The sequence below is a fragment of the Streptomyces sp. BA2 genome (assembly GCF_009769735.1).
GTDB lineage: Bacteria > Actinomycetota > Actinomycetes > Streptomycetales > Streptomycetaceae > Streptomyces.
The window spans coordinates 5,215,349-5,330,691 of sequence record NZ_WSRO01000002.1 but is presented as its reverse complement, the minus strand read 5'-3'; the positions used below and the strand labels follow the sequence as shown (position 1 = coordinate 5,330,691).

The window sequence follows — 115,343 nt, the reverse complement described above, 5'->3', positions numbered from 1 at the left end:
TCGGACGGGGCACCGGCTCCCCGGAAGCGGAGTCGTCCGCGTCGGGCACGGCGTACCGTGGCCCATCGAACCGACGACAGCCGTCTTGAGTGACTTGAGTGAAGGAACCATGCACCGACCAGCACAGCGACTCACCCGCATACTCACCTGCGCAGCCGCCGTACCGGTGATCCTCATTGCCTCCGGCTGCTCCTCCGACTCCGGCTCGGGCTCGGACGGGGCCAAGAAGGACTCGGGTTCAAAGGCTTCTGCCTCTGCCTCGGGCAAGGACAAGGCCGCGACCGTGGAGAAGGCCGCGTTCGGCAAGCTGCCCGAGCCCTGCGACGTCCTGTCGAAGAAGACGCTCGACGACCTCGTCCCGGAGGCGAAGGACAAGTCGGGCAAGGCGGGCACGTCCGATGACACGTCGGCGCGCGGCACCTGCTCCTGGGACAGCCTTGAGAACAACGGCGTCGACGGCTCGCAGTTCCGCTGGCTGCGCGTCTCGCTGATGCGCTTCGACTCGGACGCGTCGCTCGGCAGCGGCGCCAAGCGCGCGCAGAACAACTTCGCGAAGCAGGTCGCGGACGCGCAGGCGACGGAGGGCGCGAAGAGCGTCAAGACGGAGCCGGTGCCTGGTCTTGGCGACCAGACGACGGTCGTGCACTACGACCTGAAGAAGGACAAGGAATACTTCAAGCAGCAGACGGTCGTGACGCGCGTGGAGAACGCCGTCGTCACGATCGACTACAACGGCGCGGGCCTGGCTGGCGACAAGGCGCCGAGCTCGAAGGACCTGTCCAAGGACGCCGAGAAGGCCGCGAAGGAGGCCGCCGAGGCGGTCGTCTCCGCGAACAAGGCGGGCGGCGCGAGCGAGGGCTCGGGCAGCGGCTCCAAGGACCCGAAGGCCTCCGAGGACCCGAAGGCTTCCAAGGGCTCCAAGGACTCGGGCTCCGAGTCCAAGTCCAGCTCCAAGCCCAAGAGCTGACGCCGGGCGCATAGCGCCCACGTGCGCGTCTCGCGCGCAACTCGCGCGTAACTCGCGGCGATTGCACGGAAGTTGTGGAGCCCGGCCCCGTGGTGGCCGGGCTCCTGCCGTACCGGCACACCGGCTTCCGCATGCGTGTGCCAGGCTGTCGCTCGCAACAAACCGAACAGGGAGGGGTTCGCGGGTGGCCGCGATGCAGCTGACACGCACGCACCGAATACTCATCGGCGTGGTCGTCGCCGGTGCGGTCGTCATCGCCGGCATCGGTTTCGCGGGGTCGTACGCGGCCGTGCGCGAGCTCGCCGAGCAGAAGGGCTTCGGCAGCTTCTCGGTGGTTTTCCCGATCGGTATCGACGCGGGCATCTGCGTCCTGCTGGCGCTCGATCTGCTGTTGACGTGGATCCGTATCCCTTTCCCGCTGCTGCGCCAGACGGCGTGGCTCCTGACGGCGGCGACGATCGCCTTCAACGGCGCGGCGGCCTGGCCGGACCCGCTGGGCGTGGGCATGCACGCCGTCATCCCGATCCTGTTCGTGGTCGCCGTCGAAGCGGCACGGCACGCGGTGGGCCGGATCGCGGACATCACAGCCGACAAGCACATGGAGGGCGTACGCCTCACCCGCTGGCTCCTCTCCCCCGTGCCCACCTTCAAGCTGTGGCGCCGGATGAAACTGTGGGAGATCCGCTCCTACGAGCAGGTCATCCAGCTGGAACAGGACCGCCTCATCTACCAGGCCCGCCTCCAGGCCCGCTTCGGCCGCTCCTGGCGCCGCAAAGCCCCCGTCGAATCCCTGATGCCACTGCGCCTGGCGCGGTTCGGCGTACCCCTCGCCGAGACGGCCCCCGCGGGGCTCGCGGCGGCGGGTATCGAGCCGGCGCTGCTTCCGCCTGCGCCGGAGGTGCAGCAGCGCCCGGAGCTGACCACGCCGTCGGCGCCCGCGCCGCAGCTGGAGGCCGAGCCCCAGCCCGAGCCCCAGCCGGAGCAGCAGGAGCAGCAGCCGGAGGCCCCGGGGGCGCACGTGAGCCCGTGGTTCGCGGCTCAGCAGCCTTCGTACGTTCCTGAAGAGCCGCACGACCAGTGGTACGCGGACCAGCAGGCCTATGCGGAACAGCAGGCCTACGTCGAGCACCAGGAGTACCTGGAGCAGCAGCAGGCGTACTTCGACGAGCAGGGCCGTGCCGGTCAGGCGGAGGTCGACCCGGCGTTCCAGGTCCCCTCGGGCGCACCCGGCCGCACTCGCCCGCTCAGCGGCCAGCGTCTGATCCCGGGTCCGCGCGAGGAGGCGGGAGAGGCTGCTGGAGAGGCGGCCGAGGAGCTGCCGGTTCCGGATGACGTTCCCGGGCTGCCGGACGACGTCTCGCGCGACGAGGCGTACTTCGTGGCGTTCCGGAAGTACGTGAGCGAGCGCGGTGACTACCCCAACGCCCGCCAGTTCGGCCTGTACCTGATGGACCTGTACGGCGTGACCGGTCAGGCGGGCGGCCCTCCGGCGGAGAGCACGCTGCGCCCGTACCTGCGTGACTTCCGGGGCCGCTACCAGGAGGAGCTGGACTCCGAGTACAGCGCGTAGCCGAGGCTCAACCCACGCTGCGGGCGCGCTTCTTGCTGCTCTCGCCCCAGATGGCGAGGGCGGCGCCGACGACGAACAGGGCGAGGTATCCGGGGGTGGGGATGTCCCACCACTTGTGGAAGAGGCCCCACGGGTTGTCCCCGAAGGTGCGTCCGGCTGCGCCGAGCGCGCCCTGGATCCCGACGACCCATCCGACGATGGCGATGATTTCCTTCATACGTCCACGATCGCTCGCCCCGGGGCGGTGTTCGTCCTGCCCCGGAGTGATCTCCCGGTAGTCCAAAAGATGCAAGCCCGCCGCTTCGCGGCGGATGTCTCCCACGCGATGGGGGCGCCGCCCAGGCAACTGGACGGCGCCCCCATCTACGTACCGCTACGCCCCCAAGAGCTTGCGCACCCTCTCCGCACCCACCGCAAGCAGCAGCGTGGGCAGTCGCGGGCCCGTCTCCCGGGTTACGAGGAGCCGGTACAGGAGCGCGAAGAAGGACCGCTGCGCGACCTTGATCTCCGGCGGGAGTTCCTTCGCCGTCGCGTCCGCGGAGAATCCGGCCCGCACCTTCGGCACGCCGTACACCAGGTGTGTGAGCCCGTCGAGGGACCAGTGCGAGTCGAGGCCGTCCAGGAGCAGCCGCAGCGACTCGCGGCCCTCGTCGTCCAGGGACGAGAGCAGCTCCGTGTCCGGCTCCGCGCGGACGATCGTGCGTGCGTCGGCCGGGACCTGGGTGGTGATCCAGTTCTCGGCGCGGTCCAGGCGAGGCCGCGCCTCGTCCAGGGACGAGATCGGGTCCGTCGGGTCCAGGTCCCGCAGAATCCGCAGCGTCTGGTCCTCGGCGCCCGCCGTGACGTCCGCGACGGACGCGAGCGTCCGGTACGGCAGCGGACGCGGCGTCCGCGGCAGCTCGCCCGCAGCGGTCCGCACCGCACGCGAGTGCGCCGCGGCGTCGGCGGGCAGCACCGTCCCGTCGGCGACCTTCGCGTCCAGCTTGTCCCACTCGTCGTAGAGCCGCTGGATCTCCTGGTCGAAGGCGATCTTGAAGGACTGGTTCGGCTTGCGGCGCGCGTACAGCCACCGAAGCAGCGGCGCCTCCATGATCTTCAGCGCGTCGGCCGGAGTCGGCACGCCGCCCTTCGACGACGACATCTTCGCCATCCCCGAGATCCCCACGAAGGCATACATGGGACCGATCGGCTGCACGCCCGCGAAGATCTCGCGCACGATCTGCCCGCCGACCACGAACGACGACCCGGGAGACGAGTGGTCCACGCCGCTCGGCTCGAAGATGACGCCCTCGTACGCCCAGCGCATGGGCCAGTCGACCTTCCAGACCAGCTTGCCGCGGTTGAACTCGCTGAGCAGGACCGTCTCGGTGTGCCCGCAGTCAGCGCACACGTACGAAAGCTCGGTGCTCTCGTCGTCGTACGACGTGACCGTGGTCAGGTCCTTCTCGCACGCGCCGCAGTACGGCTTGTACGGGAAGTACCCGCTGCCGCCGCCGCTGCCGTCGTCCTCGCTCGCGGCGCCGGAACCCTCGGCGGCCTCAAGCTCGGCCTCGTCGACCGGCTTCTGCGACTGCTTCTGGCCGCCCTTACCGGGGGCCTTCTTGGTGCGGTACTGGCCGAGGATCGCGTCGATGTCACCGCGGTGCTTCATCGCGTGCAGGATCTGCTCGCGGTAGACGCCCGAGGTGTACTGCTCGGTCTGGCTGATCCCGTCGTACTCCACGCCCAGCTCGTCGAGCGCCTCGGTCATGGCCGCCTTGAAGTGCTCGGCCCAGTTCGCGTACGCGGAACCGGCCGGGGCGGGCACGGAGGTGAGGGGCTTGCCGATGTGCTGGGCCCAGGACTCGTCGATGCCGGGGACGCCGGCCGGGACCTTGCGGTACCGGTCGTAGTCGTCCCAGGAGATCAGGTGCCTGACCTCGTGCCCGCGCCGCCGGATCTCGTCCGCGACCAGGTGCGGGGTCATGACCTCGCGGAGGTTGCCCAGGTGGATGGGGCCCGAGGGGGAGAGCCCGGAGGCGACGACGACCGGTTTGCCCGGGGCACGACGCTCCGACTCGGCGATGACCTCGTCCGCGTAGCGGGAGACCCAGTCGGTGGTATCAGTGCTCTGAGCCACGATCGGCACGCCTTTCTTCTTCTGCTCTGCTTCTACGTGAGTACCGCTTGTCGGAGTCATTCTCCCAGGTCGCCCCGCAACCGCGAAAACCGCTTTTCACCCCGTGGGATACTCGAATTTCTAGACCCCCAGCAACCAGGCACCCGAGCAGAACGGCACCCATTCATGGCCTCGGTCACGTCCCTCACCGCCTCCGTCCACCAGCGCCTCGCGGACGCCCTCTCGGCTGCCCTGCCGGAGGCCGGCACCGCCGACCCGCTGCTGCGACGAAGCGACCGGGCCGACTACCAGGCCAACGGGATCCTGGCCCTCGCCAAGAAGGCGAAGGCGAACCCGCGCGAGCTCGCGACGAAGGTCGTGGACGCGATCGACGCTCCTGACCTGCTGAAGGACGTCGAGGTCTCGGGCCCCGGCTTCCTGAACGTCACGGTCACCGACAAGGCGATCACCGAGAACCTCGCCGCGCGCGCCGCCGACGGCGACCGCCTCGGCGTGCCGTACGCCGAGAAGGCCGGTACGACGGTGGTCGACTGGGCCCAGCCGAACGTGGCCAAGGAGATGCACGTCGGCCACCTCCGCAACTCGGTGATCGGCAACTCCGTCGTCAAGATCCTCGAATTCACCGGCGAGAAGGTCGTCAGCCGCCACCACATCGGCGACTGGGGCACCCAGTTCGGCATGCTCGTGCAGTACCTGATCGAGCACCCGGACGCGCTGGGCCACCAGGCGGCCGACGGAACCGAGCAGGCGGGCGAAGAGGCGATGTCCAGCCTCAACCGCGTCTACAAGGAGTCGAAGGTGCTCTTCGACTCCGACGAGGAGTTCAAGACGCGGGCCCGGCGCCGGGTGGTCGACCTCCAGGCGGGCGACCCGGAGACCCTCGCGATCTGGCAGCGGTTCGTGGACGAGTCGAAGGTCTACTTCTACTCGGTCTTCAACAAGCTGGACGTGGAGATCGCCGACGAGGACATCGTCGGCGAGTCCGGCTACAACGACATGCTGGCGGAGACCTGCCGCATGCTTGAGGAGTCCGGCGTCGCGGTCCGGTCGAACGGCGCGCTGTGTGTCTTCTTCGACGACGTGAAGGGCCCGGACGGCAACCCGTCCCCGCTGATCGTCCAGAAGTCCGACGGTGGCTTCGGGTACGCGGCGACGGACCTCTCCGCGATCCGCGACCGCGTTTTCAACGTGAAGGCCGACACCCTCCTGTACGTGGTGGACGCGCGGCAGTCCCTGCACTTCAAGATGGTCTTCGAAACGGCCCGCAGGGCGGGCTGGCTGACGGACGACGTCAAGGCGGTGCAGCTCGGCTTCGGCACGGTGCTCGGCAAGGACGGCAAGCCGTTCAAGACGCGTGAGGGCGAGACGGTACGCCTCATCGACCTGCTCGACGAGGCGATCGACCGGGCGTCGGCCATCGTCCGTGAGAAGGCCCAGGACCTCTCCGAGGAGGAGATCGCCGAGCGCGGCGCCCAGGTGGGCATCGGCGCGGTGAAGTACGCCGACCTGTCGACGTCGGCGGTGCGCGACTACAAGTTCGACCTGGACCAGATGGTGTCCCTGAACGGCGACACGAGCGTGTACCTCCAGTACGCGTACGCCCGTATCCAGTCGATCCTGCGCAAGGCCGACGACGTCTCCCCCAAGGCCCACCCTGAGCTCGAACTGGCCGACGCCGAGCGGGCGTTGGGCCTCCACCTCGACCAGTTCGCGGAGACGGTGGCGGAGGTCGCGGAGGAGTACGCGCCGCACAAGCTGGCCGCGTACCTGTACCAACTGGCGTCGCTGTACACGACGTTCTACGACAAGTGCCCGGTCATCAAGCCGAAGCCGCCGCAGGACGTCGCGGAGAACCGCCTGTTCCTCTGCGACATCACCGCCCGCACCCTGCACCAGGGCATGGAGCTCCTCGGCATCAGGACGCCTGAGCGCCTCTAACCCCGAAGCGCGTCCCCGAGCCTCCGCAGTCCCTCGGCGATCTCGTCGGGGGACTGCGTCACGAAGCACATCCGCAGCGTCGTCGGGTCCGGCTCCCCGGCGAAGAACGGCGCCCCGGGAACGTACGCCACGTCATGCTTGACGACCTCGGGGAGCAAGGCGGCGGTGTCGTATCCGTCGGGCAGCTTCGCCCAGACGAACATGCCGCCCTCCGGCCGGAGCCAGCTGGACCCTTCCGGCAACGCGGCCCCGAGCCCCGCGAGCATGGCGTCCCGGTGCACGCGGTACTCCCCCGCGACGTGCGCGACATGCGCGTCCAGGTCGCTGTCCGCCAAGTACCGTGCCGCAGCGAGCTGATTGACCGTGGGCGTGTGCAGATCCGCGGCCTGCTTGGCGATGGCGCAGGCACGCAGCAGCGCGGCGGGCGCCCGCAGCCAGCCGAGGCGCATGCCTGGCGCCATGACCTTGGAGAAGCTTCCGAGCAGTACGGTGCGGTCCTCGGCCCCGGGGTACGAGGCGATCCACGGCACGCGCTCGCCCTCGAAGCGCAGCTCCCCGTACGGGTCGTCCTCGACGATCCACAGACCGCGCCGCGCGGCGACGTCCGCGATCGCGGCGCGGCGCCCGGCGGGCATGGTGCGGCCGGTGGGGTTCTGGAAGGTGGGGACGGTGTAGAACAGCTTGGGCCGGTGCAGGGCGACGAGTTCGTCGAGGGCGTCCGGTTCGATCCCGGCCTCGTCGCACGGTACGGGCACGACATGCGCGCCCGCGAAGCCGAAGGCCTGGAGGGCCGCGAGGTAGCAGGGGCTTTCGACGAGGATGGTCTCGCCGGGCTCTATGAGGGCGGTGGCGAGCAGGGACAGCGCCTGCTGCGATCCGGTGGTGACGATGAGGTCGTCGGCTCCGGTCGCGAGCCCGCGCACGGAGAACCGCTCGGCGATGGCGGCGCGCAGGGCGGGTTCGCCCTCGGTCGTGGAGTACTGGAGCGCGCGCTCGGGCTGCTCGGTGAGCACGGCTTGGAAGGCTGCGGTGATGCCTTCCTTGTCGAAGAGGCCGGGTGCGGGAAGCCCGCCCGCGAAGTTGATGACCTCGGGCCTCGCGGTCACGGCCAGGATGTCCCGTACAGGAGAGCCCCCTACCGAGGCGGCACGCGCGGCGAGCGGCGGGGTGGGTGCGACGGCGGGGGCAGGCTCGGTGACGGTCACGGCGGCGGCTCCTTCGGCACGGTCGGATGGCTCGATTCGCACCCTAGGCACGTAAGTGCCGCCTACACACGCCATTCCGGAATGCGGGCCCAACTACTCTGCCGGGTCCGGCACATCGTCATTGCCGCGATTCGTCTTCGTCCACTTCTTGCTGTCGAGCGAGTACCCGAAGACAGGACGGCCCTGGTCGCCGCTCGTGGCGAACGGCTTGCCCGTGTCGTCGATGCGGACCGTGCCGTGCCGGGTGCCGCTCGACCACTCCAGCTCCAAGTACCACCGTACGTAACGGGTGTTGGCGGTCGCGTTGATGTAGAACGCCTCGGGGTCGCTCGCGCTCACCTTGTAGGGGAAGCCGCTCTCCCCACCCTGCGGCGTCGGGCGGGGCACCGACGCGTCCAGGTTGACGTCGAAGGAGTGCTGGGGCACGCTGCCGCCGCACCCGACGCCGAGGTATCCCATCTTGTAGTTGTTCCACGCGAGGGGCGCGCTGGTTCCGGCGACGCGGACGTTCAGGGACTCCAGGACGACGGTGTCCTTGCCCGTGCCCTGCACGGTCAGCTTCACGGTCTGATCCCGGGCGGAAACCGCGCCGTTCGCGGACACCCAGCCGGCGGCATCCTGTTCGTTGGGGGGCGGGGAGAGGGTGCCGGGATTTTTGTCGACGAGGTAGGGATGGCCGCAGGGAGCATCCCAGTACTGAGGCTGGGTGGAAACGGTCACTGGAACAGCACCGGCGCCGCCACCACCGCCCTTGCCGCCGCCCCCGGGGCCCCGAGACTCGCCCCCACCACCCTTGCCCTTGTCTCCACTCTCCGGCTTGTCGGATGCCGCCGACTCCTTGCCGCCCTTGCCCTTGCCGGGCTCCTTCTCTGAGGGCGACGCGGACACGGCGTCCGGGCTTCTGTCCAACTCCCCACCCTCCGCGCTCGGGGAGTCGGTGGAGACATGGTCACGGTCACCGCCGCCGGATGAGGCCTGTACGGCGACGACGGTGGCACCGAGCGCGAGAACGACACCGGCGGCAACGAGCACACGCGCCCTGGGCACCCGCCTCCCAACCGCCGCAGGGGCAGGACCAATCACGACGCCGGGCGCACGATCACCGTCCACGGCACCGGGCGCCGCAACAGCAGCAGAGGACGCCTCCTCCTTGCGATCCCCTCGCGACGCATCGGCCAGGATCCACCGCCGGTGGACCTCGACCATCTCCTCCCGCGAGGCCCCGCACGCCCGCGCGAGCCGCTCCAACGGAGCGAACTCCGTAGGTACGGCCGTCCCGTTGACATACCGGTGCAGCGTCGACGTCGACACATGCAACCGCTTGGCAAGCGCCCCGTAACTGAGCCCCGACCTCTCCTTCAGCTCCCGCAGCAACTCCGCGAGATCGCCAGCCCCCACGCTCTCCCCATCCCATCCGGCCGTTCCAAGGAACGGAGTTTCCGCAGTTCACAGCGGCACAAGCGTCCCAACGTCCCCAACTGCCGTCCCACGCTGGCCCCTGGGACGAAACCCCGCACAAGCTGTGGCCATACAAGCACGCCACATCCGGGAGCCCCTCGGCGCGGCTCGCGTCGCTCCCGTCACACCGAAAGAGACCAGCCATGCGATTCAGCACCAAGGCCACCGCAGCCGCCGCGGCCCTCACCGCAGCCCTCTCGCTCACCGCACTCGGCAGCGCCGCCTCGGCCGCGACCCCCGCCGCGAAGTCGGCCCCGGTCACCTGCACCGCCGCCACCACCAAGGTCACCGTGCAGGAGGTCGACCGCCCCATCAACCACCTGCTCCTGAAGGCCAAGAACACGGGCACGAAGACGTGTTACGCGTACGGCGCCCCGTTCCTCCGCTTCGACGAGGCCCAGGCGGCCACTCCGTGGCTCGACGCGAGCATGCCCCAGGCGGTCGTCACCCTCAAGCCGGGCCAGACGGCGTACGCGGCCATCGGCACGTCATCCCCCGAGGGCACGAACGGCTCCCAGGCCCACAAGCTGGAGGTCCACTTCTCCAACAGCGCGATGAACGGCAGCGTGGGCAACCCGGCAGACGCGAAGCTCCCGCAGGCTGGCGTGTACGTGGACAGCTCGGCGTTCGTCACGTACTGGCAGACGTCGGCATCGGACGCGCTGATGTGGTGACGCCCCTAGCCGGCCGCAGCGAAGCAGCAAACGTAGGGACCTACTAATTAGCGTGGTACCTGCGGGTGGGTGGCTGATGGAGCCTCCATCCCATGCGGTCACGCGCGGGCCCGGTGGGGGCTGACTTTCGTGGGCTGATGTACGAACGGGCCCCAGATTCACCAATCCCTCTCCACCGACCCACAACCCACAACCCGCTTGCACCAAAAGACAGCAGCAACGAGCAGGGGGGGGGCGGGACTTTCGTCGCGGGCGAGGGCTGGGGGCTTGTGGCGCGGGTGCGGGTGCGGCATGCAAACAAGTCCCACGCCTACGCCGCAAAACCCCGCCCGCAGAGGGAGCGAGGGGGAATTTCCTGCAATGGCCGGTGGGCAATAGACAATGGACGGCGATTGGCGCGCATCGGGGCCCGTCGAGGACGCATCGGGGACGCGAGTTGCGGATGTGCTGCGAGTGGCTGGCCGTGGGGACGGAATGCAAGAAAGTCCCACCCCCTCCCCGCAAACCCCCAGCTCGCATCGGGAGCACCCGGGATTTCTCTGCACTGGGCCTCTGAACCTCAATCCACCAACGAGCGGCGGCCAGGCGACGGCCGCGCCCCCTCCCCCCCCTCCCCGTTGCTGCGTCTTTGCTGGCGCGCCGCCCTCGCCGAGAGCCATGCCCCCGTCGTGAAAACCCAGCGTTCAATCCATGGCCACGTCCGAACGTCAGCCGACGAAAGTCAGCCCCCACCGGACCCGAGTGTCCCCCCAAGGGATGGAGGCTCGCTCAGCCACCCACCCACAGGTACCACGCTAAATGCATTGCAACTCGCCTCAGCCACCCACACACACCAGCAGGTAAGTACCGCACTAATTAGTCGGTACTTGTTCGCAACCGCAGGGCCCCACGAGGATCAAGGGCGTACCCAGAAGCACCGAAACCCACGCCCCTCAAAGGAGCCCCCATGCCCAGCAACACCCCCACACCCACCAACACATCCACCCCACCAACACCCCCACACCCACCCCCACCCCCCAACCCCCCACAACCGTCCTAGGCCTAGGCCTAATGGGCACCGCCCTCGCCACCGCCCTGATCAAAGCCGGCCACCCGACCACGGTCTGGAACCGCACCGCCTCCAAGACCGGGCCCCTGGCCGCCCAGGGCGCGACCCCCGCGGCCACGGCCAGGGAAGCCATCACCGCAAGCCCCCTGATCATCGTCTGCCTCACCACCAACGCGGACGTACGCGCCCTCCTCGCCCCCGAGGCGGAGGCCCTCGCCGGTCGTACGGTCGTGAACCTCACGAACGGAACGCCCAACCAGGCAAGGGAGTTGGCGGACTGGGCGGCGGCCCACGGCATCGCGTACATCGACGGCGGCATCATGGCCGTCCCCCAGATGATCGCGACGCCCGGCGCGTACATCCTCTACAGCGGCGCGGACGAGGCAGTCTTCGCGACCCACCGCCCCACCCTGGAGGCGCTCGCGGACACCAAGTGGGTCGGCAACGACCCCGGTGGCGCAGCGCTCTACGACCTGTCCCTGCTCACGGGGATGTACGGCATGGTGATGGGCGTGGCCCAGGCGTACGCGCTGATCGGCAGCGGAGGCGTACCGGCCCGGGAGTTCGCGCCGCTGCTCAGGGAGTGGGTCAACGCCATGACGGACGGCCTGGTGCCCGGCATGGCCGAGGCCCTGGACTCCGGGCAGCACCTCACGGACGTCTCGTCCCTGGAGATCAACCAAGCCGCGCTCCCCAACTTCCTTACGGCATACGCCCAGGCGGGGATCAGCGACGAACTCTTCAGGCCGCTCCAGGGCCTCTTGGACCGCTCGATCGCCGAGGGCCACGCGGCGGACGGGCTCTCGCGCCTGGCGACCCTGCTCAAGAAGGGCCAGGCCGTGCCGGCCTAAGGCACCAGCACGACCTTCCCCGTCGTCTGCCGCCGTTCCATGGCCGCATGCGCCCGCGCCGCCTCCGGCAGTGGGAACGTCTGGACCGCCGGTACCAACTCCCCCTTGGCCGCCGCCTCCAGGGCCCGCCGCTCGTGGTCGGGGCCGTCCTCGGGCCGGGCGATCAGCTGCATCAGCGCGTTCGTGACGGTGATGCCGCGCTCCTCCACGACTCCCGCGTCCGGCTCGAACCCTTCCTGCGAGGACCAGCCGATGACCACGTAACGCCCGCCCTCGCCGATGAGGCCGAACGCGGCGGCCGACTTCTCGCCGCCCACCCCGTCGATCACGACCGTCACCTGGCGCCCGTCGAGGCGCTCGCGCACGGTGTCCGCCCAGCCGGGCTGGTTGTAGTCGACGGCGAGATCGGCGCCGAGCTCCCAGACGGCCTCGACCTTGTCGGCCCCGCCTGCGGCGCCGATCACCACCGCCCCGACGCCACGGGCGTACTGCACCACGAGCCGCCCGATGCCACCGGCGGCTGAAGTCACCAACACCACGTCGGAAGATGTGAGTTGGGCTACGTCCAGAAGCCCCATGGTCGTCGACCCTGTCACCACCATGGCCACGGCGGACTCGAACCCGAGCCCGTCCGGCACCTCGTGCAGCTGGGCGAGGTCGGCCACCGTCAGTTCGGCGTACCCGCCGGGCTCACTGCGCGGGGTCACGACGGCCCGACCGAGCCACGCGGGATCCACCCCGGGGCCCACCGCGTCGACGACTCCGGCGACTTCCCCGCCGAAGACGGAGGGCAGCTCGGGCAGCGGCGGCGCCATGTCACTCGCGTCGCCGCGCCGCATGACGGTCTCGACGTAGTGAACTCCCGCCGCCCGTACGGCGATCCGCACCTGGCCCGGCCCCGCGAGGGGGTCGGGCAAGGTCTCGTACGTCAGATTCTCGGCGGGCCCGAACTCGTGCAGCACAACGGCGCGCATACGTCCTCCTCAGAACGTCGACGGTCCGTCGGCCGGACGTCGATACACACCACCCTGCAACCTCAAGCAAACTTGAGGTCAAGCGGGAGCCAGTTTAAGAGCTTCCACTCAGAACGTCCGCTCAGAACTTCCGCTCAGAGCTTCCGCGCCACCTCAGTGGCCCAGTACGTGAGGATCATGTTCGCGCCCGCGCGCTTGATGCCGGTGAGCGACTCCATGATCGCCTGGTCCCGGTCGATCCAGCCGCGCTCGGCGGCGGCCTCGATCATCGCGTACTCGCCACTGATCTGGTACGCCGCCACCGGCACGTCGACCGCGTCGGCGACCTTGGAGAGGATGTCCAGGTAGGGGCCCGCCGGCTTCACCATCACCATGTCGGCGCCCTCGTCGAGGTCGAGCGCCAGCTCGCGCAGGGACTCACGGGCGTTGGCCGGGTCCTGCTGGTAGGTCTTGCGGTCGCCCTTCAGGGACGAACCGACGGCCTCGCGGAAGGGGCCGAAGAAGGCGGACGAGTACTTGACGGTGTAGGCGAGGATCGAGACGTCCTCGTGCCCGACCTGATCCAACGCGTCGCGGATGACACCGACCTGACCGTCCATCATGCCGCTCGGCCCCACCACGTGGGCGCCCGCGTCCGCCTGGACCTGCGCCATCTCCGCGTACCGCTCAAGGGTGGCGTCGTTGTCGACGCGCCCCTCGGCGTCGAGGACACCGCAGTGACCGTGATCGGTGAACTCGTCGAGGCACAGGTCGGACATGACGATGAGGTCGTCACCGACCTCGGCGCGCACGTCGCGCAGGGCGACCTGGAGGATCCCGTCCGGGTCGGTGCCGACGGTCCCGGCGGCGTCCTTCTTCTCCTCCTCCGGCACTCCGAAGAGCATGATCCCGGAGACCCCGGCCTCCATCGCCTCGACGGCGGCCTTCTTCAGGCTGTCGCGGGTGTGCTGGACGACGCCGGGCATGGCGCCGATCTCCACGGGGGCGCTGATCCCCTCGCGCACGAACGCGGGGAGGATCAGGTCGGCCGGGTGGAGGCGCGTCCCGGCGACCATGCGCCGCATGGCGGGGGTCGTCCGAAGGCGGCGGGGCCTGGCCCCGGGGAAGGATCCGTACTTGGTCACTGTTCTCACTCACCTCATGAAAAGACTCTGGCCCCGGCTGAAGGATCTCAGCCGGGGCCAGGCAAATTTCCAGCCCGTCCGGCGTTTGAGGACGAACTCGGCGCAGCCGGTGATTTACGGTACGCCGTATCCCGCTCACCGCCGAAGGCTACGGTGCCGTACGCCGCCTACGGGATCCCGGCCGCCGCTCGCTGGGCCGGGTGACGGGGTCCCCCGCGTCGAGCGCAGCCATCCGACGCCGCGTTCCGAACTCGGCGAGCGCCTCGGCCAGCTTGTGGACGGAAGGTTCCGGAGCCATCACGTCCACCCGGAGCCCGTGCTCCTCCGCGGTCTTGGCGGTGGCGGGGCCGATGCAGGCGATGACGGTCACGTTGTGCGGCTTGCCGGCGATGCCGACGAGGTTCCGCACGGTGGACGAGGACGTGAAGAGCACGGCGTCGAAGCCGCCGCCCTTGATCGCCTCACGCGTGTCCGCCGGGGGCGGCGACGCGCGCACGGTCCGGTAGGCGGTGACGTCGTCGACCTCCCACCCGAGATCGATGAGCCCGGCGACCAGCGTCTCCGTGGCGATGTCGGCGCGCGGCAGGAAGACACGGTCGATCGGGTCGAAGACCGGGTCGTACGGCGGCCAGTCCTCCAGGAGACCGGCGGCCGACTGCTCACCGCTGGGCACCAGGTCGGGCTTCACGCCGAAAGCGACAAGCGCCGCGGCCGTCTGCTCACCCACCGCCGCGACCTTGATCCCGGCGAAGGCGCGGGCGTCGAGCCCGTACTCCTCGAACTTCTCGCGTACCGCCTTGACCGCGTTGACGGAGGTGAAGGCGATCCACTCGTAGCGGCCCGTGACCAGGCCCTTGACCGCGCGCTCCATCTGCTGCGGCGTGCGCGGCGGCTCCACGGCGATGGTCGGCACCTCGTGCGGCACCGCTCCGTAGGACCGCAGCTGGTCGGAGAGCGAGGCCGCCTGCTCCTTCGTACGCGGGACAAGTACGCGCCACCCGAAGAGCGGCTTCGACTCGAACCACGACAGCTGGTCGCGCTGGGCGGCGGCGGACCGCTCACCGACCACGGCTATGACGGGCTGGCCTCCGTCGGGCGATGGCAGCACCTTCGCCTGCTTGAGGACCTGGGCGATGGTGCCCAGGGTCGCCTGCCAGGTGCGCTGACGCGTCGTCGTACCGGCGACGGTCACCGTCATCGGGGTGTCCGGCTTGCGTCCGGACGAGACGAGTTCACCGGCGGCCGCGGCCACGGAGTCCAGGGAGGTCGACACGACCACGGTCCCGTCCGACGTCCCCACCTCGCTCCAGCAGCGGTCGGACGCGGTGCGCGCGTCGACGAAACGCACGTCCGTGCCCTGGGCGTCGCGCAGCGGAACACCCGCGTAGGCGGGTACACCGACCGCCGCAGCGATGCCGGGCACGACTTCGAAGGAGATGCCTTCGGCGGCGCAGGCGAGCATCTCCTCGGCCGCGTACGTATCGAGGCCGACGTCGCCGCTGACGGCACGCACGACCCGCTTGCCGCCCCTCGCTGCCTCCATGACAAGATTGGTGGCGGCTCGCAATGACGAGGCTTCGGCGATCGCTGACGCGTCGTCAACTGCCCCTGGCTGAGGTGTGTCCACACCTCCCCTGGCATGCGCGCGAACGACGTCGAGCACATCAGGCTCGGCGATCAGTACGTCCGCTCGGGCCAGCGCCTCGACGGCGCGCAGCGTAAGTAGTCCCGGATCTCCGGGTCCGGCACCCAGGAAGGTGACGTGCCCGTGTGCGGGAAGGCCGGGAAGGTTCGAGGTGGGGCTCAAAGTGCTCGCTCCCCCATCAGACCGGCCGCGCCCTTGGCAAGCATCTCGGCAGCGAGTTCGCGGCCGAGCGCCATGGCTTGGTCATGCGTCTCAGGCACGGGACCGGTGGTGGACAGCTGCACCAGCGTCGAGCCGTCGGTTGCCCCGACGACGCCGCGCAGGCGCATTTCCTTGACAATCTGCCCGTCGGCCAGCAAGTCGGCCAACGCACCCACAGGTGCGCTGCAACCGGCTTCCAGGGCGGCGAGCAGGGATCGCTCGGCGGTCACGGCGGCCCGGGTGTACGGGTCGTCGAGCTCGGCGAGCGCGGCGGTCAGTGACGCGTTGGACGCGGCACATTCGATCGCCAGTGCCCCCTGGCCGGGGGCGGGCAGAACTGTGTCGACCGACAGGAAGTCGGTCACCTCGTCGATCCTGCCGACGCGGTGGAGCCCGGCGGCGGCGAGCACGACTGCGTCGAGCTCCCCCTTGTGCACGAACCCGATGCGGGTGTCGATGTTCCCGCGGATCGGCACGGTCTCTATGGCGAGCCCGTGGTTGCGGGCGTAGGCGTTGAGCTGCGCCATGCGGCGGGGCGAGCCGGTGCCGATGCGCGCGCCGCTCGGCAGCTCGGGGAAGGTCATCCCGTCGCGCGCGATGAGTACGTCGCGGGGGTCCTCGCGCAGCGGGACCGCGGCCAGGGCCAGGTCGTCCGGCTGCGCGGTCGGCAGGTCCTTCAGCGAGTGGACGGCGAAGTCGACCTCGCCGGCGAGCAGCGCGTCGCGCAGGGCCGTCACGAAGACGCCGGTGCCGCCGATCTGTGCCAACTGCTCACGGGACGTATCGCCGTACGTCGTGATCTCCACGAGCTCTACGGGGCGGCCGGTCAACTGCCTCACTGTTTCGGCCACTTGCCCGGACTGGGCCATGGCCAGCTTGCTGCGCCGTGTCCCGAGCCTCAGTGCCCTCTCGGTCATGCCCGGCCTCGATTCGGATCTGTTTGCGATGCGTTCTGATCGGTGGGTTCATTGATCTTGTCGGCCCTGCTGACGGCGGCGACCGTCTGCGGGTCGAGGTCGAAGAGGGTGCGCAGCGCGTCGGCGTACCCGGCGCCGCCGGGCTCGCCGGCCAGCTGCTTGACCCGCACGGTGGGTGCGTGGAGCAGCTTGTCGACGACGCGGCGGACGGTCTGGGTGATCTCCGCGCGCTCCTTCTCCGGAAGTCCGGGGAGCCGTCCGTCGAGCCGCGCGATCTCGTTCGCGACGACGTCGGCGGCCATGGTGCGCAGGGCGACCACGGTCGGCGTGATGTGCGCGGCCCGCTGGGCTGCGCCGAAGGCGGCGACCTCGTCGGAGACGATCGCGCGGACCCGCTCCACGTCGTCGGCCATGGGGGCGTCGGCGGAGGCCTCGGCGAGCGACTCGATGTCGACGAGGCGTACGCCGTCGATGCGGTGCACGGCGCCGTCGATGTCGCGGGGCATGGCCAGGTCGAGCAGGGCGAGCAGGACGTTGCCGGTCTCGACGATCGAGGGGCCGCGGCGGCGCTCGGGCACACGCCCCGTGGCGGTCACGGCCGCGGCGAGCGCGGTGATGGTGTCGGCCTCGCTCGCCGGGTCGTCGCGGCGCTCGGCGGGTGCGTTGTCCACCCAGGCCGCGTGCTGCTCAAGGGTCGCGGCGTCCATCCCGGCGACGGCTTCCTCGCCCATGACGGAGAACCCGACCCCGCGGGGCACGGCCGCCCCGTCGCCGGAGAGCCCGAGCGGGCAGGCCTCGTCGGAGTCGGCGGCGGCGTCGTGCGGGGCGGAGGGGGCCGAGGACGCGGGCACGCGCGGCGCGCCCACGGTGACGGGCGCACCCGTACGGTCCGCGACCCCCGCCGCGACGGCCTCCGCCGTCAGGACGAGACCGGTCGCTCCGGTGCAGGAGACCGCGACATCTGCACGTGTCAGTTCGGCCGCCACCTGGTCCATCGGCACGGCGCGCGCGACGGTGCCCGTGCCGCCCTCCGCGAGGATCTCCGCCAGGCGGTGTGCCCGGTCGAGGGTGCGGTTGGCGACGACGACCTCGTGGACCCCGGCGCGCGCGAGCGTGGCCGCGGCGAGCGAGGACATGGAGCCGGCGCCGATGACCAGGGCGCGCTTGCCCTTGGCCCAGGCCTCGACGGGCTCGCGCCCGGCGAGCTGTTCGAGGCCGAAGGTCACGAGCGACTGCCCGGCCCGGTCGATGCCGGTCTCCGAGTGGGCGCGCTTGCCGACCCGCAGGGCCTGCTGGAAGAGGTCGTTGAGGAGGCGCCCGGCGGTGTGCAGCTCCTGGGAGCGCGCGAGGGCGTCCTTGATCTGGCCGAGGATCTGCCCCTCGCCGACGACCATCGAATCCAGGCCGCAGGCCACCGAGAACAGGTGGTGGACGGCTCGGTCCTCGTAGTGGACGTACAGATAAGGGGTGAGCTCTTCGAGGCCCACACCGCTGTGCTGGGCCAGCAGCGTGGACAGCTCGGCGACGCCCGCGTGGAACTTGTCCACGTCGGCGTACAGCTCGATGCGGTTGCAGGTGGCGAGCACGGCGGCTTCGGCCGCGGGTTCGGCGGCGAGCGTGTCCTGAAGGAGCTTGGCCTGCGCGTCCACGTTGAGCGCGGCCCGCTCCAGGACGCTCACCGGAGCGCTGCGGTGGCTCAGCCCTACGACGAGGAGACTCATGCCGGCATCACGGCGGGGACGTCCCCGTCGGGTCCTTTCCGCTGCTGCTTGGCGGCAGCGGGAGGCACGGCACCGTCGGCCGCGGCTTCCTCGCCGGCCTTGCGCTGCTCGTGGAAGGCGAGGATCTGCAGCTCGATGGAGAGGTCCACCTTGCGTACGTCGACGCCGTCGGGCACGGAGAGAACGGTGGGCGCGAAGTTCAGGATCGAGGTCACACCGGCGGCGACGAGCCGCTCGCAGACCTGCTGGGCGGCGCCCGCCGGGGTGGAGATGACGCCGATGGAGACGCCGTTGTCGCTGATGATCTTCTCGAGGTCGTCCGTGTGCTGCACCGGCATGCCCGCGACGGGGGTGCCCGCCATCGCCGGGTCGGCGTCGATCAGGGCTGCGACGCGGAAGCCACGCGAGGCGAACCCGCCGTAATTGGCGAGCGCCGCACCGAGGTTACCGATGCCGACGATCACGACGGGCCAGTCCTGGGTCAGGCCGAGCTCGCGTGAGATCTGGTAGACGAGGTACTCGACGTCGTAGCCCACACCGCGCGTCCCGTAGGAACCGAGGTAGGAGAAGTCCTTGCGCAGCTTCGCGGAGTTGACCCCCGCGGCGGCCGCGAGCTCCTCGGAGGAGACCGTGGGCACCGAGCGCTCCGACAGTGCGGTGAGAGCGCGGAGGTACAGCGGAAGCCTGGCGACGGTGGCCTCGGGAATCCCTCGGCTGCGGGTCGCCGGTCGGTGAGTTCGGCCAGTTGCCACGGTGCTCCTGCGGGTAGAGCGGGGCTGCAGGCGGTCACACGTCCCCAGACCGCCCCGTCGAAAGCAGGCTATGTCTTTGTGAACGCGTGCACAAAGATGGTGTCCGATTTGCCCGGCCAACGTGACCGGGGTCACGCGCCCCCGGCGCACTCTGCGGGAACCGGCGCACATGAGGCTGCGGTGCTCACTTGATGGGGGCAAAACCGCACACTCTCCTCACGATCATCGCCCCCGAGACCAAAACCGCCCACGATCCTAAGGGACCATTCGGGCCGTTTGGACTCGTCGGTCAGTGACGATTCGGACTACGGAGCGAGCTCGCGGCGCAGTCGATCTTCGTTCACGCGCCAGAAGGTGTGCTGCTCCCCGTCGACCAGAACCACCGGGATCTGTTCCCAGTAGGCCCGGTTGAGCTCTTCGTCCCGCGTGATGTCCTTCTTCTCCCATACGACTCCCAGCTCGCCGCAGACCTTCTCGATCACCAGCTGTGCTTCATCGCACAGATGACAGCCGGGCTTACCGATCAAGGTGACCGTCCGGTCCTGGGGCTTCTTCTTCTCCGTACGGCGAAAAATCGGGCTCATGACACCATTCTCGCCCCGCCGACGCGCCGCGAGGGCCGTCTCTTCGGCCGCCTCTTTAACGGTGCGGTCGCGCAGAGTTCACAGCACCGAATCCTGCCGACTCCGGAACGACCGAACGAACTAGCTATGCTCACGACATGGCCGCTCTCGGATGGCTCACCCCCCGTAGGCGCTCCGCCACCGCGCGGAGCGTGCTGGCAGGCGAGGCCTCGGCTGAGGCAGCGCGCAAGTCCTCGCAGGAGCTGGAGGAACTGGCGGAGGCCGCCGCGCCCGACGAAGCCGAGCAGGAGCCGGAGTTCCCGGTCTTCGGCGACGACAAGGCCGCTGCCTTCTTCGACCTCGACAACACCGTGATGCAGGGCGCCGCGATCTTCCACTTCGGCCGCGGCCTCTACAAGCGGAAGTTCTTCGAGCGCCAGGAGCTGGCCAGATTCGCCTGGCAGCAGGCGTGGTTCAGGCTCGCGGGCGTCGAGGACCCCGAGCACATGCAGGACGCGCGCGACAGCGCCCTGTCCATCGTCAAGGGCCACCGCGTCGCCGAGCTGATGTCCATCGGCGAGGAGATCTACGACGAGTACATGGCCGAGCGCATCTGGCCCGGCACGCGCGCCCTGGCCCAGGCCCACCTGGACGCCGGCCAGAAGGTCTGGCTGGTCACGGCCGCCCCGGTGGAGACGGCGACGATCATCGCGCGCCGCCTCGGCCTGACCGGCGCGCTCGGCACGGTCGCGGAGTCCGTGGACGGCGTCTATACGGGAAAGCTCGTCGGCGAGCCCCTGCACGGCCCCGCGAAGGCCGAGGCGGTACGCGCGCTCGCGTCGGCCGAGGGCCTGGACCTGGCCCGCTGCGCGGCGTACAGCGATTCGCACAACGACATCCCGATGCTCTCGCTCGTCGGGCATCCGTACGCGATCAATCCCGACGCCAAGCTGCGCAAACACGCACGTGAGCGGGACTGGCGCCTGCGGGACTACCGCACCGGCCGCAAGGCCGCCAAGGTCGGCATCCCGGCCGCGGCGGGCGTCGGCGCCATCGCGGGCGGCACGGCCGCGGCCATCGCCCTGCACCGCCGCCGCCACTGAACATTCTCTCGGTCCTACCCCGCCCGGGCTCTCGCCAGTCACGTTGGTAGCACTCGGCCACAACACGCCCCGTGCTTAGACGGAATGTGACCCTTTTCGATCAACAAGCGTTCACTGTGCGCTACTTGATCGGGCATAGACCGGTAACAGAAGCGACGTAATCGGTGATTTGAGCAACTGGGTGTAGTGCCGCCTGTACGAAGCGTTATTCTCCTCAGACGCATTACGGACCCCACACGTCGCTACGACGGGTGAACGGTTCCGCACTGCACGTGATGGAAGCTCTGCCTCTGGGAGTCCCGTGTACCCACACGTCGGGGTTGACGCCTCGGGCCTGGCTACGCTGCGCGCAACGGTCGCCGACCGCTTGCGCGGCTTCGTCCCCACCGCGTACGCCGGCCCCGCCGTCCCCGCATTTGCCGTCCCCACACCCGCCGGGCCCGTCTATGCCCTGGCGGACAGCGGCGCGGCGGTCAGCAGACGGGCTCGTTCCGCCTCTGCCGCCACCTCAACCCCCACCCCCCGCCGTCCCGCCGCGGACAGCGACAGCGCCCGCATGATGGACCTCGTCGAACGCGCCCAGGCGGGCGAGTCCGACGCCTTCGGCCGTCTCTACGACCAGTACAGCGACACGGTCTACCGCTACATCTACTACCGCGTCGGCGGCAAGGCGACCGCCGAGGACCTCACCAGCGAGACCTTTCTGCGCGCCCTGCGCCGCATCAGCACGTTCACCTGGCAGGGCCGTGACTTCGGCGCCTGGCTCGTCACCATCGCTCGCAATCTGGTCGCCGACCACTTCAAATCGAGCCGTTTCCGCCTCGAAGTGACCACAGGCGAAATGCTCGACGCCAACGAGGTCGAGCGCAGCCCCGAGGACTCCGTCCTGGAGTCCCTCTCGAACGCCGCACTGCTCGACGCCGTGCGCCGCCTCAACCCCCAGCAGCAGGAGTGCGTGACCCTGCGCTTCCTGCAAGGCCTCTCGGTCGCCGAAACCGCTCGGGTCATGGGCAAGAACGAGGGCGCGATCAAGACCCTCCAGTACCGCGCCGTGCGCACGCTCGCCCGGCTTCTCCCCGACGACGTGCGCTAGCGCCGCGCGCCGTCCATCGCCCTCTGTAGCCGTGCGGAGCGCTCAACTCACGCTCCGTGGCGGCCAGATGGCCGTCACGGAATTTGGGCGGTCCGATCATCCTCCGTCCGTAACCCAAGTGCCGCGACGCTCGTTGTGCGGGATGCAGGCTCCCTGTGGTCGCACCCTGACTACCTCCGCTCACTCGATCGTGTGGAAGTGCTCAGGTCGTGCAACCCTCAGGACCCCCTGGGGAGTCGACCGTCATGACGAGAGGAGGTGCCGCCAGTGATCGCGAACGTATCGGCACACCGGCGGGCGAACGCCTTCGCCCAGGCCCTGGAGGAGCAATCCGACCAGAGCCCGGCGGCCGAGCAGTCCGAAGGTTCCGTCACGCCCGATCCCGTGCCGTCCGAAAAAGCGGCCCCGGACAGGATGTTGACCCTGGCGACCGGCCTCGGCGAGCTGCCGAAGCCGGAGCTTGATCCCGAGGTCAAAGTGGTCCAGCGGGCCCAGCTCGTAGCTGCCATGGAGGCCATGCTCCTTGAGGGCACGGCCGCGGGCGGTGGGACCATCGGCACCTCGGTGCCCGAACAGCGGTCCCGCAAGGGTGCCCACCGGGCCACGGGACTGCGCAAACTGAAGCCACGCTCCCGGCTGTCGCAAGGCATCGCCGCGGGCGGGCTCACCGTCGGCGTGGCCGCCGGCGCGTTCAGCGGGGTGGCCGCGGCCAGCTCCGACGCGCTGCCGGGCGATTCGCTGTACGGCCTGAAGCGCGGCATGGAGGACCTCAAGCTGGGCATGGCCGACGGCGACAGTGACAAGGGCGGGGTCTATCTCGACCACGCGTCGACGCGCCTGAACGAAGCCCGCCGGCTGATGGAGCGGGGCCGCACCGGCGACCTCGACCACGAATCCCTGGGCGAGGTCAGGCGAGCCCTCTCGGGCATGCGGCACGACGCCACGGAAGGCCACCGCCTTCTCCACCAGGCGTACGAGAGAGACGGCTCGCTCGGCCACATCCAGACCCTGTCCGCCTTCGCCGAGTCGCACCGCAGGAGCTGGAGCGACCTGCAGAGCCGGCTGCCCGTCCAGCTCGGCGACGTGGGCGAGGAGGTGACCTCGGTCTTCGACGCGATGGACCAGGAAGTGGACCCCCTCCGCTCCCTCTTCCCCCGCACCCCGGACACGAGCGACGCCCCCGGACAGCCGAGCCAGGGCGACTCCTCCGGCTCGTCGACCCCCGACAGCCCCTCGTCCCCGGATTCGTCTCCGAGGGAGGGCTCGAGCGCCGACAACAGCAGGCCGCACCCCTCCACATCGGACGGCGGCAGCGAGGACGACGGCCTCCTCGGCGGCAACACGGGCGGTCTCCTGGACCCCCCGAAGTCCGACACGACCCCGAGCAGCCCGCTGGACGGCGGTTCCTCCGACAAGGAGTCCCCGTCGGCCAAGCCGGATGTCACGGTGCCGCCGATCCTGCCCGGCTTGCTGCCGGGCCTGGGGATCGACGAAGAGGACGCGAAGTAGCGGTACGCATGAGGGAGGGCCGGACCCAGTGGGTCCGGCCCTCCCTCATGTCAGCCCTCAGAAGAACACGGACCGCCGCTGCACCAGCAGCTTGTACAACGTGTGCTGAATCTGCTCCCGGACCTGATCGGTCAGGTTGAACATCAGCATCGGATCCTCCGCCGCCTCCGGCGGATAACCGTCCGTGGGAATCGGCTCCCCGAACTGGATCGTCCACTTCGTCGGCAAGGGCAACGCACCCAGCGGCCCGAGCCAAGGGAACGTAGGCGTGATCGGGAAGTAGGGGAAGCCGAGCACCCGCGCCAACGTCTTCGCGTTGCCGATCATCGGGTAGATCTCCTCCGCCCCCACGATCGAACAGGGAACGATCGGGGTCCCGGCCCTCAGCGCCGTGGAAACGAACCCGCCCCTGCCGAACCGCTGCAACTTGTAGCGCTCGCTGAACGGCTTCCCGATGCCCTTGAAACCCTCCGGCATCACCCCCACCAGCTCGCCCCGCGCGAGCAACCGCTCGGCGTCCTCGGCGCACGCCAACGTGTGCCCCGCCTTGCGGGCCAGCTCGTTGACCACCGGCAGCATGAAGACGAGGTCCGCCGCGAGCAGCCGCAGATGCCGCCCCTCGGGGTGGTTGTCGTGCACGGCGACCTGCATCATCAGGCCGTCGAGCGGCAGCGTCCCCGAGTGGTTGGCGACGATCAGCGCCCCGCCCTCCGACGGGATGTTCTCGATGCCCTTCACCTCGACGCGGAAGTACTTCTCGTACAGCGGCCTCACCAGGGACATCAGGACCTGGTCGGTGAGCTCCTCGTCGTAACCGAAGTCGTCGACCTCGTAGTCACCCGTGAGCCGCCGGCGCAGAAACGCGAGGCCACCCGCGATACGCCGCTCCAGTCCACCGCCACCGCCCCGCGGCTCCGGTCCGGTGCCGGCACCGGCCTCAGGAGCCGCCTGGCGCGAAGGCTGCGACTCGGCCCGCTCCATCTTCGGCTCTCCGTCCTGCTGGCCCGGCATGGCCGTGACCTCACGCACGGCTGCCGGATCGTTCTTGCGCCGGCCCGCGCCCCTGCGCCGCGATGGGCGCTGCGCACCCGTGCGCGACCGGTCGTCGTCGAACGGAATGACCTTGGCGTCCGCCATCGTTGACGCTCTCCTCAGTTGGCGCTCTGGTTGCTCGCGAAGGGCAGCGTGGCGATCCGGTCGATGGCCCCCGCGACGGCCTGCGGCGGCAAGAGTCCCGGACCCCGACTGCGTACGAAATCCGCGAAGGCCTCCGCGGTCGTGTACTTGGGGCTGAAGCCCAGTGTCTCGCGCATCTGCCGGGTGGCCACGACCCGGCCGTGGGTGAGCAGCCTGATCTGCTCGGGCGAGAAGTCCGTCACGCCCACGGTGCGCAGCGCCTGACCGATCCAGGTGACCGCGGGCATGAACACCGGCAGCGTCGGACGCCCCAGGCGCCGCGAGCACTGCGAGAGCAGCAGCAGGCCGTCACCGGCGATGTTGAACGTGCCGCTGTTGAGCGTCCCGCGCCCCGGCTCGCGCGCCCCGATGCGCAGGACCTCGATCACGTCGTCCTCGTGCACGAACTGCAGCCGCGGGTCGTAGCCGAAGACGGTCGGCAGGACCGGCAGCGAGAAGTACTCGGCGAGCGGGGAGTCCGCGGTGGGCCCCAGGATGTTCGCGAAGCGCAGCACGCAGACCGCCACGTCCGGGCGGCGGCGCGCGAAGCCGCGTACGTAGCCCTCGACCTCGACGGTGTCCTTGGCGAAGCCGCCGCTGGGCAGCGACTTCGGCGGCGTCGTCTCGGTGAAGACCGCGGGGTCGCGCGGCGCGGAGCCGTACACGTTGGTGCTCGACTTCACCACGAGCCGCTTGACCGTCGGCGACTTCTGGCAGGCGCCGAGCAGCTGCATGGTGCCGATGACGTTGGTTTCCTTGAGCGAGCCGCGGTTCCCGCCGGCCAGCGCCGTGCCCGTGACGTCCATGTGCACGACGGTGTCGACGGAGAACTCGGCGAGCACCTTGGCGATCCCGGGCTGCCGGATGTCGGTCTGGACGAAGTCGGCGCCGCCCAGATGGTGCTCGGCAGGTACCGCGTCCACGGCGATCACCCGGTCGACCTCGGGGTCCCGCAGGACACGTCGGACGAACCGTCCGCCCAGTTGTCGGGCCACCCCGGTCACGAGCACGACCTTGCCCAAGATCAGCGCCTGCCTTCCCCAGCCCTCGAAGTCCTGCCGCGCCCCATCATTTCTCTCCCGGCACACGCTAGCGGGTCGATGTTGCGCTGTGATGACCGCCTGATGCAGGAAGTGACGACAGCCACCTACAAGCGCACAGACCAGGCCCTACGCCCAGACCAGGACGTACGCCGGATCGGGACGCACATCCTGCCTAGGACGTACGTTCCAAACAAGCCCCCAGGCGGCCCGTCGTAGCCCGAAAACCGGCCGGAAGACACCCCGGAAGACACCCGGAAGATGTCCTGGAAGCGCAGAAGCCCTCCCGTCGGATGACGGGAGGGCTTCAGTACGCGCTGAACAGCTGTCGCTTACTTCTTGTTGCGACGCTGAACGCGAGTGCGCTTCAGCAGCTTGCGGTGCTTCTTCTTGGCCATCCGCTTACGCCGCTTCTTGATAACAGAGCCCACGACTACCCTCGCTCACTTCTCATCACTCGGTGCGGGGCAGCTGACTGGGCCCACACGACCTACGTCGGCCCTAGCCTACCCGCCCCCGGGTGAGGGGCGTAATCGAGGGGGATCGATCGGCTCGGATCAGCCCGCCTCGACCCCTACATAGGACTCGCGGAGGTACTCGTGAACCGCCTGCTCCGGGACCCGGAAGGACCTTCCGACCCGGATGGCGGGCAGATGACCGCTGTGCACCAAGCGGTACACGGTCATCTTGGACACTCGCATCACCGAGGCGACTTCCGCCACGGTCAAGAACTGAACCTCGTTCAGCGGCCTCTGGTCTGCAGCCATGACACCCCACCTGAACCTTCCGCACATGACGGGCACCGGCTTCCCCTTCCGGTGACGCTTCGTCGCTGCGCGCTCACTCCCCAGACTAGGGGCGGATGATGCGAGTGGGGAAGAGGAGTAGCGATCGGCCGCCTACTGTGACAGACACGCTCGATTGAGTACATAGCGAGTAAGCGGTCGGTAGTAATCAGACCGCACAGCGTCATCAAGCGGAACGACGACGGACACCTGCCCCTCGGCCTCTCCGACGAACAGCGCGGGATCGTCCGTATCCGCCAGACCGATCGCCTCAAACCCCAGCTGACCTGCCCCGCAGACCCATCCGTGGTCCCCGATGACGAGCTCGGGAAGCGGTCCATCGGCCTCCGCGGCGGCCGCGAGAGCGGCTCGAACCGGGAGCGGAGAGTGGGTGTGTGCGCCGGTCTCACTCCCGGTGGGACGCGCGCCGGGTTCCCGCACCAGCGCGACTCCTTGTACGTAGTCAAGGTTGTACGTGCGTAGGCCGAACCGGGTCGTTATGTCGACACTGTTGCCCTGCGCGGGGGTGAGGACAGTGCACCCGGCCGCCGACAAAGCGTCCGCCAGGGCGGCGTAGAAGCCGATGAGCCGGTGCGGATGCCCCGTCCCGAAGAGCACCGGAAGCCGCCTTCGCGCCGCGTCCGCGAGCCTCTCGGCGAAGGCGTCGAGCGCGGCCAGCGTCCGCTCCGGGTCGATGACATCGCCCCCCGAGGTGTGCCGCGGATCGGCAGAGACCCCGCACTTGTCGGCCATGAGCCCCAGCAAGTCACCGGGCCCCCAACTCCACTCGGGATCAAGACCGAGCAGTATCCGCGGGTCCCGGGCCGCGAAGAGCCGATAGCTCCGCAGGCTCTCTTCCCGCGTGGTGGCCACGGGCCCGGCCAGCCGGGCAGCCAACAGATGCGCACGCAAAGCTCCGGTGCTCAACACGGCCTTGATGCTGACGCATCGGTCGGACGCCCACCCCCAAAACCCCGGAAACCCCCCACAGTTGGGCTAACGCGACGTACGCTCAGCGCTCGCCCCCGCCCCCCCGTTGTGGGCAGGCGTTCCGCAGGGCGGAACGGGTGGGCACAACAGCGAAGCTACAGGGCACCGATCAACAGGGGCCCGCCTGGGGGCCGGGGTCTGGGGCGGAGCCCCAGTTTCGGGAAGGGGCGGGATTGGGGAAGGCCCCGCAGGGACCGCCCCTACGGTGACTACGGCCGCCTACGGCAACAACCCCCGCAGCGGAAACGCCGCCCGGCGAGCAGCAAGCACCGCCTGGTCGAGCCGATCGGCGGGATCGTACCCGTCCTCCCACTCCGCCCAGGAGACAGGCCACCGTCCATCCGTCATCCGCCCCGGCGCCAACTGCCGTGTCCGAGCGAAGACTTCCTGCCGCCAGGCCTCAGGAACATCCGCCGAAGGCAGGATCTCCCGCCCCGCGGCGATAGCGGTCAGATGCGTCCAGGACCGAGGCACGACATCCACCACGGCGTACCCACCCCCACCCAGGGCGACCCACCGCCCATCGGCGTACGAATGCGCCAGCTCATGGCAGGCCACCTGCACCGCCCGCTGAGCATCAAGCGAGACGGCAAGATGCGCCAACGGATCCTCGAAGTGCGTGTCAGCCCCATGCTGAGTGACAAGCACCTGCGGCCGAAACTCCGCCAACAACTCAGGCACCACGGCGTGAAACGCCCGCAGCCACCCCGCGTCCCCGGTCCCGGCCGGCAGCGCCACGTTCACGGCCGTACCCTCGGCGTCCCCGGCCGCACCCGTCTCCTCAGGCCACCCGGTCTGCGGGAACAGCGTCCGCGGATGCTCGTGAATCGAGATCGTCAGAACCCGCGGATCGTCCCAGAAGGACGCCTGCACCCCGTCCCCGTGGTGCACATCCACATCCACGTACGCCACCCGCTCGGCGCCGAGCTCGAGCAGCCGCGCGATGGCGAGCGAGGCATCGTTGTAGATACAGAACCCCGAAGCGGCCCCCGGCATCGCATGATGCAGCCCGCCCGCGAAGTTCACCGCGTGCAGCGCTTCCCCGCGCCACACCGCCTCCGCCGCGCCCACCGACTGCCCGGCGATCAGCGCCGACACCTCGTGCATCCCCGCGAAGGCGGGATCGTCCGAGGTCCCGAGGCCATAGCTGCCGTCCGCCGACGCCGGATCGGCGGACGCGGCCTTGACCGCCTCCACATAGTCCTCGCGATGCACGAGCCGCAACGTCGAGTCACCGGCACGCTTGGCCGCGACCACTTCCAACTCACGGTCGAGCCCGAAGGCACCGACCAGGCTTCTGGTCAGCGCGAGCCGGACCGGGTCCATGGGGTGCTCAGGACCGAAGTCATAGCCCGTTACTGCCTCGTCCCACATCAGCTGTGCGTGGCCGCTCATGCCCGTCACCGTATCGGTCCGCTCCGGGGGCGAAAGACCGGGCGTACAACAAGGTCACGAGCACCAACACCATGGGAACGAGCATCGCCCCGCGGTAGTTCCAGGCATCACCGAGCGCGCCCACCAGCGGTGAACCGATCAGGAACCCCACGTAGTTGAAGACATTGAGCCGCGCGACAGCGGCGTCCGACGCCCCAGGACCGTGACGTTCAAAAGCCTGCCGCCCCGCCGCGGCGAAGGTCTGCGGAACGATCACGCTCAACCCGAATCCGAGCACCGTGAAGCCCAGGATCCCGGTCCACGCCCCGGGCGCCACGGCCACGATCGCGAACCCGAGAGCGGCCACCACCGACCCGACCCGCACGACCGCCACGGCCCCGAACCGCCGCACGCCCAGGTCCCCGAGGCCCCGCCCGAGCAAGGTCATGACCATGTACACGTTGTAGGGGACGGTCGCGACCTCCTCCGAACTCCCCAGCACGTCCTGCAGATACTTCGCGCTCCAGTTGGAGACGGTCGAATCCCCGATGTACGCGAAGGTCATCACCAGGTAGAGCGGCAGGAGCAGCTTGAAGACGACGGGCCCGCCCTTCCCCTCACCAGCTTCAGCCGCGCCGCCCCCCGTACTCCCATTGGCGTCGACGTACCACCGGCTCCCCACCAGCGCGGCCGGCAACAGCACCACGACCACCGGCAGATACGAGACGAAGAGCGACAGATCCCAGTGCGCCCCCGCCCACGCGATGGACGCCCCCGCGATCCCACCCAGGCTGTACGCCGCGTGAAACCCCAGCATGATGCTGCGCCCGTACGCCCGCTGCAGACTCACCCCGAGCATGTTCATGGACGCGTCCAGCGCGCCCACCGCAAGGCCGAACGCCCCCAGCGCCACGGCCACTTGCCACAGCGCGTCGCCGGCACCGGCCCCGAGCAGCGCCAGGAGCACCACGGGCTGCGACCACCGCAGCACGCGGCTGGGCGGCACCCTCTTGACCAGCCATTCCGTGCCGACGCTCCCGACCCCCGCGAGGATCGGCACAGCGGCCAGGAACACCGGCAGCAGGCCGTCGGATATCCCGTACCGATCCTGAATGGCGGGAATCCGCGTCACCAGCAACGCGAAGGTGACGCCCTGCACCAGGAAGCTGAACGCCAAAGAGGGCCTGCCGCGCCGCAGCTCATCTGTCATGGCTGCTGAGCGTAGGACCCCTGACTACCAGTGGGTAGATAGATCACTCACCCAATTCCGACCGCCCCTCCCACCTCCTTGCTCACCTCATTCCCCCTCGGGTCGACGACCAGGCGGCCGCTCGCGAGAACCGTCGCCGTGATGGTGACGCCTGCGATCGCGCCGCCGAGCCACACCATGGTGTCGACCGGCAGCGTGTAGGCCCCCACGACCCGTACCACCGCCTCACCGAACAGCGCCACGCCCCACATCACCGAGAACGTCCGCTCCATCCGCGCGAACCGCCCCCGCTCGGCGATCAGCCGCTCCCACACAGCGGTCCGCGCGGGATTCCCCTTGGTCACCCAGGGCTTGAGCCGATGTTGGCGGCCAGGATGAGCGCCACGAGGCCATTGCCCCTCCGCTCCCTGGCCACGCTCGACAAATGTCAGCCCGCTCCCCCAACCCGCGTCATACGAGCAGGTCAGCCAACTCCCCCATGTCCCCGAAGAGTTCAGTGGCCCCCGAAAGCCGCTCGGCCGGCGTCATGGCGGTGAACCCGTACACATCCATCCCCGCCGCCACAGCCGCCTTCACCCCCAACGGACTGTCCTCGATCACCACACACCTCTCAGGCGCCACTCCCATGCGCTCGGCGGCATACAGAAAGAGATCCGGCGCCGGCTTCCCCCGCCCCACATCCTCGGAACTGAAGATCCGCTCGTCCCCGAACCACCGGTCGAGCCCGGTCCGCCGATGCCCGACCCGAATCCGCTCATGACTCCCGGACGAAGCAAGGCAGTACGCCACTCCGTCGGCCGCCAGCTTCTCCAGTACGTCGACGGCCCCTGCCACGGGCTGCAGCTCCCGCTCGAAAGCGGCAAAGACACGAGCATGGAAGGTCACATCAAAATCCTCGGGCAGCCGCTCCCCACTGCGCTCAAGAACAAGATCGTGTACGCGATGGACAGCAGCCCCCATGTAGTCACGCAGGGAGTCCTCGTACGTGGTGGGGTGGCCGAGCTCGGTCAGATAGGCGGCGAGAATGGTGTTGGAAAGCGGCTCGCTGTCCACAAGGACGCCATCATTGTCGAAGATGACCAGGTCGTATCGCATAACTCGACCCTAAATGAGCCCGGAACGCAGAAAACCCCCGCACCCAGAGGGTGCGGGGGTTTCCCGTTAATGATAGTTCGGCGGCGTCCTACTCTCCCACAGGGTCCCCCCTGCAGTACCATCGGCGCTGTGAGGCTTAGCTTCCGGGTTCGGAATGTAACCGGGCGTTTCCCTCACGCTATGACCACCGAAACACTATGAAACTGTCAACCGCACCGTAGTCGTGGCCCGACATACGGGGTTGTTCGTGGTTTCAGAACCAACACAGTGGACGCGAGCAACTGAGGACAAGCCCTCGGCCTATTAGTACCAGTCACCTCCACCCGTTACCGGGCTTCCAGATCTGGCCTATCAACCCAGTCGTCTACTGGGAGCCTTAACCCCTCAAAGGGGGTGGGAATACTCATCTCGAAGCAGGCTTCCCGCTTAGATGCTTTCAGCGGTTATCCTTTCCGAACGTAGCCAACCAGCCATGCCCTTGGCAGGACAACTGGCACACCAGAGGTTCGTCCGTCCCGGTCCTCTCGTACTAGGGACAGCCCTTCTCAATATTCCTACGCGCACAGCGGATAGGGACCGAACTGTCTCACGACGTTCTAAACCCAGCTCGCGTACCGCTTTAATGGGCGAACAGCCCAACCCTTGGGACCGACTCCAGCCCCAGGATGCGACGAGCCGACATCGAGGTGCCAAACCATCCCGTCGATATGGACTCTTGGGGAAGATCAGCCTGTTATCCCCGGGGTACCTTTTATCCGTTGAGCGACGGCGCTTCCACAAGCCACCGCCGGATCACTAGTCCCGACTTTCGTCCCTGCTCGACCCGTCGGTCTCACAGTCAAGCTCCCTTGTGCACTTACACTCAACACCTGATTACCAACCAGGCTGAGGGAACCTTTGGGCGCCTCCGTTACTCTTTGGGAGGCAACCGCCCCAGTTAAACTACCCATCAGACACTGTCCCTGATCCGGATCACGGACCCAGGTTAGACATCCAGCACGACCAGAGTGGTATTTCAACGTTGACTCCACGAACACTGGCGTGCCCGCTTCAAAGTCTCCCACCTATCCTACACAAGCCGAACCGAACACCAATATCAAACTGTAGTAAAGGTCCCGGGGTCTTTCCGTCCTGCTGCGCGAAACGAGCATCTTTACTCGTAGTGCAATTTCACCGGGCCTATGGTTGAGACAGTCGAGAAGTCGTTACGCCATTCGTGCAGGTCGGAACTTACCCGACAAGGAATTTCGCTACCTTAGGATGGTTATAGTTACCACCGCCGTTTACTGGCGCTTAAGTTCTCAGCTTCGCACGCCCGAAAGCGCACTAACCGGTCCCCTTAACGTTCCAGCACCGGGCAGGCGTCAGTCCGTATACATCGCCTTACGGCTTCGCACGGACCTGTGTTTTTAGTAAACAGTCGCTTCTCGCTGGTCTCTGCGGCCACCCCCAGCTCAGAGTGCAAGACTCATCACCGGTGATGGCCCCCCTTCTCCCGAAGTTACGGGGGCATTTTGCCGAGTTCCTTAACCATAGTTCACCCGAACGCCTCGGTATTCTCTACCTGACCACCTGAGTCGGTTTAGGGTACGGGCCGCCATGAAACTCGCTAGAGGCTTTTCTCGACAGCATAGGATCATCCACTTCACCACAATCGGCTCGGCATCAGGTCTCAGCCTTAATGTGCGACGGATTTACCTATCACACGGCCTACACCCTTACCCCGGGACAACCACCGCCCGGGCTGGACTACCTTCCTGCGTCACCCCATCACTCACCTACTACCATCTTGGGTCGGCGGCTCCACCACTTCCCTTTGCCCGAAGGCTCCAGGACGGCTTCACGGCCTTAGCATTAATGGGCTCGATGTTTGACGCTTCACAGCGGGTACCGGAATATCAACCGGTTATCCATCGACTACGCCTGTCGGCCTCGCCTTAGGTCCCGACTTACCCTGGGCAGATCAGCTTGACCCAGGAACCCTTAGTCAATCGGCGCACACGTTTCTCACGTATGTATCGCTACTCATGCCTGCATTCTCACTCGTGAACCGTCCACCACTCGCTTCCGCGGCAGCTTCACCCGGCACACGACGCTCCCCTACCCATCCCAGCAGGCGTTGGCCCTATATGCTGGAATGACACGACTTCGGCGGTACGCTTGAGCCCCGCTACATTGTCGGCGCGGAATCACTTGACCAGTGAGCTATTACGCACTCTTTCAAGGGTGGCTGCTTCTAAGCCAACCTCCTGGTTGTCTCTGCGACTCCACATCCTTTCCCACTTAGCGTACGCTTAGGGGCCTTAGTCGATGCTCTGGGCTGTTTCCCTCTCGACCATGGAGCTTATCCCCCACAGTCTCACTGCCGTGCTCTCACTTACCGGCATTCGGAGTTTGGCTAAGGTCAGTAACCCGGTAGGGCCCATCGCCTATCCAGTGCTCTACCTCCGGCAAGAAACACACGACGCTGCACCTAAATGCATTTCGGGGAGAACCAGCTATCACGGAGTTTGATTGGCCTTTCACCCCTAACCACAGGTCATCCCCCAGGTTTTCAACCCTGGTGGGTTCGGTCCTCCACGACCTCTTACAGCCGCTTCAACCTGCCCATGGCTAGATCACTCCGCTTCGGGTCTTGAGCGCGCTACTGAATCGCCCTATTCGGACTCGCTTTCGCTACGGCTTCCCCACACGGGTTAACCTCGCAACGCACCGCAAACTCGCAGGCTCATTCTTCAAAAGGCACGCAGTCACGACGCATTGAGTAAACTCAATGCGCGACGCTCCCACGGCTTGTAGGCACACGGTTTCAGGTACTATTTCACTCCGCTCCCGCGGTACTTTTCACCATTCCCTCACGGTACTATCCGCTATCGGTCACCAGGGAATATTTAGGCTTAACGGGTGGTCCCGCCAGATTCACACGGGATTTCTCGGGCCCCGTGCTACTTGGGTGTCTCTCAAACGAGCCGTTGATGTTTCGACTACGGGGGTCTTACCCTCTACGCCGGACCTTTCGCATGTCCTTCGCCTACATCAACGGTTTCTGACTCGTCTCACAGCCGGCAGACTGTGAAAGAGAGATCCCACAACCCCGCACACGCAACCCCTGCCGGGTCTCACACGTATACGGTTTGGCCTCATCCGGTTTCGCTCGCCACTACTCCCGGAATCACGGTTGTTTTCTCTTCCTGCGGGTACTGAGATGTTTCACTTCCCCGCGTTCCCTCCACACTGCCTATGTGTTCAGCAGCGGGTGACAGCCCATGACGACTGCCGGGTTTCCCCATTCGGAAACCCCCGGATCAAAGCCTGGTTGACGACTCCCCGGGGACTATCGTGGCCTCCCACGTCCTTCATCGGTTCCTGGTGCCAAGGCATCCACCGTGCGCCCTTAAAAACTTGGCCACAGATGCTCGCGTCCACTGTGCAGTTCTCAAACAACGACCAACCACCCATCACAGCCCGCCGAAGCGAACTTTCACTGGGGTCGGCACTTGAAGGCAGCCATACGGCCATACCTTCAGATACCCAACAGCGTGCCCGGCCCAGTCATCCCACCCATTCCGCGTTCCACGCCCCGAAGGACAGTACTTGCGGCCCGAGAAGGCCAACTGTGCCGAATAGTCAACGTTCCACCCATGAGCTAACCATCGTCGAACATTTGCCGACGTAATGGCTCTTGGACCACCAAGCAAGCTTGGCGGTCTAGATGCTCCTTAGAAAGGAGGTGATCCAGCCGCACCTTCCGGTACGGCTACCTTGTTACGACTTCGTCCCAATCGCCAGTCCCACCTTCGACAGCTCCCTCCCACAAGGGGTTGGGCCACCGGCTTCGGGTGTTACCGACTTTCGTGACGTGACGGGCGGTGTGTACAAGGCCCGGGAACGTATTCACCGCAGCAATGCTGATCTGCGATTACTAGCAACTCCGACTTCATGGGGTCGAGTTGCAGACCCCAATCCGAACTGAGACAGGCTTTTTGAGATTCGCTCCGCCTCGCGGCTTCGCAGCTCATTGTACCTGCCATTGTAGCACGTGTGCAGCCCAAGACATAAGGGGCATGATGACTTGACGTCGTCCCCACCTTCCTCCGAGTTGACCCCGGCAGTCTCCTGTGAGTCCCCATCACCCCGAAGGGCATGCTGGCAACACAGAACAAGGGTTGCGCTCGTTGCGGGACTTAACCCAACATCTCACGACACGAGCTGACGACAGCCATGCACCACCTGTCACCCGACCACAAGGGGGGCCGTATCTCTACGGCTTTCCGGGCGATGTCAAGCCTTGGTAAGGTTCTTCGCGTTGCGTCGAATTAAGCCACATGCTCCGCTGCTTGTGCGGGCCCCCGTCAATTCCTTTGAGTTTTAGCCTTGCGGCCGTACTCCCCAGGCGGGGAACTTAATGCGTTAGCTGCGGCACCGACGACGTGGAATGTCGCCAACACCTAGTTCCCACCGTTTACGGCGTGGACTACCAGGGTATCTAATCCTGTTCGCTCCCCACGCTTTCGCTCCTCAGCGTCAGTAATGGCCCAGAGATCCGCCTTCGCCACCGGTGTTCCTCCTGATATCTGCGCATTTCACCGCTACACCAGGAATTCCGATCTCCCCTACCACACTCTAGCCTGCCCGTATCGACTGCAGACCCGGGGTTAAGCCCCGGGCTTTCACAACCGACGTGACAAGCCGCCTACGAGCTCTTTACGCCCAATAATTCCGGACAACGCTTGCGCCCTACGTATTACCGCGGCTGCTGGCACGTAGTTAGCCGGCGCTTCTTCTGCAGGTACCGTCACTTTCGCTTCTTCCCTGCTGAAAGAGGTTTACAACCCGAAGGCCGTCATCCCTCACGCGGCGTCGCTGCATCAGGCTTTCGCCCATTGTGCAATATTCCCCACTGCTGCCTCCCGTAGGAGTCTGGGCCGTGTCTCAGTCCCAGTGTGGCCGGTCGCCCTCTCAGGCCGGCTACCCGTCGTCGCCTTGGTGAGCTTCTACCTCACCAACTAGCTGATAGGCCGCGGGCTCATCCTGCACCGCCGGAGCTTTCAACCCCCTCCCATGCGAGAGGGGATATCATCCGGTATTAGACCCCGTTTCCAGGGCTTGTCCCAGAGTGCAGGGCAGATTGCCCACGTGTTACTCACCCGTTCGCCACTAATCCACCCCGAAGGGCTTCATCGTTCGACTTGCATGTGTTAAGCACGCCGCCAGCGTTCGTCCTGAGCCAGGATCAAACTCTCCGTGAATGTTTTCCCGTAATCGGGATCGCATCCGCGTTGAGCGGAACCAGGAAGAGGAATAATCTTCCGGTTCACAGCGTCCTCGCTGATGTTTTCTTCAAAGGAACCTCGTCCCGACCATGACGGCCGGAGACGGGGTATCAACATATCTGGCGTTGACTTTTGGCACGCTGTTGAGTTCTCAAGGAACGGACGCTTCCTTTGTACTCACCCTCTCGGGCTTTCCTCCGGGCGCTTCCCTTCGGTGTTTCTTTTTGTTCTTCGTTCTTGCGTTTCCGACTCTATCAGACTCTTTCGTGTCCGATTTCCTCGGTGCCTTTCCGGTTCCCGCTCCGGCCTTTCGGCTTTCGCGTTTCCCTTTCCGGCGGCTCCGACTCTACCAGATCCTTTCGGGCCTGATTCCCAGTCAGCGGGGCTTGTCTTCCCGGCTGTTGGGCCGTTCCGACGAGTGAGACTTTAGCGGAATCCCGGCTCCCGACCTAATCGGGGGCGCCCTTTCGAACGCGGATTCCTCATTTCGCAAAAGCGCATGAAAACGAGCAGACGACGGGACATCGAAGATGACACGGCATCGATCGTTTGAATGGTTCTGCGGAATGGTGCCCGGGGACCGACCGAGGGTCGGCGCTCACGCCGGACAACTCGGAGAACACTACGTACGCGGTCAGGGCGTGTCAACCCTGGTACACGGTGGCCCGCGAGGGCTAACGTAAGAGGCGTGACTACACATGCGCACACCCAGCTGTGGTGGGCCGCCTGACGGCGGCCGTACATACGCATGTACTCAACGGCTGCCGACTTGGCGGCCGTTTCTTGTTTCTCCCCCTGGAGGACCCGGAGCCCGGTCGTCGGGCCGGCGGTCCTGACCAAGAGGCGGAGAGATGGCGAGGATCTTCAGCGGGGTCAAGCCGACGGGGCACCTGACCCTGGGGAACTACCTGGGCGCCGTGCGCCAGTGGGCAGAGGTTGATCAGCACCGCGCCGAGTCGCTGTTCAGCGTCGTGGATCTGCACGCCCTGACCGTGGATCACGATCCCGGGCGGGTGCGCAGGCTCAGTCGGCAGGCGGCGACGCTGTTGCTCGCGTCGGGGATCGATCCCGAGCGGGCCACCGTGTTCGTACAGAGTCATGTGGACGAGCACGCCAGGCTCTCCTATCTGCTCGAGTGCGTCGCGACGGACGGCGAGATGCGGCGGATGATCCAGTACAAGGAGAAATCCGCGCTGGAGCGGGCACGCGGCGGGAGTGTGCGGCTGTCGCTTCTCACCTATCCCGTGCTGATGGCGGCGGACATCCTGGCCTACGGGGCGGACGAGGTGCCGGTCGGGGACGACCAGGTGCAGCATGTCGAGCTCACCCGGGATCTGGCGATGCGGTTCAACCAGCGGTACGGACACACGTTCGTGGTGCCGCGGGCGACGTTTCCCAAGGTGGCGGCCAGGGTCATGGATCTGCAGGACCCGGCCGCGAAGATGGGGAAGTCCGGCGATGCCGGGGCCGGGATCATCTATCTCCTTGACGAGCCGGACGTCGTGCGGAAGAAGATCATGCGCGCTGTCACGGACAGCGGGAGCGAGGTCGAGTACGACCGCGAGGCCAAGCCCGGGATCTCGAACCTGCTGGAGATCCTGGCGGCCTGTGAGGGTGGGAACCCCGAGGGCTTGAGCGGTGTATATGAGACGTACGGGGCTTTGAAGAAGGACACCGCCGAGGCCGTGGTGGAGGTGCTGAGGCCCGTGCAGGAGAAGCACAAGGAGCTGGTTGCTGATCCCGCGTATGTGGAGGAGGTGTTGCGGCGGGGAGCTGAGCGGGCCAGGGGGATGTCCAGGCCGACGGTGGACACCGCCTATCGCGCGATCGGCCTGCTGCCGCCGGTGAACGAGACGCGGTAGCGGCGTGCGGCTCTCCGGGGGGTGCGGGGCCTCGCGTGGGGGCGCGGTCCCGCACACCCCGGACCACGGGTCAGCTGTTGTTGCCGGAGGCCAGTTCGCGGCTGCGGTCGCGGGCGGCTTCGAGGGCGGCGATGAGGGCTGCTCGTACGCCGTGGTTCTCGAGTTCGCGAATGGCGTTGATGGTGGTGCCGGCAGGGGAGGTGACGTTCTCGCGGAGCTTGACCGGGTGTTCGCCGCTGTCGCGGAGCATCACTGCGGCGCCGATCGCGGCCTGGACGATGAGGTCGTGGGCCTTGTCGCGGGGCAGGCCGAGGAGGATGCCCGCGTCGGTCATGGCCTCGACCAGGTAGTAGAAGTACGCCGGTCCTGAGCCGGAGAGGGCCGTGCAGGCGTCCTGCTGGGTCTCGGGGACGCGGAGGGTCTTGCCGACGGCGCCGAAGATGGCCTCGGTGTGGGCGAGGTGGGCGGCGGTGGCGTGGCTGCCTGCGGAGATGACGGACATGCCTTCGTCCACGAGGACGGGGGTGTTGGGCATGACGCGGACGACGGGGGTGCTGTCGGCGAGGCGCTCTTCGATGAAGGAGGTGGTAATGCCGGCGGCGGCGCTGATGACCAGGCGGTCGGGGGCGACGTGGGGGGCGAGTTCGTCGAGGAGGCGGCCCATGTCCTGCGGCTTGACGGCGAGGATGAGGGTGTCGGCCTGCTTGGCGGCCTCGGCGTTGCTGACGGGGTCGACTCCGTAGCGGGTGCGGAGTTCCGCGGCGCGTTCGGAGCGGCGGGTGGTGACCAGGAGGTCGGCGGGGGCCCAGCCGGCCCGGATCATTCCGCTGAGGAGGGCTTCGCCGATCTTGCCGGTGCCGAGGACTGCGACGGGCTGGGGCATGTGTGGGTCACCCTCCAGGTGCGGGTCAAGCGGGGGTCTTTCTCGTCGGGTCATCCTCGCATTGGTGGGTCAGGCCGTGCGGCGGCGGAGGGTGGCGGCGCCCAGGGCGAGGACGAGTACGGCGCAGCCCGCGACGACGACGGCGTCGCGTACGAAGTCGCCGGTGACGGAGGGATGGCGGAGGACTTCGTTCATGCCGTCCACGGCGTACGACATGGGGAGGGCGTTGGAGATCGCTTCGAGGGCCGGCTGCATCTTGTCGCGCGGGGTGAACAGGCCGCAGAGGAGGAGCTGGGGGAAGATCACGGCCGGCATGAACTGGACGGCCTGGAACTCGGATGCCGCGAAGGCGGAGACGAAGAGCCCCAGTGCCGTGCCGAGCAGGGCGTCGAGGAGCGCGACCAGGAGCAGCAGCCAGGCGGAGCCGGTGACGTCGAGGCCGAGGGCCCACAGGGCGAGGCCGGTGGCGAGGACGGACTGGATGACGGCGAGGAAGCCGAAGGCGAGGGCGTAGCCCGCGATGAGGTCGCCCTTGGCCAGGGGCATCGCGAGGAGGCGTTCGAGGGTGCCGGATGTGCGTTCGCGGAGGGTGGCGATGGAGGTCACCAGGAACATCGTGATGAGGGGGAAGATGCCGAGGAGTGAGGCGCCGATGGAGTCGAAGGTGTGCGGGCTGCCGTCGAACACGTAGCGCAGGAGCAGGAGCATCACGCAGGGGACGAACAGCATCAGTGCGATGGAGCGGGGGTCGTGGCGGAGCTGCCGCAGGACACGGGCCGCGGTGGCGAGGGTGCGGTAGGTGTTCATCGGGGGCTCCTGGTGGGGGTGCGGGCGGCATTGGCCTCGTCGACCAGGTGGAGGAAGGCCGCTTCGACGGTCTCGGTGGCGGTGCGGGTGCGGAGGGCTTCCGGGGTGTCGTCGGCGAGGAGTTCTCCTTCGCGCATGAGGAGGAGGCGATGGCAGCGTTCGGCCTCGTCCATGACGTGCGAGGAGACGAGGATCGTGGTGCCTCGCTCGGCGGCGATGGAGTGGAAGAGGTTCCACAGGTCGCGGCGGAGTACGGGGTCGAGGCCGACGGTTGGTTCGTCGAGCACGAGGAGTTCCGGGGCGCCGAGGAGGGCGACCGCGAGGGAGACGCGGCTGCGCTGGCCTCCGGAGAGGTTGCCCGCGAGGGCGTCGGCGTGGGTCGTCAGGTCGACGTCGTCGATGGCGCGGGTGACGTGTTCGTGGCGGCGGTGGGCGGCGGGGCCGCGGCCGGGGTCCAGGACGGCGGCGAAGTAGTCCAGGTTCTGGCGGACGGTGAGGTCGTCGTAGACGGAGGGGTCCTGGGTGACGTAGCCGATGCGGGAGCGGAGGGCGGGGGCGCCGGCCGGCTGGTCGAGGACCTTCAGGGTGCCGGTGACTTTGGCCTGGGTGCCGACTGTCGCGCGCATGAGGGTGGATTTGCCGCAGCCCGAGGGGCCCAGGAGGCCGGTGATCTGCCCCTTCGGGACGGCGAAGTTCAGGCTGCGGAGGACTGTGCGGGGGCCTCGGACGACGGTCAGGTCCCTCGCCTCGATGGCGGGTGGCTCCTCAATATTCATCATGTGATGATTATGGCGCCTTCGGCGCCGGGGACGTCAAGGGCGGACCGCGCTTCCGCTTCCCCTGCGCTTCCCTGCGGGGCTGCTACCGAGGGGGGCGGAGATTGCCTACGACAGTGAGGTCCACGGCGTACGCCTCCTCCACCGTTCCGTCCGGGAAGAGGCCGAGCAGATGCGCGCGCTCGGCCGCGAGGATCGGCGCGGACTCCTCCGGGCCGAGCACCGCGAAGTAGGAACGGCTGCCGAGGTGCGCGAGCTGTACGTCGAGGGGGACGCGGCGGGTCCAGTGCGGGGCGGGAGGGCACGGGGCAGGGGCACGGGGCGGGAGCGGCCGGGGCCTACGCGGATCCGCGCCTACGCGCCGGAGCTAGGGGTCCGCGCCTACGCGGCCGGGCCTCAGGGATCCGCGCCTACGCCGCCAGGCCTCAGGAATCCGCGTGTGCGGGCCCCGGCTCTCAGAGATCCGCGTCGTGCGCAGCCGTGCCTCAGGGATCCGCGTCGTGCGCGCTCGGGGACACAGAGATCCGCGCATGCGTGCCCCGGGCCTCAGAGATCCGCGCGTACCTGTTCGGGGCTCCCAGAGGTCCGCGTCGTATACGGCCGGACCCTCAGGGAGTCCGTGTCCGGGGGCCAGGGACCCTCGCCTGCGCCGTCCGGGGGGCCAGGGACCCTCGGCCGCGCGGGCCGGAGGCCAGGGATCCTCGCCCCCGCCGTCCGGGCGCCAGGGGTCTTCGCCTGCGCCGGCCGGGGGTCAGGGGGCCTCGCCTGTGTGGGCCGGGGGTTAGGGGTTTCTTTTCTTTTGGGAGGGGTTGCCTGTGCGGCGGGACGTGCGCTTTGCGTACTGGTTGCGGGACGTCTCGTACTCCTCGCGGTGGAGTTGTTCGCCGGGGGCCTCGGTGAGGCTGCGGAAGAAGTAGGCCAGGAGGACGCCTACGAAGCCGATCGTCAGGAGGCCGCGCATCGATGACTGGGACGCCGGGTCGTGGCGGCGGGTGAAACCCTCCCAGGTGCGGCGGAAGGCGACCGCGCTGCAGATCGAGAACATGACGAGGACCAGGAAGTTCACGAACGTCCCGACGCCCGCGACCGCCATGCCTTCGTAAGCGAAACGCAGCACGAAGCAGCCGGCCGCGGCCGCGAGCAGCGATCCCGCCGCGACGCCCGCGCGGCGCGCTCCGTAGCCGTTGTCGTGGCCGACCCACGTCGTGCCGAAGAAGCGGATGGGCTCGGGCTGCGGGCCGGGGGCTGTCGCGGCCGCGCGGTCGGGGGTGCTGGAATCTGCGCTCACCCTTCGAGTATCGCCCGGGGTGGCCGCCGCGCCGTGGCGCAGGGCAGGCGCGCCCTATTCGTCCCCCGCCTTGCCCTGCCGTACCACTCGGCGGCTAGTTTGTGGGGCAGTACGACAGATGAACAGGCTCATGCGTAAACCGGTGCACGCGGGACGGGAGGTCAAAGAGTGTCGCTCCGCGGAGGTGACCCAGCCGAGATCGGCGGCTACCCGCTAGAGGCACGGCTCGGCTCGGGCGGCATGGGCACGGTCTATCTGGCGCGTACGGCCTCGGGGCGACCCGTGGCGATCAAGCTGATCCACCAGCAGTTCGCGGGCGACGAGGAGTTCCGCATCCGCTTCCGGCAGGAGGTGGCGGCGGCGCGGCGGGTGAGCGGCGCGTTCACCGCCGCCGTGGTCGACGCCGACCCGGAGGCCGAGTACCCGTGGATGGCGACGGCCTATATAGAGGGGCACACTCTCGCCCAGCAGATCGCCAAGAAGGGCCCGATGACCGGCGCGGACCTGCGCACGCTCGCCATCGGTCTGACGGAGGCGCTGCGTGACATCCACCGCGTGGGCGTCGTGCACCGCGACCTGAAGCCCTCGAACGTCGTGCTCTCGCCCGAGGGACCGCGCGTCATCGACTTCGGCATCTCGCGCGCCGCGGACCAGCAGACGCTGACGATGACGGGGCGGGTCATCGGTACGCCGCCCTTCATGTCGCCGGAGCAGTTGCAGGCACCGCGCGGGGTCGGGCCGCGGTCCGATGTCTTCTCGCTGGGCACGTTGCTGGTGTACGCGGCGACGGGGCAGGGGCCGTTCGATGCGGACAGCCCGTATATGACCGCGTATCAAGTGGTCCATGAAGCGCCGGAGTTGGATGCCGTGCCGGCCGCCCTGCGTGCGGTGGTCGAGCCGTGCCTCGACAAGGACCCGGACGCGCGCCCTTCGGCGGACCAGCTTCTTGAGCGGTTGCGGGACCTGCCGGTCGAGATGGGGGGCGCGGCGGGGGCGGCGCGGGGCAGTCGTACGCGGGACACGGACACTCAGCATCATCGGTCCTCCATGGGCGACGGGACCAAAAGCGTGGACGACGGGGCCAAGAGCGCCCCCAACAGCCCCAACAGCCCTCGCCCCCGCCGCCGTTGGCGCCCCGCGCTCGCCGCCGCGGTCGCCGTGGCCGCGCTCGGCGGTGGGATCGCGGCTCTCCAGCTCGGCTCGTCCGACGGCTCCACCGGCGACGGTGGCGGCGGTGGCGGCGACGGCCCCAAGGACCGCACCGTCGCCGCCGCCGAGGCGCCCCTGCCCGACGGCTTCCGGCCCTGGCGCACGACCGTGCCCAACGACAAGGGCATCCCGGACGAGGTGCGCTGCGTGCCGCGCGGGGACGCGTTGTTCTGCGGGGGCGGCGGAGTCGTCGCGACCCGGCTGCGGATCTCCGACGGCAAGGAGATCTGGAAGGTGAAGAGCCCCGGCGTGCCCATGCAGGGCATGCACATCGTGGGCGCCACGGACGACACCGTCCTCGGCTACCGCATCCCGGATGACGCGGCGTCGTCCGGAAAGCCCGTCCAGCTGGTGGCGTTGGACGCCCGGACCAGCAAGGAACTGTGGTCCCGCCCGATCAGCGGCCAGTCCCAGATCTACACCGGGCGCTCGCAGGACGCGGTCCTCTCCGGCTCGACGGTCCTGTCGGTCGAGCCCGGCCGTAAGCGGGTCGAGGCCAGGGACGCGCACAGCGGGCGCTTGCTCTGGTCGACGCCGGTCCCCGCGGGCTCGGAGTGCACGCCGGTACCGGCGGGGCAGCGGATGTACGCGATGTGCGCGCCGTCCGCCCAGGTCGCGAACGTCGAGGTGCGCAACCCCGTCATCCACACCCTCGATCTCACGTCGGGGACGTTCGGCAAGGGCATCGCGGTCGAGGGGCCCGTGCACCCGGTGGGTGGCGACAAGGGCGGGCTCGTACTCCTTCACCAGCGGTTGAAGGGGCCCGAGTTCCTCGGGTACGACAAGGTGCTGCGGGTCGATCCGGGCAGCGGTCGCGTCTCGAACCGGCCTCTGAAGAAGACGTACGGCGCTACGACCGGCGTCGCGGACGGCACGGTCTACTTCGCGGAGCCGACCGGGCGGATCAGTGCGGTGGATCCCGCGACCGGGCGGCAGAAGTGGTCCCGGTTGACGGGTGTTGAAGGGGCCTCCGGGCCGACGGCGAGCGGTGGCGCGCTGTACTTCAGCTCGCCCAGTGGGCGCGTGGTCGCTCTTTCGCCGCGGGGCAAGGTCCTGTGGAGCACCGGTCCTCGGGCCGAGGGGCTTGGCGGTGAGGTGAACGCGAGTCCGCGTGTTGCGGTTTCGGGGCGGGTTGTTTTCGTGGCGGCTGCGAAGAACACCGTGTTCTCGTTCGATGCTATGAAGCCGCCGAAGTCCGGGTGACGTTCGGCGCTACGAAGCCGCCGGAGTCCGGGTGAACTTCGGCGGCTTCCGCTGCCTCTTACGTGCGGTGGATCAGCAGCGCGGGGCCACGTAGCCGTCGCTGCCTGTGCGGACGTACGTGTCGGAGACGTAGCGGCCGCTGCCGATGCGGTCCCAGAGCTTTGATGTGCCGGTCGGGCCCGTGACCTTCTCGCCCGGCTTCTGGCAGTGGATCGTCACTCGGGTTCCTGCCGCGAGACGGCCGACCTTGCCGTACGACGTGCCTGGGCCGGAGCGGACGTTGACGTCTGCCGCGATGGGGTATGTCTTTGCCGCCGCGGCTTCGATTGCCTCTGCGGATTCCGGTGCTATTACGTTCTCGCTCATGCTTCTCTCCCCCGTTTGGCGGCGGCTGGGGCCGCCTTTGCGCGTTCGCTTACAGGGGTGGACGCGTGGGGGTGGCGGGGCGGTTGCGGGGTGTTGGGGTTGAGGACTTTCCCTTCCCCAACCCCGCCCCTTCCCGACTGTGACATCTGCGGCTCCGCCGCGGGCCGCTCTGGCGCGGGGGCCTTGCTCGCCGCAATCACCGGCTCCGCCGCGTTCGTCCTCAAACGCCGGACGGGCTATATCTAGCCCCCTAGCCCAGCTTCGACACATCCCGCACCGCGCCGCGGTCCGCGCTTGTGGCCATGGCTGCGTATGCCCGCAGGGCCGCCGAGACCTTGCGGTCCCTGGCCTTGGGGGCGTAGACGCCGCCCAGGGCCTCTCGGCGGGACTCCAACTCCGCCTCCGGGACCAGGAGTTCGATGCTGCGGTTCGGGATGTCGATGCGGATGCGGTCGCCGTCCTCGACCAGGGCGATCGTGCCGCCGGACGCCGCCTCGGGCGACGCGTGGCCGATCGAGAGGCCCGACGTGCCGCCGGAGAAGCGGCCGTCCGTGACCAGGGCGCAGGCCTTGCCGAGGCCGCGGCCCTTCAGGAAAGAGGTGGGGTAGAGCATTTCCTGCATGCCGGGGCCGCCCTTGGGGCCCTCGTAGCGGATGACGACCACGTCGCCTTCCTTCACCTGCTTCTTGAGGATCTTGTCGACCGCCTCGTCCTGCGACTCGCAGACCACGGCCGGGCCCTCGAACGTCCAGATCGACTCGTCGACGCCCGCCGTCTTCACGACGCAGCCGTCCACGGCGAGGTTGCCCTTGAGGACCGCGAGGCCACCGTCCTTCGAGTACGCGTGGGCCGCGTCCCTGATGCAGCCGCCCGCGGCGTCCGTGTCCAGGGTGTCCCAGCGCTTCGACTGGGAGAAGGCCGTGGCCGAGCGCTCGCAGCCCGGGGCCGCGTACCAGAGGTCGACCGCCTCGTCCGACGGCGAACCGCCGCGCACGTCCCACGTCTCCAGCCACTCCTTGATGGACGCGGAGTGGACCGCGTGCACGTCCTCGTTCAGGAGGCCCGCGCGGTACAGCTCGCCGAGGATCGCGGGGATGCCTCCGGCGCGGTGCACGTCCTCCATGTAGTACGTGCCGCCGGGCGCCACGTTCGGGGCGACCTTGGCCAGGCAGGGGACGCGGCGCGAGACCTCGTCCATGTCGGCGAGGTCGTAGTCGAGCTCGGCCTCCTGCGCGGCGGCGAGCAGGTGCAGGATCGTGTTCGTGGAGCCGCCCATGGCGATGTCGAGCGCCATGGCGTTGCCGAACGCGGCGCGCGTGGCGATGCTGCGCGGCAGGACCGACTCGTCGTCGCCGTCGTAGTACCGCTTGGCGATCTCGACGACCGTCGCGCCCGCGTTCTCATACAGCGCCTTGCGGCCGGTGTGCGTGGCGAGCATCGAGCCGTTGCCGGGCAGGGAGAGGCCGATGGCCTCGGTCAGGCAGTTCATGGAGTTGGCGGTGAACATGCCGGAACAGCTGCCGCAGGTCGGGCAGGCGTTCTCCTCGATGCGGAGGATGTCCTCGTCCGAGACCTTCTCGTTGACCGCGTCGCTCATCGCGTCGACCAGGTCGAGTTTTCGGACCGTGCCGTCGACCAGCGTGGCCTTGCCGGCCTCCATCGGGCCGCCGGAGACGAAGACCGTCGGGATGTTGAGGCGCAGGGCCGCGTTCAGCATGCCGGGGGTGATCTTGTCGCAGTTGGAGATGCAGATCAGGGCGTCGGCGCAGTGCGCCTCCACCATGTACTCCACCGAGTCCGCGATCAGGTCGCGGGAGGGCAGGGAGTACAGCATGCCGCCGTGGCCCATCGCGATGCCGTCGTCGACCGCGATGGTGTTGAACTCGCGCGGGATGGCGCCCGCGGCGACGATCGCCTCGGAGACGATCCGGCCGACCGGCTGCAGGTGGGTGTGGCCGGGCACGAACTCGGTGAAGGAGTTGGCGACGGCGATGATCGGCTTCCGCCCGATGTCCGCGCCGGGTACACCGGAGGCACGCATAAGGGCGCGTGCGCCCGCCATGTTGCGGCCGTGGGTGACTGTGCGGGACCTGAGCTCGGGCATCGTCGCTCGCTCCTTCAGGGATCTCAGAGACATGTGACTCGACTGTTGTCGAGCGTACGCCGACGCTCCACGATCTGGACAGGCTGTCCGGATGGCGGGACAGCTGTCTCGGTGAGCGGGCCCCAAGAGCCCCAAGAAGGGGCTCCGCTCAGGGGCCCGTCAGATGCCCCTGCACCACCGGTGCGATCCGCGCGATGATCGCCTCCGGGTCCGCCGACGCCAGCGGCTCCACCTGGATCACGTACCGCAGCATCGCCGTGCCCACCAGCTGCGCGGCCGCCAGTTCCGCCCGCAGCTCCGCGTCCGGCTGGTCGAGCTGCCGTGCCACTCTGCCGAGCAGCTGCGTCGCGATGAGGCGGCGGAAGACGGCAGCCGCCGTGTCGTTGTTCACCGCGGAGCGCACGATCGCGAGGAGCGGTACGCGGGTCGCGGGGTTCTCCCAGACGCCGAAGATGAAGCGGGTCAGGCGCTCGCCGACGCCGTCGAGCGGGCCGTCCTCGATCGCGGCGGGCGCTTCGAGCGCAGGCGCGAAGGCCTCCTCGATCGCCGAGGCGAAGACCTGCTCCTTCGTACCGAAGTAGTGGTGCACGAGCGCCGAGTCCACCCCGGCGGCCTTGGCGATCCCGCGCACGGACGTCTTCTCGTACCCGCGTGCGGAGAACTCGGTGCGGGCGGCCTCCAGGATGCGGTCCCGCATCGCCGGGCCCTCGGCGGACTGCGTACGAGAAGGACGTCCCCTGCGGCGCGGAGCCGTGCCGCCCGCCGCCGGAGCCGTCACGAGCGGGGCACCTTCACCGCGGACGCCAGATGCAGCCGGGTGTAGGCGAGGGCCTCGGCGAGGTCGGCCTCGCGTTCGGCGCTGGACATCGCGCGGCGCGTATTGACCTCGATGACGACGTGCCCGTCGAAGCCGCTCGTCGCGAGGCGCTCCAGGAGTTCGGCGCACGGCTGCGTGCCGCGGCCGGGCACCAGGTGCTCGTCCTTGGCGGAGCCCTTGCCGTCGGCGAGGTGGACGTGGCCGAGGCGGTCGCCCATGCGGTCGATCATCTGCATCGCGTCCGTGCGGGCGGTCGCGGTGTGGCTGAGGTCGACCGTGAAGTGGCGGTAGTCGTCCTTGGTGACGTCCCAGTCGGGGGCGTAGGCGAGCATCTCGCGGTCGCGGTAGCGCCACGGGTACATGTTCTCGACGGCGAACCGGACGTCCGTCTCATTCGCCATCCGCCAGATTCCGTCGACGAAGGCGTTCGCGTACCCGCGCTGCCAGCGGAAGGGCGGGTGCACGACAACCGTCGACGCGCCCAGCTTCTCGGCGGCGGCCTGCGCGCGCTGGAGCTTCACCCAGGGGTCCGTGGACCACACGCGCTGTGTGATCAGGAGACATGGCGCGTGCACGGCGAGGATCGGGATCTGGTGGTAGTCGCTGAGTCTGCGCAGGGCTTCGATGTCCTGACTGACGGGATCCGTCCAGACCATGACCTCGACGCCGTCGTAGCCGAGGCGCGCGGCGATCTCGAAGGCCGTCGCCGTCGACTCCGGATAGACCGAGGCCGTCGACAGGGCGACCTTCGCATCCGGGATGCGCACCACTGGTTCTGCCACGAGGGACAGCGTACGGGCCACGCCTGGGCGCGGGGGAGGTGGTCCGGGTGGTCTCCCGCACACCCGGGCCGTGTGTGACGTACGTCTACGCACCGTCGTCGGTGGCGGTGACCTGGGTCGCAGGAAGGTGGTCGAGCCGGCGCAGGATCACGCCCTCGCGCAGCGCCCACGGGCAGATCTCCAGCGTCTCGACCCCGAAGAGATCCATCGCGCCCTCGGCGACGAGCGCCCCCGCGAGCAGTTGGCCGGCCCGGCCCTCGGAGACTCCGGGCAGCTCGGAGCGCTCGGCCGTCGTCATCGCGGCCAGCTGCGGGACCCAGTCCTCCAGGGACTTCCGCTTCAGCTCACGCTGGACGTAGAGGCCCTCGGCGGAGCGCGCGGCGCCCGCGAGCCTGGCCAGCTGCTTGAACGTCTTCGACGTCGCCACGACGTGATCGGGGGCCCCGAAACGGCTGAACTCCCCCACCGTGCGCGCGATCTGGGCACGCGCGTGCCGCCGCAGCGCCTTCACGTCGCCGGGGTCCGGCGGGTCCTGGCGGAACCACGCGGACGTCAGACGGCCGGCGCCGAGCGGCAGGCTGACGGCGGCGTCGGGTTCCTCGTCGATGCCGTACGCGATCTCCAGCGAGCCGCCGCCGATGTCGATGACCAGGAGCTTTCCCGCCGACCAGCCGAACCAGCGGCGGGCCGCGAGGAAGGTGAGGCGGGCCTCCTCGGCTCCGGTGAGGACCTGGAGATCGACGCCGGTCTCCTCCCTGACGCGGGCGAGGACCTGATCGGCGTTGCTGGCCTCGCGTACGGCGGAGGTCGCGAACGGCAGCAGATCCTCCACACCCTTGTCCTCGGCGGCCTCCATCGCGTCACGGACGGTGCCGACCAGGCGGTCGACACCTTCGGGGCCGATCGCCCCGGCCTCGTCGAGGAGTTGGGCGAGGCGCAGGTCCGCCTTGTGCGAATACGCGGGCAGCGGGCGCGCGCCGGGGTGGGCGTCCACCACCAGCAGATGCACCGTGTTCGAACCTACGTCGAGGACACCGAGTCTCATATACGGAACGCTACTGCGCGTCCGGCGGTCGCTGGTCCTCGGACCGGGTACCGCGCGCATACCCTGGAGACGTGCCAAAGACGAAAAAGGCGAAGACCGACAAAACGAAGTCGAAGAAGAAGTCGGGGAAGCCGGAGAAGGTGCTGAAGTCACGGCCGGAGAAGGAGCAGCCGGACGAGAAGGGGCTCGACTTCGCCCGCGCCTGGGTGGAGTTCCCTGATCCCGCGGACGACGAGCAGGTCTTCCGCTGCGATCTGACATGGCTGACCTCTCGGTGGAGCTGCATCTTCGGCAGTGGCTGCCAGGGCATCCAGGCGGGCCGGGCGGACGACGGCTGCTGCACGCTGGGCGCGCACTTCTCGGACGAGGACGACGAGAAGCGGGTCGCCGAGTCCGTGGCGCGGCTCACCCCGGACATCTGGCAGCACCACGACATCGGCACGGAGAGCGGCTGGGTGTCGACGGACGACGACGGCGAGCGCCAGACCCGCCCGTACAACGGCTCCTGCATCTTCCAGAACCGTCCCGGTTTCGCCGGCGGCGCGGGGTGCTCGCTGCACATCCTGGCGCTGAAGGAGGGGCGTGAGCCGCTGGAGACGAAGCCGGACGTGTGCTGGCAGCTGCCGGTCCGGCGGACGTACGAGTGGATCGACCGGCCCGACGACACGCGGATCCTCCAGGTGTCCATCGGGGAGTACGACCGGCGGGGCTGGGGCCCCGGCGGCCACGACCTGCACTGGTGGTGCACGTCGGCGACGTCGGCGCACGGTGCCGGTGACCCGGTGTACGTCTCCTACCGCCCCGAGCTGACGGAGCTGATGGGCAAGGAGGGGTACGACCGTCTTGCGGAGCTGTGCGAGGAGCGACTGGCGTCGCAGCTGCCCCTGCTTGCACCGCACCCTGCGGATCCTTCGCGGTAGACAGGATTTGTCCCCAACCCCGCCCCTTCCCGAAAACCGTGCCTGCGCCCCGGACCTACCTGGGGGCTCCGCCCCCAGACCCCCGCTCCTCAAACGCCGGAGGGGCTGGATTTCGGCCCCCGCGCCGAGCGGGTTTTCGGGAAGGGGCGGGGTTGGGGAAGAACTAGCTCTCACTCGGACTCGGGTCGCCGCTGTCGCTCGGCGGTGGTGTCGAACTCCCCGGGTCTGACGGCGTCGGCGTCGGGTCCGGGGAGGTCGGGGTCGGGTCCGGGGTTGAAGGCGTCGGGGTCGGAGTAGGCGTCGGCCTGGGCTTCGGTGGGATCGGGGTTGGCCGGGGGCCCGGATGCGTCGGGCGGCCCGAGCCGTTGCCGTAACCGCCGATCGAGATGATCGCCCCCGCGGGTGCGATGGAGACCCGTGCGCTCCAGTGGCCTGCCGGCTCCCGCTCGTGGTCGACGTACACCCGGATCGTGGACGTCTCCCCCGGTGCGAGCGTCCCGGATGTCCGGCTCAGGTAGAGCCAGGACGCCCCCGTGGTCGCCGACCAGTGGACCGGCTCGCCCCCGGAGGCGGAGAGCATGATCAGGGTCGTCCCGCCGCTCGGCTGCGCCTCGACGGTGAGGCGGCCCGCGCCGGTCGCCGAGCGTGACGGGGGCGATCCGGCGCTGATGACCTCCACGGAGACGTCCGGTGAGCGGCTGCCCGCGGTGAAGCGGGGGTCGGGCGGGGTGTGGGCGTTGCCCGCGTTCTCGTAGTCCTCGCGTCTGCGGTCGCCGTTCATCCCGTCGTCCCCGGCCTCGCTCGCGCTGACCGAGCGGCCGTCCTGGCCCTCTCCGGTGAGCGGCGCCCCGCGATACGCCGCCCAGAGCGCGAGCACCGGGGCGGCCACCACGGTGGCGACGACCGTCGTCGTCACGGCACGCGCGCGCATGCGGTCGCGGCGGGCGGCGTGGTCCTTGGGGTCCATCGGGAATCCCTGCCGGTCGAAGCGCGGACCGCCGCCCCGCGCGCGCGGGATGTGCGCCATCGCCACGTGCACGGCGGTCCGCGGGGCCTCGATGACCGGCAGCGCTGCCGGGGAGGCCGCCGTGCCGGGCCAGGCCCCGGATCCGGCGCGCTCGGCGGTGCGGCGGCAGCGGGGGCAGTCGTCGACGTGCCGGACGAGCTCGCGGCGCAGGGCCGTGCCGAGGAGGAGTTGGTTGTCGCCGGTGAGGCGGGCGACGATCGGGCAGGTGCCGGTCTCCACGACGGCGAGCGCGGCCCGGGTTCGCTCCACCTCGCAGGCGGCGGAGGCGAGGAGGTCGCGGGTCTGCACGAGGTCCATGCCGATGACCGCGGCGACTTCCTTGGGGGCGAGCTGGTGGCGTACGGCGAGCTCCAGGGCCTCACGCTGTTCGGGCGTCGTCCCTGCGGCCTCCGGCCAGGCCAGCTGGGCGAGTTCGCGGCGCCGCCGGCGCTCCGTCTCGTTCGGCGGTGTGTCGGAGTCGGCCGCCTTCGGGGCTGTCGGGGCTTGCGGGGCGCGGGGGGCCGCTCCGGAGGCGTGGGCGCCGCCGCCCTGCCGCTTGCGCTTGGCGTCGGCGAGGGCGCGCAGGCAGACCCAGCGGGCGAGTGCGTACAGCCAGGACTTCAGTTCGGCCTCGGTGTCGGGGCCGCGTGAGCCGCGGCGCTCGGCGATGGCGAGGACGTCACCCAGGGCGGCGGTCGCGGCGTCGTGATCGCAGAGCACGGACAGGCAGTACGTGAACAGGCCGTCCAGACAGGGCTCATAGCGTGCGGGGGGCGCCTGCGGCACCGAGCGGGGCACAACGCGCTGGCGCGCGTCACTATGCGCCCGGTGTGCGCCGGTTGCTTGGGTGGGGGTTTCCGGCCTGCTGCTCATCACCCGTGCGAAGTTAGGCGGATGATGCCGGGTCCCTCCTCCCCCTTGAGCACATTTAATCCTTACGGGTGAACAGATCCCTCAAAAGGGGACAGGAACCCATGATTCCGTGACCGCGGCCCACGGTGCGCCAGGGGCGGGAACGGCTCGCGTGCGCCACTGTCAGTGCCGCCCGCTACGGTTCGGTTCATGGCCACCCGTACGAAGACCGGCAACACCGGGAAGCAACGCCCGTCCTATCGCTGCACCGAGTGCGGCTGGCAGACGGCCAAGTGGCTCGGCCGCTGCCCCGAATGCCAGGCCTGGGGGACGGTCGAGGAGTATGGCGCGCCCGCCGTCCGCACCACCGCCCCCGGCCGCGTCACCTCGTCCGCCCTGCCCATCGGCGAGGTCGACGGCCGCCAGGCCACCGCACGCTCCACCGGAGTCGCCGAGTTCGACCGCGTCCTGGGCGGCGGCCTCGTCCCCGGCGCCGTGGCGCTCCTCGCGGGCGAGCCGGGCGTCGGCAAGTCGACGCTGCTCCTGGACGTCGCGGCGAAGTCGGCGAGCGAGGAGCACCGCACGCTCTATGTCACCGGTGAGGAGTCGGCGAGCCAGGTCCGGCTGCGCGCCGACCGCATCAAGGCGATCCACGACCACCTCTATCTGGCGGCGGAGACCGATCTCGCCGCCGTTCTCGGCCACTTGGACGCGGTGAAGCCGTCCCTCCTGATCCTCGACTCGGTCCAGACGATCGCGTCCCCGGAGATCGACGGTGCGCCCGGCGGCATGGCCCAGGTCCGCGAGGTGGCGGGCGCCCTGATCCGCGCGTCCAAGGAGCGCGGCATGTCCACGCTCCTGGTCGGCCACGTCACCAAGGACGGCGCGATCGCGGGTCCCCGCCTCCTGGAACACCTCGTGGACGTCGTCCTGTCCTTCGAGGGCGACCGGCACGCGCGCCTGCGCCTCGTCCGTGGCGTCAAGAACCGGTACGGGACGACGGACGAGGTCGGCTGCTTCGAACTGCATGACGAGGGCATCACCGGCCTCACCGACCCCAGCGGCCTCTTCCTCACCCGCCGCACGGAGGCCGTCCCCGGCACCTGTCTGACGGTCACGCTCGAAGGTCGCCGCCCCCTGGTGGCCGAGGTCCAGGCGCTCACCGTCGACTCCCAGATCCCCTCCCCCCGGCGCACCACGTCCGGACTCGAAACCTCCCGCGTCTCGATGATGCTGGCCGTCCTGGAGCAGCGGGGCCGCATCACCGCGCTCGGCAAGCGCGACATCTACAGCGCGACGGTCGGCGGCGTGAAGCTCTCCGAGCCGGCCGCGGACCTCGCGATCGCCCTCGCCCTGGCCAGCGCGGCGAGCGACACCCCGCTGCCGAAAAATCTCGTCGCGATCGGCGAAGTAGGCCTCGCGGGCGAGGTCAGACGGGTCACGGGAGTCCAGCGCAGGCTGGCCGAAGCGCACCGTCTCGGCTTCACGCACGCCCTCGTTCCCGCCGACCCGGGCAAGGTCCCGCCCGGTATGAAGGTCACCGAAGTCGCCGACATGGGGGACGCGCTGCGTGTCCTTCCGAGGTCGCGTCGCAGAGAGGCCCCACGGGAGGACGAAGAGCGCCGGTAGACTTTGCCCTGGTCTCGCCCATCCGTACGAAGCAGTCGTACGGACCGGGGCTTGGACAACCCGCGACCCGAGGAGTGCAGTGGCAGCCAACGACCGGGCGTCAGCTCCCGGCAAGCCCGGCGGAAGCTCCGGTGCCGAAGGGCTGATGCGCGCCTCCCTGAGCGCGGTCGCGCCCGGCACGGGCCTGCGCGACGGACTCGAGCGCATCCTCCGCGGCAACACCGGAGGGCTCATCGTCCTCGGCTGGGACAAGACCGTCGAGTCGATGTGCACGGGTGGCTTCATCCTGGACGTCGAGTTCACGGCGACGCGCCTGCGCGAGCTGTGCAAGCTCGACGGCGGCATCGTCGTCGACAAGGACATCACCAAGATCCTGCGGGCGGGCGTGCAGCTCGTCCCCGACCCGACGATCCCCACCGAGGAGACGGGCACCCGGCACCGCACCGCGGACCGCGTGTCCAAGCAGGTGGGTTACCCCATCGTCTCCGTCTCCCAGTCCATGCGCCTCATCGCGCTCTACGTGGACGGACAGCGCAAGGTCCTCGAGGACTCGGCGGCGATCCTGTCCCGCGCGAACCAGGCCCTCGCGACCCTGGAGCGGTACAAGCTGCGCCTCGACGAGGTGGCGGGCACCCTGTCCGCCCTGGAGATCGAGGACTTGGTGACGGTCCGCGATGTCACGGCGGTCGCGCAGCGCCTTGAGATGGTGCGCCGCATCGCCACGGAGATCGCAGAGTACGTGGTGGAGCTGGGCACGGACGGTCGTCTTCTCGCCCTCCAGCTGGACGAGTTGATCGCGGGCGTCGAGCCCGAGCGTGAACTGGTCGTCAGGGACTACGTCCCCGAGCCGACGGCCAAGCGCTCGCGCACGGTCGAGGAGGCGCTCTTCGAGCTGGACGCGCTGAGCCATGCGGAGCTGCTCGAACTGCCTACCGTGGCGCGGGCGTTGGGTTACACGGGCTCTCCGGAGGCGTTGGACTCCGCGGTGTCGCCGCGGGGCTTCCGGCTGCTCGCCAAGGTGCCGCGGCTGCCCGGCGCGATCATCGACCGGCTTGTTGAGCACTTCGGGGGGCTGCAGAAGCTGCTCGCTGCGAGCGTCGATGATTTGCAGACGGTGGACGGGGTGGGGGAGGCGCGGGCCCGGAGCGTTCGCGAGGGGCTCTCGCGGCTTGCCGAGTCGTCGATTCTGGAGCGGTACGTCTAAGCGGTGCTTCTAAGCGGTGCGTCCAGCGGGTGCGGGTGAGTGGGTGCGGGTGAGTGGGTGGTTGGTTTCCCGCCCACCCGTCCATCACTCGGCGGTCAGCCGTCCTCAAGTACGAACGAGGTCTTCACTGACCCCAGCCCAGGCGACTTGGCCTCGACGAGATACGTGCCCGGCGCCGCACTCCCCGCCGAAGGCGTCGCACACCGCGGCTCGCTCCCCCGGCGGTCCCACTCCACGGTGTGCGTGACGCGCCCCTCACCCGGCACCCGCAGCAACAGGCTCCCACCACCGGCGGGGCAGTCCGCCGAGGACCAGATCTCCTTGTCGCTCTCGGCCTGAGTGATCGTCAGCACCGTCTTCTTGCCGCCGAGATCCACCTTGCAGGCCTTGCCAGCGCTGTTCTGGGCGACGAGTTCGAACTTCGGCTTCTCACCGATCTCGTACCTGTTGTGGACGCTCCGCAGCTTCAACTTCACGTCGCCGCTCACACAGTTGGGCAGGCTCGACCCCGCGGGCAGCTGTCCGCCCGAACCGCCGCCGCCCTTGGCGTCGTCGTCCGAGCCGCTGCCGTCACCGCCGCCGGAGTCGCCCGAGCCGTCGGACCCCTCGGAATCGCCGGAGCCGCCGCCGGAGCCACCGGAGCCGGAGTCGCCGTCGCCCTCGTCGCCCGACTCGTCGCGCCCGCCCGGGTGTTCACTGATGGCGGGCCCGGAGCCGGAAGGTCCGGGAGTGATGGATGTGGCGGGGCCGGAGCCCGAAGGACCGTCGGCGCCGTCGTTCTTGCCCCCACCGCCCATGGTGAGCACCCACACGACCAGGAGCGCCATCAGCCCGATCAAGGACAGCAGAACGGCCCTCCGACGCCAGTAGATGGTGGAGGGAAGCGGCCCGACCGGATTGCGCAGAGATCCCACGGCCCAAACCTTACGAGACATCCGCGCGTTGTCCTGCCCCACCCGCCGCCCAGAGTCACAAAGTTTGCGGATCATCATCACGGAACGACTGGCTCCGCTTTCCGTACAGCCCGTACCCCTGTCTCCGTACACGCCCGTACCCCTGTCTTTCGTCAGGGGGTGTGACGGGTCGATCGCCGGGTGTGACGATTCGGACCCACTCCGTACCGTCCGTAATCATGGACACCATGGACGACGATCTCTATCGCGATGTCACCGACTTCGCCCACGACACCCCTACCTGGTTCCAGCACCTCGCCGAGGTGTGGACGGAGCTCGGCCTGCTGCTCTTCGGCGTGCTCTTCATCGTCGCCTGGTGGCGGGCACGGCGCGGCGACCCGCGCGCCCTCGCGATAGCTGTGCTCGCGCCCCTCGTCACTGCGGTGGCGTACGTCTGCAGTGAGTTGCTCAAGTCGGCGGTCGACGAGGAGCGTCCGTGCCGTGCCGTCGCCGGGGCGGTCACCTCGATCGTCGAGTGCCCGGCCTACGGCGACTGGTCCTTCCCCAGCAACCACTCGACGATCGCGGGCGCCGCTGCCGTCGGCCTCGCGCTCGCCTGGCCGCGGATCGCCGCGCTGACGCTGCCGATGGCCGTACTCATGGCGTTCTCGCGGGTGTTCGTGGGCGTGCACTATCCGCATGACGTGGCGGTGGGCCTGCTCCTCGGGGCCGCGCTCGCCTTCCTCCTCGTACGTCTGGCAACGCGCCCCGTGGGGCGCGTCGTCGAGGCGATGCGTGGTTCCTCGACGGGTGTAGTCCGGTGGTTCGCGGGACCGGGCAGCCCGACACCTTCCTCCGCTTCCTCCGCGACACCACAACGGCGGCCCGCGTCTCACCGCCGCTGAGACTCATGAGGCGGTGTCAGAGCCGCACAAGTCCCGCCTCGTAGGCGACGATCGCCGCTTGGACGCGGTTCTTGACCCCGAGCCGGTCGAGGACCGCGCTCACGTACGCCTTGACCGTGCCTTCGACCAGATGGAGCCGGGCGGCGATCTCCGGGTTGGAAAGACCCTCCCCGACGAGCCCGAGCACCTCGCGCTCGCGCGGAGTGAGTGCCGCGGTCCTGGCGCGGGCGTCGGCGCCGCGGACCGTGCGCTGTGCGCCGTAGCCGTCGATGACGTGGCGGGCCACCTTGGGCGAGAGGAAGGCGGCGCCGCCGGCCACCGCGCGTACGCCCGCGATGAGTTCGTGGGGGTCGCCGGACTTCAGGAGGAAGCCGGTGGCTCCGCCGCTCAGCGCTCGCGCGACGTACGCGTCTTCGGAGAAGGTCGTCAGCATCGCGACCGCGGTGCCGGGCACCGTCCGTGCGATCTCCTCGCCCGCGGTCAGGCCGTCGAGCCCCGGCATGCGGATGTCGAGCAGCGCGACGTCGGGCCGGTGGGCCTGGGCAAGCGCGATCGCCTCCCTCCCGTCGCCCGCCTCCGCCACGACCTCGATGGCCTCGCCCGCGCCGAGGATCGCGCGGACGCCCGCGCGGATCATCGCCTCGTCGTCGGCCAGCAGTACGCGGATCACCGCACCCACTCCTTCACTCCTTCTCCTTGGCGCTGGCCTTGGCTCCGGCCTTGGGGATCATGCTCTTCTCCACGACGGCTCCGTCCCTGAAACAGACCCTGAAGTGCGCGACGGTGACGAAGAGTTCACCGCTGGCGCGGTAGTAGCGACAGTCGGCGCCTTGGGGCGGCGGCGTCGGGGCGCGCTCCGCGGGCGGGTCGGAGGCGGTCAGGCCGGGGAGCAGGCGTTCGGCGTCGGCCTGGGCCTGCCCCACCGACAGCCGTGCGAAATCGGCCGGTTCGAGGACGGCGTGCGAGCGCGAGTACGCGTACCAGGCGAAGGCGCCGCCGACGAGCAGGGCCCCGGTGGCGAGGGCGGCGCCGAAGGCCAGCAGGGTGCGCCGGCGCGCGTACGCGAGGGAGGGGGCGGGGGCAGGGGCGGTCGGGCGCGGCTTCGGGGCTCCGTCGCTCCTCCTCGCCGGGAGGCGCGCGAGGACCCGGAAGCCGTCGCCGTGCGGGCCGGCTTCGAAGGTGCCGCCGAGGTCTTCGACCCTGGTCCGCAGGCCCACGAGACCGGAGCCTGCGCCGGGCCCCGAACCCGGCGCCTCGGCAGCACCGTTGGTGACGATGACAGCAGTCCCCTTCACCTCCACCGTGACGGGTGCGCCGGGGGCGTGTTTGGCGGCGTTGGTGAGGGCTTCCTGGACGATGCGGTAGACGGTGCGGTCGACCTCGCCTTCCGGCGGTGTCAATTCCGTACCCGTACCCTCACTCTCCCTCTCGCCCTCACCCTCACTCTCCACGACGTACCGGACCGGCAGCGTTACGGCGCCACGGTGCCGTTCCGGCAGATCGGCGGCCACTTGGAGTGCGCCGGCCCGCACCGCGATGAGGCTCAGTTCGTGTCCGAGGGAGTCGTGCATGTCCTGGGCGATCCTGGCCCGTTCGCGCAGCCGTGCCCGGTCGGCGACGATGCGCTGCTCGCGCTCCAGCTGGGCGGCGCGGGTCCAGCCGGCGGCGGCGAGTTCTCTTCCTTGGCGGAGGTAGCGGCCGGCGAGCCACGGGAAGACGGCGCCGAAGAGGAGGGTGCCCGTCAGGACGAGCCACTCCACGACGGGATCGACGTCGCGTACGAGGATTTTGGCGGTGCCGATGAGGGCGGTGGCCCCGAAGGTGAGGAGGGCGGGCCGGAGGTGGTCGGCCCTGCGTCCCATGAGCAGCGCGAAGACCGCGAGGGCGGGGCCGTACGAGAGCGTGAAGAGCGAGGGTGCCGCCGCGAGCCCCAGCCCTGCCGCCGCCACGAAAGCCCCCGGCGGCCAACGCCGCCAGACGGCTGCCGCCAGCCCCAGCACCGCGACCCCGGCAGCCTGCTGCCAAGCAGCCCGAGGCTCGTTCATCCCCAGGCGGTCCACGCTCAACGCGGGTATGACCAACGCTCCCCAGAGGAGGGCATCCCGCCCCCATGCACTCTCCACCCCCCGGACGCTACTGCCCACCCCCGGCAAGCACCCCTGCCGATAGTCATGCCTTGCCCCCCGACTCCCCGCTCCGCACAAGCTCTCCCACCCACCCGATCACCCCGCATCCGCCCCTCCACGAACAAGCTCTCCCGCCCACCCGCCCGATTACCCCGGGTCTCAAGGGGAATGGGCCGAGGTGGGTGGGCGATCCGCAGGCACGGGGTGGGTGGGCGATCCGCAGGCACAGGGGTGGGTGGGCGATCCGCAGGCACAGGGGCGGGCGGGCCATCCACAGGCACGGGGCCGGCCATCCGCAGGCACGGAGCGGGCAGGCCATCCGCAGGCACAGGGGCGGGTGGGCCATCCGCAGGCACAGGGCCGGCCATCCGCAGGCGCGGGGTGGGCGGGTCATCCGTACGCATCCGCAGTCGGCAGCGCTCGGGAGGGGACGTGCCGGTTTGTCTGCCCGGAGCACGGCTCCCGAAGTCTCCGGCGCCGAAGCAACCCAACGGCCACCGGACGATAGCGAGGACGGACATACCGGCGCGGCCCCGCCCCACAGCCGGAGCGACGCCGCAGCAACGCACGATGACCCGCAGTCGGCAGCCCACGCGAGGGGACGTGCCGGTATGTCTGCCCGGAGCACAGCTCCCGAAGTCTCCGGAGCCGAAGCAACCCAGCGGCCACCGGACGATAGCGAGGACGGACATACCGGCGCGGCCCCGCACCCACAGCCGCACCGACCCCGCACCCCGCACGCACCCGCAGACGGCCGCGAGACGCGAGGCAACCTGCTGCCGCCCGCTCCGGCCCCGAAGCCGCCCCGCAATTACCAGGCAACACCGACACACGCCCCGACCCCCCACCCCACCCCACCCCCAAAAGCGAAACGACGTCGAGAAGGCCCCGCCTGGCTCGCCCCCCGCCACCCCCGTGGCAGGATCGTCATGCCATGACTGCGCCCACGAAGCCCATGCCGCCCACGCCGCCCATGCCAATGTCAGACAGCCCCGAGCCCGCCGGCGAGGCCCTGCACAGCCCCGTCATCGCCTGGTTCGACGCCAACGCGCGCGATCTGCCGTGGCGTCGGGCCGACGCCGGACCCTGGGGCGTGATGGTCAGCGAGTTCATGCTGCAGCAGACGCCGGTCAGCCGCGTCCTGCCCGTGTACGAGCAGTGGATCGCCCGCTGGCCCCGCCCCGCCGACCTCGCCAAGGAAGCCCCGGGCGAAGCCGTCCGTGCCTGGGGACGCCTCGGCTACCCCCGCCGCGCGCTCCGGCTGCACGGCGCCGCCGTCGCCATAACGGAACGGCACGGCGGCGACGTACCGGCCAAGCACGCGCAGCTGCTCGCGCTGCCAGGCATCGGCGAGTACACCGCGGCGGCCGTCGCCTCCTTCGCGTACGGCCAGCGTCATGCCGTGCTGGACACGAACGTGCGCCGCGTCTTCGCGCGGGCCGTGACCGGCGTCCAGTACCCCCCGAACGCCACCACCGCCGCCGAGCGCAAGCTCGCCCGCGCCCTCCTCCCCGAGGACGAGCGCACGGCGTCCCGCTGGGCCGCCGCCTCCATGGAGCTCGGCGCCCTCGTCTGCACCGCCAAGAACGAGAACTGCGCCCGATGCCCCATCGCCGCGCAGTGCGCGTGGCAGACGGCCGGGAAGCCGGCGCATCAGGGGCCGGCCCGCCGGGGTCAGACGTACGCGGGAACGGACCGCCAGGTCCGCGGCAAGCTGCTCGCGGTGCTCCGCGAGGCCGTCGCTCCCGTGCCGCAGGCGACCCTCGACCGCGTGTGGGACGAGCCCGTGCAGCGCGCCCGCGCCCTGGACGGTCTCGTCTCCGACGGACTCGTCGAGCCCCTCCCCGACGGCCTCTACCGCCTCCCCCTCACCTGAGAGCAGCGGCCAAACCACAACGAAACGCCCCCGCTTTACGCCCCGCCTACTTCTGTTACACAACCGACGGAAGGCCGTGCGCCCCCCGCTGGCTGCTCCGCACAGCCTCGTGACAACGCCTCCGTAGCTTCATAGCCGTACCGCACAAGCAGCGGTGGTCGGTGAACGGAGGCGGTTAGGTATGGCGCACGGCGAGGTGCTCGAGTTCGAAGAGTACGTCCGCACTCGGCAGGACGCCCTGCTGCGCAGTGCCCGGCGCCTGGTCCCCGACCCCGTCGACGCCCAGGACCTGCTGCAGACCGCGCTCGTGCGGACGTACGGCCGCTGGGACGGCATAGCCGACAAGCGGCTCGCGGACGCCTATCTGCGCCGCGTCATGATCAACACGCGTACGGAGTGGTGGCGGGCCCGCAAGCTCGAAGAGGTCCCCACCGAGCAGATGCCCGACGCCCGCGTGGAAGACTCCACCGAACAGCACGCGGACCGCGCCCTCCTGATGGACATCATGAAGGTGCTCGCCCCCAAGCAACGCAGTGTCGTCGTGCTGCGACACTGGGAGCAGATGTCCACAGAGGAGACGGCTGCGGCACTCGGCATGTCCGCGGGAACGGTCAAGAGCACCCTGCACCGGGCGCTCGCACGGCTCCGCCAGGAGCTGGAGAGCCGGGACCGCGAGAGCCAGGACCGCGAGAGCCGGGACCGCGAGGAGCCCGCCACCGGCGCGCTCGAACGTGAGGAGCGGGAGCGTTGCGCGGCCTAAGCACCCGGGCTGGCAGGACCTTGAGGGCGGGGAGTGCGGCGGTGGTCGCGCTCGCCGCCATCGGCCTTTTCCTCACCGCCTGCTCGACGGGCGGCTCCGGCGCCCGCGACGAGGGCCCCGGCAACCGCGGCGAGACGGTGATGACCCCCTCGCCGTCCCCGACGCCGTCGACGACGTCCGCGCCCCCGCCGCCCTCCACCGGGGAGGCGGTGAAGCTCGTCAAGGCCGACCCGAAGGTGAGCCAGACGGTCAAGCGCGATCTGAAGCCCTGCGTCGGTGACGACTACCCCGTGGACGTCTCGTACGGCAACCTGACCGGAGGAGCCGCCTCCGATGTCGTCGTGAACATCATGACCTGCAGCGATGCCGTCGGCACCAGCAGTTACGTGTATCGCGCCGAAGGCAAGAAGTACGAGAATGTCTTCCAGGACGAGGAGCCACCCGTCTACGCGGAGATCGACCGGGGCGACCTGGTGGTCACCAAGCAGGTGTACGAGAAGGGTGACCCGGTGTCGTATCCGTCCGGCGAGGAAGTCATCACGTACCGCTGGACCTCGAACCACTTCACCGAGACGGACCGCACCCGCAGTCACTACAGCAGCGCGGCGGGCGGCGACGCACCCGCTCCGACGGAGAACTGAGAGCACCCGATGGCAGAGCACACTCATGTCCTGTTCGTCGAGGACGACGACGTCATCCGCGAGGCGACGCAGCTCGCGCTCGAACGGGACGGCTTCGTCGTCACCGCGATGCCCGACGGTCTCCAGGGCCTTGAGGCGTTCCGCGCCGACCGCCCGGACATCGCGCTGCTCGACGTGATGGTGCCCGGCCTGGACGGCGTCTCGCTGTGCCGCCGCATCCGCGACGAGTCGACGGTCCCGGTGATCATGCTCTCGGCGCGTGCCGACTCCATCGACGTCGTGCTCGGCCTTGAGGCGGGCGCCGACGACTACGTGACCAAGCCCTTCGACGGCGCCGTCCTGGTGGCCAGGATCCGCGCCGTGCTTCGCCGCTTCGGGCACGCGAGCGGCCCCGACTCGGGGGCGCCTGCCTCCGGTGACGGCGGTTCGCCGGACGGTGGTGTGCTGCACTTCGGCGATCTGGAGATCGACACGGAGGGCATGGAGGTCCGCAAGGGCGGAGCTCCCGTGGCGCTGACGCCGACCGAGATGCGCCTGCTCCTCGAATTCTCGTCCGCGCCCGGCACGGTCCTCTCCCGCGACAAGCTCCTGGAGCGCGTGTGGGACTACGGCTGGGGCGGTGACACCCGCGTCGTCGACGTCCATGTGCAGCGGCTGCGTACGAAGGTGGGCCAGGACCGGATCGAGACGGTCCGCGGCTTCGGCTACAAGCTCAAGGCATGAGCCGACGGCATGGCTGAACGCATGGCTGAACACATGACTGAAGGACTGACTGAAGGACTGAACGGCGCGGCACGGTTCGACGCCGCGGCGGCGCATCTCGGGGGACACATATGAGCGGGGGGACGGTGGCCGCGCTGCGCGCCCGCCTGCGCACGAGGCTGGGCTCCGGCCTGCGCACCGGCGTGCGCTGGAAGATCAGCGCGGCGATCGCGCTGGTCGGCGCTCTTGTCGCGGTGGCGCTGAGCCTGGTCGTGCACAACGCGGCGCGCGTCTCGATGCTCGACAACGCGCGCGACGTGCAGGACGAGCGGATCCTGTACGCCCAGCGGATCTACGAGACGTCCGGGCGCACGGGCCAGTTCGGCATGAAGATCGACGACCCGGAGATGCCCAAGGACCTCCTTGCGAAGGTGCTCACCGGGCGCCGCGCGACCTACGTGGAGGACCACGCGGGCGGTGTGCCGGACATCTGGGCGGCGGTCCCGCTGAGCGACGGCCACATCCTGTCGCTGCACACCCGCTTCACCGACCGCAGCGCCACCGTCATGAAGGACCTCGACCAGGCCCTGGTCATCGGCTCCATCTCCGTCGTCTTCGGCGGCTGCGCGCTCGGCGTGCTCATCGGCGGCCAGCTCTCGCGGCGCCTGCGCAAGGCGGCGACGGCGGCGCAGGAGGTGGCGCAGGGGCAGACGGACGTGAGCGTACGAGATGCCATCGGCGGCGTCGTACGCGATGAGACCGATGACCTCGCGCGGTCGGTGGACGCGATGGCGGACGCGCTCAAGCAGCGCCTCGAAGCGGAGCGGCGGGTGACGGCTGACATCGCGCACGAGCTGCGTACGCCGGTGACCGGCCTGCTCACGGCGGCCGAGCTGCTGCCGCCTGGACGCCCGACCGAGCTGGTCAGGGACCGGGCGCAGGCGATGCGCACGCTCGTCGAGGACGTGCTCGAAGTGGCCCGTCTGGACAGCGCGGCCGAGCGGGCCGAGCTGCAGGACCTGATGCTGGGCGAGTTCGTGACGCGGCGGATCGCGGTGCTGAACTCGGACGTGAGCGTGACGGTGGTGCACGAGTCGGAGGTCACCACCGACCCGCGCCGCCTTGAGCGCATCCTGGGCAACCTCCTCGCCAACGCGGCCAAGCACGGTAAGCCGCCGGTCGAGGTCAGCGTCGAGGGCCGCGTGGTGCGGGTCCGGGACCATGGCCCCGGGTTCCCCGCGGGTCTCCTGGAGGAGGGGCCGAGCCGTTTCCGCACCGGCAGCACGGACCGCGCGGGCGTCGGGCACGGCCTGGGTCTGACGATCGCGGCGGGCCAGGCGAGGGTGCTCGGCGCGAGGCTCACCTTCCGCAACGTGACCCCCGCGGGCGCGGGCCCGGACGACCCGGCGGAGGGCGCGGTGGCAGTCCTCTGGCTCCCGGAACACGCCCCGACGAACACGGGCAGCTTCCCGATCTTGCAGCTGCCGGACAAGTACAAGTAACGCGGCCCGCTTACGTTGTGGGCAGGCGTTCCGCAGGGCGGAACGCACGGCAACGGGCCCCGGCACCAGAAGGTGCCGGGGCCCGTTTCAGCTCAGCCGAGGGGTAGGACCGCAGGTCAGACGACCTCTGCAACCGTCGCCCGCGGCCCCGCCGCAGCAGCGTCCCCAGCCGCATCCTCGACCGGCTTGTCCGACCCCGCAGGGCCGGAACCCTCGGGCTCGGAGTCCTTCGGCCCAGCCCCCCGCAGGGGAACTTCCCTCACGAACAGCGCAGCGACGAGCGCCGCCACCCCGATAACCGCCCCCAGCAGGAACGCCGAGTGCGTACCGGCAGAAACAGCATGCTGATACGCATCCCGCACCGCCTCCGGCAGCTTCGCCAGGCTGTCCGCATCCAGCTGCGCCGACTGCTCAGTGACCTTGCCGCCCAGCGCCCCGCCGCGCTCGGACATCGTGTCCTCGACCCGGCTGTTGAACAGCGCGCCCATGATCGCGACGCCGAACGACGAACCGAGCGTACGGAAGAGCGTGGCCGAGGACGACGCGACGCCCATGTCCTTCATCTCGACGCTGTTCTGCGCGACCAGCATGGTGATCTGCATCAGGCAGCCCATGCCCGCACCGAGCACCGCCATGTAGAGGCCCGACGTGAACCGCGTGGTGTCGGTGTCCATCTGCGACAGCAGGAAGAGCCCGATGACCATCAGTACGGTGCCGGCGATCGGGAAGATCTTGTACTTGCCGGTGGAGGTGGTGAACCGGCCCGAGAAGAACGAGACGACCATCATCGCGAGCAGCATCGGCAGGAGCAGCAGACCGGAGTTGGTGGCCGAAGCGCCCTGCACCGACTGCTGGTAGAGCGGCAGGAACAGCATCGCGCCGAACATCACGAACCCGGTGATGAAGCCGACCACCGACATCAGCGTGAAGTTGAGGCTGCGGAAGATGTGCAGCGGCAGTATCGGCTCGGCGGCCTTCTTCTGCACGATGACGAAGCTGATGAGCGAGACGACGCCGATCGCGATGAGCTCCATGATCACGGTCGAGGTCCAGGCGTACTCCGTGCCGCCCCACGTGGTGACGAGCACGAGCGAGCTGATGCCCACGGTCAGCAGCGCCGCGCCGAGGTAGTCGATGCGCCCCTTCGCCTTCTTCTTCGGCAGGTGCAGCACCGCGGTCACCATGGCGAGCGCGACGGCACCGAGCGGCAGGTTGATGTAGAAGGCCCAGCGCCAGCCGAGGTGGTCGGTGATGGTGCCGCCGACGAGCGGTCCGCCGATCATGGCGACCGCCATGACGCCGGTCATCATGCCCATGTACTTGCCGCGCTCGCGCGGCGAGACGAGCTCACCGATGATCGCCATGACGCCGACCATCAGACCGCCCGCGCCGAGCCCCTGGACGGCACGGAAACCGATCAGCTGGCCCATGTCCTGCGCCATGCCGCTGAGCACGGAACCGAGCAGGAAGATCACTATGGAGATGAGGAAGACGCCCTTGCGCCCGTACATGTCGCCGAGCTTGCCCCAGATGGGAGTCGAGGCCGCGGTCGCGAGCATGTACGCGGTGACGACCCACGACAGGTGTTCCATGCCGCCGAGGTCACCGACGATCGTCGGCATCGCGGGGCTCACGATCATGTTGTCGAGCATCGCGAGGAGGATGGTGACCATCAGCGCCATCATCACGACGCGAACACTGCGCGGCTGAGGCGCGTCCTTCACCGCCGGTTCGCCCGGCTTTGCCTGATCCCCCGGCTTTTCCTTGATCTCGGCCATGTTCCCCACTCCCCTGTAACCCCGACTGCGTACGTCTACTTACTTGCTGCTACTTACTTGCCGACCGGCAAGCTGACTACACTGAGGGAAACTAGACCCCTAACTAGCCGGGCGTCAAGTAAGTAAAATCGGATCCAAGGATTCGAGTCGAGGGAGCCGAGGAGCACCGAGATGGCCACGGGCACGAGCACGGGCAAGCAGCAGCGCCGGGGGGACACCCGCCAGCGCATCCAGGACGTGGCCCTCGAACTCTTCGCCGAGCAGGGCTACGAGAAGACGTCACTGCGCGAGATCGCGGAACGTCTGGACGTCACGAAGGCGGCGCTCTACTACCACTTCAAGACCAAGGAAGACATCCTCACCAGCATCTTCGAGGACCTGACCAGGCCCATCGACGAGCTGGTGGAGTGGGGCAAGGAGCAGCCGCACACGCTGGACGTCAAGCGGACGATCCTGACCCGCTACAGCGAGATCCTCACGCACGCGTCCTCGCTCTTCCGCTTCATGCAGGAGAACCAGGCGACGATGCGGGACCTGAAGACGGGTGAGACCTTCAAGGACCGCGTGTTCAGCCTGCTCGACATCCTCCGGGAGCCGGGCTCGCCGATGACGACCCAGGTGCGCTGCTTCAGTGCCCTGTTCACGATGCACGGCGGGATGTTCGTGCTCAAGGACGCCGAAGGCGACCCCGAGGAGAAGCGCAAGGCCATCCTCGAGGTCGCCATCGATCTGGTGACACAGGCGCACGAGGGCGCCTAAGTAACCGCTGATCAGACGGTTACTGGGTGACTGGGCGACTGATCAGACGGTGACACCGTTGGAGCGCAGGAACGCGACCGGGTCGACCGCCGAGCCGTAGTTCGGCGTCGTACGGATCTCGAAGTGCAGGTGCGGGCCGCTGGAGTTACCGGTGTTGCCGGACGCGGCGATGTGCTGGCCGGTGCCGACGGTCTGGCCGACGCGGACGTCGATCTTCGACAGGTGCGCGTACTGCGAGAACGTGCCGTTGTCGTGCTTGATCACGATGGCGTTGCCGTACGCGGGACCGTCACCGGCGCCGTTGCCGCCGGCCTTGACGACGGTGCCGTTGTGCACGGCCTCGACGGAGGTGCCGATCGACACGGCGAAGTCCTGGCCGGAGTGCTTGCTGGACCACATGTTGCCGCCGAGCCCGAAGGACGCGGAGAGCGTGTACTTGTCGACCGGGTCCTGCCAGGCGGCGGCCTTCTTGGCGGCGGCCTGCTTCGCCTGCTTGGCCTGCTCGGCCTTCTTGGCGGCGGCCTGCTTGGCCTGCTCGGCCTTCTTCGCGGCGGCCTTGGCCTGCGCGTCGGCCTGCGCCGAGATCGAATTGGCGGAGACGCCGGGCAGCGCGCCGCTCTTGGCGTCCGCGGCGGCCGCGATCCCGGAACCGAGAACGACGGAGGCCCCGAGCCCGAGGCCCGCGACGGTGACGACGGCCGTCCGCGTACGGAGCAGGGACAGGCCGGACTGGTGGGACGTGGCGCGCTTCGACATGGCGGATTACCTCCGGGATGGGGAGCGTGTACGTGACACCGCCGCATGTCGCTGCGAGGCACGTGAGACACAAAGGGACCCGGCCACACGCTTCGCTGCGTTCCGCCGGGGCCTCACCTTGGTAACCCGCACCCCGCCCCCTGCTCAAACACCCCATCTACTACCTAAAGCCGTAGCCAGACGCCCGTCTTTCGCCCCCTTGACACTGACAAATCCCGACAATTACCCCTTCAACCAGCTGCCGGAATCAGCGGCCGCAGCCAGGTTTAACCACACTTCGACAGGGCATCTCGGGCCAGCGCTGGCCCGTCCTGGGGGTGAACGCCCCCGACGAGCCCAAGGTCCCGCAGGTTGCGTGCCGAAGGTCCCGAACACCCCTCGAGCCGGGGCCACTATTCCACCTAGTACGTGACATAACGCCTGTGCGTCATGTCACCGCCCACCGAGATCCACAACCCCCGGAATGTGACCGGCGCTACGCTGCGGCGCATGGATCCCGCGGTCATAGGCGCCCGGCTCGCCTCGGGCGTCGTAGCCCCTCTGATCAAGAAACTGTTCGTACGGGAGGGGGCGGGGGCGGGCCTGACGGACAAGCCGGTACGGCTGTCCGGCCTGGTGTCCTTCAGGGGCGAGAAGCGGACCCTGGCAGAACGGGACGTGCGGCGCCTCGCGAGCGACCTGGTGGCAGGCTCCCTCTCCTCGCCCGGCGAACGCCCCTTCCCGCCGGACGAGGCGGACGCGGTGACGGACGCCTTGGCCCGCGCGCTCCTGACCCTCGGCGACCTCGACATGGACGACGTCCAGGCGGTCCGCCTGGGCCACCGGAAGCTGGCCCGCTCGCTCATCCACAACGCATCGGCCTCCGGCCTCTCCGCGGACGCCGCGTTCTTCCTCGACTCGATCACCGAGTGGGCCTGCCTGCACATCCTGCAGTTCTTCACGCAGCGCTCCACCTTCGTCGCCGCGACACTCGTGGCACAGAGCCGAAGCCAGGACGAACTCATCACGAAGGTCGACGAGCTACTCACCCGCAATCCGACTCCCGGAGCGCAGGATGTGGCCTTTGAGCGGCGGTATCTCGCGTACGTGGCGAAGAAGCACGGGAAGCTGACGATCTTCGGGGTCGATCTGGCGAACTCACCAGGGCGGTGGCCGCTGGATGCGGCGTACATGTCCTTGGAGGCGACGGAGCGGGGAGGAAAGTTCCAGCTCTCGCCGCAGGAAGAGGCAGACGCCCTGGCAGAAACCGGCTCTGCGTACGCGCAGTGGGCGGACCAGGTCGCGGAGTCGACCTCAACGCCATGCCCCGCCGATCAGGCACTGGCCGACCACGATCGCGTACTCCTCCGGGGGGAGGCGGGCTCGGGCAAGACGACCCTGATCCAGTGGCTGGCGGTGAGTGCCGCGGGCCTCACCGTGGACGACGCCCGCATGACCTACCTCCACGACCGCATCCCCTACGTACTCCCCCTCCGCAGCCTCACCCGCCACGGCGAGCGCCTCCCGGCGCCGGCGGACTTCCTCTCGGCGGTCGGCTCCCCACTGGCGGGTACGCAGCCCAAGGGCTGGGAGTCCCGCGTGCTGACCGCGGGTCGTGCGCTGATCCTGGTGGACGGGATCGACGAGATCCCGGAGTCGGAGCGCAGGCGCACGCGGGGTTGGCTGAGCGATCTGATCGACGCGTACCCCGGCAATCGGTGGCTGGTGACATCGCGCCCTTCGGCGGTACGGGAGGACTGGCTCGGGGAGCAGAACTTCACTGAGCTGACGCTGTCGCCGATGAGCCGGTCGGAGGTGACCGCGTTCATCCACCGCTGGCACGAGGCAGCGCGCACGGGTGCACCGGAGGAGGACGATGCTCTCGCCGCGTACGAGACCCAGCTCCTGGACGCAGTAGGAGCGAGGCCGGACTTGGGCCGCCTGGCGACCAACCCGCTCATGTGCGGCCTGATTTGTGCCCTGCACAGGGATCGGCGGGGTTTCCTCCCTCTGGGCCGCAAGGATCTGTACTCGGCGTCCCTTTCGATGCTGCTGATCCGCCGGGACCGTGAGCGCGACATGCACGTACCGGAACTGCGGGAGGAGCCTCAGCTCCAGCTGCTGCAGCGGCTCGCCTACTGGCTCATCCGCAACGGCCGTACAGTGATGGACCGTTCACGAGCCGAGTCGATCATCGCGGACGCGTTGCCTGCCGTCCCGGAGCTGGCCGCACTGGGCGACGCGAAGGAGGTGTACGCCCACTTCCTCCACCGCAGCGGACTCCTTCGCGAGCCGGGCCCGGGCACGGTCGACTTCATCCACCGCACGTTCCAGGACTTCCTCGGGGCGCGAGCAGCGGTGGACGAAGGAGACTTCGGGCTCCTGGCACAGCACGCGGCAGGCGACCAGTGGGAGGACGTCATCCGGATGGCGGTGGCGCAGGCACGGCCACGTGAACGGGCGGAGATCTTACGGGAGTTGCTCAAGCACGGGGACGCGCGCGGGGACGACGTACCGGGGCGGAATCGTATCCATCTGCTGGCGGCAGCCTGTCTGGAGCACGCGGCGGAGCTGGCCCCCGAGGTGCGGCAGGAAGTGGAGCGGCGGATGTATGAGCTGGTACCGCCGCCCAACACGGACAGGGCTCTCGAACTGGCGGCGGTCGGGCCCATGATTCTGGACCTTCTACCGGGCCCGGACGTTCTGAGTGACACCGTCGCCGATTTCGTGGCGGTCACCGCGACGAATGTCCCGTCGGACGCCGCGATCCCGTTTCTCGCGCGACTTGCCCAGCATCCGTCGCCGGGCGTGCGAAGACAGCTCATGTGGGGCTGGAACCGCTACGCCTGCCGTCCGTACGCGGAGCGCGTCATCTCCCAACTCGATGACGGGGAGACGCACTTCACCCTGCGCAGCACCGCTCAGATCGTGGAACTCGAACGTCTGGGCATCCGCCCAAAGCTGCTGGACATCCGGGAGACGGTTGCGCCTACGGCAGCCGACCGCCTGCTCGCGGCATGCGACCCCGAAGTCCTCGTTCTCAGGATGCCCCCTACCCGGCTCTCCCCCGAGGCACTCAGCGGGCTGCACAACCTGAACCGGCTTCGCCTCATCGACATCAGCGAACCCTGGAGCCTCAGCCTGTTCCCTGCCGACGCCCCGATACGGACGCTGGAGATGTACAACTCGGGCTACACCCTGCGTGATCTGGATTCGGTGGACAGATGGCCGGAGCTGGAGCAAGTCGCGCTCAGCTATGCGGACGGCCCGCACGATCCTGAGGAATGGGAGGCACTCGGACGTCTGCCTCGCCTGACTCAGCTGGACCTCTCGTCCGGCAGCCTCGCCTCAGCGCCCCCCGGCGTGACGCTGCCCACGGTGACCCGCCTGTCGCTGCGTCATTCAACCGGCCGGACGAACGCGGCACGCCAGATCGCCAGGCTGTTTCCAGGCGTCGAGCACCTGTCCTTGTATGCGGCTGGGAGACGGCTGGAGATTGATGCCTCCCCCTTGGCCCTGCTCCCCGCACTGAGGCAGCTGTGGGTACCCGACAACTGGGTATCCGGTCTCAAGCATCTCCCCCCGCGCATCGAGGTACGTCACTACACGTACCTCCCTCGGCAGTTGAGCTGAAACCACTCTCCCTCGCCACCCCGGCACTGCCCAACGTGACCCTGCAAGTCCTGCCCATCGAGGCGGGAGCGGGGGCCTGGTTCAGCGCACCGTTTCCGCACTGCGCCCCGCTGCACCTGACTACGACGCGCCGCCCTGGCCCGCGCTGCCGAGCGGGAGGACCTTGACCGGGGAGCCGGAGCCGTCGGTGACGGGCAGGGTCGCGGCGCCGGGCCAGTCCATCGTGTACGACTTCGTCTCCCCGGGCGGGGTCACCACGAGGCCCGTGACGCCGACACCGGAGCCGCCCGAGTCGTTCATCGGGTAGCTGATGCTGAAGAACACCGACTTCCCGTCCTTGAGGACCATCCGCGCGGCCGCCTGACCACTGCGCTCCGCGGACAGCGACCCCTCACTGGTCTTCAGGTCCACACCGGCGAACCCGGACATCACGCAGTCCTTGCCGCCGACGTTCGTCATCTGCACCGCGACAGAGCCCTCGTCGTCGCCGTCGATGGTGCTGTCCGACGCCGAGATGTCCAGGGCGTCGGTACGGCACTTGGCGACCTGACCGCTCTCGCTCGAACCGGTCCCGCTGCCGGCCGCGGTCCCGGCGTCCGCGCCCTGCCCGCCGGAACTCTGCCCGGCCGAGTCCTTCCCGCCGCCCTGCTCGGAGCCGCCCGAGCCCGAACCGCTCTGCTCCGAACCGCCGCCCGACGAGGACGAACTGGACGCGGCCGACGGGTCGCCCTGTCCCGTCACGTCATCGCCGTTGCAGGCCGTCAGCGAGAGGCTCGCGGCGACGGTCAGAGCGGCGGCGGCGAAGCGCAGGTTGCGGCGACGAGTGGCGGTGGCGGTGGCGGTGGCGGTGTTGGAACGCATGGCGGGTCCCCATTGGGTTGTCGGTGTCGTTCCGTCCTCGGAACAACACCGACTCTGATCGAGGCCACTAACGCCAAGCTCCCACCCGACTAACATCCGCCTAACGCATGCGTGGGCAGCCGCGGGGGCCTGTCCGGCGGACTGCCGGACAGGCCCCTGACCAGGCGACAATTGGCCCTGATGGACGGCTCAGCGCTTGAGCGTGAAGGTGAAGTCGCCGGAGAGCTTGCCGCTCAGCCGGACCGCCGAGACGAGCTTCCCCTCCACGACCAGCCTCTCGACCTCGGCCCGCGAAAGACCACAGCCCTCGGCGATCAGCCGCGTCGGCCGGACGGGAATCCGCGCCGCGAAGCGGACCGAGACGTCGATCACCTCACGGCCCAGGTGATCCGACCCGCCGGTGTCGAGACGCCAGGCGCCGCCCCAATCAAGGGCGATGTGATTACGACGCCGCAGAACGGGGTCCTGAAGCAACTCACCCGCCAGGACAGGGTCGTTGCCGTGCATCCGGTCCAGCAGCCCGGCAGGTACGGAGCGCACGTTCGCCCGCTCCAGAACTGTGAGCTTCGCGGTTTCCCCGCAAGCGGTACAGAGCACGAGGAGCCAGGCGTCGAGGAGCTTGTGGTTCGCGTTGACGCGAAACTTGCCGTTCGCCCGGAAGCGCCGGGACGCGCAGGCGTGGCAACGGCGGAGAACGGTAGGCAGGCAGGTGGGCATGACCACCCAGCGATTGAGCACAGAAGTACACCGGTTTCAGTGAGAAGTCCGCAGCAAAAAGCAGCGCGGCGCGCAGGGCGCGACGCGCGACGAATCAGCGCTCGGGAAAACTCACAGGGTGTACAACGGCACGTCCTTGCCTAGACGACTCGGTTCGGCAGCACGGTAGTGGCACCCAGCGATTCCACTCCACCGCTTTTCGAACACTTCCCCGCCAGAAGCAGGCGGGCTGGGGCATCAAGGCCGTGACCCGGCAGACCATCAGGCCGCGCCGGAATACCCCGTACCCGCCAACGAGTTGGGCCCCACATGACGACAGAATCAAACTTCGACCCCCACGCCCTCCTCACCCAAAGCACCCTCGGCGTGCTGGCCACGATCAAGTCCGACGGCCGCCCCCAGCTCTCGCCCGTCATGCCGTCGTACGACCGCTCCGCGGGCGTCATCCGCGTATCGACGACCGCGAAGACAGCGAAGATCGCGAACCTGCGTCGTGACCCCCGCGCCGCGCTGGAGGTGACAAGCCCCGATGGCCGTTCCTGGGCCACCGCCGAGGGCACGGTCACGATCACCGGACCCGGGACCGACCCGCAGGGCCCCGAGGTCCAGGCCCTGGTGGACTACTACCGTGCCGCCGCAGGCGAGCACCCGAACTGGGACGAGTACCGCGCGGTCATGGTGTCCGACCACCGGGTGCTGATCACGATGACGGTCGACAACGTGTACGGCACGAGGCTCAACTAGTCAGGCGCCGGGCACGACGGGCACGACGGGCATGCTTCGCCGGTGGTGGCCGGTGCCCAACTTCCGCCGCCCGCAGGGACTTTCACCTACTCTCGACACATGGTCGAAGCCAGCACGCTAGGCGCCCGTATCGCGTCCGGTGTCGTCGTGCCGCTCATCAAGAAGCTCTTCGTGGCGGACCAGCCGGGCGCGGCCCTGGTCGAGAAGCCGGTGAAGATCTCCTCGTTCGTCTCGTTCAGCGGGGAGAAACGCAGCGTCACGCCCAAGGACGTCGAGAAGGTCGCCGCCGAGCTCGTCCGCAGGGCTCTCAAAGCCGCCGGCCCCCATGAACAGCCCATCGACCCGGCAGAAGCCCTCGCCGTCAAGAACGCCCTCGCCCGCTCCCTCGCCGCGCTCGGCACCATCACCATCGAGGACTACGAAGCCGTCGCCCTGGGGCCGGAAGGCTTCGCGGGGGCCCTGCGGTCCAACGCGGGCGGTGTCGTCATCTCTTTCGGCCTCAGCGGAAGCGCCGAGCTGTTCTACGACCAGCTCCTCCACACCGCATCGCTCCACATCCTCAACTTCTTCTCCCAGCGCTCCACCTTCATCGCCCGCCAACAGGTCGCCCAGACCCAGCAGTTGGCCCGCATCGCCCAGACCATCGACATCCTTCTCGACCGGCTCCCCTCCCAGACCGCCGAGGACGCCGCCTTCGAAGCCCGTTACGCCACCCACATCGCCGAGCGCCACGGCACCCTCACCATCTACGGCCTCGACGCCGGTACCAGCGAGTGGCCCCTCGACACCGCCTACCTCAGCCTCGAAGCGACCCGCGAGCGCTCCGGGCCCGGCCTCGGCGGCAGCGGGCTGCACGTGCCCGCCGAGCAGGTCCTCGCGCAGCACGACCAGGTCCTGCTGCGCGGCGTCGCCGGGTCCGGCAAGACCACCCTGGTCCAGTGGCTCGCCGTGACGGCGGCGAACCGGACGTACGAGCACGGCCTTACGCATCTCATCGGGCGCGTGCCGTTCGTCCTGCCGATGCGGCGGATCCTGCGGCCGGGGGCCGAGCTGCCCATTCCGGGGAACTTCCTGGAGGCCGTCGCCTGCCCGGTCGCGGGCGAGCAGCCGCCCGGCTGGGTCGAACGCGTCCTGCGCGCCCGGCGCGGCGTACTCCTCGTCGACGGGATAGATGAAATCGCCGGTGATCGGCGGGAAAGCGCCCGCCGTTGGCTGCGTGAGCTGGCGCGGACCTTTCCCGGCAACCTGTGGCTCGTCACCTCACGCCCCTCCGCCGTCCCCGAGCAGTGGCTGACCGCCGCCGGCTTCAACGAACTCACGCTCTCGCCGATGTCCCGCCACGACGTCGCCACGTTCGTACGCCGCTGGCACAGCGCGGCCGGGGCCGACGAGTCCACCGGGGTGTCCCTGCTCCAGGCCGTACGGACCACGACCGAGCTGAACCGCCTCGCGACCAACCCCCTGATGTGCGGGATGCTCTGCGCCCTGCACCGCGACCGGAACGGCTTCCTGCCCGAGGACAGGAAGTCGCTCTACGAGGCCGCGCTCTCCATGATGCTCGAACGGCGCGACAGGGAGCGGGGGTTGGACGACCCGGGCGGGGTTCGGATTCCGTACGCCACGCAGATCCAGCTCCTTCAGCGGCTCGCGTGGTGGCTGATCCGCAACAGCCGTTCGGAGATGGACCGTTCGGACGCGCTGCACATCATCACGCAGGCTCTCCCCTCCCTGAATCTGAGCAGCGACGCGGAGGAGATCTACACCTCGCTCCTGCTGCGGTCCGGTCTGCTGCGTGAACCCGCCGACGGACGCGTCGACTTCCTCCACCGGACGTTCCAGGACTACCTCGGCTCCCGCCTCGCCGTTCAGGAACTGGACTTCGATCTGCTCCTGAACAACGCGGACAAGGACCAGTGGGAGGACGTCGTCCTCCTCGCCATCGCCCACGCCCGCCCGAAAGAGGCCGAGCAGATGCTGCGGCGGCTCGTCGAGCGGGGCACCCCGCGCGGCAAGCTCCTCGCGGCGGCCGGGCTGCCGTACGCGGCGGAGGTGGCCCCCGCGGTCCGTTCGTTCGTGGAGGTCGGGGTGCAGCTGCTCGTGCCGCCGGGATCCAGCGCGGACGCCGAGGAACTGGCGCAGGCCGGCGGCGAACTGGTGCTCTCGCTGCTGCCCTCCTCCGAGGGTCTGGACGACCGCACGGCCCGCCATGTGGTGCGTACGGCATGCGAGTTGGGCAGCGATACCGCACTGCACTTCCTGACCCAGTTCCGCGCGCACCCGAGCATGGACGTCCAGCGGACCCTCGCCGCCTCCTGGCCCCGTTTCGACCGCGAGCTCTACGCCCGCGAGATTCTCGCGCACCTGCCCCGTCAGGCCCGCGTCACCGTGCGCGACACCGGAGACCTGCACGCCCTGCGCTCCATCGGCGGCTGGGCGGACATCCAGGTCGTCGGCGCCTACCGCGTCGAGGACCTGACCGACCTGATCGTGCGCGAGCGGCTCACCCGGCTCAGCCTGGAGGCGTCCCATCCCGTCGAAGGGCTGGCCTGGCTCTCCGCCTTCCCGAACCTCAGAAGGGTCGATGTGACCTCTGAGGTGACCGAGGCGGTCGCGCTGCAGGTCCCGGGTCGGATCGAGCTCATCACCCCACCACCGTGGAGGAGTTGACCTACCCTTGACCTTCCACGACACGCGAAATCCCGCCCGCGACACACGAAATCCCACCCGCAGGGACGCCCTATGTCCATGGAGCCCGTTGTCCGCATCCCCTCGACCCTCGCCGCACCCCTGGTACAACGGCTCATCCGGCTGCCTCCCGCGCAGCCGCCCAGCACGCCCGACCTGATCGCCGCCCTCACCACCTGGCGCGGCGCCGACGCCCCGGCGACACCGGACGACGTGCACCGCGCCGCCGCGGACTTCGTCCACCTGGCCGCCGAGGCGCACTCCGCCCCGACGACCGAACTCGCCTCTGTCGTCGACGTGTTGACCCGCACTCTCCTCGCCATCGGTGAACTGGACCTCACGGACGTGGACGCCGTGCGCCTGGGCCCGCAGGACTACGCACGGCGCCTCCGCGGCGCCGTGCAGGGCGCGGACCGCGCCCTGTCCCCCGGCGCGGCGTGGTTCCACGACGAGCTGCTCGTCGCCGTGTGCCTGCACGTCCTGTACCACTTCGTACGGCGCTCCCCGCACATCCAGCGGCACATGGCCGAGCGCGCCAGCCGCATCCGCCAGCTCATCGACCTGAACGACGCGGAGGCCGCGGCCCGCCAGCCCGAACGCTCCGAGGAGGACCGGGACTTCGAGGCCGCGTACGCCGAAGAGGTCGTACGTCAGCACGGCTGGCTCACCATCGTCGGCGTGGACCTGGCCAACGCGCCGGACCGCTGGGCCCTGGAGGACACCTACCTCAGCCTGGAGGCCGAGGAGAGCAGCGGAAGCGGCGTACCGGGCGAGCCGCGGACCGTGCTGCTCGCCGACCGGGCCCTGGAGGGGCACGAGCGGGTGCTGCTGCGCGGCGTCGCCGGCTCGGGCAAGACGACCCTCGTCCAGTGGCTCGCCGTGGCCGCGGCGCGCGAGGGCGCCCGCGTGCCCTTCGTCCTGCCCGTACGCCGCTTCGCCCGCGAGGGCTTTCCCGCACCGGACGAGTTCCTGCACGCCATCCGCCACCCGCTGGCCGACCAGGCCCCGGAGGGCTGGGTCGTGCGCACCCTCCTCGCGGGCCGCGCCATGCTCCTGGTCGACGGGATCGACGAGGCCCCGGAAGCGACCCGCGGCGACCTGCGCAACCAGCTGCGCCGCCTCCTTCGCATCTTCTCCGGCAACGGCTGCCTGGTGACGTCCCGCCCCTCCGCCGTCGAGGACGGCTGGCTCGCCCAGGAGCGCCTCGCCGAAGAGGGCTTCAAGGAACTCTCCCTCGCGCCGATGTCACGCGACCAGGTCACCCGCTTCATCCACGACTGGCACGCGGCCGCGATGAGCGACGAGCAGTGCAAGGAGCAGGCGGACCGCGACAAGCTGCGGGAGTACGAACAGCGCCTCCTGCACTCCGTGCGCATCTACCGCGAGCTGCGCCAGCTCGCCACCAACCCCCTGATGTGCGGCCTGATATGCGCCCTCAACCGCGACCGCTCCGGCTCGCTCCCCAAAGGCCGCAAGGAGCTGTACGACGCGGCCCTCGAAATGCTCCTCCAGCGCCGCGACCCCGAGCGCGATGTCCTGTACGCCGATGATGTGCGGCTCCAGCAAGGGCCCCGGGAGCTGCTCCTGCGCAAGCTGGCCCACGCGATGGTGGAGGAGGGCGTATCGGAGCTGCCGCGCGAGCGCGTGGTCGCCATCCTGGACGGCGCGCTGCCCGCCATCCCCTCCGCACGCGCCGAGGGCGACGGCGAGAAGATCTTCCGTCATCTGCTGCACCGCACGGGGCTGCTGCGCGAACAGTCGGGCCTCTCGGTGGACTTCATCCACCGCACCTTCCAGGACTATCTGGCCGCCAAGGAGATAGTGGCCCGCGGTCAGTTCCGCACCCTCGTCGAGCACGCGCACCGCGCCGAGTGGGAGGAGGTCATCCGCATGGCCGCCGCCCACGCACGGCCCGAGGAGTGCGCCGACTTCCTCGAACGGCTCCTGGCCGCGGCCCCGAACCTGCGCCGCCCGCACGTGAACCACCGGCGCCTGATGGCCGCGGCCTGCCTGGAGCACGTCACCGAGCTCGACCCGGCGGTGCAGCAGCTCGTACACGACCGCACGAAGAACCTCGTGCGCCCCACGACGGAACTGGCCGCCCGCAGCCTCGGCTGGGTCGGCCCCATCGTCCTTGAGCAGCTGCCGGACCCCGAGCAGGTGCCGAGCGACCAGCAGGCGCTCCTCCTGGCGATCACGGCGACCCGCGTCCAGGACGACGCCGCCATCGACTACCTCGCCCGCCTGCGCCACCGCTCGGCGCTGGCCATCCGGTTGGAACTGGCCCGCCCGTGGCGGCACTTCGACACCGAGCGGTACGCACGCGAGATCATCGCCCACCTCGACCCGGTCGGCCTGTACTTCCCCGTGTCCGACACCGCCGAGCTCGCGGCGCTGCGGCATCTCGGCGGGCGGCCGTGGATCCAGGTCGTGGGCGTCATACGCACCGAGGAACTCCTGGACGGCCTGGAACACGAGCAGCTCACCCACCTGTGGGTCACCGCGGAACTGGCCGACACAGACATGTCATGGCTCACACGCTTCCCAAACCTGAGCGTGCTCAGGGTCAACCCCCGCCTCCCCCGCGTACGGAACGTACCGGAGGGAATCACGATCACGTCGTAGGGCCCCGTAAGGGGCGCGGGGAACTGCGCGACAAGCCACGAAGCACGCGCAGCCAAAAGTCAAAGCAAAAGGGGCTGCCCCGGACCATGAGAAACGGTCCGGGGCAGCCCCTGCGAGCCTCTACGGCGCAAGCCCGGCGGGCTACGCCTCCTTGCTCAGGTTAGGCCCCGCGCCACCAGCGGCCTGCTCGATCGGCGGGACATCCGGAAGCGCCGCCTTCTCCTCGCCGCGGAAGGTGAACTTGGCTTCCTCGCCCTCACCCTCCGTGCCGACGACCACGATGTGGCCGGGACGGAGCTCGCCGAAGAGGATCTTCTCCGACAGGATGTCCTCGATCTCGCGCTGGATCGTCCGGCGCAGCGGCCGGGCGCCCATGACCGGGTCGTAACCCTTCTTGGCCAGGAGCTTCTTCGCGTCACCGCTGAGCTCGATGCCCATGTCGCGGTCCTTCAGACGCTCGTCCACCTTGGCGAGCATGAGGTCGACGATCTGGATGATGTCTTCCTCGGTGAGCTGGTGGAAGACCACCGTGTCGTCGACACGGTTCAGGAACTCCGGGCGGAAGTGCTGCTTCAGCTCGTCGTTGACCTTGGTCTTCATGCGCTCGTAGTTCGTCTTGACGTCACCCGACGCGGCGAATCCGAGGTTGAAGCCCTTGGAGATGTCACGCGTGCCGAGGTTGGTCGTCATGATGATGACCGTGTTCTTGAAGTCCACGACCCGGCCCTGGGAGTCGGTCAGGCGACCGTCCTCCAGGATCTGCAACAGAGAGTTGAAGATATCCGGGTGGGCCTTCTCGACCTCGTCGAAGAGGACGACCGAGAACGGCTTGCGGCGGACCTTCTCCGTCAGCTGACCGCCCTCTTCGTAACCGACATATCCGGGCGGCGAACCGAAGAGACGCGAGACCGTGTGCTTCTCACTGAACTCCGACATGTCGAGGGAGATCAGGGCGTCCTCGTCACCGAAGAGGAATTCGGCGAGCGTCTTGGAAAGCTCCGTCTTACCGACACCGGACGGGCCGGCGAAGATGAACGAGCCACCGGGACGCTTCGGGTCCTTCAGACCCGCACGCGTACGACGAATCGCCTGTGAAAGCGCCTTGATGGCGTCCTTCTGGCCGATGACGCGCTTGTGGAGCTCGTCCTCCATGCGCAGCAGACGCGAGGACTCCTCCTCGGTCAGCTTGAAGACCGGAATGCCGGTGGCCGTCGCGAGGACCTCGGCGATGAGCTCGCCGTCGACCTCGGCGACGACGTCCATGTCGCCGGCCTTCCACTCCTTCTCGCGCTTGGCCTTCGCCGCGAGGAGCTGCTTCTCCTTGTCGCGCAGAGAGGCGGCCTTCTCGAAGTCCTGCGAGTCGATCGCGGACTCCTTGTCGCGGCGGACACCCGCGATCTTCTCGTCGAACTCGCGGAGGTCCGGCGGCGCGGTCATCCGGCGGATGCGCATCCGGGAACCGGCCTCGTCGATCAGGTCGATCGCCTTGTCCGGCAGGAAGCGGTCCGAGATGTACCGGTCGGCCAGGGTGGCGGCCTGGACCAGCGCCTCGTCCGTGATGGAGACCCTGTGGTGGGCCTCGTAACGGTCGCGCAGACCCTTGAGGATCTCGATGGTGTGCGGCAGGGACGGCTCCGCGACCTGGATGGGCTGGAAGCGGCGCTCGAGGGCCGCGTCCTTCTCCAGGTGCTTGCGGTACTCGTCCAGCGTCGTGGCACCGATGGTCTGCAGCTCGCCTCGCGCCAGCATGGGCTTGAGGATGCTCGCGGCGTCGATCGCGCCCTCGGCGGCGCCCGCACCCACCAGGGTGTGGAGCTCGTCGATGAACAGGATGATGTCGCCGCGGGTGCGGATCTCCTTGAGGACCTTCTTCAGGCGCTCCTCGAAGTCACCGCGGTAGCGCGAACCGGCGACGAGCGCGCCCAGGTCCAGGGTGTAGAGGTGCTTGTCCTTGAGGGTCTCGGGCACCTCGCCCTTGACGATGGCCTGCGCCAGGCCCTCGACGACGGCGGTCTTGCCGACGCCGGGCTCGCCGATGAGCACGGGGTTGTTCTTCGTACGGCGGGACAGCACCTGCATGACCCGCTCGATCTCCTTCTCGCGCCCGATGACCGGGTCGAGCTTGGACTCACGAGCGGCCTGGGTGAGATTCCGGCCGAACTGGTCGAGCACCAGGGACGTGGAAGGCGTGCCCTCCGCAGGACCGCCTGCGGTGGCGGTCTCCTTGCCCTGGTATCCGGAGAGCAGCTGGATGACCTGCTGCCGCACCCGGTTGAGATCGGCGCCCAGCTTCACGAGGACCTGGGCGGCGACGCCCTCGCCCTCGCGGATCAGGCCGAGCAGGATGTGCTCCGTGCCGATGTAGTTGTGGCCCAGCTGAAGGGCCTCGCGGAGCGAAAGCTCCAGGACCTTCTTGGCACGGGGGGTGAAGGGGATGTGCCCGGACGGGGCCTGCTGGCCCTGACCGATGATCTCCTCCACCTGCTGGCGGACCGCCTCGAGCGAAATCCCGAGGCTCTCCAGGGCCTTAGCGGCGACACCCTCGCCCTCGTGGATCAAGCCCAGGAGGATGTGCTCGGTGCCGATGTAGTTGTGGTTGAGCATCCGGGCTTCTTCCTGAGCCAGGACGACAACCCGCCGCGCGCGGTCGGTGAACCTCTCGAACATCGTTAATCGCTCCTCAGAGCGGTCAGGCAGTAAGGGGGCTGTCCCCTCCCTGTCCTTCCGCAGCTTAGTCCCGCAAGCGGGGACCGCTCATTCCAACTGCCGACACCCGGCCGAGAACAAGAGGTGCCTCCTGACCCCGAACGCCGACAACTGCTCCAACCCGATGGTGCGAGACGATGTTCCCGCAGGCCAAGCACTTACCCTCACCACCACTACGCCGATGGCGAACGTGAGACGGCCTCGCGCGTGTGTCGCCCCTCCCCACTAGGGATGTCTTACCCGTAAGGACTGACACTCCATGCGGCGCGCGCCGGTTCCCTCCGCTACGGGCGAACACCCTTGCGCGGCCGAACACGCCCTTACGCCCTCTTTCCGGGCACCGAGCGCAATCGCAACACCACTCTGCGTAACTCGAGACCCTTCCGGCCGGTTGCTCCATGCATGGCCTTCACCGTTCCCCAGCCCCGTGTACCGGTCGAGCAGAGCGACCCGGTGCGGCAGTGGTACGAGAACGAACTCGGCTGGGCGACGGACGACCACGGCCCCGGACTGCCGGTGCGGCTCCTGACGGGGCTCCGCTTCGACGTACTGCGGCTGCCCGCCGAGGCCGGCTTCGCCGCGCTGCGCCACCTCGGGCCGAAGGCTCCGGTGGCCCTGCGGGGAGAATCGATGCGGCTCTTCGTGGCCGCGGGGAGCGCAGACGAGCTGCCGGGGCTCCTGGAGTGGCTGGAGTGGGGTGGCATCCCCCTGGACCTCACGGCCATCGGTGCGGGCGGACGGATCGACGCGCCCACGCCTCCGGGGTGGTCCGGCTCGCAGGGGGCCGCCGTATGGCTGCGACCCCCAGAGCCCGGGTGCGAGGTGGAGCCGACGCTGCCGGCACTGCCGTCCCTGTCGTGCGTGGGGGGTGGCACCGTGCCCCACAGCGACCCCGCCGTGGGCTCCGGTCTCGTACGACTTGTGGACACGGCGGCAACGCAGTGCCACCGGGTCCGGTTGCGACGGACCCGTCGTCAGCCGTTGGCCTTCTCGTAGGCCTCGCGGATGGACGCGGGAACGCGGCCGCGGTCGTTGACCTCGAAACCGTTGTCCTTCGCCCAGGCGCGGATCGCCGCGGTGTCCTGACTGCCGCTCGCGGCAGCGGCACGGGCTTTGCCGCGCCCGGCCGAACCACGGCCACCGGTACGACGACCACCCTTGAGGTAAGGCTCAAGGAGACCGCGGAGCTTGTCCGCGTTCGACGTGGTGAGGTCGATCTCGTACGACTTGCCGTCCAGCGCAAACGTCACGGTCTCGTCTGCCTCGCCGCCGTCGAGGTCATCGACAAGAAGGACCTGAACCTTCTGTGCCACCGGATTTCCTTTCATCGATAACTTAGGGCCGGATCGCACGGCGCGAGCCGCAGAATCGCCGCCCCCTGTTATATGCAGTACTGCAGTACGTCGGAAAGCAAACCGCTTTTGCTGGAAAAACACAAACCCCCGGGAGAGACCGGGGACCCCGAGAACCCAGGAAACATGCGCGTTTCGGACATAGGGAACCGGGGCAGCAGGCAGCTCGGAATACCGGCGACGATCACAGATGCAGAAGCATCCGGCTGTTGCCCAAGGTGTTCGGTTTCACTCGTTCGAGGCCGAGGAACTCCGCGACACCCTCGTCTTTGGAACGCAGCAGCTCGCTGTAGACATCTCCGTCGACAGGCGTCTCACCGATCTCCACGAAGCCGTGCTTCGCGAAGAAGTCGACTTCGAAGGTGAGACAGAAAACCCGCCGGACACCGAGCCAGCGAGCGGTCTGCAGCAACTTCCCCAACACCTGATGACCCACTCCGGCGCCCTTGACGTCGGGGTTCACCGCGAGAGTGCGCACTTCCGCGAGGTCTTCCCACATCACGTGCAGGGCCCCGCAGCCGACGACCTCGGCGTTGTCGTCGCGTTCCGCCACCCAGAACTCCTGGATGGACTCGTAAAGGGCGACCGTCGCTTTGTCGAGCAGGATCCCCTGACGGGCGTAGGAGTCGAGGAGGTTGCGTACGACCGGCACATCGGCGGTGCGCGCCCGGCGTACGGAGACTGCTTTAGCGCTGAGTTCAGGGGGTTCCGCTGGCATGACCGGACGCTATCGCTCTGCTTCGGGCTCCGCCTCGCCGGGGTTCTCCGGGGCTTGAGTGGCGAGGGCTTGAGTGGCGAGGGCTTGAGAGTCCGGGCCCACGATCCGCATCGCGTCACTGAGCGCTTCGCGCTGTTCCGCCGACATCATCCCGAAGAACGCGACGAGAGCGGCGGCGGGGTTGTCGCTCTGCGACCATGCTTCGTTCATCAGTGCGGCGGCGTAGGCGGCCCGAGTGGAGACCGCCTCATATCGATAGGCACGGCCTTCCGCTTCACGGCGCACCCAGCCCTTCTGATGAAGATTGTCCAAAACGGTCATGACGGTGGTGTACGCGATGGACCGTTCCTGCTGAAGGTCTTCCAGGACTTCTCGAACGGTCACGGGGCGGTTCCACTTCCACACCCGTGTCATGACTGAGTCTTCGAGTTCTCCCAAGGGACGAGGCACACCAGAACAATAGTGGGAGATGTCACTAATGACGTGACGGACGTGGCGTAGGTGCCATTTCCCTAACAAAAAGGGCGTACGACTCGGAATGTGAGCGAGTCGCACGCCAGTCGGTCCTGGGTGGGGTGTCAGGCCTTGGGGTCAGACCTTGGGTGTCAGGCCTTGGGGGTCTGCCGGGCGCCTTCGGCGCGGGAGATCACGGCGTCGACGGCCGCGTCCTCCTTGGCCTTGTTGGCGCCGCCCTGGGTCTTCACGATCGTCACGATGAGACCGCCGAAGAACACGGCCATCACTACGGGGGGCAGGAGCGCGGAGACGTATTCCATGCCCCCCAGAGTAGCTAGCCCGCGGCGAGCTGGTGCGGCGGGTCCGCCGGGCGGCGCTTGGGAGGGAAGACCTCGGCCGGGGTCGGCACGGGGCGTGGCGGCTCCGGAGTGGCCGGTTTCGCCGGAGGGGAGTTCGGCGTCTTGGGCTTGGGCGCCGCCCGGTCGTCCGCCCCGCTCCGGCCGCCGGGAAGGGCGAGCAGGCGTGTGCGCGACGCAGGGACGAGGGGGCGGGGCGCCGGGACGGCCGCACGGTCCGTATGGGACCGGCCCGCGAGGCGGGCGCGTACGGCCTGTTCGGCGACGGTCCGGCAGCGGGCGAGGAGGGCGGCGGCGACCGGGTTGCCGCGCAGGGCGCGCAGCGCGGCGAGATCGTCGGCGCCCGGCTGGTAGCCGGAGGCGAGGACGTCCTCCAGGAGCGCGAGGTAGCCGGCTGCGGTGCCGGGCAGGGCCGCCCGGTAGCGGGCGAGGTCGGCCAGCAGGAAGGCGCGGAGCCTGGCGCCCTCGCTCACCGCTTCGTCGACGGCCTCGGCGAGGCGTAGGCATTCCTGGACGTCCTCGTCGGAGACGGGGCTTGGATGCAGGGCGAGGGCCAGAGCGCGGCGGAGCACACGCAGTTCCTCCGCACCGAAGGCCATGCCGCCGCGAGATCCGTATGGCGTGGGCATGGACAGACGATACGTGCAAACTGGACAAAATCCGCTTAACGCCAATATGTGGCGTGGCTTTACTCCGAGCGGCGTCGGATCATCGCGAAGACGACCGCGCCGACTCCGAGGGCACCGGCCGCCGCGGCGGCGATCCAGGGGAGCACGCCTGCGCCGGTGTCGGCCAGGGAGTCGTCGGGGTCGCGCTCTTCCCTGTCCGGTGAGGTGGTGGAGGTGGGGGGCGTACTTGAGGTGGGGGGCGTACTTGAGGTGGGAGACGTGGTCGAGGTGGTGGACGGAGAGGGCGTCGCGGCCGGGAGGCTCACGGCGTGCACGGCATGGCCGCCGCCGGGCCCCGTGGCCGCACTCGCCGTCGCGGCGGGACCGGCGAGGCCGGCCAACACCCCGGCCGCCACTGCCGCGGCCAGTCTTCTCCTACGCCCCATTTGCTCCACGCCCGCTCGAACCTTCTCAAGTCCCGTCCCTGCGCAGACTCTTGTATGGGGCGCAGGGTTGTGTGCGCAAGCCCCGCTTATGAGCCGCCGGTTATGAGCCGACGGTTACGAGCCGACCGCCGTGGCCGCCGGGGCGCTCAAATCCGGGAGACGTTCCGCTCGTAGACCAGGCGCAGGCCGATGAGGGTCAGCCACGGCTCGTGCTCGTCGATGACCGTGGCCTCGCCGAGCACCATGGGCGCGAGGCCGCCGGTCGCGATGACCGTCACGTCGTCGGGGTCGCCGCCCTGGCCCGCGAGCTCGCGGGCCATGCGCTGTACGACGCCGTCGACCTGGCCCGCGAAGCCGTACAGGATGCCCGACTGCATGGCCTCCACGGTGTTCTTGCCGATGACGCTGCGCGGCCGGGCCAGCTCGATCTTGCGGAGCTGGGCGCCCCGAACGCCGAGGGCCTCTACGGAGATCTCGATGCCGGGGGCGATGACGCCTCCGGTGTACTCGCCGCGCGCGGAGACCGCGTCGAACGTCGTCGCCGTACCGAAGTCGACGACGATGGCGGGGCCTCCGTAGAGCTCGACGGCCGCGACCGCGTTGATGATGCGGTCGGCGCCGACCTCCTTGGGGTTGTCCATGAGGATCGGCACACCGGTCTTGATGCCGGGCTCCACGAGGACGGCGGGCACGTCTCCGTAGTACCGCCTGGTGACCTCGCGCAGCTCGTGCAGGACGGAGGGGACCGTCGAGCAGATGGCGATGCCGTCGATGCCGTCGCCCAGCTCGTCGCCGAGCAGGGGGTGCATGCCCATCAACCCGTTGAGGAGCACGGCGAGTTCGTCGGCTGTGCGGCGTGCGTCGGTGGAGATGCGCCAGTGCTCGACGATCTCCTCGCCGTCGAAGAGGCCGAGGACGGTGTGCGTGTTTCCGACGTCGATGGTCAGCAGCATGTCGTCGTCACTCCGCCGCGCGCAGGTCGAGGCCGATGTCCAGGATCGGCGAGGAGTGGGTGAGGGAACCCACCGCGAGGAAGTCCACGCCCGTGCGCGCGTACGCACCGGCGTTCTCCAGGGTGAGGCGGCCCGAGGACTCCAGGATCGCGCGGCCGTGCACGATGGCCACGGCCTCCTCGGTCTCGCCCGGCGTGAAGTTGTCCAGGAGGATCAGGTCGGCGCCCGCGTCCACGACCTCGCGCAGCTGGTGGAGGGTGTCGACCTCGACCTCCACGGCAAGGTCGGGGAAGGCCTCGCGCACGGCCTTGAAGGCCTGCTCCACGCCTCCGGCGGCCACCACGTGGTTGTCCTTCACCAGGGCCGCGTCGGAGAGCGACATGCGGTGGTTCACGCCGCCGCCCATGCGCACCGCGTACTTCTCCAGGGCGCGGAGCCCGGCCGTCGTCTTGCGGGTGTCGCGGACCTTGGCGTTCGTGCCCTCCAGTGCGTCCGCCCACGCGCGCGTGGCCGTCGCCACGCCGGAGAGGCGGCACAGGAGGTTGAGCGCGCTGCGCTCGGCGGTGAGCAGGTCGCGGGTGCGGGTGGTGACGCTGAGCAGCCTGTCGCCCGCCTCCACCTGCTCGCCGTCCTCGACGTGCCGCTCGACCTCGAAGGTGTCCGTGCAGACGAGGGAGATGACGGCTTCGGCGATGCGCAGGCCCGCGACGGTGCCGGCCTCGCGCGCGGTGAAGTCGCCGGTGGCCACGGCCTCTTCGGGGATCGTGGCGACCGAGGTGACGTCCACGCCGCCGTCCAGGTCCTCCTCGATCGCCATGTGCGCGATGTCCTCGACCTGCACGGGGTCGAGCCCCGCCTCGGTCAGGAGCTGCGCGAGGGCGGGGTCGAGACCGCACTCCAGGGGGTCGTACGCGTCGTCTGAGCCGCAGCCGCAGGCATCGCCGCAGCCGCCGCCTGTGGGGGCGAGAGGGAGGTCGTCGGGGGTGCTCACGGTCACTTCTCCTGAAGGCTCGTCGTCGGAGGGAAGTCTGCGGTGTCGGTCGTGTGTACGGCCAGGGTCCGGTCCGCGTTGAGGCGTACGACGATGTGGCGCCGCCAGGTCTCGTCGTCGCGGTCGGGGCGGTCCTCGCGCCAGTGGCAGCCGCGGGTCTCCTCGCGGCGCTGGGCGGCGGCCACCAGGACTCGGGCGACGCACAGGAGGTTGGTGGTCTCCCAGGTGTCGACGCCCGGCTCGGCGGTCTTGCCGTCCTCGGCGAGCGCGCCCGCGGCCTCGGCGTGGATGCGGGCGAGCCGGGCCGCGGCCTCGGAGAGGGAGTCGGCCGACCTGAGCACTCCGGCGCCGTCGGTCATCACGCGCTGGATGGCGAAGCGGGCCTCGGGGGGCAGGAGGGGGTGGGGCGGTGTCTCCGGATGCGCGACGGGTGCCGGCACGCGCGCGTGGAGGGTGTTTCCCGCGTGCTGTGCCGCGATGTCCGCGGCGATGCGCTCGGCGTAGACCAGGCCTTCCAGAAGGGAGTTGGAGGCGAGGCGGTTCGCTCCGTGCACGCCGGTGCAGGCGACCTCGCCGCAGGCGTACAGGCCCGGGACCGTGGTGCGGCCGTGCGCGTCGGTGCGGACGCCGCCCGAGGCGTAGTGCGCGGCCGGGGCGACGGGGATGGGCTCGGTCACCGGGTCGATGCCGTGGGCGCGGCAGGCGGCGAGGATCGTCGGGAAGCGGTTCTCCCACATCTGGGCGCCGAAGTGCCGGGCGTCCAGATACATGTGCTCGGTGCCCTTTTCCTGCATGCGCCGCGTGATGCCCTTGGCGACGATGTCCCGGGGCGCGAGCTCAGCGAGCTCGTGCTGCCCGGCCATGAAGCGCACGCCGTCCGCGTCCACGAGGTGGGCTCCCTCCCCGCGCACCGCCTCGGAGACCAGAGGCTGCTGGCCCTCCGCGTCGGCGCCCAGGAAGAGCACGGTGGGGTGGAACTGCACGAACTCCAGGTCGCTCACCTCGGCGCCCGCGCGCAGGGCGAGCGCGACGCCGTCGCCCGTCGACACGGACGGGTTCGTGGTCGCCGAGAAGACCTGGCCCATGCCGCCGGTGGCGAGGACGACCGCGGGGGCGTGGACCGCGCCCACGCCGTCGTGCTGGCCCTCTCCCATGACGTGCAGGGAGACACCGGCCGTGCGGCCGTCGCCGTCGGTCAGGAGGTCCAGTACGAGGGCGTTCTCCACGGCCGGTATGGACTGCGCGCGCACCGCCTCGACCAGGGCGCGGGAGATCTCGGCGCCGGTCGCGTCGCCGCCCGCGTGGGCGATGCGGCGGCGGTGGTGGCCGCCCTCGCGGGTCAGCTCGATGGCACCTTCGGGGCCCGTGTCGAAGTGGGCGCCGGTCTCGATGAGGCGGCGTACGGCATCGGGGCCCTCGGTGACCAGGGTGCGCACGGCCTCCTCGTCGCACAGGCCCGCGCCCGCCACGAGGGTGTCGTCCAGGTGCTGCTCGGGGGTGTCGCCCTCGCCGAGTGCCGCGGCGATGCCGCCCTGGGCCCAGCGCGTGGAGCCGTCGTCCAGGCGGGCCTTGGTGACCACGACGGTCTTCAGGCCCGCGGCCGAGCAGCGCAGCGCCGTGGTCAGTCCGGCCACTCCGGAGCCGACGACGACGATGTCGGCTTCCAGGGACCAGCCGGGCGCGGGGGCGTGCAGCCGTATTCCGGTGGCACTCATGCGGTGGCTCCGAACGTGAGCGGGATGTTGTCGATCAGCCGGGTCGCGCCGACCTTGGCCGCCACGGCGAGGACCGCCTCACCGGTGTGGCCGGGCTGTACGTCCGTGAAGTCGGCCGGGTCGACCAGCGCCAGGTAGTCCAGCTTCAGCGGGGGTTGGAGGCGTGCCGCCTCGTCCAGGACCTGCCGGGCGGCGGCGCGGACGGCCGCGGGGCCGCCGGGCACGGACGGCGTGACGGACTGGGCGACCGCGTGAGTGTCGGCGGCGGCGCGGGACTCCCCCAGGGCGTTCAGGGCGTCGGCGCGCGCGTGCGTGACGGGGGCGAGCGCCGCCCGCGCGTGGAGGGCCTCCTGCGCGGCGTGCCGGTCGCGGCCCGCGAAGAGGGCCTGGGAGAGCGCGAGCGCGGTGCGCCGCTCGGCCGGGGAGAGATAGCGGTTGCGGCTGGAGAGCGCCAGGCCGTCTTCCTCGCGCACGGTGGGTACGCCGACCACCTCGACGCCGAAGTTCAGGTCCCGCACCATGCGGCGGATGAGGGCGAGCTGCTGGGCGTCCTTCTGGCCGTACAGCGCGACGTCGGGCCGGGTGAGGTGCAGCAGCTTGGCGACGACCGTGAGCATGCCGTCGAAGTGTCCGGGGCGCGTGGCCCCTTCGAGGAGCGTGCCCATGGGGCCCGCGCTGATCCGGACCTGCGGTTCGCCGCCCGGATAGACCTCGTCGACGGACGGGGCGAACACGAAGTCCGCGCCCTCCCGTTCGGCGATCTTGACGTCGGCGTCCAGGGTGCGGGGGTAGCGGTCGAGGTCCTCGCCCGCGCCGAACTGGAGGGGGTTGACGAAGACCGTGACCACGACTTCGCCCTCGTCGCCCGCGATACGGCGTGCGGTGCGGATGAGGGTGGCGTGCCCCTCGTGCAGGGCGCCCATGGTCATGACGACGACTCGGCGTCCGCCACGCACGCGCGTGCGCAGGGGTTCGGCGGTGTGCACGAGGCTGGTCATCGGGCTCCTCCCTCCGCGTCGCCGGCCCCGCTCCCGCCGTTGGCCAGGACCCCGAGGAGGTCCTCGGCGAGCTCGGGCTTGAGCAGTCCGTGGGCGAGCGCGCGGTCGGCGGTCGCGCGGGCCATCGCCAGATATCCGGCGACGGTCTGCGGGGCGTGCTTGCGCAGCTCGGCGACGTGCGCGGCGACGGTGCCCGCGTCCCCGCGGGCGACGGGTCCGGTGAGGGCGGCGTCGCCGGAGCGCAGGGCGTTGTCCAGGGCGGCGCCGAGCAGCGGGCCGAGCATCCGGTCGGGGGCGGCCACGCCCGCGTCCCGGAGCAGGTCCATGGACTCGGCGACCAGCGTGACCAGGTGGTTCGCGCCGAGAGCGAGCGCCGCGTGGTAGAGCGGACGTGACTCCTCGGCGATCCACTCGGGCTCGCCGCCCATCTCGATGACGAGCGCCTCGGCGGCCAGGCGCAGCTCCTCGGGGGCGGTCACGCCGAAGGAGCAGCCCGCGAGGCGCTGCACGTCGACGGGGGTGCCGGTGAACGTCATGGCGGGGTGCAGGGCGAGCGGCAGGGCTCCGGCGCGCAGCGCGGGTTCGAGCACCTTGGTGCCGTACCGCCCCGAGGTGTGCACCAGGAGCTGGCCGGGGCGGACCGCATCGGTCTCGACGAGGCCCTCGACGAGGCCCGGCAGGGCGTCGTCCGGCACGGTCAGGAGGACCAGGTCGGCGCGCTCAAGGACCTGGGCGGGCGGGACGAGGGGGACGTCGGGCAGCAGGGCCGCCGCGCGCCGTACGGACGCGTCGGAGACCCCGGAGGCGGCGACCGGGCGGTGCCCGGCGAGCTGGAGTGCCGCGGCGAGCGCGGGGCCGACACGGCCCGCTCCCACGACGCCCACCGTGAGCCTCGCGGGGCGGTCCCGCGGGTCTGGCTGATGAGGTGCGTTCACGCGATGACGCCTTCCCGTTCCAGTCCGCTCGGGGTACCGGACGATTTCTCGTCATGCTAACGCGATTGGTCCGCGCCGCGTCCTCGGCTGTCCACAGGCTGTGGGTATTCGTATGACCGGCGGCCGACCGCACGCCATGCTCGGGGGATGACTTCACACGACGGAGCACAGGTGGGCGAAGAATCGCGTGAGCAGGTGGGCGAAGAAGCGAGCGAGCAGGTGAGCGAGCAGGACCTGCTCGCCGTCCGCCGCCGGACCGCCGCCCTCGGCGCCACCCGCATCCTGCACCGCTGGTCCGGGCATCTCCCGATCACCGCACGGCTCTCGGCACTCGCGGACGCGGCCTCGGAGGTCGTGGGCCCGGACGAGCCCGCCGACATCTACGGCAACGGAGTCGTCGCCCGCCTGGAGGACGAGGTCGCGCGACTGCTCGGCAAGGAGGCGGCCGCCTTCTTCCCGACCGGCACGATGGCCCAGCAGGTCGCCCTGCGCTGCTGGGCGGGCCGCACGGGCAACGCGACCGTCGCCCTGCATCCGGCCGCCCATCCCGAGGTCCACGAAGGGGGCGCGCTCTCCGCGGTGAGCGGGCTGCGCACGGTGCATCCGACGCGGGAGCCGCGGCTGCCCACGGCCGATGAGGTACGGGACTTCGAAGAGCCCTTCGGGACGCTGATGCTCGAACTGCCGCTCCGGGACGCCGGTTTCGTGCTGCCGTCCTGGGAGGAGCTCGAAGAGGTCGTGGAGGCGGCCCGCGAACGCGACGCGGTCGTGCACTTCGACGGTGCGCGCCTGTGGGAGTGCACACCGCACTTCGGCCGCCCCCTCGCGGAGATCGCCGGCCTCGCGGACACGGTGTACGTGTCGTTCTACAAGTCCTTGGACGGCCTGAGCGGCGCGGTGCTCGCGGGCCCGCGCACCCTGGTCGACGAGGCGGGGACGTGGCGGCACCGCTACGGCGGCCAGGTCTTCCAGCAGTTCCCGGCCGCCGTCGCCGCCCTGCTCGGCCTGAAGAACACGCTCCCGCGGCTGCCGGATTTCGTCGCCCACGCGCGCGTGGTCGCCGACGCGCTGCGCGAAGGGTTCGCGGCCGCCGGGGTGCCGTGGTCGCGCGTGCACCCGGAGCGGCCGCACACCCACCAGTTCCAGGTCTGGCTGCCGTACGACGCCGAAGTCCTGACCGAGGCGGCGCTTGAGCAGGCCGAGGAGACCAAGACGCAGCTGTTCGGCCGCTGGTACCCGGACGGGCCGCCCGGCCTCTCGGTCACGGAGGTCACCGTGACCGAGGCGGGCCTGGAGTGGACGCCCGACGACGTCAATGATGCGGTCGCGGAGTTCGTACAGCGGATCCCCGGATGAGCCGGGCGACGGCGGCACGGACCCGTCCGTGGGCGGGGCGTTCCGAGACGACGGCGCGGAAGCGGCCGTAGTCGCGCACCTCGCGGATGACCTGCCAGTCCTGCTGACCGGGGGCGGGCGGGGTGCGCTCGTCGTGCTGGGCGGCGCGGTAGCTGTCGAGGAGGTACTGCTGGGTGATGCTCATGACGGGTTCGCCTCTCTAGACAAAGAGTACTTTTCGGGCACCACTGGGTCGACGGGAAACAGGGTCGGCGCAGGGGTGGTCGCGGTGGGTTCCGGCCCGGCGGCGACACTGCCGCGGGGTTCGGCCGGCACGGGCCAAGTGCGGCCCGGTCATCACAGACTGCCTCCGCCGTCACGTCCGCGTCGCGTCGATTGACGCCGGTCGTCAATCGGCCGCCCGGTTGTCGGTGGCGCGGTGCACGATGGGGCCATGAGCGTGCACATCGACATCGCGGGCCTGCCGCAGGAGCGGATCCTCTTCGAGCCTTCGCCCCTGGCGGAGCTGGGCGTCGCCCTGCACGCCCTGGCCGAGACCGGACACCATCCAGGGCTGCACGGCTGGGCCACCGCCACCACCGCCTGCCTCAAGCCGGACCTCGCCGACCGGCTGCACGAGGCCGACTTCCTGTGGCGGAACACGTTCTCGGACGTCTTCATGCCGTTCGCCGGACTCCTCGGCGCGGACGGCAGGCCGGGGGTGACGCTCGCCGACGAGCTGGACCTCATGGACCGCCTGGACGACGAGCGATTCGTCGCGGCCGCCCTGGAGTTCACCTGCGGCACGACGTACAACGAAGGCGGCCCGTCCCCGCTCACGGACGCCGCCCGGCGCACCCGGTCCCTGGAGCTCGCGGCCACGCGCGGCACCAAGCAACTGGACTTCGCCGAGCGCCTCCTGACCGACCCGCACACCGTCCGGGCCTGGATGCGGCGCCTCCTGGAGGACTGCGACGAGGCCTTCTTCGCCGACACCTGGCGGCGGGTGCGCGTCCAACTGGCCGCCGACGCCCGGCACAAGACCGAACTCCTGCGCCACAAGGGCCTGCCCGAGGTGCTGTCCTCGGTGTCAACGGCCCTCTCACTGGACGAGGACGGCCACCGCATCACCGTCGACAAGCTGCCGCTGGGCACCACGACGGCGCTCGACCACACGGTCGGCGCGGGACTCACGTTCGTGCCGTCGCACTTCGCCTGGCCGCACCTGATGGTCCTGCACGCGCCCGGCTGGCGCCCGGTGATCCACTACCCCGTGGCGTCCCCGGAGCTGACGAGCCCCACCTCCGTGGAGACCCTGGAGCGCCGGCTCACCGCGCTGGCCCACCCCGTACGCCTGCGCCTGTGCCGCGACATAGCCCGCGCGCCGTTCACCACAGGCGAGCTGGCCCACGCGAACGGCCTGACCGCGCCGGAGGTCTCCCGTCACCTCACGGTGCTGAAGAAGGCGGGCCTGGTCACCACGAGGCGCCGCGGCCGGTACGTGATGCACCAGCTGGACGTCACCGTGGTGGCCCGCCTGGGCAGCGACTTCCTGGAGGGCGTCCTGCGCTGACCGCCTGGTCCCGGGCAGCCGTCAGGCAGCCCCGCCGCCCGCCCGCACAAGACCCGTCTCGTACGCGAGGACCACCACCTGCACGCGGTCCCGAAGCCCGAGCTTGGTCAGGATGCGGCCCACGTGGGTCTTCACCGTGGCCTCCGACAGGACGAGCCGCGCCGCGATCTCCCCGTTCGAGAGCCCCTGGGCGACCAGGATCATGACCTCGCGCTCGCGCTCGGTGAGCCGTTCGAGCTCCTTGTGCTGCGGCTGCCCGCCCGCGTTCGGCAGCATCGGCGCGAAGCGGTCGAGGAGGCGCCGCGTCGTGGACGGCGCGACCACCGCGTCACCGCTGTGCACGGAGCGGATCGCGGCCAGCAGCTCGCCCGGGGGCACGTCCTTCAGCATGAAGCCGGAAGCACCCGCCTTCAGCCCCGAGAAGGCGTACTCGTCGAGGTCGAAGGTCGTCAGGATCAGCACCTTCGGCGGGTTCTCGTCCTGGCAGATGCGCCGGGTCGTCTCCACACCGTCCAGTTTCGGCATGCGTACGTCCATGAGCACCACGTCGACCTCCGTCGTCCGCAGCGCCTGAAGCGCCTCGACCCCGTCGCCCGCCTCCGCGACGACCTCCATGTCCGGCTGTGCGGCGAGCACCATCCGGAACCCCGTGCGCAGCAGCGCCTGGTCGTCGACGAGCATGACGCGGATCGACATCAAAGGCCCCTTCGTGGATGTGCTCGTAAGCGATCTACGAGCGAACGGATGTGTTCATGAGCGTATGGCGTGGACGAGTCGGTGACAGGTGTCAATTCGCGGGCTTGAGCGGGAGAAGCGCACTGATGCGGAATCCGCCGCCCGGCCGCGGCCCCGCGTCCAGCGTGCCGCCGACCATGCCGACGCGCTCCCGCATGCCGATCAGGCCGTGCCCGCTGCCGTCGGCGCCGCCGTCCTCGTAGAGCTCGTGCGGCGCGCCCTTGCCGTCGTCCTCGACGAGCAGCCCCAGGCCGTCGTCGAAGTAGACGAGGCGCACGCTCGCGCCGGTGTTCTCGCCGCCGTGCTTGCGGGTGTTGGTGAGCGCCTCCTGCACGATGCGGTACGCCGTGAGCTCGACGCCACTGGGCAGCGGGCGCGGGGTTCCCTCGACCTTGAAGTCGACCGGGAGACCGGCCGTGCGCACCTGCTCGATGAGCTCGTCGAGCTGCTCGACGTCGGGCTGCGGGACGTACTCACCGCTCTCCTGGTGCTCGCCGGTGCGCAGCACGCCGAGCAGCCTGCGCATCTCGGCGAGCGCCTGCCGCCCGGTGCCCGAGATGGTCTCCAGGGCCTGCTTGGCCTGCTCGGGGGCCGTGTCGAGGACGTACGCGGCGCCGTCGGCCTGGACGACCATCACCGAGACGTTGTGCGCGACGACGTCGTGCAGCTCGCGCGCGATCCGGGCCCGCTCGGCCGCCACCGCGACCTTGGACTGCGCCGCCCGCTCCTTCTCCAGGCGGTCGGCACGCTCCTCGAGCTGGGCGAAGTAGGCGCGGCGGGTGCGGATGGAGTCGCCGAGCACCCAGGCGAGGGCGAACGGCACCATCTGGAAGATCGTGAAGAAGACGCTGCCGAAGACGCCTATGTTCTCCTCCGGCCAGCGCAGCGACGACAGCGGAGCCGCGCACAGCCCGCCTATGAGGGCGAACCGCGAGGCCCACTTCGTGCCGTCGGCCGACGCGGTGTAGATGATCACCAGCATCGCGAAGTCGGCCGGCATCGTCTTGACGTCGAAGATCAACTGGATGACGCCGAGCACCGCGGCGAGGATCAGCATCTTCTCGGTGTACTTGCGGCGCAGCGCCACCACGACGGACATGCCGAGGACGACGACGGCGGCCGCGACCTTCGGGTCACGGCCTTCCGCATCGGCCATGGAGACCAGACCGATGCCGGACATCGCGAGCAGGGCGAGGGCCCAGAAGCCATCGACCCCGGTCGGGTGTCTGCGGAGGAAGTCATAGACGCGCTGCACGTAACCCAGCGTAGGCAGCGTGACGGCCCTGCGGGGTCAACCGGAGGTCCGATCCGTACCGCTCGCATGTACTCCCCAAGGTGGAGGCCCGCTTAGCCTTCTCGCGTGACGAACGAGGTCCGAGGTGAGCGGCAAGACGTGCGGCGTGGCTGGCGGGAGGCCATGGAGGCCGCTCTGTACGGGCCTGACGGCTTCTATCTGCGCCCCGAAGGACCCGCGGGACACTTCCGTACATCGGTGCACGCGTCGCCCCTCTTCGCGGGCGCGGTGGCCCGGCTGCTGTGCCGCGTGGACGAGGCTCTCGACCACCCGGACGAGTTGGCCTTCGTCGATCTTGGCGCGGGGCGAGGCGAGTTGACCGCGGGCGTCCTCGCCACGCTGCCCGCCGACGTGGCGGCACGCACGCGTGCCTACGCGGTCGAGCGGGCCGAGCGCCCCTCAGGGCTCGACCCGCGCGTCGAGTGGCGCGACCTGCCGCCCGCCGGTGTCACCGGCCTGCTCTTCGCCAACGAGTGGCTGGACAACGTCCCCCTGGACGTCGTCGAGGTGGACCCCGACGGCCTGGTGCGGCATGTCCTCGTACGCGACGACGGCACCGAATCCCTCGGCGACACGGTGGAGGGCGCGGACGCCTCCTGGCTCGCGCGCTGGTGGCCGCTCGCCCCGGAGCCCGGCCTGCGCGCGGAGACGGGCCGCCCCAGGGACGAGGCATGGGCGGCGGCCACGGCTTCGCTGACGCGCGGCCTCGCGGTCGCGGTGGACTACGCGCACGACCGCGCGGGACGGCCCCCCTTCGGCACGCTGACCGGCTTCCGGGCGGGCCGCGAGACGGCGCCCGTGCCGGAAGGCACGTGTGACATCACGGCCCACGTGGCACTCGACGCGTGCGCGCTGCCCGGAGCCTCCCTGCTCACCCAGCGCGCGGCCCTGCACGCCCTGGGCGTGAGCGGGGGCCGTCCGCCGCTCTCCCTGGCCTCCAGCGATCCGACGGCGTACGTACGGGCCCTCACGCGCGCGGGAGAGGCGGCCGAACTGACCGCTGAGGGCGGGCTCGGCGACTTCGGGTGGCTGACCCAGCCGGTGGGAATCCCGGACCTGCTGCGGGGCTGAACCGGCCCGCTACTTGTCGATGTCGCCGACCACGAAGAACAGCGACCCCAGGATCGCCACCATGTCGGCGACCAGCTGGCCGGGCAGCAGTTCGGTGAGGGCCTGGATGTTGTTGAACGACGCCGAGCGGAGCTTCAGGCGGTACGGGGTCTTCTCGCCCTTGGAGACCAGGTAGTAGCCGTTGATGCCCAAGGGGTTCTCGGTCCACGCGTACGTGTGGCCCTCGGGGGCCTTGAGCACCTTCGGGAGGCGCTGGTTGACCGGCCCCTGCGGCAGCTCGGCGAGCCGCTCCAGGCAGGCGTCGGCGAGGTCGAGCGCGTTGTGGGTCTGCTCCAGGAGGCACTCGAAGCGGGCCAGGCAGTCGCCTTCCTGACGCTTGACGACCTTCAGGGTGTCCTGGAGCTCCCCGTACGCGAGGTACGGCTCGTCGCGGCGCAGGTCGAAGTCGACTCCGGAGGCGCGGGCGATGGGGCCGCTCACTCCGTAGGCGTGCACCGCCTCCGGGGAGAGCACGCCGACGCCGCGCGTACGCCCCCGGAAGATCTCGTTGCCGAGCACCAACTTGTCGTACACGTCCATGCGGGAGCGGACCGATGCGACAGCGGCACGCGCACGCGTGGACCAGCCCGCCGGGAGGTCCTCCTTGAGGCCGCCGACGCGGTTGAACATGTAGTGCATGCGGCCGCCGGAGATCTCCTCCATCACGTTCTGGAGCTCCTCGCGCTCCCGGAACGCGTGGAACACCGGGGTGATTCCGCCCAGTTCGAGGGGGTACGAGCCGAGGAACATCAGGTGGTTGAGGACGCGGTTCAGCTCGGCGAGGAGCGTGCGCATCCAGACGGCGCGCTCGGGCACCTCCATGCCGAGCATCCGCTCCACGGCAAGGACGACCCCGAGCTCGTTCGAGAACGCGGACAGCCAGTCGTGCCGGTTGGCGAGCACCACGATCTGCCGGTAGTCACGCGCCTCGAAGAGCTTCTCCGCGCCGCGGTGCATATAGCCGATGACCGGCTCCGCCTGCTGGATCCGCTCGCCGTCGAGGACGAGGCGCAGCCGCAGCACGCCGTGCGTGGACGGGTGCTGGGGGCCGATGTTGAGCACCATGTCGGTGCTCTCCGCGGCGCCGCCGATGCCGAGCGTGGTCTCCGTCGTGGGGCTCATGCGCGCATTCTCTCGTACGCGCGCTCATACGCGACTGTCACGTCGGCTACGTACGCTTGAGGCATGGAAACGGGGACGGCGGGACCGGCACGGCCGGCGCGGCCGGGAGAGTCAGACGCGGAACCGGTGTGGACCGGGCTGCCACGGGGGCTGCTGCGGATGCGGCGACTGCTGCTCGTGGTCTGGCTCGTGCCGCTCGCGGCGGCGGTCGGGGTGCTCCTGTGGATCTTCGCCGGGCCCGCGTGGGCCGCCTTCGCTGCCGCCCCGCTCGCCTTGGTGGCGTGGGGCTGGCCGATGCTGGGGCGCAACTGGCGCTCCTGGCGGTACGCGGAGCGGGCCGACGACCTCCTGATCAGCCGGGGCGTGCTCTGGCGCGAGGAGACCATCGTCCCGTACGGCCGGATGCAGCTCGTCGAGGTGACGTCGGGGCCCGTGGAGCGGCACTTCGGCCTGGCGAGCGTGCAGCTGCACACGGCGGCGGCCGCCACGGACGCCCGGATCCCCGGCCTCATCCCCGAGGAGGCCGAGCGCCTGCGCGACCGGCTCACCGAGCTGGGCGAGGCCCGCTCGGCGGGGCTGTGAGCGGCGTACGGGAGGTGACGGGGGAAGAACCCGCCCCGGTCTACGAGAGCGTACGAGAGCGGCGTCTGCACCCCGTCACGCCCCTGCGCCGGGCCTGGGCGCCGGTCGCGGTCCTCGTCGGCTTCGCGGTGCACGACCCGAACGGCACGCAGCGGCGGGTCTCCGAGCTGCCCGTGGCCGTGCTGTTCGCCGTGATCGCCGCCGTCCTCCTGGGCGGCGCCCTCTACGGCTTCATGAGCTGGTGGTTCACGCACTTCGCCGTCACCGACACCGAACTGCGCATCCGCACAGGACTGGTCTTCCGGCGCACCGCGCACATCCGGCTCGACCGGCTCCAGGCGGTGGACGTGACGCAGCCGCTCGCGGCCCGGATCGTCGGCGTCGCCAAGCTCAAGCTGGACGTCGTCGGGACGGAGAAGAAGGACGAACTGGCCTATCTGGGCCAGGAGGAGGCCTCGGTCCTGCGGGCCGAACTCCTCGCGCGTGCGGCCGGTTTCGCCCCCGAGACGGCCGGCGATGTCGGTGAGGCGCCGGTCAACAACCTGGTGCACGTACAGCCGCGCATGCTCGCGATCTCCCTGCTGCTGACCGGCACGACGTGGGCCATGCTCGTCGCCACGCTCATCGTGCCGCCCTTCCTGTGGTTCGCCACCCACAACCTGTGGACAGTGCTCGCGACCGGACTGCCCATGCTGGGCGGCGCGTTCGCCAGCAGTGTGGGGCGCTTCATCGGGGAGTACGACTGGCGGGTGGGCGAGTCCCCCGACGGCCTGCGCATCGACCACGGGCTGCTCGACAAGGCGCACGAGACGGTGCCTCCGGGGCGGGTGCAGACGGTGCGCGTCGTGGAGCCGTGGCTGTGGCGGCGGTACGGCTGGGTGCGGGTGGAGCTGGACGTGGCAGGCTCGTCCAACGGCGTCCTGGTCCCGGTCGCGCCGCGGGAGGTCGCGGAGGCCGTGATCGCGCGGATCCTGCCGGGCGTCCGGGTGCCGGCCGCGGCCGAGCTCGTCCGGCCTCCCGCGCGGGCGGCGTGGTGCCTTCCGGTGTGGTGGAAGGGGTACGGCCTGACGGTGACGGACACGGTGTTCGCGGCGCGGCACGGGCTGTTGCGCCGCCGCCTGTCCCTGGTGCCGCACGCGAAGGTGCAGAGCGTACGGCTCACGCAGGGGCCCTGGGAGCGGTTCAAGGGGGTGGCGGACGTGCAGGTCGACACGGGGGCCAACAAGACGGTGACGGCGCGGCTCCGTCCCGCCGACGAGGCGGTCGCACTGCTGTCCGCGCAGGCGGAAAGGTCCCGCACCGGGCGGAGGACGGCGCGGCCTGACCGGTGGATGGCCTGACGGCTGGATTTACAGCCCGTCCGGCGTTTGAGGACGAACTCGGCGGAGCCGGTGATGACGGCGACCAAGGCCCAGGGGCCCGCCTACGCCCGTAGCGCCGTCCGCAGCTCCGCCACGTCGATCTGCTCGGTCTCGTCGTGCTCCGTGAGGTCGATGACCTGGCCGGCAGCATGGTCCGAACCCTCGGGGGCCTGCTTGAACTCCGCCTCGGACTCCGCCTTGTGCACGGCGAGTGCCTCCTCGCCCACCACGTCCGCGAGGTCCACGTTCTGTACGGACTCCAGCGCCCCTGCGGTCGCCTCACTCTTCGTGCCGAAGAAGTCGAAGCCTCCCTGGGCGGCCTGGCGTCGCCTCTGCGCGGGCGGCGCGACGGCGACCGCGCGCTCATGCCCGCCGTACCCCTCGGCCGCCCCGGACTTCCCCCGCGCTTCGTCCCCGTCCGCGCGCTGCCGGGAAGCGCCGCCCTCGGGGGAAGGCTTCGGAGTCAGCCGGTCGAGCGCCATGTTCGCCCTGTCGTACAGCGACGGAGGCGCGATCGACCCCGGGCGCACGACGGGAGCCGGTGCCTCGGCACGGGCCGTCTGCTCGGCACGCACGGGGGCCGGCGGCAGCGCCCGCGCCGGAGTGGACGCCTCGATGGCGAGCAGCCGCCGTCCCTCCAGCGCGCTGGCCCGCTCGGTCTCCGCCGTCGCGTACCGCCGCAGCAGCGCCGCGTGTTCGTTCCGCAGGGCTGCCAGCTCGGCCCGCTTGGACCGCAGCTTGGTCTCCAGGCGGCCCCGTATCTCCCGGGACTCGTCCAGGTCGGACTCGCACTCGGCTATGCGTTCCTCGTAGCGCCACTCGTCGCTCTTGCGGGCGCGGCCCAGCTCAGCGACCTGTTTACCGGCCGCCAGGTCCCAGCGGCGCATGACGACCGAGCCCACGACGGCTGCCGCGGCAGCGGCGGCGGCCAGGCCGCGGAGCACGACGGGTTCCGCGAACAGCCAGGCGCCGCCGGCGCAGACAAGGGAGAGGCCTGCGACCGTCGAAGGAGGAAGCAGCCTGTGCAAGGGTGGGGAATGGCGGTGACGTCCACGTGGCATGGCCAGAAACTTACCGCGCGTAGGCGAACTCTGGTGCCCCGCCCGCCAAAATGACAGCGCCATAGTGCAGACTCCCCACCCTTCCCGCTCCTCTTCGGCCACTCAACTCCAGTTTCGGCCGAGCCACTTCGAGGATGTCCCCTTCGGGGAAGCCCTCTTCAGCCGCGCTACTTCTTGATCAAACCCTTCGACTCCAGATACTCCCTGGCGACATCGGCTTCCTTCTGCCGCTCCACATCGACCTTCCGGTCGAGTTCCGCGAGGTCTTCCGTCGTCAGGGTCTTGGTGAGCTTCCCGAGGGCGTCGGCTATCTCCTTGTCGCCCGCTTCCTTCGCGTTCACAACCGGAAGGATGTTGTCCGCGTTCTGCAGCTTCTTGTCGTCCTCAAGGGCCACGAGACCGAAACTGTCGAGCGTCGCGTCGGTGGTCGTGGTCAGCACCACCTGGTCCGTGCCGTTCTTCACGGCCTGCTTGGACTGCGTGGTGCCGACGCCCTTGGGGTCGATTCCCGCGACATCGATGCCGTACGTCTTCTTGAGTCCCGGAGCGCAGAACGGCCGCGACTCGCATTCGTCACTCGCGGCGATCTTGACCTTCTCGCCGGACTTACCGAGATCCGAAAGCGTCTTGAGCTTGTGCTCCTTCGCGTATTCCTTGCTCACCGCGAACGCGTTCTGGTCGACCGCCTCACCGACGGGAAGCACCTTCAGGCCGCGCGGTTCGGCGAGCTTCTTCAGCGCGGTCACCGTGTCGTCCACGTCATTCGAGGCGACCGGCTTCGCCTTCGGGCCGTTCTTGCCGAGGTTGAGGAACTCCGCGAGCGTCGCCGCGTATTCGGGAGCGACATCGATCGAGCCCTTCTTCAGCTCGGGTTCGTACACCTCGCGGTTCTGGACGGTCTTGACCTCGGCGTCGTATCCGGCGTCCTCCAGCACGCCCACATAGAGCTCGGCGAGCACCTTCTGCTCGGTGAAACGGGCCGAGCCGACGACGAGCTTGCCCTTGCCGCCCGCCTTGTCCCCTCCGCCCTTGCCGTCCTTCTCCAGGCTGTCCCCGCCGCACGCGGTGAGCCCCGCGGTCAGCGCCACGACGGCCACGGCCGCCCCTGCCATCCGTCGCGCGCGACGCGTTGTGCTGTTCATCGGTGAACCACCATTTCGAAAGACCCGGGAAACACCGGGGAACACTGGAAACTGCCGCCCGGAGATCACTGCGCGACCCCCGACCGCCCTCGCATGGGACTGAACACCTTCCCCACCACGACGAGCACCACCTCCACGAAGAGTGCGAGCAGCGCCACGAGGAGCGCGCCCGCCACCACCTGAGGAGTGTTCTGCAGGTTGAACCCGGCGGTGATGATCCGGCCGAGGCCCCCCTCGCCCGCCATCGCGGCCAGCGTCGCCGTGGCGACGACCTGCACGCCCGCGGACCGCACACCGGTCATGATCAGCGGGTACGCGAGGGGCAGTTCGACCCGCGCGAACAGCTGGCGTCCGCTCATGCCCATCCCCCGGGCGGCCTCCACCACCGCCCGGTCGACCTCGCGCATCCCGATGTACGCGTTGGTGAGCAGCGGCGGAACCGCGAACAGCACGAGCGCGATCAGCGTCGGTATGTCCCCGTGCTCGCCGAGCGGGGTGAGCGTGAGCAGCACGAGCACCGCGAGCGTCGGCACCGCACGCCCGATGTTCGAGATGTTCACCGCGAGGGCGCCGCCCTTGCCGATGTGGCCGAGGTACAGGGCGATCGGCAGCGCGATCAGGCACGCGACGGCGAGGCAGACACCGCTGAAGTAGAGGTGCTCGGCGAGGCGGTGCCACACCCCCTTCTCGCCCTGCCAGTTGGCACCCGTGGTCAGCCAGTCGTACGCGCCGGTTATCGCGTTCATGCAGGTTCAGCCACCTTGGCCGTGCGCTCCGCGGGGGCGGGGCGCTTCGTACGTATTCGGTGGACGCGCGTCCACGGCGTCAGCCACCGCTGGAGCGCGAGGAGGAGCAGGTCGGCGACCACGGCGAGGACCACGCAGAGCGCGGACGCCGTGAGCACCTGTGCCTTGAAGGTCGTGTCGAGGCCGTCGAGGATCAGCGATCCGAGGCCTCCGTAGTCGACGATCGCCCCTACCGTCGTCAGCGCCACCGTCGAGACCGTGGTGATGCGGACACCGGCGAGCAGCGCGGGAAGCGCGAGCGGCAGTTCGACCTCCCACAGCAGCCGCAACGGCCCGTACCCCATCCCCTTGGCCGCGTCCCGTGCCTCCTCCGGCACGGCCTGGAGCCCCGCCAGGATGTTCCGCACCAGGATCGTCAGGGAGTACAGCACGAGGCCCGTGACGACCAGCGAGGCCGAGAGCCCGAAGAAGGGCAGCAGGAGCGAGAACATCGCGAGCGAGGGCACGGTGTAGAGCACGGTCGTCACGCCGAGGATCGGGCCCGCGAGGAAGCGCCAGCGCCGGGCGAGCAGCGCGAGCGGCAGCGAGACGGCGACGCCGATGGCGACCGAGGCCGCGGTGATGCCGACGTGCTGCACGGTGGCGTCGATCAACTCCTGGCTGCGGGAGCGGACGTACTCCCCGCAGATCCAGTCGTTCGTCACCAGACAGTTCTGTTCGCTCATCCCGCCCCACTCCCCCCGTATCCCGTTTCCTGAGGCCGTCTGGCGACCCTAACGCGCAGCACCGACAATCGCCGAGACTCGTCGTACTGGCGCAACATGGGCTTTACACAACGCCCGCAACAATGGGGAATCATGATCCGGTTCGAGCACGTCACCAAGCGGTACGAGGACGGCACCACGGCCGTCGACGACCTGTCCTTCGAGGTCGCCGAGGGTGAACTGGTCACGCTCGTCGGCCCGTCGGGCTGCGGCAAGACGACGACGATGAAGATGGTCAACCGCCTCATCGAGCCGACCGAGGGCCGGATATACGTCGAAGGCGATGACATATCCGCCATCGACCCGGTCCAACTCCGGCGCCGTATCGGCTATGTCATCCAGCAGGTCGGCCTCTTCCCCCACAAGACGGTCCTTGAGAACACCGCGACCGTCCCGCATCTGCTCGGCGTGAAGCGCGGCAAGGCCCGCGAGCGTGCCGCCGAACTCCTCGACCTGGTCGGCCTCGACCCCGCCACCTTCGGCGACCGCTACCCCGAGCAGCTCTCCGGGGGCCAGCGCCAGCGGGTGGGCGTGGCCCGCGCGCTCGCGGCCGATCCGCCCGTGCTCCTGATGGATGAGCCGTTCGGCGCGGTCGACCCCGTGGTGCGCGAGCACCTGCAGAACGAATTCCTCCGCCTCCAGCAGGCCGTCCGCAAGACCGTCCTCTTCGTCACGCACGACATCGAGGAGGCGGTCCGCCTCGGCGACCGGATGGCCGTCTACGGAGAGGGCCGCATCGAGCAGTTCGACACCCCGTCGACGATCCTTGGCGCACCGGCCAATGACTACGTCGCGGACTTCGTCGGCGCGGACCGCGGCCTCAAGCGCCTCTCCGTGACGCCCATCGAGGAGGGCGACCTGGAGCAGCCTCCCGTCCTGCACCTGGACGACCCGCTGCCCGCGAAGCTCGACGCCCGCTGGGCCGTGGTCCTGGACGGCGAGAACAACCTGCACGGCTGGATCTCCGCCGAGCACGCGCACGGCGGCAAGGGGGCGGTCCGGGACCACGCCCGCCGCATGGAGGCGTGGCTGCCGGTCGGCGCCACCCTGAAGCAGGCGTTCGCGACGATGCTCCAGCACGACGCGGGCTGGATCGCGGTCATCGACAAGGACAGCGAGGGCCGCTTCCTGGGCGTCCTGACCCCGGCCCGGCTGCACGAGGCGCTGCGCAGGTCGACGGCCGCGGACGCGCGCGACATCGCGCGCGGGGAGGTCGAGTTGGAGACCATCACGGCCATCGGCGGAAGCTGAAGCTCCGCTTCGGGACCCGTGGAAGCCGGGGCTCTACTTGCCGTTCAGCCGCCCGCTGATCCACTCCAGGGTCGCGGGGATCTCCCTGCGCCACGTGTTGAAGTTGTGCCCTCCGCTGTCGAGCGTGATCGACGAGACCCTGGTGGGCGACTTCACCTTGCCGATGAACTTCTCGGTGTCCGCGTAGTTGTCCTCTCCTTGTTTGCTGGTGGTGACAAGGAGGGACGTCTTGGGCGCCGGCATGTGGTCGAGGTACCACATGAGGTCGGCACGCTCCTCCAACTCCTTGTCGCCGTGGAAGAGATCGCCCGTCGTCACGTCGATGGGCGCCTTGTAGTACGCGGAGAGGCCCGCCCCCGCGGCATACACATCGGGGTGGTGCATGGCGAGCTTCAGAGCGCAGTAACCGCCCGTGGAGTCGCCGATGACGCCCCAGCTGCCCGCCGTACGGCCCGCCCTGTAGTGCGCGGAGACGGCACCGGGCAGGTCCTTGGCGAAGAACGTCTCGGCCTGCGGGCCCCCGGGGATGTCCACGCACTCGGTGTCCCGCGGCGGCGCCACTGTGGGCCGCATCATGACCAGGATCATCGGCTGCATCTTGTCCCGCCTGGCAAGGCCGTGGGCGGTCTGCGGGTAGTGCAGGCCCTTGATCAGCGCCTCGGCTGTGCCGGGGTAGCCGGTGAGCACCACGGACACGGGGAACGTGCGCTTCTTGTACCGCGGCTGGAAGTACTCGGGCGGCAGGTAGACGTACGCGGGACTCGCTATGTCCGCCTCCTTCCCGCTCACGACGACCTTCTGGATCTGGCCGCCGGTCGAGGGCCTGCCACCGCCGGGCACGTTCACGGGCCGGGTGCCGCGCACGTCGACCGGTGTCCCGCGCTCGGCGGTGTCGTGGTCGACGACGACACCGGGGCTCGTCTCCTGGCCGAAGAGGTCCGCCCACGTGGCGTAGAAGCCGAACGCCTGGTTGGCCGCGAGGCCGACCGAGGCGAAGATCGCCAACTGGGTGGCGATGAGGAGCCCGATACGGCCGGTGACGGCCCGCCAGGACTGGCGCGCCAGGCGCGGCCACAACCACACCGTGCCGATGAACAGCACGACGGCGAGGAGAACCGCCAACGCGAGGACCTTGTTGCTCGTCAGACCCATGGGACGTTCTGCCTGCGCTTTCTGCCAGTTCCGTCGTTCATTTCCAGCGGTTTTCCGGTCGGGAGTGAACCCGACTCCCAGAAGGACCGTCCTAGAGGGCGCAATGTCGCCGGATGCCGTTTTGGTGCCGGAATCAAGGTCTCTCGCAGAACCACGGGATGCGATGTCTGTCAGGATAGATGCGGAAAAGTCGAGTGCGGTTCCGGACAGTGAGGGCAGCCGCCCCGAGGGACGGCGCCGTACCGACGGGCTCCGTGACGGCAGCCACAGCAGACTCAGTCGACTGCTCCGCGGCCCACGCCCCGAAGCCGTACCGACCCTCGTCGCCCGTGCCTGCACCCTCGTGGGCCTGCTGAACGTAGCGGCCGGCGTCTTCCCGCGCTTCAGGCACAGCCGCATGCACGCGATCGCCGAGGTCCTGCCCGGCGCGCTCGGCCCCTTCGCCGCCGCGCTCGCGCTCAGCTCCGGTGTCCTCCTGCTGCTGCTCGCGCACGGCCTGCGCCGCCACAAGCGGCGCGCCTGGCGGGCCGCCGTGGTGCTGCTCCCGGCGGGTGCCGTGGCGCAGTTCGCCTACCGGCACTCGGTCATCGGCGTACTGATCTCGCTCGCCCTCCTGACGCTGCTCCTTCGCCACCGGGGGGAGTTCGCCGCGCTGCCCGACCCGCGCAGCCGCTGGCGGGCGCTCGCCAACTTCGTGCTCCTCGGGGCCGGTTCCATCGTCCTCGGCCTGGTCATCGTCAGTGCCCACCCGGGCAAGGTCATCGGGGACCCGAGCATCACGGAACGCCTCACCCACGTCCTGTACGGCCTGTTCGGCTTCGAGGGCCCGGTCGACTACTACGGACGTACGTCCTGGACGGTCGGCTGCTCGCTCGGCGCCCTGGGCCTGCTCACCGCGATCACCACCATCTATCTGGCCTTCCGCCCCGAACACCCGGCCGCACGCCTCACCGAGGACGACGAGGCCAAGCTGCGCGCCCTGCTCGACAAGCACGGCGCGCGCGACTCGCTGGGCCACTTCGCGCTCCGCCGCGACAAGGGCGCCGTCTTCTCCCCCAGCGGGAAGGCCGCCGTCACCTACCGCGTCGTCTCCGGGGTGATGCTCGCCAGTGGCGACCCGATCGGCGACGTGGAGGCCTGGCCCGGCGCCATCGAACGCTTCATGGACGAGGCGAAGGTCCACTCCTGGACGCCCGCCGTCATGGGCTGCTCCGAGACGGGCGGCGAGGTCTGGACCCGCGAGACCGGCCTCGACGCCCTCGAACTGGGCGACGAGGCGGTGGTGGACGTCGTGGATTTCTCCCTGTCCGGGCGTGCGATGCGCAACGTACGCCAGATGGTCAAGCGGATCGAGCGCAATGGCTACGAGACGCGCGTACGGCGCGTGCGTGACCTCGGGGAGCGCGAACTGGAACGGATACAGCGCGCCGCCGACGACTGGCGCGGCACCGACACCGAACGCGGCTTCTCGATGGCGCTCGGCCGCATCGGCGACCCGGACGACGGCGACTGTCTGATCGCCACGGCACACAAGGCCGATCACGAACCGGGCCCCTACGGAGACCTCAAAGCCATCCTCCACTTCGTCCCGTGGGGCAAGGACGGCGTCTCCCTGGACCTCATGCGCCGCGACCGCTCGGCCGACCCCGGCATGAACGAGCTGCTCATCGTGGCCGCCCTCCAGGCCGCCCCGAAGCTCGGCATCGCCCGTGTCTCGCTCAACTTCGCCATGTTCCGCGCGGCCCTCGCACGCGGCGAGAAGATCGGCGCGGGGCCCGTCCTGCGTGCCTGGAGGGGCCTGCTCGTCTTCCTCTCCCGCTGGTTCCAGATCGAGTCCCTGTACAAGTTCAACGCGAAGTTCCGCCCCCGCTGGGAGCCCCGCTTCGTCGTCTACCGCTCCTCCAAGGACCTCCCCCGCATCGGCTTCGCCGCCATGCAGGCCGAGGGCTTCGTGACCCTCGCGATGCCCCGCTTCCTGCGCCGGGGGAGCGCACAGCGCCGCCCCTGCCCGCACCACACGGCGGAGCGCGAGGTCCGGGCGGCATAGAGCCCGCTCGCTCGGGCCTAGGCTGGAGGTATGAGTACGTTGCGCGGGCGGGGATCGGTCCAGGGTCTGCCGGAGTGGGGCCGCTGTGCGGTCATGGGGGTCGTGAACGTGACCCCCGACTCCTTCTCCGACGGGGGCCGCTGGTTCGACACCACGGCCGCCGTCAAGCACGGCATCGATCTGGTCGCCCAGGGCGCCGACCTGGTCGACGTGGGCGGCGAGTCGACCCGTCCCGGCGCCACGCGCGTGGACGAGGACGAGGAGCTGCGGCGCGTGGTCCCCGTCGTGCGGGGCCTCGCGGCCGAGGGCGTGACGGTCTCCGTGGACACCATGCGCGCCACCGTCGCCGAGCAGGCACTCGCCGCGGGCGCCGTCCTGGTGAACGACGTCAGCGGCGGCCTCGCCGACACGCGCATGGTCCCCGCCGTCGCCGCCGCCGGGGCGCCCTTCGTGGTGATGCACTGGCGCGGCTTCCTCGCCGACATCCACGCCACTCCCGTCTACGAAGACGTGGTCTCCGAAGTCGTCGACGAGCTCCACGCGCGCGTGCAGGCCGCCATCGAGGGCGGCATCGCCCCCGAGCGCATCGTCATCGACCCGGGCCTCGGCTTCTCCAAGAACGCCGAGCACGACCTGGCGCTCCTGGCCCGCATCGACCGCCTTCGTGAGCTCGGCCACCCGATCCTGGTCGCCGCCTCCCGCAAGCGCTTCCTCGGCCGCGTCCTCGCGGGCCCCGAGGGCGCGCCGCCGCCCGCCCGCGAGCGCGACGCCGCCACCGCCGCGGTCTCCGCCATCGCCGCCCACCAGGGCGCGTGGGCGGTCCGTGTGCACGAGGTGCGGGCCACCGCCGACGCCGTCCGTGTCGCACACGCCGTGACCAGCGCGGCGGGCGGTCCTCAGTGACCGGGGCCAGGACCGACGTCGAACAGGTCGAGCAGGCCAACACGGCTTTCTACGAAGCACTGGAGCGCGGCGACTTCGACGAGCTCTCCGACCTCTGGCTGGACGCGGACGGGGCCCCGGAACCGCACGACCCCGACGCCCGGGACGACGAGGACGCCGCGGAAGACGGCGACGAAGCCGCGATCTCCTGCGTCCACCCCGGCTGGCCGGTCCTCACCGGCCGCGGCGAGGTCCTCAGGTCGTACGCGCTGATCATGGCGAACACCGAGTACATCCAGTTCTTCCTGACCGACGTGCACGTCGGGGTGGCCGGCGACACCGCCCTGGTGACCTGCACGGAGAACATCCTCAGCGGCGGCCCGCCCCCCGAGGGCGGCGGCGAGCTCGGCCCGCTCGTCGGTCAGCTCGTCGTCGCCACCAATGTGTTCCGCCGCACAGTGGACGGATGGAAGCTCTGGTCACACCACGCCTCACCCGTACTCGCCGAAACCGACGACGAAGAGGGCGAGGACTCACCCTCCTGAGTGGGTAGGGGCGGTTCCGGAAGCCCCCGCGGGCAAAGGCTGTCAGTGCGCGCAGGTAGATTCGATCGAGGCTGGTGTGCCGACCGCACTCGGTGCAGGCCTGCCGATAACGACGATTGCAGGAGTGATTCGCGTGGATCGTGTCGCGCTGCGCGGCCTCAAGGCCCGTGGGCACCACGGTGTCTTTCCTCGGGAACGCGAAGAGGGCCAGACCTTCATCGTGGACCTGGTCCTTGGCCTGGACACCCGTGCGGCCGCCGCCGACGACGACCTGGCGAAGACCGTGCACTACGGCGTCGTGGCCGAAGAGGTCGTGGCCGCCGTCGAAGGCGATCCGGTGGACCTCATCGAGACCCTCGCCGAGCGCATCGCCCAGACGTGTCTGAAGCACGAGGGAGTCCTGGAGGTCGAGGTGTGCGTCCACAAACCGGACGCACCGATCACCGTGCCCTTCGACGATGTGACCGTCACCATCACCCGGAGCCGAGTATGACCGCGTTTTCCACGCAAGGGCAGAGCGACCCGACCGTCCAGCCGGTGCCCACCGCCGTGGTCGAGCAGGTCGACGCCGCCGACACCACCCTCTCCAACCCCAAACGCGCCGTGATCTCCCTCGGCAGCAATCTCGGCAACCGCCTGGAGACGCTGCAGGGCGCGATCGACGCCTTGGAGGACACCCCCGGCCTGCGCGTCAAGGCCGTCTCTCCGGTGTACGAGACGGAGCCCTGGGGCGTCGAGCCCGGCAGTCAGCCGTCGTACTTCAACGCGGTCGTCGTGGTGAAGACGACCCTGCCGCCCTCCTCGCTCCTCGAGCGGGCCCACGCGATCGAGGAAGCCTTCCACCGCGTTCGGGACGAGCGCTGGGCCGCGCGCACGATCGACGTCGACATCGTGGCGTACGCGGACGTCGTCTCGGACGACCCCGTCCTCACGCTCCCCCACCCGCGCGCGCACGAACGTGCCTTCGTCCTGGCCCCCTGGTACGACGTGGAGCCCGAGGCACAGCTCGCGGGCCGCGGCCCGGTCGCCGAACTGCTCGCCAAGGTCACCCGCGAAGGCGTCACGCCCCGTGTCGACCTGGAACTCCGCCTGCCCGAGTAATCGTTAGGGTCTATCGGACCCGCACGATCGAGAAGCGGATCCGTACGACGATGAAGCGATGAAGGGTCACCCGTGAAGCAGCTGCGCATCAGGACACTGGCCGGCCTCTTCGTGGTGGCCGGCGTGCTGTCCTGGGCCGGCGCCCGGCTGTGGGACTCCGTGGGCACACTCCCGCGGGTCCCGCTGGCCGCGCCCATCGTGCTCGCGGTGATCGCCGCGGTGCTGCTGGCCACGGCGCTCTCCCTGCGCGCCCGGCTGCGCGCACAGCGCGAGCGACGCCCCGGAGCCAAGGGCGTCGAGCCGATGATGGCCGCGCGCGCGGTCGTTTTCGGCCAGGCGAGCGCCCTGGTCGCCGCCCTCGTCGCCGGAATGTACGGCGGCACGGGCGCCTTCCTCCTGGAGTATCTGGACGTCCCGTCCCGCCGCGACCAGGCGATCTACGCAGGCCTCTCCCTCGTGGCGGGCATCGCGGTGATAGCGGCCGCCTTCTTCCTGGAGCGGGTCTGCCGCCTCCCGGAGGACGACGACGAAACCGGCGGAACGGCCGCCCCGGCCGCATAGGGCTCGGACCCGGCTACGCAGCCCCGTAAGGGGCGCGGGGAACTGCGCGACAAGCCCCCACCGGCCCGCAGATCTGTACACCGCGATTCCAGCGAAGCGCCTAGCGCGCCATGATCAGGCTCATCGCCTCGTTGCGCGTCGCGGGGTCACGGAGCTGACCCCGCACCGCCGACGTGATCGTCTTGGCGCCCGGCTTGCGCACTCCACGCATGGTCATGCACATGTGCTCGCACTCGACGACCACGATGACGCCGCGCGGCTCGAGGATCTCCATCAGGGAGTCCGCGATCTGCGTCGTCAGCCGCTCCTGGACCTGCGGACGGCGCGCGTACACGTCCACGAGGCGGGCGAGCTTGGACAGGCCGGTGATCTTGCCGTCGGACGACGGGATGTAGCCGACGTGCGCGACGCCGTGGAACGGCACCAGGTGGTGCTCACAGGAGCTCTGCACCTCGATGTCCTTCACCAGGACCATCTCGTCGTGGCCGAGATCGAACGTCGTCGTCAGGACATCCTCGGCCTTGAGCCACAGACCGCCGAATATCTCCCTGTACGCCCGTGCCACGCGCCCGGGAGTCTCCCGCAGGCCCTCGCGGTCCGGGTCCTCCCCGACCGCGATCAGCAGCTCGCGCACGGCGTTCTCGGCGCGCTTCTCGTCGAAAACGCCGATCGTGCCCTCGCCGTCCAGCGTCACGGGGTCGGTCATCTGTGCCTCGTTCCTAGCGTTCCACGCACCAATGCGTCAGTGCGTACGAAAAAACTGCGCCCCCCAGGCTAGAACCAGGGGGGCGCAGCTTCCATTCCGGGCCTGCTGAGGCGCTCGGGGTCAGCTCTCGGGGCGGTCCTCCGGGGCCACCTCGATGCCGGTCGCGGGCGGGGCCTCCGTCGCGCCCGCGGTGACCGCGGGCGTGGCGCCGTTCGCACCGTTCGTCAGCGACAGCTCCCGGGGGGAGAGCACCGGCGGGCGGGTCGAGGGCGTGCGACGCGAGGAACCGGTCCACGCCGGGCGGGCCGGGCGCTTCACGATGCCGGCGAAGACCTCGGCGATCTGCTCCTTGTTGAGCGTCTCCTTCTCGAGGAGCTGCAGAACGAGGTTGTCGAGAACGTCGCGGTTCTCGACGAGGATCTCCCAGGCTTCGTTGTGCGCGGTCTCGATGAGCTTCTTGACCTCTTCGTCGACCAGCGCCGCGACCTCTTCGGAGTAGTCACGCGGGTGACCCATCTCGCGGCCGAGGAACGGCTCGGTGTTGTCGCCACCGAACTTGATCGCGCCGAGCCGCTCGGTCATGCCGTACTGCGTGACCATGGCCCGTGCGGTCGCGGTGGCCTTCTCGATGTCGTTCGCCGCGCCCGTCGTCGGGTCGTGGAAGACGAGCTCCTCGGCCGCGCGCCCGCCCAGCATGTACGCGAGCTGGTCGAGCATTTCGTTGCGCGTGGTCGAGTACTTGTCCTCGTCCGGCAGGACCATCGTGTAACCGAGGGCCCGGCCGCGCGACAGGATCGTGATCTTGTGGACCGGGTCCGAGTTCGGAGACGCCGCCGCGACCAGGGCGTGTCCGCCCTCGTGGTACGCGGTGATCTTCTTCTCCTTGTCGGACATGATCCGGGTCCGCTTCTGCGGACCGGCCACGACACGGTCGATCGCCTCGTCGAGCGAGTGGTTGTCGACCAGCTTCTTGTCGCCGCGCGCCGTCAGGAGCGCCGCTTCGTTCAGCACGTTCGCCAGGTCGGCACCGGTGAAGCCCGGCGTACGCCGCGCCACCGCGCCCAGGTCGACGTCCGGGGCGACCGGCTTGCCCTTCTGGTGAACCTTGAGGATCTCCAGACGGCCCTGCATGTCCGGGCGGTCGACCGCGATCTGACGGTCGAAGCGGCCGGGACGCAGGAGCGCCGGGTCGAGGATGTCGGGGCGGTTCGTGGCGGCGATCAGGATGACGCCGCCCTTCACGTCGAAACCGTCCATCTCGACGAGCAGCTGGTTCAGCGTCTGCTCGCGCTCGTCGTGACCGCCGCCCATACCGGCACCGCGGTGCCGGCCGACGGCGTCGATCTCGTCGACGAAGACGATCGCCGGGGCGTTCGCCTTGGCCTGCTCGAAGAGGTCACGCACTCGCGAGGCACCGACACCGACGAACATCTCGACGAAGTCGGAACCGGAGATCGAGTAGAAGGGGACGCCGGCCTCACCCGCGACAGCGCGCGCGAGGAGCGTCTTACCCGTGCCGGGCGGCCCGTACAGGAGCACGCCCTTGGGGATCTTGGCTCCGACGGCCTGGAACTTCGCAGGCTCCTGGAGGAACTCCTTGATCTCGTGGAGCTCCTCGACTGCCTCGTCCGACCCGGCCACATCGGAGAACGTCGTCTTCGGGGTGTCCTTGGTGATCAGCTTGGCCTTGGACTTCCCGAACTGCATGACCCGGGAGCCGCCGCCCTGCATCTGATTCATCAGGAACAGGAAGACAACGACGATGAGTACGAAGGGGAGCAGGGAAAGCAGGATGCCGACGAACGGGTTCTGCTTCGACGGCGAGACGGTGTAACCGTCCGGGATCTGCTTGTCCTGGTACTTGTCCTGCAAGGTCTTGGCGAGGGCGACACCCTGGTCGCCGATGTAGCTCGCCTGGATCTTGCTGCTGTCCTTGACCTTCTGGCCATCCTTGAGCTCGACCTTGATGGTCTGCTCGTCACCGGTGGTGATCTTGGCGGACTCGACCTTGTTGTCGTTGATCGCCTGCACAACCTGGCCGGTGTCCACCGTCTTGTAGCCGCCGGACGAACCGACGACCTGCATCAACACGACCACGGCAAGGACGGCCAGCACGATCCACATGACTGGCCCACGGAAGTATCGCTTCACGTCCATCCATACGGAGCGATGACGCCCCGTCCCTCCTGCCATAGTGAGTTTGATAAAGACTGTTCTTCGGACGGTACCCCAGCATTGTCACCCGAAGCCGCACGGGACGGCTGACAAACCCGTCTTCGCATGCTTCAACGCCGGGAAACGGGTGAGGGTTCCCGGCCGCCTCCGCCGAGTTGGCCGCGAGGGGCCGGGACGACCGGTGATCAGCCGCCGTAGACGTGCGGAGCGAGGGTGCCGACGAACGGCAGGTTGCGGTACTTCTCCGCGTAGTCCAGGCCGTACCCGATGACGAACTCGTTCGGGATGTCGAAGCCGACCCACTCCACGTCGATCGCGACCTTGGCCGCCTCGGGCTTGCGAAGGAGCGTGCACACCTTCAGCGACGCGGGCTCGCGCGAGCCGAGGTTGGAGAGCAGCCAGGACAGCGTCAGACCGGAGTCGATGATGTCCTCGACGATCAGGACGTGCTTGCCCTTGATGTCGGTGTCCAGGTCCTTGAGGATCCGCACCACGCCGGAGGACTGGGTGCCCGCGCCGTACGACGACACGGCCATCCAGTCCATGGTGAGCGGGGTGGACAGCGCACGCGCCAGGTCCGCCATGACCATCACCGCGCCCTTGAGCACACCGACGATCAGCAGGTCCTTGCCCGCGTACTCCGCGTCGATCTTCGCGGCCAGCTCGGCCAGCTTCGCGTCGATCTCTTCCTTGGTGATGAGCACCGACTGAAGGTCGGTGCCCATGTCTTTCGCGTCCACCCGCATCACTTTCGGTCGTCCGTCACACCGGCTGCGTGAGGCCCAGGAGCCCCT

Annotated in this window: 99 protein-coding genes and 3 rRNA genes; 37 read left to right on the top strand and 65 right to left on the bottom strand. The window is 69.5% G+C overall.

Annotated elements, in window-relative coordinates; genetic code table 11:
- The first annotated feature begins 109 nt into the window (after window positions 1–109).
- Entirely contained in the window at window positions 110–967 is an 858-nt protein-coding gene (locus E5671_RS26800; RefSeq protein WP_160506476.1) for a DUF3558 domain-containing protein, read from the top strand.
- A gap of 184 nt (window positions 968–1,151) precedes the next feature.
- A complete protein-coding gene (locus tag E5671_RS26795; protein WP_160506475.1) occupies window positions 1,152–2,537 on the top strand; it encodes a DUF2637 domain-containing protein in 1,386 nt (461 codons plus the stop codon).
- 7 nt (window positions 2,538–2,544) lie between these two features.
- Here E5671_RS26795 and E5671_RS26790 read toward each other — a convergent pair whose 3' ends face one another.
- Both E5671_RS26790 and lysS read right to left on the bottom strand, forming a co-directional pair.
- Window positions 2,545–2,754: a hypothetical protein gene (locus E5671_RS26790; RefSeq protein ID WP_160506474.1), complete on the bottom strand. Its 210-nt coding sequence runs from the start codon at window positions 2,752–2,754 to the stop codon at window positions 2,545–2,547.
- A gap of 156 nt (window positions 2,755–2,910) precedes the next feature.
- Complete coding sequence (lysS, locus tag E5671_RS26785; RefSeq protein WP_160506473.1) at window positions 2,911–4,665, bottom strand: lysine--tRNA ligase; 1,755 nt, start codon at window positions 4,663–4,665, stop codon at window positions 2,911–2,913.
- 156 nt (window positions 4,666–4,821) lie between these two features.
- Here lysS and argS point away from each other — a divergent pair, with 156 nt between their 5' ends.
- Window positions 4,822–6,594, top strand: coding sequence for an arginine--tRNA ligase (gene argS / locus E5671_RS26780; RefSeq protein WP_160506472.1), 1,773 nt, complete (start codon window positions 4,822–4,824; stop codon window positions 6,592–6,594).
- On the opposite strand, the gene E5671_RS26775 is transcribed toward argS, so the two are convergent.
- On the bottom strand, window positions 6,591–7,799 hold the full coding sequence (locus E5671_RS26775) for an aminotransferase-like domain-containing protein (protein ID WP_336605855.1): 1,209 nt from the start codon (window positions 7,797–7,799) through the stop codon (window positions 6,591–6,593). The two genes, argS and E5671_RS26775, sit on opposite strands and share 4 nt — an antisense overlap.
- Window positions 7,800–7,892: 93 nt before the next feature.
- Window positions 7,893–9,197, bottom strand: a complete 1,305-nt coding sequence (locus tag E5671_RS26770) for a helix-turn-helix domain-containing protein (RefSeq protein WP_160506470.1) — start codon at window positions 9,195–9,197, stop codon at window positions 7,893–7,895.
- Window positions 9,198–9,400: 203 nt separating this feature from the next.
- Here E5671_RS26770 and E5671_RS26765 point away from each other — a divergent pair, with 203 nt between their 5' ends.
- Together E5671_RS26765 and E5671_RS26760 are read left to right on the top strand one after the other, a co-directional pair.
- Complete coding sequence (locus E5671_RS26765) at window positions 9,401–9,931, top strand: DUF4232 domain-containing protein (RefSeq protein ID WP_160506469.1); 531 nt, start codon at window positions 9,401–9,403, stop codon at window positions 9,929–9,931.
- 978 nt (window positions 9,932–10,909) lie between these two features.
- Window positions 10,910–11,830, top strand: a complete 921-nt coding sequence (locus E5671_RS26760) for an NAD(P)-dependent oxidoreductase (protein ID WP_336606065.1) — start codon at window positions 10,910–10,912, stop codon at window positions 11,828–11,830.
- Here E5671_RS26760 and E5671_RS26755 read toward each other — a convergent pair.
- The 7 genes from E5671_RS26755 to E5671_RS26725 form a co-directional block, all read right to left on the bottom strand.
- Window positions 11,827–12,804, bottom strand: a complete 978-nt coding sequence (locus tag E5671_RS26755; RefSeq protein WP_160506467.1) for a zinc-binding dehydrogenase — start codon at window positions 12,802–12,804, stop codon at window positions 11,827–11,829. The genes E5671_RS26760 and E5671_RS26755 overlap by 4 nt on opposite strands.
- Before the next feature lie 134 nt (window positions 12,805–12,938).
- Complete coding sequence (gene hemB / locus E5671_RS26750; RefSeq protein WP_160506466.1) at window positions 12,939–13,928, bottom strand: porphobilinogen synthase; 990 nt, start codon at window positions 13,926–13,928, stop codon at window positions 12,939–12,941.
- A gap of 148 nt (window positions 13,929–14,076) precedes the next feature.
- Window positions 14,077–15,735, bottom strand: a complete 1,659-nt coding sequence (locus E5671_RS26745) for a uroporphyrinogen-III synthase (RefSeq protein ID WP_160506465.1) — start codon at window positions 15,733–15,735, stop codon at window positions 14,077–14,079.
- Window positions 15,732–16,691: a hydroxymethylbilane synthase gene (gene hemC, locus E5671_RS26740; protein WP_160506464.1), complete on the bottom strand. Its 960-nt coding sequence runs from the start codon at window positions 16,689–16,691 to the stop codon at window positions 15,732–15,734. Before hemC ends, E5671_RS26745 begins: the two co-directional genes overlap by 4 nt.
- A complete protein-coding gene (locus E5671_RS26735) occupies window positions 16,688–18,412 on the bottom strand; it encodes a glutamyl-tRNA reductase (protein ID WP_160506463.1) in 1,725 nt (574 codons plus the stop codon). Before E5671_RS26735 ends, hemC begins: the two co-directional genes overlap by 4 nt.
- A complete protein-coding gene (locus E5671_RS26730; RefSeq protein ID WP_160506462.1) occupies window positions 18,409–19,164 on the bottom strand; it encodes a redox-sensing transcriptional repressor Rex in 756 nt (251 codons plus the stop codon). The genes E5671_RS26735 and E5671_RS26730 overlap by 4 nt, the downstream gene beginning before the upstream one ends.
- A gap of 305 nt (window positions 19,165–19,469) precedes the next feature.
- Complete coding sequence (locus tag E5671_RS26725) at window positions 19,470–19,748, bottom strand: glutaredoxin family protein (RefSeq protein WP_160506461.1); 279 nt, start codon at window positions 19,746–19,748, stop codon at window positions 19,470–19,472.
- A gap of 137 nt (window positions 19,749–19,885) precedes the next feature.
- Between E5671_RS26725 and E5671_RS26720 the strand changes: the two genes are divergently transcribed.
- The 3 genes from E5671_RS26720 (at window position 19,886) to E5671_RS26710 (ending at window position 23,432) form a co-directional block, all read left to right on the top strand.
- On the top strand, window positions 19,886–20,830 hold the full coding sequence (locus tag E5671_RS26720; RefSeq protein WP_160506460.1) for an HAD family hydrolase: 945 nt from the start codon (window positions 19,886–19,888) through the stop codon (window positions 20,828–20,830).
- A 301-nt stretch (window positions 20,831–21,131) separates the two neighbouring features.
- Window positions 21,132–21,923, top strand: coding sequence for an ECF subfamily RNA polymerase sigma factor, BldN family (locus E5671_RS26715; protein ID WP_160506459.1), 792 nt, complete (start codon window positions 21,132–21,134; stop codon window positions 21,921–21,923).
- Window positions 21,924–22,190: 267 nt separating this feature from the next.
- Entirely contained in the window at window positions 22,191–23,432 is a 1,242-nt protein-coding gene (locus E5671_RS26710) for a DUF5667 domain-containing protein (RefSeq protein ID WP_160506458.1), read from the top strand.
- 57 nt (window positions 23,433–23,489) lie between these two features.
- Here the strand turns inward: E5671_RS26710 and E5671_RS26705 are convergent, their stop codons facing one another.
- The 12 genes from E5671_RS26705 to E5671_RS26650 all read right to left on the bottom strand — a co-directional run bounded on the left by E5671_RS26705 (window position 23,490) and on the right by E5671_RS26650 (window position 36,351).
- A complete protein-coding gene (locus E5671_RS26705; protein WP_160506457.1) occupies window positions 23,490–24,569 on the bottom strand; it encodes a lysophospholipid acyltransferase family protein in 1,080 nt (359 codons plus the stop codon).
- A gap of 14 nt (window positions 24,570–24,583) precedes the next feature.
- Window positions 24,584–25,630 (bottom strand): NAD-dependent epimerase/dehydratase family protein, encoded by a 1,047-nt coding sequence (locus E5671_RS26700; protein ID WP_160506456.1) that lies wholly within the window; start codon window positions 25,628–25,630, stop codon window positions 24,584–24,586.
- Between the two features lie 350 nt (window positions 25,631–25,980).
- Window positions 25,981–26,079 (bottom strand): 30S ribosomal protein bS22, encoded by a 99-nt coding sequence (locus E5671_RS26695; protein ID WP_003948845.1) that lies wholly within the window; start codon window positions 26,077–26,079, stop codon window positions 25,981–25,983.
- A gap of 126 nt (window positions 26,080–26,205) precedes the next feature.
- On the bottom strand, window positions 26,206–26,415 hold the full coding sequence (locus tag E5671_RS26690) for a helix-turn-helix domain-containing protein (protein WP_157869005.1): 210 nt from the start codon (window positions 26,413–26,415) through the stop codon (window positions 26,206–26,208).
- Between the two features lie 132 nt (window positions 26,416–26,547).
- A complete protein-coding gene (locus E5671_RS26685; RefSeq protein WP_160506455.1) occupies window positions 26,548–27,363 on the bottom strand; it encodes a phosphatase in 816 nt (271 codons plus the stop codon).
- Window positions 27,364–27,642: 279 nt separating this feature from the next.
- Window positions 27,643–28,818 (bottom strand): acetoin utilization protein AcuC, encoded by a 1,176-nt coding sequence (locus tag E5671_RS26680; RefSeq protein ID WP_160506454.1) that lies wholly within the window; start codon window positions 28,816–28,818, stop codon window positions 27,643–27,645.
- Window positions 28,769–30,007: an MFS transporter gene (locus E5671_RS26675; RefSeq protein WP_160506453.1), complete on the bottom strand. Its 1,239-nt coding sequence runs from the start codon at window positions 30,005–30,007 to the stop codon at window positions 28,769–28,771. Before E5671_RS26675 ends, E5671_RS26680 begins: the two co-directional genes overlap by 50 nt.
- Window positions 30,008–30,054: 47 nt before the next feature.
- Window positions 30,055–30,351, bottom strand: coding sequence for a hypothetical protein (locus tag E5671_RS26670; protein WP_160506452.1), 297 nt, complete (start codon window positions 30,349–30,351; stop codon window positions 30,055–30,057).
- A 106-nt stretch (window positions 30,352–30,457) separates the two neighbouring features.
- A complete protein-coding gene (locus tag E5671_RS26665; RefSeq protein WP_160506451.1) occupies window positions 30,458–31,102 on the bottom strand; it encodes an HAD family hydrolase in 645 nt (214 codons plus the stop codon).
- Between the two features lie 75 nt (window positions 31,103–31,177).
- A 5S ribosomal RNA gene (rrf, locus tag E5671_RS26660) occupies window positions 31,178–31,294 on the bottom strand.
- A 91-nt stretch (window positions 31,295–31,385) separates the two neighbouring features.
- Window positions 31,386–34,510: ribosomal RNA gene (locus tag E5671_RS26655) — 23S ribosomal RNA — on the bottom strand.
- A gap of 315 nt (window positions 34,511–34,825) precedes the next feature.
- Window positions 34,826–36,351, bottom strand: a 16S ribosomal RNA gene (locus E5671_RS26650).
- Together the 16S, 23S and 5S rRNA genes form the textbook arrangement of a ribosomal RNA operon.
- Window positions 36,352–37,226: 875 nt before the next feature.
- Here E5671_RS26650 and trpS point away from each other — a divergent pair.
- A complete protein-coding gene (gene trpS, locus E5671_RS26645) occupies window positions 37,227–38,237 on the top strand; it encodes a tryptophan--tRNA ligase (protein WP_160506450.1) in 1,011 nt (336 codons plus the stop codon).
- 70 nt (window positions 38,238–38,307) lie between these two features.
- Here the strand turns inward: trpS and proC are convergent, their stop codons facing one another.
- The 5 genes from proC to E5671_RS26620 form a co-directional block, all read right to left on the bottom strand.
- A complete protein-coding gene (proC, locus tag E5671_RS26640) occupies window positions 38,308–39,120 on the bottom strand; it encodes a pyrroline-5-carboxylate reductase (protein ID WP_160506449.1) in 813 nt (270 codons plus the stop codon).
- Window positions 39,121–39,189: 69 nt separating this feature from the next.
- Window positions 39,190–39,927: an ABC transporter permease gene (locus E5671_RS26635; RefSeq protein WP_160506448.1), complete on the bottom strand. Its 738-nt coding sequence runs from the start codon at window positions 39,925–39,927 to the stop codon at window positions 39,190–39,192.
- Complete coding sequence (locus tag E5671_RS26630; RefSeq protein ID WP_160506447.1) at window positions 39,924–40,706, bottom strand: ABC transporter ATP-binding protein; 783 nt, start codon at window positions 40,704–40,706, stop codon at window positions 39,924–39,926. Before E5671_RS26630 ends, E5671_RS26635 begins: the two co-directional genes overlap by 4 nt.
- 82 nt (window positions 40,707–40,788) lie before the next feature.
- A complete protein-coding gene (locus tag E5671_RS26625) occupies window positions 40,789–40,926 on the bottom strand; it encodes a hypothetical protein (protein WP_237330245.1) in 138 nt (45 codons plus the stop codon).
- A gap of 558 nt (window positions 40,927–41,484) precedes the next feature.
- On the bottom strand, window positions 41,485–41,991 hold the full coding sequence (locus E5671_RS26620; RefSeq protein ID WP_160506446.1) for an EamA/RhaT family transporter: 507 nt from the start codon (window positions 41,989–41,991) through the stop codon (window positions 41,485–41,487).
- A 168-nt stretch (window positions 41,992–42,159) separates the two neighbouring features.
- Between E5671_RS26620 and E5671_RS26615 the strand changes: the two genes are divergently transcribed.
- Window positions 42,160–44,403 (top strand): protein kinase domain-containing protein, encoded by a 2,244-nt coding sequence (locus E5671_RS26615; protein ID WP_160506445.1) that lies wholly within the window; start codon window positions 42,160–42,162, stop codon window positions 44,401–44,403.
- Between the two features lie 72 nt (window positions 44,404–44,475).
- Here the strand turns inward: E5671_RS26615 and E5671_RS26610 are convergent, their stop codons facing one another.
- The 5 genes from E5671_RS26610 to E5671_RS26590 all read right to left on the bottom strand — a co-directional run bounded on the left by E5671_RS26610 (window position 44,476) and on the right by E5671_RS26590 (window position 49,517).
- Window positions 44,476–44,769 carry an SH3 domain-containing protein gene (locus tag E5671_RS26610; RefSeq protein WP_160506444.1) on the bottom strand — a complete coding sequence of 98 codons (294 nt, stop codon included), beginning with the start codon at window positions 44,767–44,769 and terminating at the stop codon, window positions 44,476–44,478.
- Window positions 44,770–45,019: 250 nt separating this feature from the next.
- Window positions 45,020–46,873: a dihydroxy-acid dehydratase gene (ilvD, locus tag E5671_RS26605; RefSeq protein ID WP_160506443.1), complete on the bottom strand. Its 1,854-nt coding sequence runs from the start codon at window positions 46,871–46,873 to the stop codon at window positions 45,020–45,022.
- Window positions 46,874–47,021: 148 nt separating this feature from the next.
- Window positions 47,022–47,651, bottom strand: coding sequence for a TetR/AcrR family transcriptional regulator (locus tag E5671_RS26600; RefSeq protein ID WP_336605854.1), 630 nt, complete (start codon window positions 47,649–47,651; stop codon window positions 47,022–47,024).
- The gene (locus E5671_RS26595; RefSeq protein WP_160506442.1) at window positions 47,648–48,472 is read right to left on the bottom strand and encodes a TIM barrel protein; all 825 of its coding nucleotides are present in this window, start codon (window positions 48,470–48,472) and stop codon (window positions 47,648–47,650) included. The genes E5671_RS26600 and E5671_RS26595 overlap by 4 nt, the downstream gene beginning before the upstream one ends.
- Before the next feature lie 85 nt (window positions 48,473–48,557).
- Window positions 48,558–49,517, bottom strand: a complete 960-nt coding sequence (locus E5671_RS26590) for a Ppx/GppA phosphatase family protein (RefSeq protein WP_160506441.1) — start codon at window positions 49,515–49,517, stop codon at window positions 48,558–48,560.
- Between the two features lie 71 nt (window positions 49,518–49,588).
- Between E5671_RS26590 and E5671_RS26585 the strand changes: the two genes are divergently transcribed.
- The gene (locus E5671_RS26585) at window positions 49,589–50,437 is read left to right on the top strand and encodes a hypothetical protein (RefSeq protein WP_160506440.1); all 849 of its coding nucleotides are present in this window, start codon (window positions 49,589–49,591) and stop codon (window positions 50,435–50,437) included.
- A 163-nt stretch (window positions 50,438–50,600) separates the two neighbouring features.
- On the opposite strand, the gene E5671_RS26580 is transcribed toward E5671_RS26585, so the two are convergent.
- Window positions 50,601–52,316 carry a BACON domain-containing protein gene (locus tag E5671_RS26580; RefSeq protein ID WP_202121275.1) on the bottom strand — a complete coding sequence of 572 codons (1,716 nt, stop codon included), beginning with the start codon at window positions 52,314–52,316 and terminating at the stop codon, window positions 50,601–50,603.
- A 189-nt stretch (window positions 52,317–52,505) separates the two neighbouring features.
- Between E5671_RS26580 and radA the strand changes: the two genes are divergently transcribed.
- Window positions 52,506–53,924 (top strand): DNA repair protein RadA, encoded by a 1,419-nt coding sequence (radA, locus tag E5671_RS26575; RefSeq protein ID WP_160506438.1) that lies wholly within the window; start codon window positions 52,506–52,508, stop codon window positions 53,922–53,924.
- Window positions 53,925–54,003: 79 nt separating this feature from the next.
- On the top strand, window positions 54,004–55,128 hold the full coding sequence (gene disA / locus E5671_RS26570; RefSeq protein WP_160506437.1) for a DNA integrity scanning diadenylate cyclase DisA: 1,125 nt from the start codon (window positions 54,004–54,006) through the stop codon (window positions 55,126–55,128).
- A gap of 95 nt (window positions 55,129–55,223) precedes the next feature.
- On the opposite strand, the gene E5671_RS26565 is transcribed toward disA, so the two are convergent.
- Window positions 55,224–56,042 (bottom strand): hypothetical protein, encoded by an 819-nt coding sequence (locus tag E5671_RS26565; protein ID WP_160506436.1) that lies wholly within the window; start codon window positions 56,040–56,042, stop codon window positions 55,224–55,226.
- 218 nt (window positions 56,043–56,260) lie between these two features.
- On the opposite strand from E5671_RS26565, the gene E5671_RS26560 reads away from it, so the two are divergent.
- Window positions 56,261–56,926 (top strand): phosphatase PAP2 family protein, encoded by a 666-nt coding sequence (locus tag E5671_RS26560; RefSeq protein WP_160506435.1) that lies wholly within the window; start codon window positions 56,261–56,263, stop codon window positions 56,924–56,926.
- A gap of 16 nt (window positions 56,927–56,942) precedes the next feature.
- On the opposite strand, the gene E5671_RS26555 is transcribed toward E5671_RS26560, so the two are convergent.
- A complete protein-coding gene (locus E5671_RS26555; RefSeq protein WP_160506434.1) occupies window positions 56,943–57,596 on the bottom strand; it encodes a response regulator in 654 nt (217 codons plus the stop codon).
- Window positions 57,597–57,609: 13 nt separating this feature from the next.
- Window positions 57,610–58,971 carry a sensor histidine kinase gene (locus E5671_RS26550; protein WP_160506433.1) on the bottom strand — a complete coding sequence of 454 codons (1,362 nt, stop codon included), beginning with the start codon at window positions 58,969–58,971 and terminating at the stop codon, window positions 57,610–57,612.
- A gap of 1,015 nt (window positions 58,972–59,986) precedes the next feature.
- Here E5671_RS26550 and E5671_RS26545 point away from each other — a divergent pair.
- From E5671_RS26545 to cseC, 5 genes are all read left to right on the top strand, one after another.
- Window positions 59,987–60,928 carry an A/G-specific adenine glycosylase gene (locus E5671_RS26545; RefSeq protein ID WP_160506432.1) on the top strand — a complete coding sequence of 314 codons (942 nt, stop codon included), beginning with the start codon at window positions 59,987–59,989 and terminating at the stop codon, window positions 60,926–60,928.
- Between the two features lie 181 nt (window positions 60,929–61,109).
- Entirely contained in the window at window positions 61,110–61,688 is a 579-nt protein-coding gene (locus E5671_RS26540) for a SigE family RNA polymerase sigma factor (protein WP_160506431.1), read from the top strand.
- Window positions 61,676–62,329, top strand: a complete 654-nt coding sequence (locus tag E5671_RS26535; protein WP_160506430.1) for a hypothetical protein — start codon at window positions 61,676–61,678, stop codon at window positions 62,327–62,329. Before E5671_RS26540 ends, E5671_RS26535 begins: the two co-directional genes overlap by 13 nt.
- Before the next feature lie 9 nt (window positions 62,330–62,338).
- Window positions 62,339–63,052 (top strand): two-component system response regulator CseB, encoded by a 714-nt coding sequence (cseB, locus tag E5671_RS26530; RefSeq protein ID WP_160506429.1) that lies wholly within the window; start codon window positions 62,339–62,341, stop codon window positions 63,050–63,052.
- 110 nt (window positions 63,053–63,162) lie between these two features.
- Complete coding sequence (gene cseC / locus E5671_RS26525) at window positions 63,163–64,533, top strand: two-component system sensor histidine kinase CseC (protein ID WP_160506428.1); 1,371 nt, start codon at window positions 63,163–63,165, stop codon at window positions 64,531–64,533.
- Between the two features lie 116 nt (window positions 64,534–64,649).
- Here cseC and E5671_RS26520 read toward each other — a convergent pair whose 3' ends face one another.
- The gene (locus E5671_RS26520; protein ID WP_160506427.1) at window positions 64,650–66,311 is read right to left on the bottom strand and encodes an MDR family MFS transporter; all 1,662 of its coding nucleotides are present in this window, start codon (window positions 66,309–66,311) and stop codon (window positions 64,650–64,652) included.
- A 171-nt stretch (window positions 66,312–66,482) separates the two neighbouring features.
- Here E5671_RS26520 and E5671_RS26515 point away from each other — a divergent pair, with 171 nt between their 5' ends.
- Window positions 66,483–67,070, top strand: a complete 588-nt coding sequence (locus E5671_RS26515; RefSeq protein WP_160506426.1) for a TetR/AcrR family transcriptional regulator — start codon at window positions 66,483–66,485, stop codon at window positions 67,068–67,070.
- A 42-nt stretch (window positions 67,071–67,112) separates the two neighbouring features.
- On the opposite strand, the gene E5671_RS26510 is transcribed toward E5671_RS26515, so the two are convergent.
- Complete coding sequence (locus E5671_RS26510) at window positions 67,113–67,826, bottom strand: M23 family metallopeptidase (protein WP_160506425.1); 714 nt, start codon at window positions 67,824–67,826, stop codon at window positions 67,113–67,115.
- Between the two features lie 489 nt (window positions 67,827–68,315).
- Between E5671_RS26510 and E5671_RS26505 the strand changes: the two genes are divergently transcribed.
- The gene (locus E5671_RS26505; protein WP_160506424.1) at window positions 68,316–71,438 is read left to right on the top strand and encodes an NACHT domain-containing protein; all 3,123 of its coding nucleotides are present in this window, start codon (window positions 68,316–68,318) and stop codon (window positions 71,436–71,438) included.
- A 120-nt stretch (window positions 71,439–71,558) separates the two neighbouring features.
- Here the strand turns inward: E5671_RS26505 and E5671_RS26500 are convergent, their stop codons facing one another.
- On the bottom strand, window positions 71,559–72,299 hold the full coding sequence (locus E5671_RS26500; RefSeq protein WP_160506423.1) for a DUF4232 domain-containing protein: 741 nt from the start codon (window positions 72,297–72,299) through the stop codon (window positions 71,559–71,561).
- Window positions 72,300–72,488: 189 nt separating this feature from the next.
- On the bottom strand, window positions 72,489–73,037 hold the full coding sequence (locus E5671_RS26495) for a DUF1062 domain-containing protein (protein ID WP_336605852.1): 549 nt from the start codon (window positions 73,035–73,037) through the stop codon (window positions 72,489–72,491).
- A gap of 288 nt (window positions 73,038–73,325) precedes the next feature.
- On the opposite strand from E5671_RS26495, the gene E5671_RS26490 reads away from it, so the two are divergent.
- The 3 genes from E5671_RS26490 (at window position 73,326) to E5671_RS26480 (ending at window position 79,070) form a co-directional block, all read left to right on the top strand.
- Window positions 73,326–73,760: a PPOX class F420-dependent oxidoreductase gene (locus E5671_RS26490; protein ID WP_160506422.1), complete on the top strand. Its 435-nt coding sequence runs from the start codon at window positions 73,326–73,328 to the stop codon at window positions 73,758–73,760.
- Window positions 73,761–73,859: 99 nt separating this feature from the next.
- Window positions 73,860–76,427 carry an NACHT domain-containing protein gene (locus tag E5671_RS26485; protein WP_160506421.1) on the top strand — a complete coding sequence of 856 codons (2,568 nt, stop codon included), beginning with the start codon at window positions 73,860–73,862 and terminating at the stop codon, window positions 76,425–76,427.
- A gap of 78 nt (window positions 76,428–76,505) precedes the next feature.
- Entirely contained in the window at window positions 76,506–79,070 is a 2,565-nt protein-coding gene (locus tag E5671_RS26480) for an NACHT domain-containing protein (RefSeq protein WP_160506420.1), read from the top strand.
- Between the two features lie 141 nt (window positions 79,071–79,211).
- Here E5671_RS26480 and E5671_RS26475 read toward each other — a convergent pair whose 3' ends face one another.
- Window positions 79,212–81,737, bottom strand: coding sequence for an ATP-dependent Clp protease ATP-binding subunit (locus tag E5671_RS26475; protein WP_160506419.1), 2,526 nt, complete (start codon window positions 81,735–81,737; stop codon window positions 79,212–79,214).
- A gap of 441 nt (window positions 81,738–82,178) precedes the next feature.
- Between E5671_RS26475 and E5671_RS26465 the strand changes: the two genes are divergently transcribed.
- Window positions 82,179–82,772 (top strand): SCO3374 family protein, encoded by a 594-nt coding sequence (locus E5671_RS26465; protein ID WP_160506418.1) that lies wholly within the window; start codon window positions 82,179–82,181, stop codon window positions 82,770–82,772.
- On the opposite strand, the gene E5671_RS26460 is transcribed toward E5671_RS26465, so the two are convergent.
- From E5671_RS26460 to E5671_RS26415, 11 genes are all read right to left on the bottom strand, one after another.
- Window positions 82,751–83,089 carry an Lsr2 dimerization domain-containing protein gene (locus E5671_RS26460; protein WP_160506417.1) on the bottom strand — a complete coding sequence of 113 codons (339 nt, stop codon included), beginning with the start codon at window positions 83,087–83,089 and terminating at the stop codon, window positions 82,751–82,753. The two genes, E5671_RS26465 and E5671_RS26460, sit on opposite strands and share 22 nt — an antisense overlap.
- 223 nt (window positions 83,090–83,312) lie before the next feature.
- Window positions 83,313–83,846: an amino-acid N-acetyltransferase gene (locus tag E5671_RS26455; protein ID WP_160506416.1), complete on the bottom strand. Its 534-nt coding sequence runs from the start codon at window positions 83,844–83,846 to the stop codon at window positions 83,313–83,315.
- A gap of 9 nt (window positions 83,847–83,855) precedes the next feature.
- Window positions 83,856–84,296: a BlaI/MecI/CopY family transcriptional regulator gene (locus E5671_RS26450; RefSeq protein WP_160506415.1), complete on the bottom strand. Its 441-nt coding sequence runs from the start codon at window positions 84,294–84,296 to the stop codon at window positions 83,856–83,858.
- A 155-nt stretch (window positions 84,297–84,451) separates the two neighbouring features.
- Complete coding sequence (locus E5671_RS45495; RefSeq protein ID WP_202121271.1) at window positions 84,452–84,622, bottom strand: hypothetical protein; 171 nt, start codon at window positions 84,620–84,622, stop codon at window positions 84,452–84,454.
- A gap of 14 nt (window positions 84,623–84,636) precedes the next feature.
- Complete coding sequence (locus tag E5671_RS26445) at window positions 84,637–85,257, bottom strand: hypothetical protein (RefSeq protein ID WP_160510426.1); 621 nt, start codon at window positions 85,255–85,257, stop codon at window positions 84,637–84,639.
- Between the two features lie 89 nt (window positions 85,258–85,346).
- Window positions 85,347–85,712 carry a hypothetical protein gene (locus tag E5671_RS26440; RefSeq protein ID WP_160506414.1) on the bottom strand — a complete coding sequence of 122 codons (366 nt, stop codon included), beginning with the start codon at window positions 85,710–85,712 and terminating at the stop codon, window positions 85,347–85,349.
- A gap of 146 nt (window positions 85,713–85,858) precedes the next feature.
- Window positions 85,859–86,665 carry a type III pantothenate kinase gene (locus tag E5671_RS26435; protein WP_160506413.1) on the bottom strand — a complete coding sequence of 269 codons (807 nt, stop codon included), beginning with the start codon at window positions 86,663–86,665 and terminating at the stop codon, window positions 85,859–85,861.
- 7 nt (window positions 86,666–86,672) lie between these two features.
- Window positions 86,673–87,656, bottom strand: coding sequence for a carboxylating nicotinate-nucleotide diphosphorylase (gene nadC, locus E5671_RS26430; RefSeq protein ID WP_160506412.1), 984 nt, complete (start codon window positions 87,654–87,656; stop codon window positions 86,673–86,675).
- Window positions 87,657–87,658: 2 nt separating this feature from the next.
- Window positions 87,659–89,371, bottom strand: a complete 1,713-nt coding sequence (locus E5671_RS26425; RefSeq protein WP_160506411.1) for an L-aspartate oxidase — start codon at window positions 89,369–89,371, stop codon at window positions 87,659–87,661.
- A complete protein-coding gene (panC, locus tag E5671_RS26420) occupies window positions 89,368–90,369 on the bottom strand; it encodes a pantoate--beta-alanine ligase (RefSeq protein ID WP_160506410.1) in 1,002 nt (333 codons plus the stop codon). Before panC ends, E5671_RS26425 begins: the two co-directional genes overlap by 4 nt.
- The gene (locus tag E5671_RS26415; RefSeq protein ID WP_160506409.1) at window positions 90,366–91,304 is read right to left on the bottom strand and encodes a DUF2520 domain-containing protein; all 939 of its coding nucleotides are present in this window, start codon (window positions 91,302–91,304) and stop codon (window positions 90,366–90,368) included. Before E5671_RS26415 ends, panC begins: the two co-directional genes overlap by 4 nt.
- 147 nt (window positions 91,305–91,451) lie before the next feature.
- Here E5671_RS26415 and E5671_RS26410 point away from each other — a divergent pair, with 147 nt between their 5' ends.
- Window positions 91,452–92,660 (top strand): threonine aldolase family protein, encoded by a 1,209-nt coding sequence (locus E5671_RS26410; protein ID WP_160506408.1) that lies wholly within the window; start codon window positions 91,452–91,454, stop codon window positions 92,658–92,660.
- Here the strand turns inward: E5671_RS26410 and E5671_RS26405 are convergent.
- On the bottom strand, window positions 92,617–92,844 hold the full coding sequence (locus tag E5671_RS26405) for a hypothetical protein (protein ID WP_160506407.1): 228 nt from the start codon (window positions 92,842–92,844) through the stop codon (window positions 92,617–92,619). The two genes, E5671_RS26410 and E5671_RS26405, sit on opposite strands and share 44 nt — an antisense overlap.
- A 255-nt stretch (window positions 92,845–93,099) precedes the next feature.
- Between E5671_RS26405 and E5671_RS26400 the strand changes: the two genes are divergently transcribed.
- Window positions 93,100–94,212 carry a DUF5937 family protein gene (locus E5671_RS26400; RefSeq protein ID WP_336606064.1) on the top strand — a complete coding sequence of 371 codons (1,113 nt, stop codon included), beginning with the start codon at window positions 93,100–93,102 and terminating at the stop codon, window positions 94,210–94,212.
- A gap of 21 nt (window positions 94,213–94,233) precedes the next feature.
- Here the strand turns inward: E5671_RS26400 and E5671_RS26395 are convergent, their stop codons facing one another.
- Window positions 94,234–94,908: a response regulator transcription factor gene (locus E5671_RS26395; protein ID WP_160506405.1), complete on the bottom strand. Its 675-nt coding sequence runs from the start codon at window positions 94,906–94,908 to the stop codon at window positions 94,234–94,236.
- A gap of 91 nt (window positions 94,909–94,999) precedes the next feature.
- A complete protein-coding gene (locus tag E5671_RS26390; RefSeq protein WP_160506404.1) occupies window positions 95,000–96,202 on the bottom strand; it encodes a DUF7134 domain-containing protein in 1,203 nt (400 codons plus the stop codon).
- 162 nt (window positions 96,203–96,364) lie between these two features.
- On the opposite strand from E5671_RS26390, the gene E5671_RS26385 reads away from it, so the two are divergent.
- Complete coding sequence (locus E5671_RS26385) at window positions 96,365–97,312, top strand: SAM-dependent methyltransferase (protein WP_160510425.1); 948 nt, start codon at window positions 96,365–96,367, stop codon at window positions 97,310–97,312.
- A gap of 9 nt (window positions 97,313–97,321) precedes the next feature.
- Here the strand turns inward: E5671_RS26385 and E5671_RS26380 are convergent, their stop codons facing one another.
- On the bottom strand, window positions 97,322–98,473 hold the full coding sequence (locus tag E5671_RS26380; protein WP_160506403.1) for an NADH-quinone oxidoreductase subunit D: 1,152 nt from the start codon (window positions 98,471–98,473) through the stop codon (window positions 97,322–97,324).
- A gap of 63 nt (window positions 98,474–98,536) precedes the next feature.
- Here E5671_RS26380 and E5671_RS26375 point away from each other — a divergent pair, with 63 nt between their 5' ends.
- Complete coding sequence (locus E5671_RS26375; RefSeq protein ID WP_160506402.1) at window positions 98,537–99,055, top strand: PH domain-containing protein; 519 nt, start codon at window positions 98,537–98,539, stop codon at window positions 99,053–99,055.
- Window positions 99,052–100,395 carry a PH domain-containing protein gene (locus E5671_RS26370; protein WP_160506401.1) on the top strand — a complete coding sequence of 448 codons (1,344 nt, stop codon included), beginning with the start codon at window positions 99,052–99,054 and terminating at the stop codon, window positions 100,393–100,395. The genes E5671_RS26375 and E5671_RS26370 overlap by 4 nt, the downstream gene beginning before the upstream one ends.
- Before the next feature lie 83 nt (window positions 100,396–100,478).
- Here E5671_RS26370 and E5671_RS26365 read toward each other — a convergent pair whose 3' ends face one another.
- From E5671_RS26365 to E5671_RS26350, 4 genes are all read right to left on the bottom strand, one after another.
- Window positions 100,479–101,477, bottom strand: a complete 999-nt coding sequence (locus tag E5671_RS26365) for a hypothetical protein (protein ID WP_160506400.1) — start codon at window positions 101,475–101,477, stop codon at window positions 100,479–100,481.
- A 167-nt stretch (window positions 101,478–101,644) separates the two neighbouring features.
- Window positions 101,645–102,619, bottom strand: coding sequence for an ABC transporter substrate-binding protein (locus E5671_RS26360; RefSeq protein ID WP_160506399.1), 975 nt, complete (start codon window positions 102,617–102,619; stop codon window positions 101,645–101,647).
- A 65-nt stretch (window positions 102,620–102,684) separates the two neighbouring features.
- Window positions 102,685–103,365 (bottom strand): ABC transporter permease, encoded by a 681-nt coding sequence (locus tag E5671_RS26355; protein WP_160506398.1) that lies wholly within the window; start codon window positions 103,363–103,365, stop codon window positions 102,685–102,687.
- Window positions 103,362–104,090: an ABC transporter permease gene (locus E5671_RS26350; protein WP_160506397.1), complete on the bottom strand. Its 729-nt coding sequence runs from the start codon at window positions 104,088–104,090 to the stop codon at window positions 103,362–103,364. The genes E5671_RS26355 and E5671_RS26350 overlap by 4 nt, the downstream gene beginning before the upstream one ends.
- A 132-nt stretch (window positions 104,091–104,222) precedes the next feature.
- Here E5671_RS26350 and E5671_RS26345 point away from each other — a divergent pair, with 132 nt between their 5' ends.
- Complete coding sequence (locus E5671_RS26345; RefSeq protein ID WP_160506396.1) at window positions 104,223–105,380, top strand: ABC transporter ATP-binding protein; 1,158 nt, start codon at window positions 104,223–104,225, stop codon at window positions 105,378–105,380.
- A gap of 33 nt (window positions 105,381–105,413) precedes the next feature.
- On the opposite strand, the gene E5671_RS26340 is transcribed toward E5671_RS26345, so the two are convergent.
- Window positions 105,414–106,532, bottom strand: coding sequence for an alpha/beta hydrolase (locus E5671_RS26340; protein WP_160506395.1), 1,119 nt, complete (start codon window positions 106,530–106,532; stop codon window positions 105,414–105,416).
- 163 nt (window positions 106,533–106,695) lie between these two features.
- Here E5671_RS26340 and E5671_RS26335 point away from each other — a divergent pair, with 163 nt between their 5' ends.
- The 6 genes from E5671_RS26335 to E5671_RS26310 all read left to right on the top strand — a co-directional run bounded on the left by E5671_RS26335 (window position 106,696) and on the right by E5671_RS26310 (window position 111,668).
- On the top strand, window positions 106,696–108,579 hold the full coding sequence (locus E5671_RS26335; RefSeq protein WP_237330244.1) for a phosphatidylglycerol lysyltransferase domain-containing protein: 1,884 nt from the start codon (window positions 106,696–106,698) through the stop codon (window positions 108,577–108,579).
- A 30-nt stretch (window positions 108,580–108,609) separates the two neighbouring features.
- Window positions 108,610–109,482: a dihydropteroate synthase gene (gene folP / locus E5671_RS26330; protein WP_160506394.1), complete on the top strand. Its 873-nt coding sequence runs from the start codon at window positions 108,610–108,612 to the stop codon at window positions 109,480–109,482.
- On the top strand, window positions 109,479–110,006 hold the full coding sequence (locus E5671_RS26325) for a nuclear transport factor 2 family protein (protein WP_160506393.1): 528 nt from the start codon (window positions 109,479–109,481) through the stop codon (window positions 110,004–110,006). Before folP ends, E5671_RS26325 begins: the two co-directional genes overlap by 4 nt.
- A gap of 133 nt (window positions 110,007–110,139) precedes the next feature.
- Window positions 110,140–110,499, top strand: coding sequence for a dihydroneopterin aldolase (gene folB, locus E5671_RS26320; RefSeq protein WP_160506392.1), 360 nt, complete (start codon window positions 110,140–110,142; stop codon window positions 110,497–110,499).
- Entirely contained in the window at window positions 110,496–111,107 is a 612-nt protein-coding gene (folK, locus tag E5671_RS26315) for a 2-amino-4-hydroxy-6-hydroxymethyldihydropteridine diphosphokinase (protein WP_160506391.1), read from the top strand. The genes folB and folK overlap by 4 nt, the downstream gene beginning before the upstream one ends.
- 72 nt (window positions 111,108–111,179) lie before the next feature.
- Entirely contained in the window at window positions 111,180–111,668 is a 489-nt protein-coding gene (locus tag E5671_RS26310; RefSeq protein ID WP_160506390.1) for a DUF3180 family protein, read from the top strand.
- Between the two features lie 100 nt (window positions 111,669–111,768).
- Here E5671_RS26310 and folE read toward each other — a convergent pair whose 3' ends face one another.
- The 3 genes from folE to hpt all read right to left on the bottom strand — a co-directional run bounded on the left by folE (window position 111,769) and on the right by hpt (window position 115,295).
- Window positions 111,769–112,374 (bottom strand): GTP cyclohydrolase I FolE, encoded by a 606-nt coding sequence (folE, locus tag E5671_RS26305; protein WP_160506389.1) that lies wholly within the window; start codon window positions 112,372–112,374, stop codon window positions 111,769–111,771.
- Between the two features lie 120 nt (window positions 112,375–112,494).
- A complete protein-coding gene (gene ftsH, locus E5671_RS26300) occupies window positions 112,495–114,531 on the bottom strand; it encodes an ATP-dependent zinc metalloprotease FtsH (protein WP_160506388.1) in 2,037 nt (678 codons plus the stop codon).
- 203 nt (window positions 114,532–114,734) lie between these two features.
- Window positions 114,735–115,295: a hypoxanthine phosphoribosyltransferase gene (gene hpt, locus E5671_RS26295; protein WP_135330538.1), complete on the bottom strand. Its 561-nt coding sequence runs from the start codon at window positions 115,293–115,295 to the stop codon at window positions 114,735–114,737.
- Window positions 115,296–115,343: the final 48 nt, after the last annotated feature.

Excerpts from the sequence above, each read along its gene's own strand:
- E5671_RS26800 (WP_160506476.1), top strand. The coding sequence starts at position 110 with ATGCACCGACCAGCACAGCGACTCACCCGCATACTCACCTGCGCAGCC.
- E5671_RS26790 (WP_160506474.1), bottom strand. The coding sequence starts at position 2,754 with ATGAAGGAAATCATCGCCATCGTCGGATGGGTCGTCGGGATCCAGGGC.
- argS (WP_160506472.1), top strand. The coding sequence starts at position 4,822 with ATGGCCTCGGTCACGTCCCTCACCGCCTCCGTCCACCAGCGCCTCGCG.
- E5671_RS26765 (WP_160506469.1), top strand. The coding sequence starts at position 9,401 with ATGCGATTCAGCACCAAGGCCACCGCAGCCGCCGCGGCCCTCACCGCA.
- E5671_RS26755 (WP_160506467.1), bottom strand. The coding sequence starts at position 12,804 with ATGCGCGCCGTTGTGCTGCACGAGTTCGGGCCCGCCGAGAATCTGACG.
- hemC (WP_160506464.1), bottom strand. The coding sequence starts at position 16,691 with ATGACCGAGAGGGCACTGAGGCTCGGGACACGGCGCAGCAAGCTGGCC.
- E5671_RS26735 (WP_160506463.1), bottom strand. The coding sequence starts at position 18,412 with ATGAGTCTCCTCGTCGTAGGGCTGAGCCACCGCAGCGCTCCGGTGAGC.
- E5671_RS26725 (WP_160506461.1), bottom strand. The coding sequence starts at position 19,748 with ATGAGCCCGATTTTTCGCCGTACGGAGAAGAAGAAGCCCCAGGACCGG.
- E5671_RS26720 (WP_160506460.1), top strand. The coding sequence starts at position 19,886 with ATGGCCGCTCTCGGATGGCTCACCCCCCGTAGGCGCTCCGCCACCGCG.
- E5671_RS26705 (WP_160506457.1), bottom strand. The coding sequence starts at position 24,569 with ATGGCGGACGCCAAGGTCATTCCGTTCGACGACGACCGGTCGCGCACG.
- E5671_RS26690 (WP_157869005.1), bottom strand. The coding sequence starts at position 26,415 with ATGGCTGCAGACCAGAGGCCGCTGAACGAGGTTCAGTTCTTGACCGTG.
- E5671_RS26680 (WP_160506454.1), bottom strand. The coding sequence starts at position 28,818 with ATGAGCGGCCACGCACAGCTGATGTGGGACGAGGCAGTAACGGGCTAT.
- E5671_RS26675 (WP_160506453.1), bottom strand. The coding sequence starts at position 30,007 with ATGACAGATGAGCTGCGGCGCGGCAGGCCCTCTTTGGCGTTCAGCTTC.
- E5671_RS26665 (WP_160506451.1), bottom strand. The coding sequence starts at position 31,102 with ATGCGATACGACCTGGTCATCTTCGACAATGATGGCGTCCTTGTGGAC.
- trpS (WP_160506450.1), top strand. The coding sequence starts at position 37,227 with ATGGCGAGGATCTTCAGCGGGGTCAAGCCGACGGGGCACCTGACCCTG.
- proC (WP_160506449.1), bottom strand. The coding sequence starts at position 39,120 with ATGCCCCAGCCCGTCGCAGTCCTCGGCACCGGCAAGATCGGCGAAGCC.
- E5671_RS26635 (WP_160506448.1), bottom strand. The coding sequence starts at position 39,927 with ATGAACACCTACCGCACCCTCGCCACCGCGGCCCGTGTCCTGCGGCAG.
- E5671_RS26630 (WP_160506447.1), bottom strand. The coding sequence starts at position 40,706 with ATGATGAATATTGAGGAGCCACCCGCCATCGAGGCGAGGGACCTGACC.
- E5671_RS26610 (WP_160506444.1), bottom strand. The coding sequence starts at position 44,769 with ATGAGCGAGAACGTAATAGCACCGGAATCCGCAGAGGCAATCGAAGCC.
- ilvD (WP_160506443.1), bottom strand. The coding sequence starts at position 46,873 with ATGCCCGAGCTCAGGTCCCGCACAGTCACCCACGGCCGCAACATGGCG.
- E5671_RS26590 (WP_160506441.1), bottom strand. The coding sequence starts at position 49,517 with ATGAGACTCGGTGTCCTCGACGTAGGTTCGAACACGGTGCATCTGCTG.
- E5671_RS26580 (WP_202121275.1), bottom strand. The coding sequence starts at position 52,316 with ATGAGCAGCAGGCCGGAAACCCCCACCCAAGCAACCGGCGCACACCGG.
- radA (WP_160506438.1), top strand. The coding sequence starts at position 52,506 with ATGGCCACCCGTACGAAGACCGGCAACACCGGGAAGCAACGCCCGTCC.
- E5671_RS26560 (WP_160506435.1), top strand. The coding sequence starts at position 56,261 with ATGGACACCATGGACGACGATCTCTATCGCGATGTCACCGACTTCGCC.
- E5671_RS26550 (WP_160506433.1), bottom strand. The coding sequence starts at position 58,971 with ATGAACGAGCCTCGGGCTGCTTGGCAGCAGGCTGCCGGGGTCGCGGTG.
- E5671_RS26545 (WP_160506432.1), top strand. The coding sequence starts at position 59,987 with ATGACTGCGCCCACGAAGCCCATGCCGCCCACGCCGCCCATGCCAATG.
- E5671_RS26540 (WP_160506431.1), top strand. The coding sequence starts at position 61,110 with ATGGCGCACGGCGAGGTGCTCGAGTTCGAAGAGTACGTCCGCACTCGG.
- cseB (WP_160506429.1), top strand. The coding sequence starts at position 62,339 with ATGGCAGAGCACACTCATGTCCTGTTCGTCGAGGACGACGACGTCATC.
- cseC (WP_160506428.1), top strand. The coding sequence starts at position 63,163 with ATGAGCGGGGGGACGGTGGCCGCGCTGCGCGCCCGCCTGCGCACGAGG.
- E5671_RS26520 (WP_160506427.1), bottom strand. The coding sequence starts at position 66,311 with ATGGCCGAGATCAAGGAAAAGCCGGGGGATCAGGCAAAGCCGGGCGAA.
- E5671_RS26515 (WP_160506426.1), top strand. The coding sequence starts at position 66,483 with ATGGCCACGGGCACGAGCACGGGCAAGCAGCAGCGCCGGGGGGACACC.
- E5671_RS26510 (WP_160506425.1), bottom strand. The coding sequence starts at position 67,826 with ATGTCGAAGCGCGCCACGTCCCACCAGTCCGGCCTGTCCCTGCTCCGT.
- E5671_RS26505 (WP_160506424.1), top strand. The coding sequence starts at position 68,316 with ATGGATCCCGCGGTCATAGGCGCCCGGCTCGCCTCGGGCGTCGTAGCC.
- E5671_RS26500 (WP_160506423.1), bottom strand. The coding sequence starts at position 72,299 with ATGCGTTCCAACACCGCCACCGCCACCGCCACCGCCACTCGTCGCCGC.
- E5671_RS26490 (WP_160506422.1), top strand. The coding sequence starts at position 73,326 with ATGACGACAGAATCAAACTTCGACCCCCACGCCCTCCTCACCCAAAGC.
- E5671_RS26485 (WP_160506421.1), top strand. The coding sequence starts at position 73,860 with ATGGTCGAAGCCAGCACGCTAGGCGCCCGTATCGCGTCCGGTGTCGTC.
- E5671_RS26480 (WP_160506420.1), top strand. The coding sequence starts at position 76,506 with ATGGAGCCCGTTGTCCGCATCCCCTCGACCCTCGCCGCACCCCTGGTA.
- E5671_RS26475 (WP_160506419.1), bottom strand. The coding sequence starts at position 81,737 with ATGTTCGAGAGGTTCACCGACCGCGCGCGGCGGGTTGTCGTCCTGGCT.
- E5671_RS26465 (WP_160506418.1), top strand. The coding sequence starts at position 82,179 with ATGGCCTTCACCGTTCCCCAGCCCCGTGTACCGGTCGAGCAGAGCGAC.
- E5671_RS26455 (WP_160506416.1), bottom strand. The coding sequence starts at position 83,846 with ATGCCAGCGGAACCCCCTGAACTCAGCGCTAAAGCAGTCTCCGTACGC.
- E5671_RS45495 (WP_202121271.1), bottom strand. The coding sequence starts at position 84,622 with ATGGAATACGTCTCCGCGCTCCTGCCCCCCGTAGTGATGGCCGTGTTC.
- E5671_RS26445 (WP_160510426.1), bottom strand. The coding sequence starts at position 85,257 with ATGGCCTTCGGTGCGGAGGAACTGCGTGTGCTCCGCCGCGCTCTGGCC.
- E5671_RS26440 (WP_160506414.1), bottom strand. The coding sequence starts at position 85,712 with ATGGGGCGTAGGAGAAGACTGGCCGCGGCAGTGGCGGCCGGGGTGTTG.
- E5671_RS26435 (WP_160506413.1), bottom strand. The coding sequence starts at position 86,665 with ATGCTGCTGACCATCGACGTCGGAAACACGCACACCGTCCTCGGCCTC.
- E5671_RS26425 (WP_160506411.1), bottom strand. The coding sequence starts at position 89,371 with ATGAGTGCCACCGGAATACGGCTGCACGCCCCCGCGCCCGGCTGGTCC.
- panC (WP_160506410.1), bottom strand. The coding sequence starts at position 90,369 with ATGACCAGCCTCGTGCACACCGCCGAACCCCTGCGCACGCGCGTGCGT.
- E5671_RS26410 (WP_160506408.1), top strand. The coding sequence starts at position 91,452 with ATGACTTCACACGACGGAGCACAGGTGGGCGAAGAATCGCGTGAGCAG.
- E5671_RS26405 (WP_160506407.1), bottom strand. The coding sequence starts at position 92,844 with ATGAGCATCACCCAGCAGTACCTCCTCGACAGCTACCGCGCCGCCCAG.
- E5671_RS26395 (WP_160506405.1), bottom strand. The coding sequence starts at position 94,908 with ATGTCGATCCGCGTCATGCTCGTCGACGACCAGGCGCTGCTGCGCACG.
- E5671_RS26385 (WP_160510425.1), top strand. The coding sequence starts at position 96,365 with ATGGAGGCCGCTCTGTACGGGCCTGACGGCTTCTATCTGCGCCCCGAA.
- E5671_RS26380 (WP_160506403.1), bottom strand. The coding sequence starts at position 98,473 with ATGAGCCCCACGACGGAGACCACGCTCGGCATCGGCGGCGCCGCGGAG.
- E5671_RS26375 (WP_160506402.1), top strand. The coding sequence starts at position 98,537 with ATGGAAACGGGGACGGCGGGACCGGCACGGCCGGCGCGGCCGGGAGAG.
- E5671_RS26365 (WP_160506400.1), bottom strand. The coding sequence starts at position 101,477 with ATGCCACGTGGACGTCACCGCCATTCCCCACCCTTGCACAGGCTGCTT.
- E5671_RS26360 (WP_160506399.1), bottom strand. The coding sequence starts at position 102,619 with ATGAACAGCACAACGCGTCGCGCGCGACGGATGGCAGGGGCGGCCGTG.
- E5671_RS26355 (WP_160506398.1), bottom strand. The coding sequence starts at position 103,365 with ATGAACGCGATAACCGGCGCGTACGACTGGCTGACCACGGGTGCCAAC.
- E5671_RS26350 (WP_160506397.1), bottom strand. The coding sequence starts at position 104,090 with ATGAGCGAACAGAACTGTCTGGTGACGAACGACTGGATCTGCGGGGAG.
- E5671_RS26345 (WP_160506396.1), top strand. The coding sequence starts at position 104,223 with ATGATCCGGTTCGAGCACGTCACCAAGCGGTACGAGGACGGCACCACG.
- E5671_RS26340 (WP_160506395.1), bottom strand. The coding sequence starts at position 106,532 with ATGGGTCTGACGAGCAACAAGGTCCTCGCGTTGGCGGTTCTCCTCGCC.
- E5671_RS26335 (WP_237330244.1), top strand. The coding sequence starts at position 106,696 with ATGTCTGTCAGGATAGATGCGGAAAAGTCGAGTGCGGTTCCGGACAGT.
- folP (WP_160506394.1), top strand. The coding sequence starts at position 108,610 with ATGAGTACGTTGCGCGGGCGGGGATCGGTCCAGGGTCTGCCGGAGTGG.
- folK (WP_160506391.1), top strand. The coding sequence starts at position 110,496 with ATGACCGCGTTTTCCACGCAAGGGCAGAGCGACCCGACCGTCCAGCCG.
- folE (WP_160506389.1), bottom strand. The coding sequence starts at position 112,374 with ATGACCGACCCCGTGACGCTGGACGGCGAGGGCACGATCGGCGTTTTC.
- ftsH (WP_160506388.1), bottom strand. The coding sequence starts at position 114,531 with ATGGACGTGAAGCGATACTTCCGTGGGCCAGTCATGTGGATCGTGCTG.
- hpt (WP_135330538.1), bottom strand. The coding sequence starts at position 115,295 with ATGCGGGTGGACGCGAAAGACATGGGCACCGACCTTCAGTCGGTGCTC.